Genomic DNA, 115343 nt, shown 5'->3' on the forward strand with positions numbered 1-115343 from the left:
TGAAGTTAAGTCATCTATTACTACAATTGTCCAGGAAAGCTTCTTAATTGCCCTAATGCGTATAACCCTCTCACTTGAAGATTTTACCTGCTCGCTAAACTGCCTCTTCTTATCGGTAAATAAAAGTTGCTCTATCTTATCACTTATATTTTGAGATATTGCACTTATCGAGGAGAATTTTTGGTCGACACATTCCTCCAGCGACTGATCAGAAGCATTCAGTAAGTCGAGCGCGGCACTGTTTATAACATCCACATTATTATTTTTATCGAGAACAACAAGGCCAGACTCAAGAAAGCCGACTATCGAAAGAAAGACCTGCCTTATATTCTCAAAAAAATGTCTTTCTATATTCAATTTTTCACTCCATTTCGCTTCTCCCCCTTAAAACTCATTACAGCTCATCACAACTTTATTATTTTTCTAAAATGTAGTACATTTTAGTTATACAGTACTTGACCTACGTCCCAGCCTTTTAACAAGGCAAACACGGAGACCGTTTGGTTTTAAGTTTTTCAGTATTAACTGATCAACACTTCTATTCGCGGCTCCAAGTCCAATACCCAAACTCGCCTCATGAAATGTTGTATATCCATCCAGTAGTGCTAGTTGTGGAAACTTTATACCAGGCCCATCATCTTCGAATACAAGCCGAATTTCATTTGAATCACAACCTACATATATACTGACATTTCCTGAGCTCGCATATTTGAGGATATTAGTAGAGATTTCCGCTGATGCGAGCTGCAAGTTTGCAATATCAAAGTTAGCAAAATTTATTCTTTGTGCCACGGTTCTAATTATGCAGGATACAACCCGAACATCACTAAAAGTTTCTATTGGTATTGACTTATAGATCTCGCGCAATTTTTTCTTTCTGCGTTATTTCTTTCCCCTGCATTTCCAGAACATATACAATTGATGTCTTAAGGTTTGAAAAAATCCTAACATTACCGAAGGAAACCTTTGTCAGAGCTAGCACTCTTGCTAAGTCTCCACGTATACCACATATAATTGATGATACCCCCATGAGAGATAGTGATTGTGATAACGTCACAATATTTTGAGCGACTGCTGAATCTATTGCATCTACATTTGCAAGATCAATGATCATATATTCAGATTTTTCGCTTTCACACCTTCTCAGAATAACTTCTGAAGCTTCCGCCATCCTCATTGAGTCGATTGATCCAAATAAGCCAGTGTACATACACTTATCGAGGATTTCAGAAGCGACCAATGGTGCTTCAATATCAAGTTTCTTTCTCGAAATTGCTACATTTTCATTCGTCATATTTTACTTACTTTCGTTTTCTTATATTACTTTTCTCACAATTTGACATCCAGAAGGTATCAATTTGATACCAGAAGATTCGTATCAACCTGGCTCCCTCCACGCAACCTCATTTTCTCGAAAAATGGTGCTGTCAGACGGATTCGAACTCGTCTCAGCTGGGACAGTGATGCTGCTCTTTAATCCGCACAAAGTTGGCGCCACTCAGAGAGAGCAGCAGCACGGTTTAACTTGAAATTTGGTCTGGATTGGAGGCTGCGCTCCGAGTTGAATAGGTTGAGAACAGAGGCGTGGACGGACACGAACTTCTGCAGACTTCGCAATCGCCGGAAGCGCAGCATCGCCCTCTCCCTTCGTCGAAATGGAAGATGGGAATTCTCGGCTCGATTATTCACCCAGCGGCCAGTTTCTTGCCGGTCCGCGTTGCCAATTTCCTTCAACGCGGCGCCGTAAGAGCGTAGCTTGTCTGTCACGATCGCATTTGGGCGGCCATACCTACGCATTGATTTCTTGAGAAATTTCAATGCTGCCTTCTTATCTCGGGTCTTTGTCACATAGCTTTCCAGGACTTCACCCTCATGATCTACAGCCCGCCAAAGGTAGAACCGCTCGCCGTTTATCTTCACAAACATCTCGTCCAGATGCCATTTCCAGTTCGAGTGACAACGCATCGATTGAGATCGTCTCTTGCGGATTTCCGAGGCGAATTTCGGCCCAAACCTCAGCCACCAAAACCGAACAGATTCATAACTCACGTCGATGCCGCGTTCGTGTAGCAGATCTTCGACGTTCCTGAGCGACAGTGGAAACCGGATGTACATCATCACCGCTAGGCGGATGACTTCTGGGGAGGTACGAAAGTAGCGAAAGGGAGATTTGTTGGCCATGCCTGAACGCTACTTCCCAACCTGCCCGCCTCAAGTCACATCCCTCTGACACTGCCATCGAAGCTTGTCGGTCACTGCCACCGCAGATCACCTGCGCACCGCCGCCCAGCGCCATCAGATTGTGATCAGATCAGACGCGATATTATCATCGGCAGCGGCTGATGCGATGCAGGAACTTGTGGAAGCGATCAATGCGAGCGGGGCAAAAGCCCTCTCCACCATCCTCAAATCCGGCGCGATATCTGGAGAGCGGTTGCGGCTACATCTCTCCCTTAGTGACCTTGCCAAACTCCTGAACCTTCCCGCACAGGAGCTGGTTAAGAACCTGTACAATATCGACGTCCCATTCGCCGTCCGCCGCCGGGGCGTCGAGATGAAGCTTGTGGCCGGGGAAACAACACCCGCCCCAGATGCGACTCTGATCCGAGCACTGCGCAATGCTCATGATTGGGTGGCTCAAATGAAGACCGGAACATCCATCAAACAGATCGCCAGCACGACAACCATTTCGGAAAGCTACATCACCCGCATTGTCCCGATGGCCTTTTTGTCACCCCGAATCCAGCAAGCCATCCTCTCCGGGTCGCAACCTGCAGAACTTACGCTAGAAACCATCGCCCGATGCAAACTGCCAATGGACTGGCAGGCCCAAGAGCGGCTTTTTGGTTTCTCCCCAAACACCTGATCCCTGTTCAAGCTTCTGGCTTCCCTGATCAGTGCGTGCATATTCCCTGTTCGGCGATTCAAATTCCCTGTTCCGTCGCTTAGGGAATTCGCACCCTAAGTTGCTGTAAATGCTGGTGAAAGCGCACTCGTTTGTGGGAAAAATCAGCTGATTCACGCAAAATTCCCTGTAAACTGCCCCTTATCAGGGAAACACGCACCAAACCTCACCGGCAAAATTGGGACACTGAGACTCTTGAGATCTTTTGAGGAAATACAGCGCCACGCTGCGTCTCAGTTCAAACCGCAACCTCGCAACCGACGGAAATCGCGCCACAAATCGCAACCAATTCTGCAGGGGAAAATGAGACCGGGGTCGGTGGCGGAGGAGGTGGGATTCGAACCCACGGAGGGCGTTAACCCTCGTCGGTTTTCAAGACCGGTGCATTCGACCACTCTGCCACTCCTCCGACACGTCATCCCTACTGCCACTCTCCGCGCGGTTCAAGCGGAAAGAGCGGCGGATTTCCGACACTTTCTGTTACCCGCACTTTCCTTAAAACCTAACGCGGGTTACACTCCGCGCAATTGACCGCTGCTGCGCCCGTTGAAGGACAGAGAACAGCGGCATTTGGTGCGACAGGATACGAGCAGGCAAAGGGCACATAATGACCTTATTTTCAGGCGCAAACTTTCAATTTCCGCGCCGCACGGCGCGAGCCGTATTGGTTCTTTGTGGCGTCGCGCTTGCTGGCTGCACCGATGGCGAAGACTTTAACTTTCTAAACAAAACGCCCACCACCGAGGCCGCCGCGCCGGTGGCGGGCCAAACCACCAAACTGGTGGAACGTGATGTGGAAGCGCCTGAGGTCTTCTCGACATCCGAGTCTGGCCTTTGGGATGGCCGCCCGTCCCTGGGTGGTGTGTGGGCCGCGCATCCCGACGTGGGCGACCCGGAGCGGGTCATAATCCGCAACCAGGCCAACGGCAAATTTGTAATCGGCGCCCTGTTCCGCCGCGAACGTGACATCCCCGGCCCGCGCATTCAGGTGTCCTCTGATGCCGCAGCCGCGCTTGGCATGTTGGCCGGGGCACCTGTGGAGCTGAACATAACCGCCCTGCGCCGCGAAGAAGTGGCCGAAGAGGCCCCTGTTGATCCAGAAGCCACCGCCGAGGTTGCTGAAACAGCAGAGGTTGAAGAAGCGCCACTGGAGCCAATCGCGGCAGCAACCGCGGCCATCGCCGCGGCCGAAGCCAAGCAGGCCGCCCCTGCCCCCGCACCGGCGGCACAATCCGAAGTGGCGCCCAAGCCGACCTCTTCTTCGCTCTCTAAACCCTACGTGCAGATCGGCATCTTCTCGGTGCAATCCAACGCCAACGGCGCTGCCGCGCAAATGAAGAGCGCCGGCCTGCCCGCGCTGACCAAGAAAACCACCTCGGGTGACAAGACCTTCTACCGCGTGCTGGTGGGCCCCGCGTCGAGCAAATCCGAATTGAAATCCATGACCAAGAAAGTGCACGGCATTGGCTTCACCGATGCCTATGCCGTGACCAACTGACGGAGGCCTCTGCCATGTTCAAATCCGTGTTCTACGCCTGCGTGGCCGCGATTGGATTGACGGTTGCGACCAGCGAGGCCAGCGCCTTTGAAACCAAAGCCCGTGCCGCCTTTGTGATGGATCAATCCACCGGCACTGTGCTACTGGCCAAAAACGCTGACGAAGCGCTGCCACCGGCCTCCATGTCCAAGTTGATGACGCTCTACATGGCCTTTGAGGCCGTCCGAGATGGCCGCTTGCAGATGACTGAAAAACTGCCAGTGTCGCAACATGCGATGAACTATGGCGGCTCCACCATGTTCCTCGACACTACCGACCGCGTGACTGTTGAGGATCTTTTACGCGGCATCATCGTTTTGTCCGGTAATGACGCCTGTGCCGTGATTGCCGAAACCCTCAGCCCGGACGGCACTGAGGCCGGCTTTGCCCGTCTGATGACCCGCCGCGCGCGGCAAATGGGCATGACCAATTCAACGTTTGCCAACTCTAACGGCTGGCCCGCGCCCGGCCATCGCATGAGCATGCGCGACCTTGCTTTGCTGGCAAACCGCCTCATCACCGATTTTCCTGAATTCTACCCGATGTTTGCCGAACGCGAGTTCCAGTTTGACGGCCGCGCACCGCAAAACACCCAAAACCGCAACCCGCTTCTGCGCCTCAATATTGGCGCGGACGGTCTAAAAACAGGCCACACGTCTGAGGCGGGCTACGGTCTTGTAGGCTCCGCCAAACAGGGCAACCGTCGCGTGATTTTTGCCTTCTCCGGCCTGCAAACCGCTGCCGAGCGCGCCGAAGTCTCTGAGCAAATTGTCAACTGGTCCTTCCGCCAATTTTCAGAGTCCACCCTGGCCCGCGAGGGCGAACGCGTGGCCGAAGCTGACGTCTGGATGGGCAAAACCCCACGGGTTGGTCTCGTCCCGGAAAATGACATTGAAGTGCTTTTGCCCGTGCTCGCACAGAACAAGGTCAAAGCCGAGGTGATCTATAACGGCCCAATTGAGGCGCCCATCGCAAAGGGCCAATCGTTGGCGGAGCTGGTGCTCATGCCCGAAGACCTGCCAGAAATGCGCATTCCTCTTGTGGCCGAAGCAGATGTGCCCGAAGGCGGCTTTGGCATCCGTCTGCGCACGGCTGCGGGTGTTTTGATGCAGCAGTTTGGTCTCAACCTCGCAGGTGCATCGTGAGCGGACACTTCATCACGTTTGAAGGCATCGACGGTTCCGGCAAATCCACTCAAGCAAAACTTCTCGCAGACCGCCTGCGCGCGGAAGGCTTTGAGGTTGTTTTGACCCGCGAACCCGGCGGCTCTGTTGGGGCCGAAGAAATTCGGGCGCTGGTGCTTGAAGGCGACCCGGACCGTTGGTCCGCCGAAACCGAAATCCTGCTTTTTACCGCAGCCCGCCGCGACCATCTGGAACGCACAATTCTGCCTGCCGTGGCTGCTGGCAAAATTGTCATCTGTGATCGCTTCGCCGACAGCACCCGCATGTATCAGGGTCTTTCGCGTGGCGACCTGCGCGGCATTGTGGACCAATTACACAGCCTGATGATCGGCCGCGAACCCGACCTTACCGTGCTGATCGACATGGACCCAGCCACCGGTCTGGCCCGCGCCAAATCCCGCCAAACGGCCGAAGAGCGCTTTGAAGACTTTGGCCAAGCTTTGCAGGAGCAGATGCGCAAAGGCTTCCTGGACCTGTCCAAGGAATACGCCGACCGCTTCCGCGTGATCGACGGGGCCAGCGATATGGACAGCGTGTCCGACGCGGTTTACGCCACTGTGAAACAACACATCGAGGCCAGCGCGTGAGCGACGACACCGCCCCAGAGGCCGACCGCGTCACCGGCGCGCCGCATCCCCGGGAAACCGAGGTGCTCTTTGGTCAGGCCTCCGCTGAACAGGACTTTCTCGCTGCGGTCAACTCGCACCGTCTGCACCACGGATGGCTGATCACCGGCCCCATTGGCGTGGGCAAAGCCACCCTGGCATGGCGCATCGCGCGCTTCCTTCTGGCCACTCCACTGGATGACGGTGCGGGTCTGTTTGGCGATCCTGTTCCACACACCAGCTTGGATGTCTCGCCAGACCACCCGGTCTCGCACCGCCTTTTGGCCCGCTCTGAGCCTGGCCTGTTCAGCATCACGCGCTCTTTGAACGAGAAAACCGGCAAGCTGCGCGACCAAATCGTCGTAGACGATGTACGCGGCTTGACCCACTTTCTGACCATGTCCTCCGCTGACGGTGGCCGTCGCGTGGTCATTGTCGACAGCGCGGATGAGATGAACGTGAACGCCGCCAACGCACTCCTCAAAATGCTTGAGGAACCGCCAGAGCGCACCACCATGCTGCTGATCTCACATCAGCCCTCGCGCTTGCTGCCAACCATCCGGTCGCGTTGTCGCGAACTGCGTCTGCATCCACTGTCGCCTGAGGACATGCACAACGCCCTCACGCAGGCTGGCTTTGAGGCCGCTGAGTCCCCAGCCCTCGCCGAACTGGCAGCAGGTTCTGTGGGTGAAGCCCTGCGGATTTTGCAAAGTGACGGCCTGGCGCTCTATGCAGAACTGATCTCGCTCTTCGCCACCGAGCAGGGCTTTGACCGGCAACGCGCCATCGCCCTCTCCAACGCCGCTGTTGGCCCCGCAAACGCCGAACGGTATGAGCTGCTGCTGACGCTGATTGACCTCTTCTTGATACGCCTCGCGCGCACCGGTGCTCTGGGACAACCTCCCGCCACCGAAGTTGCCCCCAACGAGGCACAGGTACTTAGCCGTCTGGCCCCCAATGCCTATAAAGCCCGCGCCTGGGCCGCCGCCGCACAGGAAATTTCGGATCGCACCCACCACGGCAAGGCGGTGAACCTTGACCCTGCCGCGCTTGTGCTGGATACGGTTTTCAAGATCCATCAAACCGCAACCGCCTGAGCGCCTCATGACTGACTATCCCCAGATCACCGACAGCCACTGCCACCTCGATTTCCCGGACTTCGACGGCAAACTGGATGAGTTCATCGCCCGCGCGGCTGACGTGGGCGTGACCCGCATGGTGACCATCTGCACCCGCCTGCGCAACGAACCCACCGTGCGCGCGATAGCCGAGGCTCACGCGCCAGTATTCTACGCTGCCGGCACCCACCCGATGAGCGCTGCTGAGGAGCCGCTGGCCACGGTGGACGAACTGGTCGCGCTGGCGCAACACCCCAAGTTTGTGGGTATTGGCGAAACCGGTCTGGACTACCACTACACCGCTGACAGCAAAGAGGTGCAGCAAACCTCGCTGCGCATCCACTGCGAAGCGGCGCGCGAAACCGGCTTGCCCCTGATCATCCACAGCCGTGATGCGGATGAAGACATGGCGCAGATCCTGACCGAAGAGTTTAACAAAGGCGCTTATGGCTGCGTCATGCATTGCTACAGCTCTGGGCCGGAACTGGCCCAAAAGATGCTCGATCTTGGTTTCTACCTGTCCATGTCCGGCATCGCCGCCTTCCCACGGTCTCAAGAAGTACGCGACATCTTTGCAGCCGCACCGGTGGACCGCGTGCTGGTGGAAACCGACGCACCTTACCTCGCGCCCCCGCCCTATCGCGGCAAACGCAATGAGCCGTCTTACGTGGAAAAAACCGCTCGCGTTGGCGCCGAGGTGTTTGGCATGGACTACGCCGACTTCGCCGCGCAGACACAGGCCAACTTCGAGCGCCTGTTCTCCAAAGTGACCAGCACGGCGGCCGCTGCATGAGCGCAACGCTAACCTTCACCATTCTGGGCTGTGGCAGCTCCGGTGGCGTGCCACGCATTGGCGGCCATTGGGGCGACTGTGACCCCACCAACCCCAAAAACCGCCGACGCCGCTGCTCTTTGTTGATCGAGCGTGCAACGGCAGACGGTAAAACCACCGTACTGGTCGACACCTCACCTGACATGCGCGACCAACTTCTGTCCGCGGATGTCTTCGCGCTGGACGCCGTGGTCTACACCCATAGCCACGCGGATCACGTGCATGGCATCGATGACCTGCGTATGGTGGTCTACAACATGCGCAAACGCATTCCGGTCTGGGCGGATGGTGCCACGCAAAACGATCTGCTCAGCCGCTTTGGCTATGCCTTTGTACAACCCAAAGACAGCCCCTACCCGCCGATCCTCGACTTGCACACCATCGATGACGACGATTTCACCATCTCCGGTGCTGGCGGTGACATCACCTTTAAGCCAATCAAAGTGGATCACGGCAGCATCGACGCCTTGGCCTTCCGTGTGAACGACGTGGTTTATATGCCGGACGTGGCCGAAATCTACGACGACGCCTGGCCGCAGCTGACTGACATGAAGTGCTTCATCATCGACGCCCTACGCCGCTCTCCGCACCCCACCCACGCCCATCTGGACAAAGCGCTGGAGTGGATTGCCAAACTCACACCGGAGCGCGCCGTGTTGACCAATATGCATATCGACCTCGACCACACAGTGGTGGATGGCGAGACCCCGGACCACATCACCCCCGCATTTGACGGGATGAAAATCACTTACGACCTGTAACACAGGTCACACAGCAGGACACGACACAGTTGCAAACTCTTATCTCTGTGATCCTGCCGGTCTTTTTCATTATCGGCTTTGGCTACCTCGCAGCGTGGCGCGGGCTGTTCAGTCAGCAAAACGTCGACGGATTGATGCGCTACGCCACCAACTTTGCCGTACCGGTCCTGCTCTTTCGCGCGATCTCAAACCTCGACTTGGCCGCCGAATACAACCTCAACCTACTGGGCAGCTTCTACGGGGCCGCCTTCCTGTGCTTTCTCACCGGTATGCTGGGCGCTAAATTCCTGTTTGGCCGCGACTGGGAAGACGCAACCGCCATTGGCTTTGTCTGCCTGTTTTCCAACTCGCTCTTGCTGGGCCTCGCCATCATGGAGCGCGCCTACGGCCCCGAAAGCCTGACCGGCAACTACGCCATCATCTCGATCCACGCGCCTTTCTGCTATGGGCTTGGTATAGCCACCATGGAGATCATGCGCGCGCGACACAGCTCCAAAGCCAAGATCGTGCCCACCGTGCTCAAGGCGATGTTTTCCAACGCGCTGATCATCGGCATCGGCCTTGGTTTTGTGGTCAACCTCGGCAACATCTCGGTGCCCGAACCGGCGATGCACGCGGTCAACCTCTTAGCAGGCTCAGCGCTGCCCGCCGCGCTGTTCGGCATCGGCGGCGTACTCTACCGCTACCGTCCCGAAGGCGACATGCGCACCATCCTCTTCTGTTGTGCTGTCTCTCTTGGGCTGCATCCCGCACTGACCTTTGCCTTTGGCACCTGGAGTGCCATTTCCGTGGACAACCTGCGCTCCGCCATCGTCACCGCTTCCATGGCTCCCGGCATCAACGCCTACCTCTTCGCCAATATGTACGGCCGCGCCATGCGGGTGGCCGCCTCCACCGTGCTGATTGGCACCGCCCTCTCGGTGCTCACGGTTTGGCTCTGGCTGGGCACATTGCCGTGACCTCACAGCACAGCGGCTTGCGTCCACCGCAACCGCGCCCCATCTTGGCGGCCTGACCCACCACAGGAGTGCCCCAATGGCCCAAGACCCAATCCGCGTGGACATCGTCTCCGATGTCGTTTGCCCCTGGTGCATCGTTGGTTACCGCCAGCTTATGCAAGCCTCCGAGGCCACCGGCATTCCGGTAGAAACCTATTGGCACCCGTTTGAACTCAATCCGGATATGGAGGCGGAAGGCGAAAACCTGCGCGCGCACATCATGCGAAAATACGGCAGCTCCGCCGAACAGTCCCAATCCGCTCGCGACCACCTGACCTCCGTGGGCAAAGATCTCGACTTCGCGTTTCACTGGACCGAGGACAGCCGCATCTACAACACCTTTACCGCCCATCAGCTGTTGCACTGGGCCTCGGAAAGCGGACAGGCCCAAGCCCTGAAACTGGCGCTGTTTGATGCCTACTTCACCCAAGGCCGAGATGTGAGTGATCCAGAAGTCCTAATCCAGACTGCGGCTTCCATTGGTCTAAACGCGGAAGAAGCCAAGGCCGTGCTGCACGACCAACGCTATGCTGAGACCGTGCGCCAAAAAGAGCAGTTCTGGACCTCGCGTGGTGTGTCGGGTGTGCCCACCATGGTGTTTGACGCCAAACAAGCCACCTCCGGTGCGCAAGGCGTCGACACCTTTGCAAACCTGCTCCGGCACATCGCCACGTCCTAAGGCCAAAGGCCGCACAGGCCTTGCGACAATCTGGTTGTAGACAGCCCTTGGAATCGCCGATTCCGAGGGCTTTTTGCTGCGCAATTTCCTGCACGCCCCCGCCTTCTAAAGAAAGCCGTTCCCGGCACACACAACCCTAGGCGGCAAGGTCATTAAAATCCTGCCAAAGTCACCACAATCCACAAAAATATATATCCTATTCAGCCACTTAAAACCGAACTCTCACATCAGGAAGTCGGCGAAAACCCCTGCTAGTCCCCCCTATCTACCGCGCCAAACCACAAGATTTTTCCGAGTAACCGGGTGTTAAGAGCTGCCAGCTTACGTTGCCTTCAATCAGCCAGTCCGAAAACGGTATTGAACCAGACCCATGAACACAGACACATCATCATCTCAGGCCGACTGCATCGCGCTGCCGCAGCAGTTGGATTACGCACATTGCACCGAATTGCGTCTTGCAATCGAAGCCTCCCGCGGGCAACCGCTTGCGCTTGATGCGCATCATGTTGAGTTCCTTGGGGGGGCTGGCGCTGAACTGCTTTTGGCCACGCGCGCCGAATGGGCCGCACGTGAACTGCCATTTGAACTGAAACAACCATCTGACGAATTTCTAAAAGGTATGGAGCGGCTCGGCCTGCCCCATGACTGTCTTCTTGAAAGGGGCTCCGCATGACGACGAAGATTCTTGCAGTTGATGACTCCCGCACCATGCGCGCGATGATTCAAACCGCACTGACCGATGCAGGCTTTGATGTCGATCTGGCCGAGGACGGCATCGACGGTCTGGACAAACTTGGCGGCTCTGACCCTGACCTGGTCATCACCGACATCAATATGCCCCGCCTGGATGGCTTTGGCATGATCGAAGGTGTGCGTGAGCGCCCTGAGTGCGCCTCTCTGCCCATTCTCGTGCTGACCACGGAAAGCGGCGAAGAACTGAAACAACGTGCCCGTACAGCTGGCGCAACCGGCTGGATTGTAAAGCCGTTTGACGCAGAAAAGCTGGTCGCGGTCATCAATCGTCTGGTTGTCTGAAAGGAACTGAGTGATGTCCGATCTTCGTGACATGTTCTTTGAGGAATGCGACGACCTTCTTGAAGTGTTGTCCACCGGTCTGGAAGATCTCCAGAACGAGACCTCGGACGCGGAAACCATCAACGCGATGTTCCGGTCCGTGCATTCCATCAAAGGCGGCGCCGGGGCCTTTGGCCTTGATCGCCTGATCAAATTTGCCCACGCATTTGAAAACGTGCTGGACGACCTGCGCTCCGACAAGATCGGCGTAGACGCGACCATCACCGCCCTGATGTTCTCCGGCTTTGACCACCTGAGCGATCTGGTGGACGCAGCCCGCGACGACAACGACCTGCCTGACACCGACGGTGCGGCAGTTCTGGCAGAACTGAAACAGACCACCCAAAACGCCAATGGCGGCGTTGGCGGCGACGATGACGACGACGCCAACGAAGTCAGCTCGGACGATTTTGAAGTTCAAGCCATGGACTTCAGCCTCGATCTGGGTGGCGACGATGACGGTGGCATTGGCGATCTGCCAGGCCTGCCTTCTCTTGGTGGCGGCGACGACGCCACCGACGGCGCGACCCACTTTGTGGTGAAATTCAAAGCCGATCCCGTGCTTTACACCCGCGGCCACGATCCAGCCCTGCTGTTCCGTGCTCTGGGTGAGATGGGCGAGTTGTCCATCGAAGCGGACCGGTCTGAAGTGGCCCCGCTGGAAAGCCTTAAGGATGCCCCTGCGGCGATCTCTTGGACGCTGACCCTGCGCCCGGACGACGGTATCGACGAAAGCACCATCCGTGAAATCTTCGAGTTTGTCGAAGGCCAGTGCACACTGCATATCTCTGAAACCGTGGTGGAAGCCGCAGCGGAAGAAGACACAGCACCTGTCGCAGACGCACCTGCTGCCCCCGTGGCGGAAGCCGCGCCAGCGGCAGCTGCTGCTGCACCAGTCGCAAAGGCCGAAGCCAAGCCAGCCCCTGCCAAGGCCCCAAAGGCTGAAAAGCAGGAGGCCAAAGGCGGAGACGGCGGAAAAAAGTCTTCTGAACCGCGCAACAGCACAATCCGTGTGGATCTGAACCGCGTAGACCGCCTGATCAACTTGGTCGGCGAGCTCGTGATCAGCGAAGCCATGTTGCGCCAGTCGATGAATGAGCTGCCAGTGTCGGCCAACAGTGCCGTCAGCGAAGCCATTGGTCAGCTGAAAACCCTGTCCGGCGTTCTGCAAGAGAGCGTGATGGCCATTCGCGCACAACCAGTGCGTGGCCTGTTCCAGCGGATGAGCCGGATTGTGCGGGAATCTTCCCGTCAGGCTGGCAAAACCTCCCGTCTGGTGATGGTTGGGGAAGCCACCGAGGTCGACAAGACAGTGACCGAACGTCTGGTGGAACCACTGACCCACATGATCCGGAACTCGGTCGACCATGGTTTGGAAAAAGCCGAGGACCGTGTTGCCGCTGGCAAACCCGAAATGGGCACCATCAAGCTGGAAGCCGCACACCGCTCTGGTCGTGTTGTGATCTCGCTCTCTGATGACGGTGCCGGTGTGAACCGTGCCAAAGTGCGTCAGAAAGCCGAAGAAAAAGGCCTGATCCGTCCAGAGGACGATCTGACCGACAGCGACATCGACAACCTGTTGTTCCGCCCCGGTTTCTCCACCGCCGACGAGATCTCTCAGCTCTCCGGTCGTGGCGTGGGTATGGACGTTGTCCGCTCTGAAATTCAGGCGCTTGGCGGCCGCATCAACCTGCAGTCCGAGCCGGGCAAAGGCACCACGATCACCATCTCCCTGCCCCTCACTCTTGCGGTGATGGAAGGCATGCTGATCGAAGTCGCCGGCGAAAGCCTTGTTGTTCCAACCGTCGCGCTGCGTGAAACCCTGCAGCCTGGTCAGGCCAACATTCACGACTTCTGTGATGGCGACCGCGGCCTGTCCGTCAACGACTCGATGCTGCCGATTGTGGATTTGGGCGAGGCTCTTGGCTTCCGCGCACCACTGCCGGACTTCAGCAACCAGTCGCTCCTTCTGATCGAAGGGGAATCCGGACGCCGCTCAGCTCTCGCAGTGGACGGCATCGTGGAGCAACGCGAAGTGGTGATCAAAGGTTTGGAACAGAACTATCAATCCATTCCGGGCATCGCCGCCGCAACCATCCTTGGCAACGGCAAGATCGCCCTGATCGTCGATACAGATCAAATGATCCCATCGCCGGGCAACGGCAACCCAGGACTGCGTAAGGGGTCCGAATTGGCAGAGGTGAATCTCTAATGTCTGAACAAGCTACTCAAGAACAGACCGACAACCGCATTGAAATCGTGTCCTTCACCATTGGTGAGCAGGCCTTCTGTCTGGACATCGGCCATGTGCTGGAAATCCGCGGCTGGACCAACACCACCACGCTTCCACATGCACCTGACTATGTCGTCGGCATGATGAACCTGCGCGGTGCTGTGCTACCGGTGATCGACCTGTCGATGCGTCTGGGCCTTGGCAAAACCATCCCGGAAAGCCGTCACGTTATCATCATCGCACACATCGATGAGAAGAGCGTGGGCTTCCTGGTGGACGCCGTGTCCAACATCATCACCGTGAACACGGACGAGATCAAAGCCACACCAGAGGTCTCCTCTTCCAAGACCGCAGCGTTCATTCGCGGCGTCTACACCCTGGAAGAGACCATCGTTCGTGCGATCGATGTTCACCAGATCATGCCACAGGAAGCACTGTCCGCAGCATGACCCAATTGGCGCAAAAATCCCTTGAAGAAGGCACAATCAGTGATGCGGACTTTGCCGCCATTGCTGGGCTGGTGCGTGAGTGGATGGGCATCGACCTTCAGCCGCATAAGCGGACGATGGTCGCCTCCCGCCTCTCCAAGCGCCTGCGTGCCACCGGCTATGACACGGTCAACGACTACATTGACTACATGCACTCGCCTCAAGGGCGGGATGAGCAAACCCGCTTTATCAGCGCCTACACAACCAACATGACGCGCTTCAATCGCGAAGGGCATCACTTCGAACAGCTGGCCAATGACGTATTGCCGGACCTGATGGCCCAGGCACGTCGCGGCAAGCGGATTCGGATCTGGTCGGCAGGCTGTTCCAGCGGCGAAGAACCTTATGGCCTGGCATTCCACGTTCTGGATGCCTGCCCCGAGGCAGCCTCGCTTGATGTGAAGATCCTAGCATCTGACATCGACCCGGAAATTCTGGCCACGGCCAAGCGCGGCGTCTACCCGACGTCCTCGATCAACACCCTGACCAACGGTCAAGGCGCGAAGTATTTCGAGGATTTTGAAGGCGCGCGGGATCAGAAAGCGGTCTGCCAAAATGCCCGCGACCTGATCAGCTTCCGGCGTCTCAACCTGCACGGCGACTGGCCCTTCAAGGGCAAGTTCGACATCATCATGTGTCGCAACGTCGCCATCTACTTTGATGCACCGACACAAAGCCGCCTTTGGCGCAGATTTGGCGAGCAGCTCTGCCCGGACGGCCTCCTTTTCTTGGGTCATTCCGAAGGAATTGGCCCGGAACACGCCGAGCTGTTTCACACAGCCGGACGGGGCGTTTTCTCAATAGACACCTCCCGCATTGGCAGCAGAAGCGCTGATGCAACCTTGCACATGGGGAACTGAACAATGAGCTTGAAAGATAAGCTGCACATTCTGGTTGTGGACGACATGTCCACCAGCCGGGGACTCATCACACAGGCGCTCGATGAGATCGGGATCGTCAACTACCGCACCGAAAACGACGGTGCTCAGGCCTGGCGCAGCCTCGCGGCAAAGCCGGTCCACCTGATCCTGTCCGATTTCAACATGCCTGGCATGGACGGCCTCCAGCTTCTGGAAGGCATCCGCTCCAACAAGGCCACGGCACGGACAGGGTTCATCCTGATCACCGGCCGTGCCGACCCGGACACCATCAACCGCGGCGTCAAGCTGGGTATGAACAACTTCATCAAGAAGCCGTTCGAAACCGCACAACTCAAAGCCTGCATCGAGAAGGTGGTGGGGCCTCTGTAAAGGAGGCTCCCATGGGGGAACGACGAATGACAACGCGCACAACCGCAGACGTATTGACCACCATTTCCGAGGACGTGGCCGACTTGGCTTCCATCGCACATGCGCTGGATGGGTTGACCAGTGAACTGGATTTGGAAGGTGTCGATCACAATAAAATAAGGGATCTGCAGCGCGTGGACGCGCTGTTCCAGCACCTGGACGACATCGCGGTTTTGCTTGGCAACATGTCATCAATGATTGGCGCCGGACCGGATCTGAATGTGCAGGATCTCTCCGACAGCGTCCGTCTGGATTACCTCAAGTCCCGTCTGTCGGACGCAGAAAAAACCCGCGCAATCTCGCCTGATGCAGGCAACGTTAACCTCTTCTGAGCCACACTCGCTCAGCCACAGTGACATTGGAATAGACCCATGAACGCCATGACAAAGATCAGCAGCGCCAGCGCAGACAGCTCCGCAACTGAGGTGCGATTTGCCGCCGAGAGCATCATCACGTCAGCAACCGATCCGCGTGGCGTGATCCAGTTTGCCAACGACACGTTTGTCGAAGTTGGCGGCTACCCGCTGGAAGAGCTCATCAATGCGCCGCACAAAATTTTGCGCCATCCCGATATGCCAAAGGGCGTATTCTACTTGATGTGGGAATGCCTGAAAGCAGGTCAACCGGTCTGCGCTTATGTGAAAAACAAGACCAAATCCGGTGGGTATTACTGGGTTCTGGCCGTGGTAACCCACACCGAAAATGGCTACCTGTCCGCCCGTATCCGCCCGGGTTCAGAGCTTTTTGAAGCCACCAAGGAAATGTATGTTTCTCTTCTTCAGGAGGAGAAAGACAACAACCTGACACCAGAGCAGAGCGGCGCGCGCCTGCTCGAGATGCTCAAAGAGGCTGGCTATCCGTCGCTGGACGACTACGGTGTCGCAGCCTTGGACATGGAATTCAAAAACCGCGACATCATCGAGCCAGGGCTGGTCAACAGTTTCGCCCTGATGGACGAGCTTGCTGTGATTATCAAAGACATGCAGGATCTGGTGAACAGCATCGAACAGGGCTTTGAGCGCGTTCGTGGCGAGCCTGTCAACCTGCGTATTCTGGCTGGGCGCCTCGAAGGTGCCGGCGCTGCCCTCGGCACGATCTCGCAGAACTACGATGCTATGGCCAAAGAAATGCACGGTCTGGTCGGCCGCCTGCACGATCCGGAAAACGGCTCTTTGGTGCAAATGTACAGCGCCGTCTCCCAAGGCCGCTGGTCCATGCAGATTGCGCAGCTGTTGGGGGAAGCCCACGGCAACTGCAGCGAAGCAGAGGCCGAAAATGAAGGCTGCCTGATGCTGAAAGAGCACCACGAGCGCCTGCAACAGCGCAGCCGTTCCCGCCTGATCGAGATTTCCTCCATCGGCAAGTCCATTCCGGACATCTGCCGCAGCCTGCGCCGCCGGATCAACGGCCTGGACGTTGTGAAGCTGCTCTGCAAAGTCGAAAGCGGCCGCATGCGCGACGTGGACAGCGGTTTGGACGGCATCATCGCCCGTCTCGAAAACTTCCACGACAACACAGACCGCCACCTGGCCGACCTCTCCGCCAAGGCGTCGCAGGTCACACAAAAAGGCAGCTCCCTTTAAGGGGCTGCCCCCACCCCGCCATTGTCGCCGCTCCCATTAGCTCCAAATAAACAACAGGAAATCACCATGCCAGTTTTCCCAAAAATCAAATCCCGCTTCTTGCGGATGAGCATCAAAACGAAACTTGCAGCGGCAATCGCAGTCTGCGCCCTATTGGCTGTCGGGCTTTCGCAATTCACCCAGTATAACGCCCGCACCGCCGAAGCTGAAACCCAGGCGATGGAGCGCTACGACCTGCTCACTGAATTGTTCAGCACCCAGTTGGTCGCCGCCACTCAATTTCAGGACGTTGACCGCCTTAAGGCCACAACCGACCGCTTCTTGGAGCACGACTCTAACATCACCGCCGTCAGTGTCCTTTCTCCAGACGGCGCCGTGATCTACAGCTACGACATTGCCGAAACCCGTGCAGACAGCATCTCCACCGCGCTGAGCAATGTGGCGGCCACCGTCTCAGACGACAAACCCAGCGCGCACGCCATTGAGGCAGCCGTTTATGCAGCACAAACGCCCATCGCCCAGGCCGGTCGCAACCCGGTAGGCACCCTTCAAGTCGCTGCGGATGTGTCCTCTATCCGCGAGGAAGCCCTGCAGGAATTCATCAAAGGCGCGATTGGCTCGTCCCTTGCGGCGGCGCTCGCCCTGGCCCTGATTGTTATGTTGGTTGGCCGTGTGGTCACCCGCCCTGTGTTGAGCCTTGGCAAAGCCATGGATGCTGTCGCAGATCACGACTTTGACTGTGATGTGCCTTGCCTGGACCGAGACGACGAAATTGGTTCCATGGCCAAACGCCTGGCCAAGTTCCGCGACCAACTGGCTCAAGATGAACGCGAACGCGCCCTGCGTGCTGAGCAAGACAAACAACGCCAACGCCTGTTTGCCCGCCTTGCTGAAGGCTTGTCCGAGATTGCCGACGGCCGTGTGGACCGCCCCATCGACATGGCGGAATTTGCAAGCCTTGGTGAAAACTCCCAGCAGATTTGCAAAGACTTCAACGATGTTCTGACCAACCTGAAGTCCGTGCTGTCCACCGTGACCCGCACCGCAGAAACCGTGCGCTCCAGCGCTCAGGAAATCTCCGAAAGCGTGATCGACCAATCCAAACGGTCCGAGGCGCAGGCCGTGACCCTTGAAGAATCCGCCGCTGCCATCGAAACGTTGAGCACCTCTGTGGAACAAACCGCCGACCACGCGGCTGAGGCCAACAAGCGCATCACCCAGAACCGTCAACAGGCGCAGTCCGGTGGCGAAGTGGTGGAACTCACTGTTGAGGCCATGCGCAACATTGAACAGAGTTCTGACAAGATCACCGCGATCATCGGTGTGATTGACGACATCGCCTTCCAGACCAACCTGCTGGCCTTGAACGCTGGCGTCGAAGCCGCCCGTGCAGGCGAAGCAGGTCGCGGGTTTGCCGTGGTTGCCTCCGAAGTCCGGGCCCTGGCCCAACGCGCCTCAGATTCCGCCAACGAAATCAAAGAGCTGATCCTGACCTCCGGCGAGCAGGTCACCAAAGGCAGCGAACTGGTGAACAAAGCAGGTGACGCGCTTCAGGAAATCATCACCGGCGTGAACCACGCCTCCGACCTGGTGTCTCAAATTGCCACCGGCTCCCGCGATCAGGCTGACAACCTGCGCGAAATCAAAGAGAGCGTGACCGAGCTGGACCGCGTGACTCAGCGCAACGCGGCGATGATCGAAGAGTCCTCTGCCGCAAGCCGCAGCCTGTCGGATGAAGCCGCCAATATGTCTCAGGCCCTCAAAGTCTTCAAACTGACCGAAGCAGATGTGGCCGCCGCCGCGACCCCGCGTGCACCAGCCGCGCCAAAACCGGCAACCAAGGCTCCGGCCGCTGCCAAGCCTGCACCCGCGAAGCCCGAACCCAAACCAGCCAAACCTGCCCCCGCACAGCCGGCGGCTGATGCGGCCAAAACGCAGGAATGGGATGACGACGCCGCTCAAGACGCCAAGGCCGCCTCAAAGGCCAAAGCAAAGGTGAAGAAAACAGCGGCTGCAAAGCCTGCCGCAAAGCCCGCTGCAGCTCCGAAACCGCAGCCCAAGCCAGCGAAAACCGCCGTAAACCAATCGGCGCCAGTACAAGACACTTCCAGCGAAGACTGGGAAGACTTCTAAGAACTGCGCAAAAACTGCGCCTTGCCAGCTGGCGCGCGAACCCGGCTGGCGTGAAACCCTCGGTGAATGGAATAGCCAATGAGTCTTAGTGAAGCAGAAGCCATCAAAGGATACCAGGTCCAGCCCCTGTTGCAGGGCGACGTGCAGGTATCCAGTGACCAGGATATCGTGATGACCACGATCCTCGGCTCATGTGTGGCGGCATGTATGTGGGACGAAACGGCGGGCATCGGCGGCATGAACCACTTCCTGCTGCCCGGCACCGAAGACGGGTCCGCTGGCTCTATGAGCCACGGTGTGCACGCCATGGAACTTCTAGTGAACGGTCTGATCCAGGCTGGCGCGCGTCGTGACAAGCTGAAGGTCAAGCTGTTGGGCGGCGGCAAAATGTTCAATAGCCGCATCGACATCGGGTCCAAGAACGCAGAATTCGCCATGTGGTTTGTGCGCAACGAAGGCTTTGAGCTGGTCGATTGTTGCCTTGGCGGACAGCGCGGCCGCAACATCCGCTTCTGGCCTGTTGGAGGCCGCATCCAGCGCCGCTTTATGAAAGACACCCGTCTGCTCAACGAAGAAGAATTGCCAAAGCGCAAGCCAAAGCCAAAGGTCGACGACAATCTTGGCGACGTACAACTGTTTTAACCCGCAGGTCCCTCCATTCCTGCAACAAAAAAGGCCCGCAATGTGCTGCGGGCCTTTTTCTTGTTCTGGTACAATGCCTTAAATATGCAGCGCGTGGCCCAAGGCCTTCAAACACGCTTCCTGCAACCCTTCCGACTGGGTTGGGTGGGCATGGATTGTCGCCGCGATGTCCTCGAGACAAGCGCCCATTTCAATGGCCAGCGAGAAGGCTGCAGAGAGTTCAGAAATCCCCGCACCCACGGCCTGCAGGCCAACAACTGCATGGTCCTCTTCGCGGTACACAACCCGCACAAAGCCGTCATCGCGTTCCGTGGTCATGGCGCGGCCATTGGCCATAAACGGGAACTCACTGGATTTGGTGCCATCGAGCTCGCCCGGCAACGCACCACAGGTGACCACTTCGGGATCGGTGAAACACACGGCCGGAATGGCGCGTTTGTCCCACTCCACCGCATGGCCCGCGATATGTTCGGCAACCATCTCGCCCTGCGCCATCGCTCGGTGTGCCAACATCGGCTCGCCGGTCACGTCGCCAATCGCGTAAATCCCCCGCATGGAGGTCTGGCAGAAGCTGTCGATCTTCACAAACGGGCCGTCTTGGGTCAACGCCAGTTCTTCAATGCCAATGCCCGCCGTGCGCGGACGCCGCCCGACCGTCACCAACACTTTTTCTGCATCCACATCGCCTTGATCGGTTTGCAATGCACCGTCGCTGTAACCTTGCGCCTTGGTGCCGGTCATCACCGTCACGCCAAGGTCCTCTAGCCGCTTGGCCACCGGCTTAGTCAACGCTTTGTCATAGAGCGACAGAATGCGGTCTTCCGCCTCCACCACCGTGACCTTGCTGCCCAGTTTGGCAAACACCGTGCCCAGCTCCAATCCGATATAGCCGCCACCAACAACGGCCAGCGTCTCCGGCACCTCGGTCAAGTCCAGCGCCTCGGTGGAGGACAGGATCGGCCCACCAAACGGCAGGAACGGTAGTTCCACCGGTGCGGAGCCCGTGGCGATCACCACATATTCCGCACGGATTTGCTGCACCTCGTCGCCATGGGTGACTTCCACGGTTTTGCCATCCAAAAACCGCGCCTGCCCGGTCACAAACCGCGCTTTGGCTTTTTTCATCAACGCCGACACACCGGTGTTCAGGCGCTGCACAATGCCATCTTTCCACGCCACGGTTTGGGCCAGATCAATGCTTGGCGCGCTGGCGGAAATGCCAAGCGGGCTATCGTTCACATGCGCAATCTTGTGGAATTCATCCGCCGCGTGGATCATCGCTTTGGACGGGATGCAGCCGACATTCAGACAGGTCCCCCCCGGCTTAGCGGCATCCACAACAATGGTATCGATGCCCAGCTGCCCGGCGCGAATGGCACAGACATAGCCGCCAGGGCCGGCTCCAATGATCAGCAGTTTACAAGATAGATCAGTCATTTAGCCCTCGACAAACAGCATCGCTGGTGTTTCCAGCAGAGTTTTCAATTTTTGCACAAACACAGCCGCATCCCAGCCATCAATCACCCGGTGATCAAAGCTGCAGGAGATGTTCATCATCTTGCGTGGTTGGAACTGCTGCCCATCCCACACGGGACGGATCTGCATCTTGTTCACACCGACAATCGCCACCTCCGGGTGGTTGATGATCGGCGTTGTGGCAATCGCGCCCAGCGGGCCCAACGAGGTGATCGTGATCGTGCCACCGGACAGCTCATCGCGCTTGATGGTGCCGTCCCGTGCCTCTTGCGCCAGCCGTGCCACGGTTTCCGCATTGTCCCACAGGCTACCCGCTTCGGCGTGTTTCACCACCGGCACATTCAGGCCGTTCGGTGTCTGCGTCGCAATGCCCACATGCACGCCCCCATGACGGTGGATCACACCCGCTTCGTCATCATAGCGCGCATTCAACTCTGGCTGCTCGCGCACCGCCTCGACAATCGCCCGCATCAGGAACGGCAACAGCGTCAGCTTCGCGCGTTCCCCTTTGTGTTTGGCATTGAGCGCCGCACGCAGGTCTTCCAGCGCCGACATCTCCACCTCTTCCACAATGGTGATATGCGGAATTTGCCGTTTGGAGATTGCCATTTTCTCGGCAATCTTCCGGCGCATGCCGATCACCCGCACCTCTTCCACGCCTGTGTTCTGACCGCGCACCACAGTACCCTGCTGAATGCCACCAGAGGCAATCCAATTGTCCAGATCACCATGGCTGATCCGCCCTGCCGCACCGGACCCTGGCACCTGCCGCAGGTCAACGCCTTCTTCCCGCGCCCGCGCGCGAACTGAAGGCGACGCCAAAGGCTTGGTGCCCGCCGCCCGCTTTACTGGCGCTGCGGCAACAGGAGCAACCGCAGGCTTCGCCGCTGGTTTTGGAGCGGGCTCAGCCACGGCCTCCACAACCGCAGGCTTTTCCTCAACCGGAACCGAAACAGGCGCTTCCACGTTACCACTCTCGTTGCCTTCGCCGTCCACCTCAATGCGGATCAACACGGCGCCAATGGCGATCATATCGCCAATCTCACCGCCCAGCGCGAGCACCTTACCATCCACAGACGACGGCACTTCTACAGCCGCCTTGTCGGTCATCACAGCGGCCAGCACGTCATCTTCGCGCACAACATCGCCAACTTTCACGTGCCATTCGACCAGCTCGGCCTCGGCAATGCCCTCTCCAACGTCGGGCAAACGGATTGCAAAAACTCCCATGGGATCAGTCCTCCATGACTTTGCGCAGCGCTTCGCCAACCCGTGCAGGTCCCGGGAAATACTCCCACTCCTGCGCATGCGGATACGGCGTGTCCCATCCGGTCACCCGGATCATCGGCGCTTCAAGATGATAGAAACAGGCTTCCTGCACGAGGCTCATCAGCTCGGCCCCAAAGCCAGAGGTGCGGGTCGCCTCATGCACAATCACACAGCGCCCGGTCTTTTTCACGCTCTCAACAATGGTCTCAAGGTCCAGCGGCATCAGCGTGCGCAGGTCGATCACCTCCGCATCCACACCGGTCTCCTCTGCAGCCGCCTCGGCTACGTAGACCATTGTGCCGTAGGCCAGAACCGTCACATCCGCGCCTTCACGCTGAATATGCGCCTTGCCCAGCGGGATGATCTCATTGCCCTCGGGCACGTCTCCCTGCGGATGTTTCTTCCAGCTTTCAATTGGCTTGTCGTGGTGCCCATCAAACGGCCCGTTATACAGCCGCTTCGGCTCTAGGAAGATCACCGGGTCGGGGTCTTCAATCGCTGCCAGCAGCAGCCCTTTGGCATCGCGCGGGTTGGATGGGATCACCACCTTCAATCCTGACACATGGGTGAAAATCGCCTCCGGGCTCTGGCTGTGGGTCTGCCCGCCAAAGATACCGCCACCGGTGGGCATGCGGATCACCAAAGGACAGGTGAAATCCCCGTTGGAGCGGTGCCGCAGACGCGCCGCTTCCGACACGATCTGGTCATAGGCCGGATAGACATAGTCCGCGAACTGGATCTCGATCACCGGCTTGAGGCCATAAGCCGCCATGCCAATCGCCGTGCCGACAATGCCGCTCTCGTTGATCGGCGCGTCAAAACACCGGGACTTGCCGTATTTTTCCTGCAAACCAGCGGTGCAGCGGAACACACCGCCAAAGAACCCGACGTCCTCGCCGAACACCACCACTTTGTCATCCGCCGTCATGGCCACATCATGGGCCTCGCGGATGGCTTCAATCATTGTCATTTGTGCCATGATCAATACCCCGCTTCTTGACGTTGACGGATCAGGTGCTCTGGCATGGTCTCATACACCCCTTCAAACATGTCCCGTGGGCTTGGCGCTTTACCGCCAGCCAATGTACCCACCGCTTCAGCCTCTTTTTGCACCGAAATCACTGTATCGAGGATCTCCGCCTCCGCCTGCGCGTGGCGGTCTTCGCTCCACTCGCCAATCTTGATCAAGTGCTGCTTCAGCCGCTCAATTGGATCGCCCAAAGGCCAGGCCGCCGCCTCGCTTTTGGAGCGATAAGCCGACGGGTCATCCGAGGTCGAGTGCCCGCCGGCGCGATAGGTCACATGTTCAATTAAGGTTGGCCCATGGCCCAAACGCGCCCGCTCGGCGGCCCACTTGGCCACCGCATGCACCGCCAGGTAGTCATTGCCGTCCACCCGGATCGCCGCGATGCCAAAACCATGGCCGCGTGCTGCAAAGGTGCCCACGCCACCGCGTGCGATGCCTTGGAACGTCGAAATGGCCCACTGGTTGTTCACAATGTTCAGCACAACCGGCGCTTTATAGGTCGAGGCAAACACCATCGCCGCGTGGAAATCACTCTCTGCAGTGGAGCCATCGCCAATCCAGCCCGTGGCAATCTTGGTGTCGCCCGAAATCGCCGAGGCCATGGCCCAGCCCACCGACTGGACAAACTGCGTGCCAAGGTTGCCGGAGATCGAGAAGAACCCGTGTTCTTTTGACGAATACATGATTGGCAGCTGACGCCCCGCCAACGGGTCTTCCGCGTTGGAGTAAATCTGGTTCATCATCGTCAGCATCGGATACTCCGACGCGATCAACAGCCCCGCCTGCCGGTAAGTTGGGAAGTTCATATCCCCTGGCTGCAACGCACGAGCAAAAGCGCAAGACACCGCCTCTTCGCCCAAATGCTGCATATAAAAGCTGGTCTTGCCCTGCCGCTGCGCATTCTGCATCCGCGCATCAAAGGTTCGCAGGGTCAGCATGTGACGCAGCCCTTCGCGCAGTTCCTCTACGCTCAACGCTCCGGCCCAGTCGCCAACGGCCTCGCCCTCTTTGTTGAGCACGCGCACAATCGAAAATGCCATATCGCGGATGCTGTCCGGGTCCACGTCCACCGCGGGGCGACCAACCTCGCCCGCCCTTGGAATTTCAAAATCGGAGAAGTCCGGCGTGTCTCCGGGACGGCATCCCGGTTCCGGCACATTGAGGGAGAGCGGAGCGGTATCAGAGCCCATGCGTCACCTTTCTGAAGTGGGGCTGACGCCGGAAGGCACGGTTGCTCCGTCTTGTTGACCCACGCAAAGGGATCAGGGGCGGATGATGGAACCGATACCCCCGCCAGTCAGCGAGAATTATTCAACCTGTTAAGTTTAGCCCACATCCCGGGTTGATAAACGGCGTTCTCCTATCGTATTTGCGAAATGTTAGCCGAAAAAATCGGCAAAGGAGATTCTTGTGGCGAAAATCACTATAGACGAAATTGACCGAAAAATCATCCGCGCGTTGAGCGAGGACGCCCGCATGTCTGTGGTGCAGATCGCGGACCGGGTTGGTCTCTCCGCCACCCCCTGCAAACGCCGCCTAAAACAGCTGCAAGATAGCGGGCTGATCGCCGGTTACACCCTGCGTATCGACCGCATGACCGCCGGATTCGGCATCACCGCCTATGTAAACGTCGAGCTGGAACGCCAGGATGCCGACGCTATTTCAAATTTTCAGAAAGAAGTGGCCCGCTTTGACGAGGTTGTGACCGGCACTTTGATGACCGGCGCGATGGATTTCCAATTGGAGATTTGGGTGGAAAGCCTTGAAGAATTTGAGAGTTTTCTGCAATCCAAGCTTATGCGCCTTCCAGGCATTCGCGCCATTCGCTCCCGTTTCGCCCTCAAAAAGTTTGTAGAGCGGGTGCGCATTCCCTGACTTGAAGCCATCAGGACCCGTTGTCTTTCAATAACTTAACATCGCATCTATTCTTCGCAACACCACCTCGCACGGACCTGATCGCCGTTATTTTCCAACTCAAATTTACTCTTAAACACTTCGAAGGGATTTTGTGGGTACCGATGGGGGACCCCGTGATTTCTCGGGCGATGAGACATTTTGTGAGGAGTCAAAAATGTTCAGAGCCAAAAAGCTGTCACTTTCTCTCAAGCTGCCATTGGTAATGGTCGCTTTGACAGCCACGTTTCTGGTAACAGTGTCCTTCCTGGTTTATCGCATGGCAGAACAGAACATTCGCCAGAATGTTTATGCCTCCCACGAAACAACGGCCAACGCCGGCCAACAGGCCATCGCCGCCCTGATTGACGCCGTGCGCCGTGATCTGGTGATGAACGCCGATCAGCCAACCACATTCCGCGCGATCAGCAACTTTGACCGCGTTATTGGCATGATCGAAGCCGACGACCCGATCAAATACCTCACGGACACCTATATTGCCAAAAACCCGAACCCAGCGGGCGAACGCGCCAAGCTGGTCGATCCGGGTGACGGCCAATACTACAGCCAGTCTCACAACAGCTACCACCCGACGTTCCTGCGCTCGCTGAACCTCAATGGCTACGCTGACATCTACCTCTTCAACACCGAAGGCCGCCTGCTCTACTCGGTGATGAAACAGGACGATTTTGCACAGGACTTCTCCAAAGGCGCCTATGCCGCCTCCGGTCTGGGGCAGGTCTTCAAAGCCGCCGTGAACTCCAAACCCGGCGAGATCAGCACCTCTGACTTTGCCGCTTACGAGATCACCGGCGGCGCTTCCGGCGCTTTCCTGGCGATCCCGATCCTAAGCAAGAAGAAAGCCATCGCCGGCGTGCTGGCCGTGCAGCTGTCCAGCGACCGCATCACCAGCGCCCTGTCCACCAATCTGGACGACAGTGGCCATCAGAACCTCTTTCTGGTGGGTGAAGACGGCACCGCCCGTAGCCCATCACTGATCGAAGGCTTGTTTGAGGTCTCCGGCGCTCTGCCCGCCACCCCGCACATTGCGGCGGCGCAGGCCCACGAGGAGGCCTTCTTTGAATCCGTAACCTCTGTTGGCGGGATTGACGCCATCAGCCTGGTGAAACCCATGGAGGTTCCCGGCTTCAACTGGTCCCTGGTCATGGAAACCGATCACGCTGCGGCCTTCTCTGTGGTCAATGAAATCCGCCTGGTCGCCATCGCCATGATCGCCGCCTCTGTGGTCATCGCCATCATCGTGTCCTGGATTGCCGCGGGTCGCTTAACCAAACCGATTCAAGCGCTCTGTGGTGTTACCGACGCTTTGGCCGAAGGGAACTATGAGATCGACATCTCAGGCCAAAAACGAGGCGACGAATTGGGCGATCTGGCCCGCACCATGGGCGACTTCCGCGATAAGTTGAAACGCGCCGATGAAGCCTCAGAACGCGAAGCAGAAAACGCCCGCAAAACCGCTGACGTGGTGGACACCATGAGCCAGGCGCTCGCCGAACTGGAACGTGGCAACCTCGCCTGTGACATCCACGAGCCGTTTGTGGCCGACTACGAAATCCTGCGCGAAAACTTCAACCACAGCCTCGCCAACCTGCGCACGCTGATGTCTGAGATCGTCGAGGCCTCCCAACACGTAGGCCAATACTCCGACGAACAGAAATCCGCGGCCACCGTGATGGAAAAACGCACCGAAAGCGCCGCCGCCACGCTGGAAGACACTGCCCACGCTGTGACGGCACTCTCGGACGGGGTAAAAGCCACCGCTGACCGCGCCACACGCGTGGATGGCGTGATGCAGACCGCCCGTCAGGAAGCGGAAAACAGCCGCGATGTGGTCTCTTCCGCCGTGGAAGCCATGGACCAGATCCAGACCGCCTCCAGCGAGATTTCCCAGATCATCGGCGTGATCGACGACATCGCCTTCCAAACCAACCTACTCGCCCTAAACGCAGGTGTGGAAGCCGCCCGTGCGGGCAGCGCTGGCAGCGGCTTTGCCGTGGTCGCCTCCGAAGTGCGCGCCCTGGCGCAACGCGCCGCCGAGGCCGCCGGTCAAATTCAGGCCCTGACCAGCGCCAGCGAAGACCATGTCTCCAACGGTGTGGAAATGGTGGGCCGCGCAGGCGACGCGCTAACCAATATCATCACACAGGTGACCTCTGTGTCTGATCTGGTCACGGAAATCTCCGAGGGCGTGCGCACACAATCTTCTGGTCTGGACAGCATCAACACCTCCATGGGCGAGCTGGACTCCATGACCCAGCAGAACACCGCCATGGCCGAAGAAGCCGCCGCCTCCAGCCAGATGTTGCTGGCCGAAGCGCAAAGCCTCTCTGGCATCGTGGCGCGTTTCGACATGGAAGGCGCAACTGAGCCGGACATGTCCGACGACTTCGAAGAGGAGGATCGCCTTAGCGCCTAAGCCTCTCCCCTAAAAGCACAAAAGCCCGCCTGATCCACTCAGGCGGGCTTTCTTGTCTTAAACAGCGAAAGCTTAGTTCAACCGCTCGCCACTGCCCGGCGCAAAGTAGGACACTTTGCTGAGGTCAAACGCCAGCGGCAACGGTTGCCCCGGCTGCGCCCCGGTCTCCGCATGCAATCGCGCGGTGACCTGCTTGCCCCCCAGCTCGGACACCACAAAAGTATCCGCGCCCGCCGGCTCCACCATGTCGATATGACACTCCGCCACCTGCACGTCTTCACCAGCCCGGAACCCGGCCTCGGCAATATCCTCAGGACGCAAGCCTAGGATCACATCTTGCGGCAGGTTCTCCGCATGGGTATCGGTCAACATCAGCGGCGCCGCACCCTCACGGGCGATCTCAATCTGCGTGCCCGTACCATTTTTAGTGGCCTTCGCCGGGATCAGGTTCATCGCCGGGCTGCCCATGAAGTCCGCCACAAACAGGTTGGCCGGACGGTTATAGATCTCCGCCGGGGTGCCGATCTGCTGCACCACACCACCTTTCAGAACCACAATTTTGGTCGCAAGCGTCATCGCCTCGATCTGATCGTGGGTCACATAGACCATGGTCGCGCCAAGGTTCTGGTGCAATTTTTTGATCTCAGAGCGCATCTCCACCCGCAGCTTGGCATCAAGGTTGGACAGCGGTTCGTCAAACAGGAACAGCTTGGGATCACGCACAAGCGCCCGGCCCATAGCAACACGCTGCCGCTGACCACCGGAGAGTTGCCCCGGACGACGGTTCAGCAACTGCTCAATCTGCAGCTGGCTGGCCACCTCGTTGAGCTTCTGCTCTTGCGTCGCCGCATCCACACCGCGCACTTTCATGCCAAAGGTGATGTTCTTGGCCACCGACATGGTCGGGTAAAGCGCGTAGGACTGGAACACCATCGCGATGTCGCGATCCTTGGGGCTGACATGGGTCATGTCCTTGCCACCAATCGACAGCGTACCGCCGGTGATCGGCTCCAGCCCCGCGATGCAGTTCAGCAGCGTGGATTTACCACAGCCGGACGGGCCGACCAGCACAAGGAAATCGCCGGGCTCAATCGCCACATTGATGTCCTTCAGGATCTCGACGGAGCCGTAGTTCTTGTAGAGTTGTTTGATATCCAGAATGGGTGCCATGGGGTTAACCTTTCACGGAACCTGCGGTCAGGCCGCGGATGAAGTATTTGCCTGCCACCACATAGACAAGCAGCGTGGGAAGGGCGGCGATGATGGCAGCGGCCATATCGACGTTGTATTCCTTCACCCCTGTGGTGGAGTTGACGATGTTGTTGAGCGCCACGGTCACCGGTTGGGTGCCCGACTGGCTGAAGCTGACCCCGAAGAGGAAGTCGTTCCAGATGTTGGTGAACTGCCAGATCACGGTCACCACCACGATGGGGAGCGACAGCGGCAGGAAGATCGACCAGAAAATCCGGAAGAACCCTGCCCCGTCCACCTTCGCCGCTTTGGTGAGTTCAGACGGAATCGTGACATAGTAGTTGCGGAAGAACAGCGTGGTGAAGCCAATCCCGTAAATCACATGCACCAGGATCAACCCGGGGATCGACCCCGCCAGTCCCAGAATGCCCAGGCTGCGCGCCATTGGCAGCAGCACCACCTGAAACGGGATAAAGCAGCCAAACAGCATCAGCGAGAAGATCAGGTTCGCGCCTTTGAAGCGCCACTGCGCAATCACATAGCCATTCACCGCGCCCAGCAAGGTGGCAATGATCACCGCCGGCACCGTCATCAGAACCGAGTTCCAGAAATACGGCTTCAGCCCCTCACATTTCACACCGGTACAGGTTTCAGACCAGGCCGTGCGCCAGGCGTCAAAGGTCACTTCCCGTGGCAGCGCAACCAGAGAGCCGGTGCGGATTTCCTCCAGGCTTTTGAGTGAGGTGGTCACCATCACAAACAACGGCATCAGATAGAAGAGCGCAAACAGGCCCAGCAAAGCAAACAGCAACCACCGCAGAGCCAACTGGCTATAGTTGCGACGCGGCGCGTCATAAGATTGGGTGAAATCAGTCATGTTTCGCCCTCAGTTCGGAGTACAGGTAAGGCACGACAATGGCAAAGACGACGCCCATCATGACCATGGCAGAGCTGGCCGCCTGACCAATATCGCCGCGCGAAAACGCCATGGCGTACATGTAGGTCGCAGGCAGATCCGTGGCGTAGCCGGGACCACCACCGGTCAGGGCAATCACAAGGTCAAAGCTCTTGATCGCGAGGTGCGCCAGCACAATGAAGGCCGACAGGAAGATCGGGGCCATCGACGGGATGATGATGGCTGAGTAAATCCGCCAAGTGGGGATGCCGTCCACCTGCGCCGCCTTGATGATTTCCTCATCCACGGAGCGCAACCCGGCAAGGAACAGCGCCATGACAAAGCCGCTGGCCTGCCACACGGCGGCAACCACCACCGCATAGATCGCCATCTTGGGATCGGTGATCCAGTTGAAGGTGAAGCTCTCAAAACCCCAGCTCCGCACAGTGGCTTCGATCCCGAGACCCGGGTTCATGATCCACTTCCACGCGGTCCCGGTCACAATCATCGACAGCGCCATCGGGTAGAGGTAGATCGTGCGAAGCGCACCCTCGGCGCGGATTTTCTGATCCAGCAGAATGGCCAGGAACAGGCCGAGGATCATAGAAATCCCGATGAACAGCGTGCCAAAGATGAACAGGTTGTCCATCGCCGTGTCCCAGCGGGGGGAGGCAAACAGGCGTTCATACTGGATGAAGCCTTTGATTTCATAACGTGGCATCAACTTGGAGCGAGTGAAAGACACCCAAGCAGTCCAGAAGATAAAGCCATAGACGAAGATGAGGACGGCCACAAAAGAAGGTGCTAGCACCATCTTTGGCACGTGGCGTTCAAGCCATTCGGTCATCACAGCGACCCTTTATTCAAATGCCCCGCCCCGAGAAGTTTCGGGACAGGGCGTGGGAGAAGGTTACAGCGAGTTCGCAACCGCGTCGGCCAGCATCTTCACCGCATCGGCAGAAGACATGTCCGAGTTGAAGTGCGCGGTCACAACATCGGTGATCGCACCCGCCTGCGCGCCGCGCAGCGCCATGCCGTGGGCATAGCTTGGCAGCAGGGAGCCTTCGTCGCTGCTCGCAGCCATATCGGCGGCGGAGGTGTGGGCACAGCTCTCAAACTTGTCCAGCGCCACATCTGTACGGGCCGGAATGGAGCCTTTGTTCAGGTTGAACACTTCCTGGAAGTTTGGCCCCATGATCAGGTCTGCCAGCAGGTTCTGACCCGCTTTTTTGTCGTCGCCGTCAACGTCAAACATGGCAAAGCTGTCGACCACATAGAGGTAGCCGTTGCCTGGGGTCGAAGAGCAGAGGAAGTCTTCACCAGGAGCTTTGCCAGCCGCCAGGAATTCGCCTTTGGCCCAGTCGCCCATGATCTGGAACGCCGCTTCACCGTTCATCACCATCGCGGTGGCCAGGTTCCAGTCACGACCGGAGAAGTTGCCATCCACATAGCCGCGCAGTTTGCGCATCTGGTCAAACACAGCAATCATCGTGTCAGATTGCAGCGCTGCCGGGTCCAGATCAACCAGAGCTTGCTGATAGAACTCTGGCCCACCAAGGCCAAGTGCCACAGCTTCAAACACCGTTGCGTCCTGCCAGGCCTGACCGCCGTGCGCCAGTGGGATCACACCCGCCGCCTGCAGCTTGTCAGCCGCCGCGTTGAACTCGTCCCAGGTGTTTGGCATCGCAATACCGTTGGCTTCCAACACGTCCGCGTTGGCCCAGATCCAGTCCACACGGTGCACGTTCACCGGCGCCGCGCACCAGCTGCCTTCACATTTCATGTGACCCGCGATGGAGGCTGGCAGCACAGTGTCCCAGCCTTTTTCCTCAGCCACGGCAGAGATGTCTGCCAGCACGCCTTCTTCATACCATTCCTGAATGGCCGGGCCTTTCAGCTGAACCGCGGTCGGTGCGTTGCCGGACAGCACGCGGGCGCGCAGCGCGGTCATCGCCGCGTCGCCGCCACCACCGGCCACTGGCATGTCAGTCCATGTACCGCCATTGTCGGCAAACTCTTTCTGCAGCACGGCCACGGACTTGGCTTCACCGCCAGATGTCCACCAGTGCAGAACCTCTGCCTGAGGCTCAGCCTTGGCAATGTTGGATGCCACAAAGGACGCAACCACTGCGGCTGCGAATACGGATTTTTTCATAATGTCCTCCCAATTTCGACTGCCCGTCTGAGCAGTGCTGCCCCATTCCTGCCAAACGCTGAGGGGGTGTAACAATCCACCAAATACCGGTTTTGCCTTTGCCATGTCACAAAATCCGGTGTTCTGTTACACGCTGTTACCTAGGCCTTGATTTTGTTGCACGCTGTTACAAAGCACGCAACAAGACAACCTGCCGTAGGGGAGCGACGGGTGGCAATTGGGAGGTAGGCATGACGATTCCACGGCTTTTGGTGGTTGATGATGACGCGGAAACCCGTGGGATGCTGACGCAGTTCCTGCGCCAAAACGGTTTCATCGCCCTGCCGTGTGACAGCGAGGTCACAATCCGGGAACAACTGGACAGTGGCCGCGTCGACCTCATCCTGTTGGATGTAATGCTGGGGGATGAATACGGCGTCGACATCTGCAAACGCCTGCGTCACGAACAGGACGTGCCCGTGATCCTGGTCTCCGCCCTCTCTGCCGACCATCACCGCATGGCGGGCTACGAAGTCGGCGCGGATGACTACATCGCCAAGCCCTTCAACCCCAACTTATTGCTCGCCCGCGTAAAAGCCGTCCTGCACCGCGCCAAACGCAGCAGCTCCCTCACCTACCGGCGCAGCATCTCCACCTTCCGCTTTGGCGGATGGTGTTATGACGCGAAACGCGACGAGGTCACCTCCCCGCAAGGCTATCAAGTCAGCCTCTCGCGTAAAGAGACCGCCCTGCTCAAGGTATTCTTGGGCAACCCCCACATCCCCCTGACCCGCGAAGAAATCAACACCGCGCTGGATGTGACCGGCGACGGTCAGGACGCCGGTAACGGCAACCCAGGCCGTGCCATTGACGTTCTGGTAGGCCGTCTGCGCGGCAAAATCGAAGCCGAGCCCAAAATACCAGAAATGCTGCGCACCCAACGTGGTGTGGGCTACGTCTTTGCCGTTGATGTGGCGGTTGAGGACGATCAATGACCGCCACGTCACAGGGCCTTCGTTTAAACACCCTGGGCGTTCTGCTGGTCGCTGCCTGTTTCCTGACCGCCTACGCCACGGCTTGGATGTGGTCCTCCTCCACCAACGGCTGGCGCGACCACCTCACCCGCTCCTACGTCGCCGGTGTGTCACTCTATGACAGCCTGCGCACCCGCGCCGATCCTCCGGTGGGCGTGGACATCAGTCCCCTTTCTCAGGTGGCGCAGACCCAGGTCATGCAAGGCGACTTCTGGCACCTGCCCAACGTGCCCCAACCGGCCTTTGTCACCAACGTCTCCATCAAAGGTCAGGGCCATGATCCGGTCTCCGGCGAGTCTCTGGCGCTGATCATTGTGTCTGACAGCTTGCAATACAACGTGTCCGAGCTGATCTCCAACGGTCGGCAGTCTGCGGCGCAAAAACTGGGCAACGTCACCCAGCTTTTGGCGACCTACTGCAGCGAACCCATCCTCTTTGCCCGCATGGGCGCACAGGACTGGAAACGCATCGATGGTCAGGACGTCTGGGGCTGTCACGCCGCCCCCACTGACCTGCGCCTGCCCGCCATCCTGCTCGCTCTGGTGGCACTGGCGGTTTTCACCACGTTGGTGCGCGACACATCTGCGCATTTTGAACGTTTCGCCCGCACCCTGCGCAACCACCGCCGCCTTGGCGGCCCTCAAAGCTACGCCCTGCAAGGCCCCGAAGAACTGCGCGAGATTGTGCAGGCGCTGAACCGCTATCTGGAGCGCGAGCGCGAGCAAATCGCCAAACGCGCCACGGTGCTCTCCGGCGTCAGCCATGATCTCGGCACCCCGGCCACCCGCCTGCGCCTGCGCGCCGCATTGGTCGAAGACGCCGAGCTGCGCGGCAAATTTGAGGCCGACATCGACAGTATGACCGAGATGATCGAAAGCGTGCTGACCTACACCCGCGCCGAACTCAACGAAGAGCCGCCCCGCAACCTCTCGCTCACCTCGCTGATTGACGCGCTGGTCGACGACTATCAGGACCTCGGCCAGCCGGTGACGCTGGAGACCTCCGAAACCCCGTCGTTTCAGGGTGGCGGCTCGGTGTTTACCGCCACCGCGGGTCGTGGCGCACTGCCAACGGAACAACGCATCCTCGTCTCCGCACGCCCTGTGTCGCTCAAACGCGCGATTTCCAACCTGATCGAAAACGCACTGAAATACGGCCGCAAAGCCAAAGTCGCCATAGAGGCCACCGCCGAGCACGCCATCATCACGGTTGAAGACGAAGGCTCCGGCATGACCGCCGCCGAAATCGAAGCCGCTGTCGCGCCCTTCACGCGGGGCGATAACACCCAGGCGATTGACGGCTACGGCCTCGGCCTGACCATCGTGGCCACCGTGGCCGAGCAACACGGCGGCACGCTGTATTTTGAAGCCGGCACCGGCGGCATGCGCGCCTGTCTAAAAATCCAGCGCCACTAGAGCAACTGAGCCGCAAAAAAGGCGCTGCAGTGTCCTGCAACGCCCCGCTTTCTCTTTCCCCAAATATCCTCGGGGGTCTGGGGGCAGACAGCCCCCGGCGCTTACGCCCGCGCTTCGCGGATCAGGCCAAGGATGTTCTCCGCCGCTTCCGGAATATTGGTGCCCGGCCCAAAGATCGCCTTCACGCCAGCATTCTGCAGGAACTCATAATCCTGCTGCGGGATCACCCCGCCACAGATCACAATGATGTCTTCTGCATCTTTGCCTTTTAACGCTTCGATCAACTGAGGTGCCAAAGTCTTGTGGCCCGCCGCCTGGGAGGAAATCCCGACCACATGCACGTCGTTGTCCACCGCATCCTGCGCCGCCTCTTCAGGGGTCTGGAACAGCGGGCCTACATCGACGTCAAACCCGATGTCCGCAAAGGCGGTGGCAATCACCTTCGCGCCCCGGTCGTGCCCGTCCTGGCCCATCTTCACCACCAGCAAACGCGGACGACGACCTTCCTCCTCGGCAAAATCCTCGATGGATTTCTGGATCGCCGCAAAGCCTTCGTCGCCTTCATACGCCGCGCCATAAACACCCGCCAATGTCTTCACCTCGGCCCGATGGCGGCCGAATTCCTTCTCCATTGCCATACTGATTTCTCCTACCGAGGCACGCGCCCGCGCCGCTTCCACAGCCGCCGCCAACAGGTTGCCGCCTTCTTTCGCCACTTTGGTCAGGTTCGCCAATGCCGCCTCACAGGCCGCGCTGTCCCGATCCGCGCGGATCTGCGCCAAACGCGCCACCTGGCTTTCGCGCACCGCGACGTTGTCCACGTCCAGAATGTCGATCGGGTCTTCGTTATCCTTGCGGTATTTATTCACACCCACAATGACTTCGTCGCCTTTATCGATCATCGCCTGACGGGTCGCTGCGCTCTCCTCAATGCGCAGCTTCGGCATACCGGAGGCCACCGCCTTGGTCATGCCACCCATCTCCTCAACCTCTTCCATCAGCGCCCAGGCCTTCTGAATCAGATCGCCGGTCAGCGCCTCGACATAGTAAGAGCCCGCCAGTGGGTCGACCACATTGGTCACGCCGGTCTCTTCCTGCAGGATCAGCTGTGTATTACGCGCGATCCGGGCCGAGAAATCGGTCGGCAAGGCAATCGCCTCATCCAACGCGTTGGTGTGCAGCGACTGGGTCCCGCCCAAAACCGCAGACATCGCCTCATAGGCGGTGCGGATCACGTTGTTATACGGGTCCTGCTCCTGCAAGCTCACGCCAGAGGTCTGACAGTGGGTGCGCAGCATTTTGGAACGCTCGTTCTTGGCGCCAAATTCGGTCATCACCCGATGCCACAACGTCCGCGCCGCCCGCAGTTTCGCCGCTTCCATGAAGAAGTTCATGCCAATCGCAAAGAAGAAGCTCAGACGCCCGGCAAACTTGTCCACATCCATGCCCGCGTTCATCGCCGCACGCACATACTCACGCCCGTCCGCCAGCGTATAGGCCAGCTCCTGAACCAAATTGGCCCCCGCTTCCTGCATGTGATAGCCGGAAATCGAAATGCTGTTAAACTTCGGCATCTCGTTGGAAGTGTACTCAATGATGTCGCTGATGATCCGCATGCTTGGCTCTGGCGGATAGATATAGGTGTTGCGCACCATGAACTCTTTCAGAATGTCGTTCTGAATCGTGCCAGCCAAAAGGCTCTTGTCATGGCCCTGCTCTTCGCCCGCCACAATGAAGTTCGCCAAAATCGGGATCACCGCGCCGTTCATGGTCATCGACACGGACACCTTGTCCAGCGGAATGCCGTCAAACAGGATTTTCATGTCCTCAACGGAATCGATCGCCACGCCGGCTTTACCAACGTCGCCGACCACGCGCTCGTGGTCGCTGTCATAGCCACGGTGCGTCGCCAGATCGAAGGCCACGGAGACACCCTGCTGACCGGCCGCCAGGTTTCGGCGGTAGAAGGCGTTGGACTCTTCTGCGGTGGAGAAGCCCGCGTACTGACGGATGGTCCAGGGGCGGCCCGCATACATGGTGGCCTTGGGCCCACGGGTGAACGGGCCAAACCCGGGCATGGAGCCCATGTGATCCAGCCCTTCGGTGTCTTCCGCCGTGTAGAGCGGCTTGACGTCGATGCCTTCCAGCGTCTTCCAGGTCAGATCCTCAAGCGGCTTTCCGCGCAGCTCTTTCTCTGCCAGTTCGGCCCATTTCTTGGTGTCCGTCATTGGTGTCATCCTCGTCTGTGTTCTTTAGGGGCCAAAGCGCCCGGCATGTCGCGCCGTGCTGGTCCCGTTTTCTTCGATGAGAAACGCCAAACCATCCGCCCCGGCGCGCAGCCAGGCCAGATCCTCAACGTATATCTCGCGTAAAATATCCACTTGGAACGCGCTGAACGGATGCCAGCGGTCCGTGCCTTTGGGCAGGCTTTGCGAGTCCAGCCCACGATCAACCAGCACCTCGCGCAACACCGGCAACTCCGGCACATGCGAAAGGCCGCTGACGCGGAAATTGGTTGGCGCACCAAACCGCCCGCTCACGGCATATTCCACAACCCGCGCCGGCTGTTCGCCCAGCCGCTCATATGGCAGCACCAGAATTTCCGCGTCTGGCGCGGCACAGGCGACATCCTGCACCACTTTACGCCAGCTGCGCGGCTGCGTGACCAAACGGTCCATGGTTGCCTCGCTGGGCACATCTGCGCCCATCTGCAGGGCATGGGCCATTGCCCCGCCCCAGTAGTCTTCCAGCGCGCGCATGCCGAACACGACCCGCTTCACACGCCCGCCAAAGGCATACACCATGCGGGCCACACGCTCCCCCGCTGCCGGGTAGAGCCGTTCACTGGCAATGTTGTTCTCCATCGAGCCCAGCATATGTGGCTCCAGAACCAAAAGCTCCCGGACCCTTTGCCGCTCCAACATGGCACAGCGCAGCTGCACCCGCCCGGCCCCGCGTGCCCGTCGGCGCGCCACACCGTCCAGACCGGATTTCAGCGTCAGCCCGTCAAACAGACCTTTGCGGGTGACCTCCGGTGTCCACACCTTCAGCCCGTGGGCCTCCAGCGGACGACGGTTGCGGTTGAGATAGCTGGCGAGCGTGGAAACCCCACTCAGATGGGCCCCGACATGTAGGATGACGTCCATGGCTTTGCGCACCTTTTTGAGGGCCACACCCTCAAGGCTGGCCGGATATACAGAGGCCGCCATCATGCCGCATCACCCGTGCAAATGCTGTTAACCGACGTTAAAATTTGACCGACTTTGCCAAAGGGGTTCGTATTGGGGAAAACACCCCCTATATTGGTCTCAACAGGAGAGACGATGACCCACCGCTTAGCCCTTGTTCTGACGGGATTTCTGGCCGCTACAGGCGTTGCCGCACAAGCCACAGAAACCGACGAAAATGATGCCTCTGCCTCCGTGGAAACCGTGGCGGAAAATGCACCGGAATTAATACAATCTGGTTTGAACTCCGACCTCAGCGAATACCTCTGGAAAAACCGGGTGCTTGTGGTCTTTGCCGACACCGACCGCGATCCAAGGTTCATCCAGCAATTGGAGCTGATCGAAGCTTTTCCGGACGCACTGATCGAACGCGATGTAGTGGTGCTGACCGACACCGATCCATCCGCCAAATCCGCCCTGCGCAAACGGCTCCGCCCGCGTGGATTTATGATGGCTTTGGTGGAAAAAGACGGCGTTGTATACCTGCGCAAACCCAAGCCCTGGACGGTGCGGGAACTCTCTGCCTCCATCGACAAACACCCCCTGCGCCAGCAGGAAATCCGCGACCGCCGCCAGCCATAGGCGGCGGTGCATAACGGGATATGACGCCCGCGTCGCATCAAGGCATCGGCGCTCCGCGCGCGGCGACCAACACATCGTACCAGTCCTGTCGGCTCAGCTTCACGTCAAAGGCTTTGGCGCTGTCAGTGATCCGCGCCACATTCTGCGTACCAATCAGCGCCATGCTCACCGCCGGATGCGCCAACACCCAGGCCAGTGCCACATGATCCACGCCCACGCCCTCACGCGTGGCAATGCCATCAAGCACCGACAACACCCGCGCCTCCTGCGTGCCCGCTTCCGGCTGATGCACCGCCGTCAAACGCCCCCCGCCCAGCGGAGACCAGGCCATCACCGCCAGGTTCAACTCCTGAGCGATGTCCAACGTGCCATCTTCCAACGGGTCAATGGCCAGCAGCGAAAACTCTGGCTGATTGGCCACCAGCGCAAAATCCAGCTTGCTCTGCAACGCCCGGATTTGCGTATGGGAGAAGTTGCTCACCCCCGCCTCGCGGATTTTCCCCGCCGCCCGCAACTGCGTCAGCGCCTCCGCCACCTCGTCATAGGACGCCAAGAGGTCTGGCCGATGGACCAGAAACACGTCAATCACATCGGTCTTAAGCCGCGCGAGCGACGCTTCACAGCTCTCAATCAGGTTAGACGCGCGGCTGTCATAAGGCACAGGCGGGTGAATCCCGCCTTTGGTGACCAGAACCGTCTTCTGCCGTAGCCCCTTCTGGGCGGCGTAAACCTCCCCCAAAACGGCCTCAGCCGCGCCAAAGCCCTCTTCGCCAAACCCATAGATCGCTGCCGTATCCACCAGATTGGCACCAATCTCCAAGGCAGCCTCAATCTTCGCCGTGGCGTCCGCAACCGTGCTGCCAGAAAACCGCCAACAGCCATAGGCCAGTCGACCTACCTCAAACGGGCCGATGTTTGTCGTTCGGGAAAGGACGAGCTTACTATCAGGCATCACATATTCCGTTCAAGGCGGCCCCCGGCCGCGGGTGGGGGTGAAGCCCCCGCCCAAGGGGGGCGGTCGGGGGCTGCCCGGCCAATAGCCGGGCCACTAGATTTCAGGCGTTATTCAAATTCCATGATCACATCGTCCACCGCGAGGCTGTCACCGGCCGCCGCGTTGATCTTGGTGACCACAGTGGTTTTCTCCGCCCGCAGGATGTTCTCCATCTTCATGGCTTCCACGGTGCACAGCGCCTGGCCTTCCTGCACCTCATCCCCCACTTCCACGTCGACCTTCACGATCAGACCCGGCATTGGGCACAGCAGCATCTTGGAGGTGTCCGGCGCCACCTTTTCTGGCATCAGTTTGGCCAGCTCCGCCTGACGCGGGCTGCGCACATGCACAACCAGATCGGCGCCACGGGTGCGCAGACGGAAACCGCCCGGCACTTTGCCAACCTTCAGCACCAGCTTCTCGCCACCCACTTTCAGGGTCGCCAGCTGGTCACCCGGTGTCCAATTAGAGGATACACGCAGCTTGCTGCCATCCTCAAACTTGATGGTGGATCCTTTCTTGTCGGCCTTCACCTTCACCGCAAAATCGGTGCCTTGCGCAGACACAACCCACTTCTTGCCCACACGGCGCTCGTGGTTATCCATACGGCCCGACACCCGTGTCCGACGGATTTCCGCCACGCGATACATCGCCGCCGCAGCAGCCGCCACACGCTTCAGCTGGTCTTCCGGCAGCTCCACACCTTCAAAGCCCTCGGGGTACTCTTCCTCAATGAAGGCGGTGGTCATGTCGCCGGAGATGAACTTCGGATGATCCATCACCGCGCTGACAAACGGCAGGTTGTGGCCAATGCCTTCCAGCTCAAACCCATCCAGCGCCTGACGCATCACTTCAATCGCCTCTTCACGGGTCGGCGCCCAGGTACATAGTTTCGCGATCATCGGATCATAATACATGCTGATCTCGCCGCCCTCATAGACGCCGGTGTCATTGCGCACAGCAAAGCCCTTGCCCTCTTTGGCATCATCCGCCCATTTGCCGTTGTCCAACATAGGGCCGGCAGCAATCTCGGCCGGTGGACGGTAACGGGTCAGACGGCCAATCGACGGCAGGAAGTTGCGATAGGGGTCTTCCGCATAGACACGGTTCTCAATCGCCCAGCCGTTGATGGTCACATCGTCCTGCGTGATGGACAGCGGTTCACCCGCCGCCACGCGGATCATCTGCTCCACCAGGTCCACACCGGTGATCAGCTCGGTCACAGGGTGTTCCACCTGCAAACGGGTGTTCATCTCAAGGAAGTAGAAGTTCTTGTCGCCATCGACGATGAATTCCACCGTACCCGCAGAGGCATAGCCCACGGCTTTCGCCAGCGCGACAGACTGCTCGCCCATCGCCTTACGTGTGGCTTCATCCAGGAACGGGCTTGGCGCTTCCTCAACAACTTTCTGGTTCCGGCGCTGGATCGAGCATTCGCGCTCGTTCAGGTAAATGCCGTTGCCATGCGCATCGCACAGCACCTGAATTTCAATGTGCCGTGGCTGGGTCACAAACTTCTCGATGAAGATCCGGTCGTCGCCAAAGCTGTTGGCGGCTTCGTTCTTGGACGACTGGAACCCTTCACGCGCTTCCTGATCATTCCACGCGATCCGCATACCCTTACCGCCGCCACCGGCGGAGGCTTTGATCATCACCGGATAGCCAATCTCGTTGGAGATCTTCACCGCCTCATCTGCATCTTCGATCAGGCCCATATAGCCCGGCACGGTTGACACATTGGCGTCCTGCGCGATTTTCTTGGAGGTGATCTTGTCCCCCATGCTCTCAATCGCACCTTTAGGCGGGCCTACAAAAGCCACGCCGGCCGCTTCCAGCGCTTCGGCAAACTTGGCGTTTTCCGACAGGAAGCCATAGCCCGGGTGCACCGCCTGCGCGCCGGACTGCTTGATCGCGTCCATGACCTTGTCGATCACGATGTAGGACTGGTTCGCAGGCGGCGGGCCAATGTGGATGGCTTCATCCGCCATTTGCACATGCAGCGCCTGCTTGTCGGCGTCTGAGTAAATCGCCACCGTCTTGATGCCCATCTTACGAGCGGTTTTGATCACGCGGCAGGCAATCTCGCCCCGGTTGGCAATCAGGATCTTGTCGAACATCTTATCGTCCTTCTTGGTCTTCGCGAGCCGCAACAGCAGCTTGCATAGGCAACAAAAAAGCCACCGCCGCGCTTGCGCACGTCGATGGCTTTGGGTTCGGAACCGGCTGGGTCTCAGCCGGACAATTCAAATCACCCTGCGGCGCGCAACGGCGCTCAGCAGCTGGTGGCGAATTCTTGACAATAGATCGTGTTGGCCGCACCGCCGACAACCGCACCGGCCGCAAGGCTGCCGCCGACGGCCGCTGCCGCAATGGTGCCTGCACCCGCGCCGATGAGCGCCTGCTCGCCCATGGTCCGGCCGCATGCCGAAAGCCCAAGGAGCGCAATAATGGAAACTGCTGCTGTGATACGCATGTGTTTGTGCCTCTTCCCGATATGGGGTTATCGGCGGATCTTCTGTCCACCTGACCTGTGAGTGTGCCCACAATCTCACCCGTTTTCGCCGGACGCGCAAGCGCCGCAGAAAAAACGGGTGATCCTGAAGGGACAATACAGGACCACCCGAAAGGGGAAGGGTAACGGAATACACTGTTACAGGAGCGATGCGCGACAACGCCCCGCTCCATGACAGTGACCTTGCCACGGCAAACTACGGAAAACAGGGGCAATTTTGCCTCTGTCCCGCTTTGGGCAATGGCTTGCCCATTATGTCGTGGCATCGGCAACATTACGCCCAGTCATCCTCAAATGCGTCCGGGAAAGACACCCGCGCAACGGCCTCGTCAATGACCAGCAGCGCCTCATAGTCTTCGGGGTCAAAATCCTCTTCGACCGCGACCACCTCGCGCCCAAACAGCCAGCTCAAACGGCCCGCATCCAAATTGCCCCGCTCAAACGGCTGGTCGCCAAAATGCTCCCACAGCGCCTGCATAAAGGCCGCATCCGCACGACGATCCGGCGGACGACGGTCTTTGAACCGCTCACGGCGTGTGATCGGCGTGACCCCTTTGGGGTTGGCGCGACGAATGGTGAATTGGAAATCCGTACCCGGAAGACGGCCGGGGAACCCGCGATGTTTGATCATGCCACTTCTCCCCGGATTGCTGAGAGCGTGGCGCGGGTGTGAACAGGCCGCGCGGCCTGTCCACCTGTCAGGCGGATCGCCTTACTTGTATTTGCCGGTGTAGGTCGGCTCAGTCGAGATCGGCTCTGGGTCGACCACAACATATTCTTCCAGCGGCTCGTCTTGGCCACAGGCTGCAACCAGGGCCACGAAGCCGATTGCGAGGAATGACTTGATGCTCTTGGACATCTTGTTCTCCATTCATTGTTTAACGTCCAAACCGGGCGGATTTGCCCGGCCTGCCTCACTGCCCCACGTTGGGGACATGCGCGGAGACTACGCAAATCTTCTGCAAAAAGATACAGATACAAGCCCAAGCTCATCCGATGTGACCGCAAAGCCGCAATGTCTTGCTCATTGCCCTTAACGTTAACAATATCTAGTGGTGTCATCAGAAGCCCTCCCAGATACAGGTGCCATCCTGCACGCTGAATGCTTCAAAAAACTGCGTCGCCACCTGTGTGGTTTCGCCAAATGTGGTTTCTCTGTCCGCCATGGATATGATCACCTGATCGACTGTTTCATCCTGAATGGCGAGATACGGCACTGCGACGCCAATGCACAGATGAAAGAAGTCTTCCTCAATGTCGGTGAACTCCACGCCCTGCCGAATGAGCGGCATGACATAGCGGAACCGCGCCACACGGCTTTCATCCGCGCGCACTTCGTAGAGAATTTCCTGGAGATGGAGATCGTTGCCTGAGGGCACGACCGGGGTCTCCTCCAAAACCCCGGCCGTGGCCGCGCCCGTGAGGGCCCCTCCAAACGCGGCGGAAAGCGTAAGTTGAGTCGCACGCTTGCACAGATTTTTCGTAAAAGCTCCAAAAAATGTGCGTGGGGCGAAAGTTTTTTGCGCCAAAGCCTTACGTTGCGTCACAAATTTCATGAGGACGCCCCCCGATGTTGCGCAAACCGCCGCCAGCGATCCCGCCGCTCAGGACAGTCCAAAATCTCGGCAATAATGGCCTGCGCATGGCCCTTGGCCACCGCGCCATCCACAGCCCCGCCAGCCTTCACAAACAGCCGCCCTGCCTCACGCCGCACTTCAACGGTTGGGGCAAAGCCACGCAGATCCTGCAACGCCCGCCACATATCCTGCCGCACCTGCTGCGCCGTGCGCAGCAAGCCCGCATCCGGCAAAGAGGTCTCCGCCACCACGTCCCAGCGCACCGGCAACCGGCGGCTCATGGTCAGCGCATCGCCCTCCCGTTGGATATGCCAGCGGCTCCGGCTCACTTCGGCGCCTCCTCGTCATTGGTGGCAAATTCGGCAGGACTGATGATCTCAATCAGCTCCATGTCGTCGGAGTGGCGCACTTCCCGATGCTTGATGCCCGGCGGCTGCAACACACAGGAGCCCGCGCGCAGCACATGCTCGCCCTGCCCCTCATATTCAAACACCACCCAGCCTTTGGTCACATAGACCATCTGGAAGTCCAACTCATGGGAATGCCACGCCCCTGGACTTTCCATGCCCGGCACCGCCCGAATGACATGTGCGCCAAACTTGCCTTGCGTGCTGTCCTGGATGCCCAGATCGCGATACTCAAAGAACGGCCGCAGCCCTTGGCCGACAAACTTGCTGTCATCCGCATGGGAAATGGTGAAAGCTTGGTTTGTGAAACACTGAGTCATCAAGTCATTCTCCTTCGCCCGTGTTGCGCTTGGACGGATGGACAAGGCACTCTTGGCCCTGTCTACCGCCATTTTGTATTAGGTGGCCCTCAGTCTCCTCAGAGAACCAGCCGGCTTTTAAATACGTTGCTTGACCCCAAAGAACCTGAAACCGCGACATTTTGCGTTGGACCAACCGCCATAGATTTCACCGCCGCTCTGGCGCCAGTCCAAATACAACATGATGCGATTATATTTGGTGCCAGAAAACTGGGTCTGCACGTCGTTCAACGCAGCTTTGCAGAGGTTGACCATTTGTTTGCTCAACACGCCTTTATTCGTAGACGCTGTACCCAACATGCTTGCCGCGACTCGCGGTTGCGAGCTTGTGTGCTTTTGCGTGCTCGCAAAGTCGTCGCGCGTGCGTGTCCACGTGAAGTCGCTTTCATCAATAAGGTAGATGCAAGCTTTACCACCGTGCCCGACATCGATCACAGTTCTTCCCTTACATGGATTGCTTTGCGCAACCGCAGGGAGCGCAGACATAACAAAGATAAGGGCCATTAAGGTACGCATATTCAATTTTTCCCTGTGGTGAATCGTTATGGATCCACCTATAGGTCATTACAGCGGGATGTTGTCGTGCTTTTTCCACGGGTTCTCGAGCTTCTTGTTACGCAGGCTCGCAAACGCCCGGCTCACCCGTTTGCGCGTGCTCTGCGGCATGATCACCTCGTCGATGAAGCCGCGCTCTGCCGCCACAAATGGCGTCGCAAAGCGGTCTTCATAGTCCTTGGTATGTGCGGCAATCTTCTCCGCATCGCCCAGATCCGCGCGGTGAATGATCTCGGTCGCGCCCTTCGCGCCCATCACCGCGATCTCCGCTGTTGGCCAGGCGTAGTTGAAATCGCCCCGCAGGTGCTTGGACGCCATCACGTCATAGGCCCCGCCATAAGCTTTCCGGGTGATCACAGTCACCTTCGGCACGGTCGCTTCGCCATAAGCAAACAGCAGCTTCGCGCCGTGTTTGATCACACCGCCATATTCCTGGCTGGTCCCTGGCAGGAAGCCCGGCACGTCGACCAGCGTCAGGATTGGAATTTCAAAACAGTCACAGAAACGCACAAACCGCGCCGCCTTACGGGAGCTGTCAATGTCCAGACAGCCAGCAAGCACCATCGGCTGGTTGGCCACAACACCCACGGTCTGCCCTTCCAGACGGATGAAGCCAGTGATGATGTTCTTGGCGTAGTCTTCTTGAATCTCGTAGAAATCGCCCTCATCCGCCACTTTGGCGATCAGCTCTTTCATATCATACGGCGTGTTCGGGTTCTCTGGCACCAAAGTGTCCAAAGACTTCTCGACCCGGCCCGGCTCATCAAAGAACGGACGCACAGGCGGTTTCTCGCGGTTGTTCAGCGGCAAGAAATCCACCAGGCGGCGCACTTCGGTCAGCGCCTCAACATCATTCTCAAACGCGCCATCAGCCACCGAAGACTTCTTAGTGTGTGTGCTCGCCCCGCCCAGCTCCTCAGCTGTCACAACCTCATTGGTCACGGTTTTCACAACATCCGGGCCGGTCACAAACATATAAGAGGTGTCTTTCACCATGAAGATGAAGTCGGTCATCGCAGGCGAGTACACCGCACCACCGGCACATGGCCCCATAATGACGGAAATCTGCGGCACCACGCCGGATGCCATAATGTTGCGCTGGAAAACTTCCGCATAGCCGGCCAGCGAGTCGACACCTTCCTGAATACGCGCCCCACCTGAGTCGTTTAGGCCAATGATCGGCGCGCCGTTCTGCACCGCCATGTCCTGAATTTTGCAGATCTTCTGCGCGTGGGTCTCCGACAGCGAACCACCAAACACCGTGAAGTCCTGGGAGAACACATAGACCATACGGCCGTTAATCGTGCCCCAACCAGTGATCACGCCATCGCCCGCAGGCTTTTGCTCTTCCATGCCAAATTCTGTGCAGCGATGGGTTTTGAACATGTCAAACTCTTCAAAGCTGCCCTCATCCAACAGCAGCTCGATCCGCTCCCGCGCGGTCAGCTTGCCTTTGGCGTGCTGGCTGTCGATCCGGCGCTGACCGCCACCCAAACGCGCAACCTCACGGCGCTCTTCCAACTGTTGCAGAATGTCTTTCATGGCACGGCCCTCATTCGTCGATTTGGGCAGGCACAGGATGCACTGCCCCCAAAAGCTTTGCGCATCACCATAGGCCCCTTGCTGCACCCGCAAAAGGATTTTCCCGCAAATTTGCAAACTCCAGAAAATCAACCTCGCGCTAATTGCAAATCAGCAAATAGTTCACAATTGAAATTCATCCATGGACATTTGCTTTGCGCACTCCTACCTCTTAGCGCATGAGCAGCTTAGCCCGTGGTCAATTTCTGGACCGTAGCACACCGCCAAACATCTTCACTTTGATCCTGCTGGCCGGGGTCTCCGCGCTGTGCATGAACATCTTCTTGCCCAGCCTGCCGTCGATGACGGAATACTTCGACACCGATTATGGCGTGATGCAGCTCTCAATTGCGGTCTACCTCGCCGTCAACGCCGTGCTGCAAATTGTCGTTGGCCCGATCAGCGATAAGTTTGGCCGGAGGCCGGTGATCCTTGCAGGGCTTGCCATCTTCCTCGCGGCCACCATCGGCTGCATCTACGCACCCAACGCCGCCGTTTTCCTGACATTCCGCATGTTACAAGCTGCTGTGGTGGTCGCCATGGTGTTGTCCCGTGCCGTGGTGCGCGACATGGTCTCCGCGGATGAGGCCGCATCCATGATTGGCTACGTCACCATGGGCATGACAGTTGTGCCCATGCTCGGCCCCGCACTCGGCGGCCTGCTGGACAGCGCCTTTGGCTGGCAAGCCAGTTTCTGGCTCCTGTTTGCCACCGGCGCCGCCATCTTTTGGCTGACCTATCGAGATCTCGGCGAAACCAAATCCAACAGCGGCCTCACTCTAGGTCAACAATTCCGTGAATACCCGGAGCTTCTGACCAGCCCGCGTTTCTGGGGCTATTCCCTGGCCAATTGCTTCACCTCCGGCGCGTTCTTTGCCTACCTTGGCGGAGCACCATTTGTGGCCACCGAGCTCTTTGGCATGAGCGCGGCGCAGATGGGCATCTACTTTGGCGCGCCCGCCGTTGGCTACTTCATCGGCAACTTCCTCTCTGGCCGCTACTCGGCACGGTTTGGCATCAATCGCATGGTCATGACCGGCTGCACCATTTGTGGTCTGGGCGTGGCTGCATCCCTGTCGATCTTCGCCATGGGGTTTGGTTCCGCAGAGATCTTCTTCGGCTTCATGACCTTTGTCGGCATCGGCAATGGCCTTGCCATCCCCAACGCCACCGCAGGCGCTCTTTCTGTGCGCCCACATCTTGCTGGCACGGCCTCCGGCCTCACTGGCGCGATTATGATTGGCGGCGGCGCAGCCCTCTCCGCGCTGGCGGGTGCTCTGCTCACACCAGAAACCGGGGCTTTCCCATTGCTGTGGTTGATGTTCATCACCTCGGTTTTCGGCGTTACCTCCATTCTCATGGTGGTCCGCCGCGAGAAATATATCGGCGCCTAACGCCCCCAGAATCTGTTTCATCACCTCGGAATTTTTCTCGGCGGCATCCGCCCGCTCAATGCAGGCACGTTAACTGCTGCCGCAACAGAATTTGCACCTCTGCAAAACAGCCGCGATACAGACACAATACCGACGTGAAAAGCGCGCCTCAAATCACCGATTAACGACCAAACGCCGCACAGTATTTATCCCTATGGATTGATCGACTTTGCAAAGCTATCTTTGCAGCTATGCAAGCCGAGAGGATTCCATGCCCACGCAAAAGCTCTACGCAGGCGCCAAACTACGCGAAATCCGCACCAGACTGACCCTGACCCAGAAGGACTTCGCCCAAAAACTAGGGGTCTCCCTGCCCTATCTGAACCAGATGGAGAACAACAACCGCCCGGTCTCCACCACGGTTGTCTTGGCACTGGCGCAGGAATTTGGCTTAGATGTCACAGAGTTAAGCACCGGTGACAGCGAACGCCTGGTCTCTGACATGCGCGAAGCTCTTGCCGATCCAGTCCTAGCCGAAACCTCCGCGCCGCTCGCAGACCTGCGCCTCACCGCCTCCAACGCGCCGGCTCTGGCGCGCGCCTTCCTGGAACTGCACCGTGCCTATCGCCAAACCCACGAACGCCTTGCGTCGCTGGACGAGGCTCTGGGCCGCCAAGATGTGCAAATGCAGGCCAGCCCATGGGATGAGGTCAGGGACTTTTTTCACTATTGTGACAACTACATAGACGCCGTCGACCACGCCGCCGAACGCTTCGCCCAAGGCGCGGTCGAGCACGGCGGAATTCGCGCCGCAGCCCTGGCCTCCCTCAAGGACTCCGGCATCTCTGTCGCCTTTACAGACATCGACCAACTACGCCACTACGATGCCGAGCATCAACGCCTGCAAATCTCCCGCTATGCGCAGCCAGAAACCCAAACATTTCAACTACTTCTGCAGGTTGCCCTGTTGCAAAACGGCAAGCTGCTAGAAGCCACATTGGACTTCGCCCGCTTCCAGTCGGACGCCGCCCGAAGCATCGCCAAAATCGGCCTCGCCAACTACTATGCCGGTGCGGCCCTCATGCCTTACGGCACCTTCCTCGAAGTCGCCCGCGAAACCCGCCACGACCTTGAGTTGCTTTCCAACCGTTTCGGCGCCTCCATCGAGCAAGTCGCCCACCGTCTCTCAACCCTGCAACGTCCTGGAAACAAAGGCATTCCCTTCTTCTTTGTCCGCGTAGATCAAGCTGGCACCATCACCAAACGCCACTCCGCAACCCGGCTTCAGTTCGCCCGTTTCGGCGGCGCCTGTCCGCTCTGGAACGTACATCGTGCGTTTGAAACACCGGGCCGCTTCCTGCGCCAACTCGCCGAAACCCCGGACGGCGTGCGCTACATCTCGCTGGCCCGCGACGTCTCCAAATCCGGCGGCCACTTCGGTGCCCCCGTGCGCCGCTACGCCATCGCATTGGGCTGCGAAATTCGCCACGCCGACGCGCTGGTCTATGCCGACCATATGGAGCTCGACAACCCGCAGGCCTTTGAACCCATTGGCATTTCCTGTCGCATCTGCGAACGCACCCATTGCCACCAGCGCTCCGTACCCCCGCTGGAGCGCCGCCTGACCATAAACGAAAACGCCCGCGGCGTGCTGCCCTACGATGTGGGTTAGACTGGCACAATTCCTGTTCCGGCTCTGCGCCTTTTGCGTGGTCTTTGCCTGTATGCTGGTCGCCGCCGCGCCCCTGCTGGAACGAATGATGATCTACCCACTGGACGACACCCGCGTCTCTCCAGCCGACGCGAACCTTCCGTCCGTGACCGAAGAGATCTTCCACCACGATGGTGAGGCGCTGATCGTCTGGACCGCCCCGCCGGCCGCCGGCAAACCGGTGATCTTCTATCTCCAAGGAAACGCAGGCAATTTGGCCAACCGCGCGTCGCGGTTCGACCTCCTGCTTCAGCAGGGCTATGGCCTCGTTGCCCCCGCCTATCGTGGCTATTCCGGCAGCACAGGCACCCCGCAAGAGGCCGCCATCATCGGCGACACAGCCGCCATCTACGACAGTATCGTGCGCCCCTTGATGTCCCCCGTGGTGGTCTATGGCGAGAGCATCGGCGCCGCTGTAACACTCGGCGCATTGGAAGCAGGCATCGCGCCGGACGCCATACTACTGGAAGCGCCTTACACCTCCATCAAAGCCATGGCCGCGCACCACTATCCCGGCAATGGCGGCTTCACAAAACACCAGTCAAATCAATGGGACAGCCTATCTCGCGCCAAGACCGTCACCTGGCCGCTGCTGATCCTGCACGGCACAGAAGACGCGCTTATCCCAATAGAGATGGGGCGACAGATTTTCGCTGCCGCCCCATCCAATAGTAAAGAATTTGTCGAAGCCCCGGGTGCCGGTCACACCGGCCTGTGGCGCACCGACACCTGGCCAAAATTGACCAGATTCATCAATCAGTTTGCTTTGAGATAAGCGTAGATCTCATCCTTCAGCGCGCCGCGCCGCTTACGCAGATCCACCTCTGCCAGCTCTTCGCGCGGTGCCACGTTGGTCTCCGCCGCATGCACCTTGCGGTTCAATTCATGATACTCATCCGCCAGCTTCGCGAAATGCGCATCGTTGACTTTCAAGTCATGCATTTTCTCAACAAATTCAGGGAATTCTGCGGCCAGTTCGTGTGGGGTGTTCGCCATGTTTGCGCTCCTGTTTTTAAGGTCGCACACACCATAGACCAATCGAATCTCACCCCTCTTTGACGCGGATCAAATCGCATTCAAAAAGCAATGGATGACAGCGCGGACAGTTCTGCTCTAACCTGTGCCGATAACAAGACTTTTAAAACCAAAACGCTTTTGATGACCAACAGGGGACCTCATGACCAAACTCAAGCCCGCAATCACGCTCGCCGCCTGTGTCTGTTTGACGGCCTGCCTCAAAAACGGTGATGTTGTTGCCGTGAACCTTGACTATGCCAAGACAAACTACGGCTACATCAACTCAGGTGACTTCAAGGCTGGCAGCTTCTTTCTGTGGGATCAGGGTGAGGCGCGCATGGTTCACCTCTCAGATATTCCAGGCTTCACGCCGCCCCCAAACCCGCGCGATAAGACCGTGCAAGTGGCGCAATACTCCAGCGGAGCGCAGATTGGCGGGGAGGCCCAAAAGGCAGCCATCAAGGTCCGTGCCGACGCAATGATCGCCAAGCACTCCGCTTTTGAAATCGCCTACCCAAACAGCGTAACCTACGACAACACCGTCACCCGCATCACGAGGTATCTCGGCGACGACATCCGAGCCGGTGGCAGCCTTATGCAAGAATGGGGATTTGCCGATGCCGTCAACGCGCCGGATCAATACTATGTGCTTGTTCGCAAAGTCACTTACGGCGATGGCATCAAGCTTTTAGTGGATGGAGAAGCCGAAGTGGGCGGCGGTTTCAACGTGATCATCAAGGGGGCAGACGTCAATGTCCGCCTGCAAGGCAAAGGACTCAATGCCATTTCAGGAACGGACACCGAAATCGCCATCGATGTCTACGTGTTCCGGCCTGAATGGAAGACCGTCGATGGAGGGCAAAACCCCAACTTCAATGTTCAGCATTTTGTAAAAGCCGACGATTTGCCCGCCCTGTTCCGCAGCACTTCTCGGCGCGACTGACAGCTGCTATCGCTGCGCAGTTTCCCAATTGGACGCAAACAAAGGTTCCGCATTAGACGACGGCAGCCGCCGCCCCAAAATGTGGTCGGATGCCTTCTCGCCAGTCATGATCGACGGCCCGTTAAGGTTGCCGTTGGTGATGCGCGGGAAAATCGAGCTGTCCGCCACCCGCAACCCATCGACGCCAATCACACGGCATTCGCTGTCCACCACCGCTTTCGGGTCATCCACGCTGCCCATCTTGCAGGTGCCACAGGGGTGATAAGCGCTCTCCGCGTGCTCTCGAATAAAGCTGTCGATCTCATCATCCGTTTGCAGATCTGCGCCCGGTTGGATCTCGCTTTTCACAAACGGCTGCATCGCCTCTTGTGCAAAAATCTCTCGCGTCAGGCGGATACAGGCGCGGAAGTCTTCCCAATCCTGCTCTGTCGACATATAGTTGAAGAAGATATTCGGCGCTGCTTTTGGATCGGCAGACTGCAAGGTCACCTCGCCCCGCGACGGCGACCGCATCGGTCCGACATGCGCTTGAAAGCCATGCCCTTCGGCTGCCGCCTGCCCGTCATAGCGCACCGCGATGGGCAGGAAATGGTACTGAATGTCGGGGTAGGAAATCCCCGCACGCGAGCGAATAAACCCAGCAGTTTCAAACTGGTTAGACGCTCCCAGGCCCGTTTTGGTGAACAACCACTGCGCCCCAATCAGGCCTTTGCCAATCAGGTTCCAGTATTTGTAAAGCGTGATCGGCTGCTTGCACGCCATCTGCATGTAAACCTCAAGGTGGTCTTGCAGGTTCTGCCCCACCCCGGCGCGATCTGCGACCACCTCGATGCCATGCTCCGCCAGATGAGCAGCGGGCCCAATGCCCGACAACATCAACAGCTTTGGCGAGTTCAACGAGGACGCTGCGAGGATCACCTCCGCATTGGCCCTGATCACTTGCACCTGCCCGCCGCGCTCAATTTCCACGCCCACAGCACGGCCATTTTCCATCACAACTTTGCGCGCCAGCCCGCGCACAAGATCACAGTTTTCGCGCTTCAACGCAGGCTTTAGATAGGCATTTGCGGCAGACCAGCGCTGACCTTTGTAGACGGTCATATCCATTGGGCCAAAGCCCTCTTGCTGCTGTCCATTATAGTCATCGGTCACGGGATAACCCGCCTGCCGCCCGGCCTCCACGAAGGCCCCGTGCAACGGATTGGACCGTGGCCCGCGGCTGATGTGCAACGGCCCATCAGAGCCGCGCCAATCTGGATCTCCACCCTGCCCGCTCTCGTGCCAGTTCTCCATGCGTTTGAAATACGGAAGCACATCCGCATAGGACCAGCCATCTGCACCGCTCTCGGCCCAATGGTCGTAGTCGCCTGCGTGCCCGCGCACATAGACCATGCCGTTGATCGAACTCGACCCGCCAATCACCTTGCCACGCGGACACACCAACGTCCGTCCGCCCAGATGTGGTTCCGGCAAAGTTTTGTAGCCCCAGTCATACAGGCTCATATTCATCGGATAGCTCAGCGCCGCGGGCATCTGAATAAACGGCCCTGCGTCGGTGCCACCATGCTCAATCACCAGCACGGATTTGCCTGCCTCGCTTAGCCGGTACGCCATCGCGCAACCAGCAGAGCCCGCGCCAACAATCACATAATCTGCCTGCATCTTGTTCTTCCTGACAGAGTCGCCAAAAGGAGGGTTAGTAAGGCGCTTCCACGTCGCCCATGCGCACATAGACCGACTTCACCTGGCTGTAGTGGTTGATCGCTTCTTTGGAGTTTTCACGTCCCACACCAGAGTTTTTCACCCCGCCAAACGGCGCCTCTACTGGCGCGTCATTGTAGGAGTTGATAAAACAGCTACCTGCTTCGAGCTGCCCAATAACGCGGTGGCCGCGGGACAGGTCAGACGTGAACACACCCGCAGACAGGCCATACTCGCTGTCATTGGCCCGCGCGATCACCTCTTCCTCGGAGTCGAAATCCAGCACCGACATGACCGGGCCAAAAATCTCTTCGCGCGCGATGGTCATGTCATCGGTCACATCGGCAAAGACTGTTGGCTCCAGGAAGAACCCCTCGCGGTCCATACGCTTGCCACCGCACACCAACCGCGCGCCCTCTTCGGCACCTTTGGCCATATAGCCCAAAACGATGTCCATCTGGCGCTCTGACACCATCGGACCAAAGCTTGTGGCCTCATCCAGCGGATCGCCAATCACCGCTGTGCCCAGACGTTCCGCCAGACGGGCCAGGAACCTCTCCTTGATACCCTTCTGAACAAACACCCGCGTGCCATTGGAGCAGACTTGCCCAGAGCTGTAGAAGTTGCCCAGAATGGCTCCGCCCACGGCATTCTCCACATCCGCGTCATCAAAGATAATCAGGGGCGACTTGCCGCCCAGCTCCATGGTCACATGCTTCATATGGCTCGCCGCCGCCGCATAGACCTTCTTGCCAGTAGGAACCGAACCCGTCAGGCTCACCTTGTCCACACGCGGGTCATTCACCAATGCTGCGCCGACCTCGCCCAAACCTTGGATCACGTTATAGACACCTGCAGGCACACCGGCTTCATGCAGGATTTCCGCCACTTTCAGCGCGCACATCGGTGTGGTTTCCGATGGTTTGAACACCATTGCATTGCCGCATGCCAGCGCCGGTGCACCTTTCCAACAAGCGATCTGAGTGGGGTAGTTCCACGCCCCAATGCCCACACAGACACCCAATGGCTCGCGCACCGTGTAGACCCAGTCCTCGCCCAGTGGGATATGCTCGCCCGTCAGGCTACCTGCCAAGCCACCAAAATACTCCAACGCGTCCGCGCCCGAGGTCGCGTCCACGGCAATGGTCTCCTGATACGGCTTGCCGGTGTCATAGGTCTCCAACACGGAAAGTTCGTGGTTGCGCTCCATGATCATCGCCGCCGTCCGGCTCAAAATGCGGCCGCGTTCGCGCCCCGTCATCGCCGCCCAGATCTTCTGCCCTGCTTTTGCGCTCTCCAGTGCCTGATCGATGATCGCAGGTGTCGCCGCATGCACAGTGCCAATCACCTCGCCCGTTGCCGGGTAAACGATCTCAATCGGCGCGCCAGATGTGTCTTCCACATAGGCTCCGTTGATGAAATGGCTGGCCGTCGGTTGCAGTTGCATCGCGCGTTCCTTTCCTGTGCCGGCCACGATCAAGGGGCCGCGGATTCTCAATTTGGCGATCAAATTAGCACCACAGGCAAATTTTTTAAATGACCATTTAAAAATTTTATTGATACAACAACATTGCTCCTGAGAACGATCACGCTAAAGTGGCGCCATGGGCCGTACACGTATCCGCGATATCCGACATGAAGAGTTGATCAACGCCACCATCACGGCGGTTCACAAACGGGGCTATGCCGTTGTCACTATGGCAGAAATCGCCGCCGAAGCTGGCGCTTCTGCCGCCTCGATCAACTATTATTTTGGCTCCAAGGAAAAGCTGATGGAGGCGACTATGCGCCGCCTGCTGACCTTGCTGAAACAAGCGATGTTGGAACGCTACGCCACTGCCAAAACCCCGCATGAGCGGCTGATGGCGGTGATCGACGCCAACTTTTCAGACCGGCTCTTCACCAACGAGCAATGCTCGATCTGGATGCAATTCTGGGCCAACGCCCCCTATGCGGAAAGCCTGCAACGTCTGCACCGCATCAACCGCGCCCGCGTTACGGCCCACTTCCGCGCCGAACTGCGCGCACTTGTTTCAGACGACCGCCGCGAAACGCTGCGCGAAGCTCTGCAATGCTACATGGATGGCGTGTGGCTCGAGGCTGCGCAATCGGACGCACCGCTTAACCCAGCCCAGGCACGCAAAGAGGCCCGCGAAGTGGCGGACCTCATGCTAAAATCGGAAAGCTGAAAGCTGATCCTGTTAGGGCCGCACGTATTTGAAAAGCGTGCCGTCGCCCCCGGCCAGCTGCATGATCATCTTATCCGCGGTGACCGCTTCAATGATCATGCAAGGCGGCTCGCTCCAAGGATCGATATGCGCGATCATCACCGGCCCCTGCCCATTGGATTTTTCGCAACTATCAGCCAATTGCAGCGTGTACTCTGACGAATAGTCCCCATTGATCTCTTCAGTCACCTGATCGCCCCAGACAGTGGACGTGTAGACCGGATCTGCGGCAAACACCCACTGCCCCTGCAAGTTGGCGCAGATGTCCGCATAAGGGTCCAGCGCGGGATCGTGGCGCATCGCGTGCACGGCAAGTTCGGCGGACATATCGCCCATCGAGACAATATCCGCCCGCAGCCACAGCGGCGCATTCACATAAAGTGTGCCCATGGCCTCGACAATGTAACTTGGCGTCGGCTCGTTCCAGCTCACCCAATAAGTGAACCCATTGCTGGTCAGTTCGCAACTCGGCACTTCCTGCTCAAAGACACAGCCCTGCAACATCGCCACATCTTCCAGAGGCTCGCCATGGACGCCACTCTCAACACCGCTATCAATGAACATCTGCGCCTGCGCCGCGCCTGCCAGCATCCACACGGCGCCAGCGTGTTTCAGTGTTTTCAAAATCATAAATCTATCCCCTTCGCGTTGGACGCAGCCTAGGGGCACAAGCCTTAACAATCTACTCTCACGTGTGGCGAACTACTCCCCACGCGGAAAGCGCTGATTTTTCTCCACCACATTCAGGTCCATATGGTTGCGCATGTAGCGCTCCGAGGCCTTCTGCAACGGCTGATAATCCCACGGGAAGTACCCGCCCTCCCGCAGCGCTTCATAGACCACCCAACGCCGCGCCTGACTTTCCCGCACCGCCGCATCAAACGCCGCCAAATCCCAGCGCGCCTCCGACTTGGCCCGTAGTGTCTGCACCGTGCCCTGATGCGCCGGTTCCTCTGCCAGATTGGTCAGTTCATGCGGATCGGCCTCCAGATCAAACAGCTGATCCGGGTCCAGGGAACAGCGGTTGTACTTCCACTTTCCATAGCGCAGCGACACCATCGGCGCATATGAAGCCTCCGCCGCATATTCCATCCTCACCGGCGTGTCGCGCGTTCCGCCCTGCCCCAGGTGCACCAGGCTCTCGCCTGTGGTCCAGGGCATGACCTCCTCCATGCTCACCCCCGCCAATTCGCACAGCGTTGGACAGACATCGATGTTGCTCACCGGCGTGGTCACCAATCCGGGCTCCATATTCGGAGCCGCCACCATCATCGGCACACGGCTGGAGCCCTCATAGAAGCTCATTTTGAACCACAAGCCGCGCTCGCCCAGCATGTCGCCATGGTCACTGACAAACAGGATCACCGCCTCTTGCCGCGTCGCCTCCAGCGCCTCCATCACTTCGCCAATCTTGTCATCCAGATAGCTGATGTTGGCGAAATACGCCCGACGCGACCGGCGAATATCCTCTTCGGTGATGTCAAAACTGCGCCAGTCATTGGCGTCAAAAATGCGTTTGGAATGCGCATCTTGGTCCTCATACGGAATGGCCCCGACCTCCGGCAGCAGGTGGTCGCAGTCTTCATACAGGTCCCAGTACTTCTTGCGTGCCACATAGGGGTCATGCGGGTGGGTGAAACTCACGGTCAGACACCAGGGCCGGTCATCATGCCCCCGCGCCAGATCATAGACCTTGCGCGTGGCGTGATAGGCGACCTCGTCGTCATACTCCATTTGGTTGGAGATCTCCGCCACACCTGCTCCAGTCACACTGCCCATATTGTGGTACCACCACTCGATGCGCTCGCCCGGTTTGCGGTAATCCGGCGTCCAGCCAAAATCCGGCGGATAGATGTCCGTGGTCAGCCGCTCCTCAAAGCCGTGCAACTGATCTGGCCCAACAAAATGCATCTTGCCGGACAGGCATGTCTGATACCCGGCCCGGCGCAAATGGTGCGCGTAGGTGGGAATGGACGAAGCGAACTCGGCCGCGTTGTCATAGACCCCTGTGCCGCTCGGCAACTGTCCTGACATAAACGCCGCCCGCCCCGGCGCGCATAGTGGGCTGGCCGTATAGGCGTTTTGAAACCGCGTCGACCGCGCCGCCAGCTTCTTCAAGTTCGGCGCATGCAACCACTCCGCTGGCCCATCGGGAAAAAACGTGCCGTTGAGCTGATCCACCATAAAAATCAGGATGTTGGGACGAGACATGCTTTAGCTCCTTGGACGGTTTCTCACACCCTAGGAACACCACCCAGAAAAGCTCAAGACGTTTCGCGACAAATCATCGCCGATAAACGAAGGGCTCCGGGTTGCCGTAATAATAGAGCACCATCTCGTTGTCCGTGACACTGTCGATCATATAGCAATAGGGCTCTCGATCCTCCGGGTTGGTCTGCAACAACACTGGCCCGCCCGGCCCCGCATCACACCCCGGCGCGATTTGTAGAAAATAATCGGCAACCGGCTCACCATTATAGAACTCGGTCAGCTCCGCCCCTTCGATCATGATCTGCGCGGTGATGTCGGTCATATCGCGCCACATACCCTGCATCGCTTCACGGATGTCCTGATAAGGATCAAGCTCGGGGAAATAACTCACTTCACGGATCACCGTGTCCACCGTGATATCGCCATAGCTGATCATGTCGCCACCAAAGGCCACCGGCGTGCCCACGGGCAAATACTCCAGCGCATCCAGCAACGCATCTTCAGTGCCGTTGCCGTAGTTCACATAATACTTCCAGCCTTCCGCATGAAAACTGCAAAACGCGTCCTCATATTCATAGGCACAGCCCTGAAAGATGCCGACTTGAGAAAACGGTTCCCCAAAGAAACCGGAGTTCTCCATAGGCATATAAAGGGGCAAAATCCGCCGTGCTTCAGCCTCTGTCGTGTACACAATCTCCGCAGGCGGCGTTGCGGTCGCACCGCCTGCGCCCCCCGTTTCCAACGCCGTGAAAATCCCCGCTTTGATATTCAACCGATAGTCTTTGGCCGTTTTACCTGTATCGATTTTTGCAAACATGGATTTGTCATAGCCACGCGCCTCGCAATCCTCATCGCCCACAATCGAAAACCCGGAGAGCTCAGTACAAAAACTATACCGCTCCGCCGGATCAAACTCATAGCCGCGCGCGGTGGCAAAAACATAGTAGTATCGCCGCTTCAGATCGCCGGTCACCGGCGTGTCACACTCGCCCGGATCAAGGTTCCACCACCCGCGAGATCGATAGACATCCCCATCCTTGTAGGCCACCGCCACACTTTGTGAGAACCCAGCCTCGTTGCAGATCTCCAACCCCGCCCGCGCGGCCACCGGTAGCGTCACCGCGGCCGCACACCCGACCATCCAGAAAGTTGATCTCATGGTGTCCCCCTCCCGATTTTCCTCAGGATAGGCGCACTTACGGCGCTGTGGCAAATCTCAGAGCTTGGTCTGCCCCACAAGCGGCGTGATCTGACGCCGCTTCAGCATGGCTTCACGCCAGGTGATAAAGCTGATCGCGCCAATAATTGTAAGCGCCCCGACCAGCACCCAGACATCCGGCTGCTCGCCAAAACCAATCCAGCCCAGCAACACCGCCCAGACCATCTGCAAGAAACTCACCGGCTGCGTCACAGTCACCGGCGCCGCCTTAAATGCCAAAGTCATGGTGTAGTGCCCTGCCGTGGCAAAACAGGCCACGCCAAACAGGATCACCAACTCTTCCAACGTCGGCGTCACCCAGACCGACAGCGCCAAAGGCGCCAGCCCAATGGTCACCGTCACCGACAACATCCCCACAACCACCGTGGGGCTGACCTCTTCACTCAACCGCTTGGCAATCAGGTAGCCACCGGCAAAGCCCAGCGCCGTGAACAGCATGGCAAAATGTCCCGGACTCAACTCGCGAAAGCCCGGCCGCAAAATGATTGTCACCCCAATCAGCGCCACAATCACCGCCGCGATCCGCCGAAACGCAAGCTTTTCCCCCAAAAACAGCGCCGCACCAATGGTGACATAGACCGGCGACAGATAGTTCATCGCCGTGACCTCGGCGATCGGAATACGCGCCATGGCAAAGAACCACGCCACCACCGCACCAGTGTGCAAGATGCCACGCAGACTGAACAAGCCAATCTGCCGCTTGGTGAGCTTCGCTTCCAGAATGGGTTTGATCATCGGGATCAGGAACACTATGCCCAGCGCGTAGCGCAGAAACGCTGTCTCCGACGCAGGCAACCGCGTGCTCACCATTTTCACAAGCGCGGTCACCGCCACAAAGCACAGCCCCGTGACCAGCATCCAAAACACACCCTTCAGGGGCGAATACGCGCTTTCATCCGTCATGCCGCCACATAGACATGACGTGGCGGCAGTGTCGAGGTAGGAAACCTGTTAAGCAAAATTTTGCCGCGGCGTCACAGCATCCTGTCCGGCAAGGGAATAAACTCCTGATCATCCCCCGGCGGCAATTGAAACCGCCCATCGGCCCAATCTCCGGCTGCCCAATCGGCTTTCGCAGCCTCAATTTTCTCCTTGCTGGAGCTAACAAAATTCCACGAGATATACCGCGGCCCATTCATGGTTTCCCCGCCCAGCGCCATCAACCGCGCACCCTGCGGTCCCGCCGTCACGGTGATCGCATCGCCGGGCCGGAACACCACCATACGTCCCGGCTCAAACACGTCCCCGGCAATCTCTACCGCGCCGTCCACCACATACAAACCCCGATCCTCGTGATTGTCCGGCATCGGCAGCTTCGCCCCAGCCTGCAAGGCCACATCGGCATAAAATGTCTCTGACATCATGCTCACCGGCGCGCGCTCCCCCCAGGCATCCCCAAGGATCAACCGCACCTCTTTGCCTTCGCCTTCCAGAAACGGCAGCGCCTCTTTGCCGTGGTGTTCAAACGCCGCCGGATCATCTTCGTGCTCCTCCGGCAAAGCGATCCAAGTCTGAATCCCAAACAGCGAACTTGGCGCCTTACGTGTCGCTTCTGACGTGCGCTCCGAATGGGTCACGCCATTCCCTGCCACCATCCAGTTCACCTCACCGGGATAAATCATCTGATGCGTGCCCAAACTGTCGCGATGCTCAAACTCACCGCGATACAGATAGGTCACCGTCCCCAGCCCGATATGCGGATGCGGCCGCACATCAATGCCCTGCCCTGTCAAAAACTCTGCCGGCCCCGCCTCATCAAAAAAGATAAATGGCCCCACCATCTGCCGCTTCGGCGCAGGCAACGCCCGCCGCACAGAAAACCCGCCAAGGTCTCGAGAGCGTGGCACAATGACTGTCTCAATCGCCTCCAAGGCGGTGGCATCGGGCAATTTTGGCTCTAAGGCTGGGTTCCAACTCATGGCGTCCTCCTGACTTGCTACCCGCAGGATATGGCCATTCCCCTGCCGCACAAAACAGGCAAGTCCCCACAACTTATGTGCGCAACCTCACACAATGCCCCACTCTTCTCCTTCCTTAAATATCCCGGGGGAGTCGGCGCTTGCGCCGACGGGGGCAGCGCCCCTTCACATGCCCCAGATCAGTTTCGCGGCAATCGCCCACATGGTCAGCCCGACCAGCACATCCAAAATCTGCCAGGAGCGCGGATTGACAAAGAAGGGACGCAACAGTTTGGCGCCAAACCCCAACGAGAAGAAAAACACAAAGCTTGCGGTCACCGCACCCGCGCCAAAGGCCCATCCCGGCGCATATTGCGCGGAAATTCCACCCAACAGCACAACCGTATCCAAGTATACATGCGGATTGGCCCAGGTCAGCAGCACACAGGTCATAACCGCCGCGCCAAAGCTGCTCGCTGTGCGCCCCTTGTCCTGTAGAGCATCTCCGCCAGCTGCAGCGGCCTTAAAATTCATCGCCCCATAGACAAACAGGAACACTGCACCGCCATAGCGCACCCATTCAATCATGGTGGGATTGGCCGCAATCAACGCGCCAAACCCCGCCACGCCCAAAGTGATCAGGATGGCGTCACTGACCGCACAGGTCAGCACCAGTGGCAGCACATATTCTCCACGTAAGCCTTGGCGCAGCACAAAGGCGTTTTGCGCGCCAATCGCCATAATCAGCGACAGCCCCAACGCAAACCCGGCCAATGCTGGCCCCAAAATGCCTGTCTCGCCCATATCGTCTTGCCCCCAGTGGTTATCCATTGCACCTTTGTGTTGGGGTTTGACTACGGCCCGCCCATGAATTACTCAAATTAAAAAACCTGGGACCACATTAGGACAGCTTATGTCGCTTCCAAGCTACAAAACCCTGCCGCCCGTCAATGGGGAAAGCAACGTAGACTACTGCCGCCGCCTTGAGGCGGCAGGTCATGACGCGCTGTTTTTACGCAATGCGCTGGCCTTCCACTTCCAGCTGCCGCAGGACGACATCAAGCACTGCCTGGACCAATTCCCCGAGGCGCGCCTGCGTCACGTCGAATTGCTGACAAAGCTGCACCCCACCCGCTCCGCCTATGCGCTGGCGGACAAGCTGGCGGTGAACCTCGGCATGTCTCTTAATGAGGCCAAAGACTGGGCCTTGGCGCATGACGGCTCAACGCTCAATGCCAACCAAAATCGGATCAGGCCCACACACGGCACCGCAGCCAAGCTGCAATGAAACTCGACTACGCCCATCTCGCCGCCCTTGCGGCGATCCTGCGCACCGGCAGTTTTGATGGCGCGGCACAGGAACTGGGCATCACCCAATCCGCCATCTCGCAACGCCTGAAAGCGCTGGAAGAGCGCGTCGGCATGCCTTTGGTGCTGCGCGGCACACCCTGTGAAGGCACCGAAACCGGCCGCCGCCTCGCCGCCCACCTCGACCAGGTGGGCATGCTCGAAGGCGCGCTCTCCCGCGATCTGGCAAAGCTCTCCCCGCGCACCGCCCGCCTGAGAACCGCCGTCACCGCAGACAGCCTCGCCACATGGTTCCTCAAAGCCGCCGCGCAGGTGCCCGACCTGCTGTTTGATCTGGTGGTGGACGATCAGGATTTCTCCGCCGACTGGCTCCGGCGTGGCGAAGTGGTCGCCGCTGTCACTGCACATGAAGCCCCCATTGCTGGTTGCGACAGCACGCCCTTAGGGCCAATGCGCTATGTGCCCTCCGCCAGCCCAGCCTACATGGCCAAAAACTTCCCCAACGGTGTCACCGCAGAGGCCATATCGACGGCCCCGATCCTGATCTTTGATGCCAAAGACCGCCTGCAAGAGACCTGGATGACGCAAAACCTTGGCGTCACGCCTTCGCCGCCAAGCCATCGCCTGCCATCCTCCACCGGTTTTGTCGAGGCATGTCTGCTGGGGCTTGGCTGGGGCATGAATCCGGAACCGCTGGTGCGCCCCCATCTGGAAAGCGGCGCCTTGGTGCCGTTGATCCCCGACACCACCTACGAAACACCTCTGTTCTGGCAATCCAGCCGCCTGCTGGCCCCCGCCCTTGCCCCGCTTACCAAAGCGGTGCGCCGAGTCGCACGCCAAAGCCTGGCCCCTCACTCTCCGGCCAATTTGCCAACAAATTGACCAACTCTGGCCGCGCTCTGTCCCGGAACGCCAACTACACCAAGCAAGGCAAGACACCACAGGACGATCCCGCTAAACTAGACACAACCGCCCACAAAAGGCGCAGATGAGGCATAGAACATGCCAGCAACAACGTCACAGACGCCCCAAGCAGCAACCATGCGCGCAGAAATCGACACGCTGCGCGCCATCGTCTGTCTCATCCTTGTCCTGCACCACATGGTTGGCATTTCCCCCGCTTACGGCCTGGAACTGCCGCTAGACCATCCCATCAGCATCCTCAGCCACACCACTGAGGACATGCGCATGCCGATTTTCAGTTTTATTTCCGGCATGGTCTTTGCGCGCGCCACCGGCCTCTGGCCGGACGCTCGCACAACCATCCGTAAAAAAGCTCGCCGCCTGCTGCTGCCCATGCCGTCGGTTGGCACCCTGTTCTGGCTCGCCCGCCGTATGGCCGGCACCGCACAGCCGCCCCTACCTCTGACCTATGTCACCAGCTTTGCGCACTTCTGGTTCCTGCAAGCCAGCTTCCTGATCATGACCACCGCCGTCCTGCTGGTTTGCCTCGTTGGCGGCAGCTGGCACCGTCACATCGCCGCTGGGCTTGGCCTGCTGGGCATTGCCTGGTGGGGCCTCGGTCTAATACCATTGCCCGCCACCAACTGGTTCTCAATCACCGACGCCACTTTCCTGCTGCCGTTTTTCATGTCCGGCTACCTGACCACACAAACACCCAACGTCCGCCAAGCCTTGCGCAGCGCGCCCTGGGCCCGCCCGCTTGGCGCTTTACTACTCGCTGTCGGGCTGTTCATCGGTTTTCGCCTCGCCACGCAGGACTTGATCCTCACCGGCACGCCGCGCCGCCTTCTGGCCATTGCGCTGGGATTTTCCGCCTGTTTCGGTTTGCTTATGTTGCGCCCCCATCAAGCCCGCCTCGCAGACATCGGCACCAAAGCCTACGTGATCTACCTGTTCCACGTCTTCTTCACTGCCGCCGTCACGCTGGCCTGGTGGCAACTGGGCACTCCCGGCAACCTCTGGGCCGTCACCGCGCTCGGCGTGCTGCTGGGCATGGCAGGTCCCATCCTGCTGCAACGCCTGATCCTGCGCAGCCCCGTCGCCGCGCAGACCTTCCTTGGCCTGCCCGCCAGCAAAGTCCGCGACGTGCTGCGCAAAGAAAAAGAGCGCGCCCCAGCCGGAGCGCGCCCTTCCAATCTCTAACAGAACCGCTGCTTACAACTGGTCCATCACCTCGTCAGAGGCTTCGAAGTTTGTGGTCACGCGCTGCACGTCATCGTCATCTTCCAGCGCATCGATCAACCGCATCAGCTTCTGCATGCCTTCCAGGTCCAGCTCGGTGGTCGTGGTTGGCTTCCACACCAGCTTGGTGCTGACAGACTCGCCAAGGGCTGCTTCCAGCGCATTGGACACCTCGTTCAGGTCGGTGTCTTCGCACCAGATGATGTGACCGTCCTCAGAGCTCTCGACGTCTTCCGCACCGGCTTCAATTGCCGCTTCAAACACAGAATCCGCATCGCCTGCATCTGCGCCGTAGGTCACTTCGCCTTTACGGTCGAACATGAAGCCAACAGAGCCGGTCTCGCCGAGGTTGCCGCCACTCTTGGTGAAGGTGGAACGCACGGTAGAGGCTGTCCGGTTGCGGTTGTCGGTCATGGTTTCGACAATCACCGCCACGCCATTGGGGCCATAGCCCTCATAGCGGATTTCTTCATAATCGTCGCCTTCGCCCGCAACCGACTTCTTGATCGCGCGTTCGATCACGTCTTTTGGCACGGACTGGCTCTTGGCTTCTTTCACCGCCAGACGCAGACGCGGGTTTTTGTCCGGATCAGGGTCGCCCATCTTTGCGGCAACGGTGATCTCTTTGGAAAGTTTGGAAAACAGCTTGGAGCGCGCGGCGTCCTGACGCCCTTTGCGGTGCTGAATGTTTGCCCATTTACTATGGCCGGCCATGTTCGCCTCCGGTTGTCTTTTCGCAGTATCGTAGTGTTGGGGCTCTCTATACGTCACAGCAGGCAAAATCCGCAACCCGCTTGCGTTTCCGTGGCCTGTAAGATTGACTTCCCCGCAAACAAATTTGCTTACAGGCCTTTTCATGACCACAGATCAGATCATTTTGTTCAGCCTTTTCGGCGGCGTGTTTGTGATGCTGCTCTGGGGCCGGTTCCGCTATGACATCGTAGCCTTTGCCGCCCTGATGATCGCCGTGGTGCTGGGCGTGGTCCCGACAAAAGACGCCTTTTCAGGCTTTGGCCACCCTGCCACGCTGATTGTGGCGCTTGTGCTAATTGTCTCCGCAGGCCTTGTCCGTTCCGGCGCCGTCGGCCTGATCACCCGCACCTTGGTGGACAGCGCGCGTTCCCTGGGCAATCACATCGCCATCATCGGCGCCGTGGGGGCTGTGCTCTCCGCCTTTATGAACAACGTCGCCGCGCTGGCCTTGTTGATGCCGGTGGACATTCAAACAGCCCGCAAAGCAGGCCGCAGCCCGTCCAAATCTCTGATACCGCTGTCTTTCGCCACCATCCTTGGCGGCATGGCCACGCTCATCGGCACGCCGCCCAACATCATTATCGCCTCCATCCGTGAGGAAAGCTTGGGTGAGCCGTTCAAGATGTTTGACTTCGCTCCTGTTGGGGGCCTCACAGCCATCGCTGGCCTGCTTTTTGTCGCCCTCATTGGCTGGCGCCTGATCCCGGATCGCGAAGACGCCGGTAAAAAAGTTGCCGACCTTGGCCAATACATCGCCGAACTCACCGTCCCGGCAGAGAGCAAGCTGATCGGCAAGCGCCTTGGCGAGTTGGAACCCGACGCCGAAGAGGCCGACGTGCAAATCCTTGGCCTGATGCGTGGCGGCAAACGGCTCTATGGCTCGGCCCGCACCAACATCCTGCGCGAAGGCGACGCCTTGGTGCTCGAAGCCACACCCGACGCGCTCGACGAATTCCGCACCGCCCTGTCACTCAACTTCTCCGACGAGAAACGCGAGGAACAGCTCAAAGCCGCCGGGGACGGTCTCGACATCATCGAGGTCGTGGTCCCCGAAACCGCCCGCATCGCGGGCAAAGCCGCGCAAACGCTGGGTCTCGCCTGGCGCCAGGGCGCAGTGCTCATGGGCATCTCCCGCGAAGGCCGCCGCATCCGCAGCCAGATCCGCAAGACCGTGGTCCAGCCCGGCGACATCCTCCTGATCCTCGTGCACAAAGACCGCGGCCCGGACGTGACCAAATGGCTTGGCTGCCTGCCGCTTGCAGATCGCGGATTGACCGTGACCGCCGATAGCAAAATGTGGCTCGCCATTGGCTTGTTTGTCGGCGCTGTCGCCGCCGCCTCCTTTGATCTGATCTACCTGCCCATCGCTTTAGGGCTGGTGGTAATTGCCTATGTGCTCGCAAAAATTGTCCCGCTCTCCGAACTTTATGACCACGTCGAGTGGCCGGTCGTGGTGCTGCTCGGCTCGATGATCCCACTTGGCGCGGCGCTGGACAGCTCCGGCGGCACCGCACTCATTGCCAACGGGTTGGTGGGCCTCACTTCCGGTCTGCCCGCATGGGCGGTGCTCACCGTGCTGATGCTCGTGACCATGACGCTCAGCGACGTGCTCAACAACACCGCCACCACCATTGTCGCCGCCCCGGTTGGCATTCAGATGGCCAACGCGCTTGAGGTTTCCCCCGACCCGTTCCTGATGGCCGTGGCCGTCGCCGCCTCCTCGGCCTTCCTCACGCCCATCGGTCACAAGAACAACACGCTGATCCTCGGCCCCGGCGGCTATCAGTTTGGCGACTACTGGCGCATCGGCCTGCCACTCGAAGTGCTTGTCGTCGCTGTCTCGATCCCGGCGATTTTGGTATTCTGGCCGCTATAACGACTTGCCCGGCAACGCCGGGCTGCGCCTGACCCTCCCCACGGGAGGGCGCACTTCAAAGTCCCGCCAATCGCAATGAATGCGCAGGTGGACCCGTTTCGCAATGCTATTTCGATTCGTCAGCGCCCCCCAGGGTCAGGCGCACCCTCCTGTTGCGCAACACCTCGCGCAACGCGCTTTGTGTTTACCCGCATCCCGCACCACAAGCCCCCCACCGACGCAATACCGACGTGAAACAGACAAAAAACAGACCCCGAAAACCATGGTTAACGGGGCCTGTTGCATCACTTCAAATCTGGGTTAGCCGTAGGTCGACACCTCGGTGCCCGCCAGCGCGGCAATGTTGAGCAAACCGCGCACCGTGATCGACGGCGTCACGATGTGCGCACGGTTGCCCATGCCCATCAGGATCGGCCCCACTTCAAGACCATCTGCCACAGATTTCAAGATGTTACGGGTCGCGCCCGCGGCATCTGTGTTGGAGTACACCAGCACATTGGCCTTGCCGGTCAGACGCCCACCCGGGAACAACCGCTCGCGCAACTCTGGATCAAGGGCCGCATCGGTGTGCATTTCCCCTTCATATTCAAAGTCATAGTCGTTCTGATCCAGAATATCCAAGGCCCCGCGCATCACCCGACCGGAGTGCGAATCCAGATTGCCAAACTGGCTTCCGGAACAGAGTGCGATCTTCGGATCCACCCCAAAGCGCCGTACGTGACGCGCCGCCGCAATCACCGTTTCCGCCACCTGCTCAGAGGTTGGCTCGATGTGAATATGCGTGTCCGCCAGGAACAGCGGCCCTTTGTCCAGAATGATCAAAGACAGCGACCCTACCGGATGCAACTCTTTGTTTTCCAAAACTTCCGTCACATAGCGCAGGTGCCAGCGGTACTCACCAAAGGTGCCGCAAATCATGCTGTCCGCATCGCCACGGTCCACCGCAATCGCCGCAATCGCGGTGTTGTTGGTGCGCAGAATCGCCCGCGCACTGTCCGGGCTCACACCCTGACGCCGCAGCTTATTGTGATAGTGGGTCCAGTAATCGCGATAGCGGTCATCCTGCTCTGGATTTACCAGCTCAAAATCCACGCCCGGTTTGATTTTTAGTCCCGCTTTTTCAAGACGATGCGCCACAACCTCAGGACGGCCAATCAACATGGGAGTGTCCACCGTGTCTTCCAACATTGCCTGCGCCGTCCGCAATACGCGCTCGTCTTCGCCCTCAGCAAAAACGATCCGACGCCGGCTCATGCTGCAGGCCTCATAGACTGGACGCATGATCATGGACGAGCGGAACACCTGCGCCTGCAGCTTGTTCTCATAAGCATGCAGGTCAAGGTCTTTGGTCGCCACACCAGATTCAATGGCCGCCTTGGCCACAGCCACTGCAATTGTCGGCAGAAGGCGTGGATCAAAAGGCTTTGGAATCAGGTAGTTAGGACCAAAAGTCAGCGTTTCCCCCTGATATGCAACCCCTACCTCAGCAGACGTCGTTTCACGCGCCAGAGAGGCAATCGCCTCCACACAGGCAAGCTTCATGGCGTCGTTGATTTCAGTTGCGCCAGCATCCAACGCGCCGCGGAAGATGAACGGGAAACACAGCACGTTGTTCACCTGGTTCGGATAGTCCGAGCGCCCTGTCGCGATCAACGCACCTGGCGCGGCTTCACGCGCCTCTTCCGGCATAATCTCAGGGGTTGGGTTGGCGAGCGCAAAGATGATCGGATCATCCGCCATCTGCTCGACCATTTCTTTGGTCAACAGGCCCGGACCCGACACGCCAAGAAACAGGTCGGCGCCCTCCATGGCCTCCATTGTGGTCCGCTTATCAGTATCTTGCGCGAACTCCGCCTTCTCCGCCGTCAAGTCGTTGCGCTGCTTGTGCACCACGCCTTTGCTGTCCAGCATCAAGATGTTTTCGTGCTGTACGCCCATGGTCATCAGCATCTTGAGGCAAGCAATCCCCGCCGCCCCCGCGCCCAGCGCCACAACCTTGATGTCTTCAACGTTCTTTTTCGCCACGATCAGCGCGTTGTAAGCCGCAGCAGCCGCCACAATTGCGGTGCCGTGCTGGTCGTCATGGAACACCGGAATGTTCATGCGCTCTTTGCAGAGCCGCTCCACAAGGAAGCAGTCCGGCGCTTTAATATCTTCTAAATTGATTGCTCCGAAAGTGGGTTCTAGACGACAGACCAAATCGGCGAGTTTTTCCGGATCAGGCTCGTTCACTTCGATGTCAAAACAATCGATCCCGGCAAATTTTTTGAAAAGAACCGCCTTGCCTTCCATCACCGGCTTAGACGCTTGTGCGCCAATGTCGCCAAGACCAAGCACGGCAGTACCGTTGGAAATCACTGCAACCAGGTTGCCTTTCGCGGTGTAACGCGTTGCATCCGCTGGGTTCTTTTCAATCTCGACACAGGCCTCGGCCACACCGGGGCTATAGGCCCGGCTCAGGTCACGGCCAGTAGCCATCGGTTTGGTCGCGCGGATTTCCAGCTTACCGGGCTTGGGAAACTCGTGGTAGTTAAGTGCGGCCTGACGGGCGCGATCCTGATCCTTGGTGTTTGTCATCTCTTCTTTTCTCCCAATTCCCCTCGCGCAGCTCAGCGCCGCCCCATTGCTCTGGCCATATCCAACATTCGGTTGGAAAAGCCCCATTCATTGTCATACCAGCCAAAGACGCGCAGCAGCCCGCCCACAGAAACGCTGGTTTCTCTCTCACTCACAATCAGCGATTCCGGCCGCGCCCGCAGGTCGGTTGAGACAAGCGGCTTGGTGCTCCACCCCAAGATGCCATCTCTCTCAGCCGCTGCTTTCAAACGGGCGTTAACCGTCTCAACTGTCACATCTTTTTCGGTCTGTATTGTCAGATCAATGGCAGACACACTTGCCGTCGGCACCCGGATGGCACGCGCTTCCACACGGCCTTTCAGATGCGGCAAAACCTTGTCAATCATGCGCTGTGCCGAGGTGGTGGTGGGCACCATAGACAGCGCCGCCGCACGGCTCCGCGCCAGATCAGCGCGCGGTTTGTCCACCGTGGGCTGACTGCCAGTATAGCAATGCACCGTCGTCATATGCCCGCTGATCAGGCCAAATTCCTCGTCCAACACCCGCATCAACGGCGCCAGCGCATTAGTCGTACAGGAGGCATTCGACAGGATCTTCTGATCCTTCAAAAGCTCCTGATTGGCGCCTAGCACAATGGTGTCATCGGCCTCATCAGACGGCCCGGAGATCAACACCTTAGCCGCGCCCGCTGCAAGCCCTCGTTCTGCCACCGCGCGTGCGCCTGCCATGCCGGTACATTCCAGCACCACATCAACAGCGCTGAGATCAAGCCCACTCAGGTCACTGACCGCATGAAATGGAATGGACAGCCCATCAACGGTAAGCGCCTTGTCACCCGCTTCAACGGACCCCGGATAAGCGCCAAAAACACTATCAAACTCAAACAGATAGGCACAGGTCTCCAGTGGCTCGATGTCGTTGATCCCGACAATCTCAAACTCTGGGTGCTGCCCCTTTGCCAGGATACGCAAAACCGTCCGGCCAATACGACCAAACCCGTTGATAAAAATCCTGATCTTACGCTCGCTCATGACACGCGTTCCATTTTGTCCTGTAAGGCCAATTGATAGGGTTTGCTCTGCAATTTCCACCCCAAAAGGGGCGGAAAATCCGCCCACATGCTTTTGTTATCGCTATCAAGCACAGGCATTTTGCCACAACCCAATCAGTTGCTGGCAAAACAGCCAAAATGCCCCCTCAAAGCGCCATATGGCGGTTCACATCTTTATAGAGCAGATAGCGGAACTTGCCCGGCCCACCCGCGTAACAGGCCTGAGGGCAGAAGGCGCGCAGCCACATGTAATCACCCGCCTCAACCTCAACCCAATCCTGATTGAGCTTGTAGACCGCCTTGCCTTCCAACACGTAGAGTCCATGCTCCATCACGTGGGTTTCAAGGAACGGGATCACCCCGCCCGGCTCAAACGTCACGATATTGACGTGCATGTCATGGCGCAGATCGTCCGGCTCCACAAAGCGCGTGGTGCCCCATTTGCCATCTGTATCAGGCATGTAATTGATAGGTGTTTCCGCATCCGAAGTGACAAAGGCCTCTGGCGCCTTAATCCCTTCAACCGCTTCATATTTCTTACGAACCCAGTGGAACTTGGCTGGCGCATCGCTATCGTTTTTCAGCGTCCAAGTGCTGCCCGCTGGCAGGTAAGCATAACCGCCATCTCCAAGCTCGTGGCGCGCTCCTTCAATGGTCACTGCGATGCTTCCCTCGACCACAAACAACACACTTTGCGCTTCCGGGTTCAGCTCAGGTTGCTCGCTACCACCGCCTGGTGCGACCTCCGCGATGTAGTGCGAAAACGTCTCGGAGAACCCGCTCATCGGCCGGGCAATCACCCAAACCCGCGTATCATTCCAAAACGGCAAGTTGGATGTCACGATATCGGTGAGCGTGCCTTTCGGGATCACCGCAAAACTCTCGGTGAACATCGCTCTATCGGTGAGCAATTGGGTTTGTGGCGGCAAGCCACCTTGGGGTGCGTAATACGAAGACCGGGACATGGGACCCTCCAAAAAGTTCATACCATCATCTCAGGCCAACCGCGTGACGCCAAGGCACTACCGGCCCTTGTGAAGCTGAAGGATTGTCGCAGTTTTCTTGAAAATCCTCCTCGGACCTTCGCCAAAAATCGAATACTTAGATTGGGTCGATCAAAGCAGCCCCTGCCGCTCGATTAGAGTTCACCGCACGGTCAACCTGATAAAAAGACAGGAGATCCTCATCCGCCGCCTTCATCAGAGTGGCTGCCCCGTGCCCCTGCTCTCCAAGCCACAATCCCCAATCTTCCTCGTCAATCACCACGGGCATCCGGTGGTGGACTTGGGACATGGCTTCATTGGCTGAGGTGGTCACTATCGCGCAAGTGCTCATGGCCTCGTCACCCTGCGCCCACTCTTGCCACACCCCGGCCAAGGCCAAGGGCGCGCCTGCTGAGATGTACCAGGGCCAACGCAGGCCTTCGCTGTCCTTGGTCCATTCATAAAACCCTGTCACCGGGATCAAACACCGCCGCTCTCGACAGGCGCTCCGAAACGCAGGCTTTTCCGCCAAAGTCTCCGCCCTCGCGTTGATCAGCAAAGGGCCGTCCGTAGCCGTTTTGTACCAATGCGGGATAAAGCCCCAGCGCATCGAGACCAACCGCCGCGCCGCCTCCCCCTCCCCCAACACCACATGGATCTGATTGGTAGGACACACATTGAAGTTGGGCACCTCAGGCAGGTTGTTGGCAGGTGTGGCCGCAAACAGCTGCGCCATCGCATCGGTCGGCAAGGTGATCGCAAACCGTCCGCACATCAGCGATGGGCCTTCCCTGCCAACTCGATCTTGGCGTCCATCATCGACATCTCTTTCATGATCTCTTGCCGCCGGGTCCGGTCTCCAGTTTCTCGCAACTCTTCCCGCAGTTTTGCCAATTCGCGCGATAGCAACACAAACTCCGGCACGCCCCCGGCTTCTTTCACCAGCCGATTGAGAAGTGCATTTTCTGGATCGTCTTCTTTAGGCAACGGCTTACCCGCCCCCTCAAGGTTATCAAAATCGCCAGCCTCTTCCGCCTCGCGGATTTTCTGGTTGATCAAATCAATAAGCGGATGATCCATGGCTGCCTCAAAGAAAAACCCCCGCCAGTTTCCTGGCGAGGGTTCAAAACGTCAAGCAAGCAAGTACTTACTTCTTGCTGATACGACCGTCCAAAACTGCACCGGCTGCACCTTTCTCGGCGATGTACTCTGCAGTCACATCTGCCAAGTCAGGGCCATAGTCATAGGCGTTTTCTGCGTCACGGAACATTTTGTAGCCGTCACCGCCGTTGCGCACATAGTTGTTGGATACAACGCCGTAGGTTTTGGCAAGATCAATTGGCGCACCGCCGACCATCACCTCGCTGATACGGCTGCCCGCCTCTGCGGAAGCATCAAATGTGTAGGTCATGCCCGCAACCTGTGGGAACCGGCCTGCGCCATCTTCAAGCTTGCTCACGCCATTTTCCAATGCGGCCACGATGGTTTCGCCAGTCACTTGGAAGGTGGAGAGCGTGTTCTGGAACGGGAGTACTGTTAGCACCTCGCCCATGGTCACTTCGCCCGCATCAATGGAAGCGCGGATGCCGCCACCGTTTTGAATAGCGATTTCAATGCCTTGATCTTTCACACGATCCAGCATGGCGTCCGCAATCAGGTTGCCCATGGCGCATTCACCAGCCCGGCAAGAACCGCGGTCGCCATCAATCGCAGCGTCGGTAGACGCTACAACGCGAGATTTCATCTCTTCAATTGGACCGGCAAGCTCTTTCACGCGCGCGACAATGGCCTCGTCTTCCGGCACCGACGCATCCAGCAGGATGGTGTCACCGGTTGCCGCAGTCACGTTACCTGCGTCGTCAAAGGTCAGAACCAGATGTCCAACATATTTGGAGTAAGCGTAGGCTTGTACCACGGGCACATTACCCACCATGGTTGGGTACGCCATCGCACCTTCTTCGGTGTTGGAGAACTTGGTGTGAGAGTGGCCGCCAACTACCGCATCAACACCGGTCACCGCGCCAGCAATTTCCATGTCTTTGTTCACGCCTACGTGGTTCAGCGCGATAATTTTGGTCACGCCCTCTGCAGTCAGCGCGTCTACATCCGCTTGCAAAGACTGGATTTCATCTTGGAAAATCACTGTTTCACCTGGGCTGGACGTCTCTGCCGTGTCAGTCGCCAGCGCAGAGATAATCCCAATCTTTTCGCCACCCACTTCCAGAACAACGTGATTGCCAACTTTGCCCGCCAGAATGTTGGACTGCGATACATCGAGGTTGCCGGAGATCACAGGGAAGGACACGCCTTCTACCAGCTTCAACAGGCCTTCTGGGCCATCATCAAACTCGTGGTTGCCCACGGCCATGACGTCAAAACCGATCTTCTCCATCATCTCGATTTCCACATCACCCTTATAGGTGGTGTACATCAGAGAACCTTGATACTGATCGCCTGCGTCCAAAACGACAACGTTTTGACCGGCCAGCTCCTCACGTAGCTGCGCGATCTTGGTGGCAACGCGTGCGTATCCGCCAAAGCACTTACCTTCGGCATTGTCCTCAGCTTTGCAAGTCGAGTCGTATTTGTTGATCGGCTCGATACGGCTGTGCAAGTCGTTGATGTGAATAACGTTCAATGTGTAATCCGCAGCCGCAAATCCAGCTGTGAGCGCCAGTGCTGCCGCCCCTGTCATCAGTCGAGTAATCATGGAGAATCCCCTCTCTTTTTTATCGTTCAGTCAATATCGTGCCGTTTAATCGGCTCAAATGTCAAAGATTTAACAATCCGTGTCGCGCTTGACCTTGCGCCGTGTCCGTTGCATGAGCAGGCCATGCTGATCTTCAAGATATTCCGCTCCGACGAATGGGCGGCGCTGCGGGCCGAAGGGCACTCCGTTGGCGCGCCCGTTGATGTGGCCGATGGCTACGTGCATTTCTCCACCGCCGCGCAAGCCGCCGCAACCGCTGCAAAACACTTTGCAGGTGAGGAAGGCCTTTTCTTGCTGGCCTGTGAAAGCGACCCGATGGGCGATGATCTGAAGTGGGAGGTCTCCCGTGGAGGCGCAGAGTTCCCGCACCTTTATCGCGAGCTGCGCCTGACCGATGTGACTTGGGCTCAGCCCCTGCCGCTAGTTGACGGCACACACGAATTCCCGGCGGGAGTGCTTTCATGAGCCTGAAACGCAGCCTTGAAACTGTTGGCATGAATGTCCTGCGCAGCATGGACCCGGAAAAATCTCACGGCATGGCTCTGAAAGCTCTGGAAATGGGCCTGGGCAATGCGCCGGGCGAGATCACCTCGCCGCGCCTCAAAACCTCTCTCGCAGGCCTCGATTTGCCCAACCCAGTTGGCCTAGCTGCGGGGTTTGACAAAAATGCCACCGCATTGGATGCGCTTGCCAAATCCGGCTTTGGCTTTGTAGAAGTTGGTGCCGCAACGCCTCGTCCTCAAGCAGGCAACCCAAAGCCCCGCCTGTTCCGCTTGTCCGAAGACAAAGCCGCCATCAATCGGTTTGGCTTTAACAACGACGGGATGGAGGCGATCGGCACGCGTATTGCAAAGCGTCCACGCAACGCTGTCATTGGTCTCAACCTGGGAGCAAATAAAGACAGCGAGAACCGGGCCGACGACTTCGCCCGCGTACTGGCGCATTGCGGCGCGCATCTGGACTTTGCAACCGTCAACGTCAGCTCCCCCAACACTGAGAAACTGCGGGATTTGCAAGGCAAAGCGGCCCTATCCGCACTCCTTGCAGGTGTAATGGAAACACGGGACACTCTTGAGCGCAAAATCCCGGTTTTCCTCAAGATCGCCCCTGATCTGACCCACGACGAACTGGCGGAAATCGCTGAAGTGGCAGCGGAAAGCCAGTTGGATGCCATCATCGCCACTAACACGACGCTGTCCCGCGAAGGGCTGCAAAGTGCGGACAAAGATCAGGCGGGTGGCCTGTCTGGTGCCCCACTGTTTGAGAAATCCACTCAAGTTCTGGCGCAGCTGTCTAAACTCACTAACGGCTTAATCCCACTGGTGGGCGTTGGCGGGGTTGGCTCTGCCGAGCAAGCCTATGCAAAAATCTGCGCCGGTGCGAGCGCGGTACAACTCTATACGGCATTGGTTTATGGCGGCTTCTCCTTGGCAGAAACCATCATTCGGGACCTAGATAAACTGCTGCAAAAGGACGGCTTCACCAATGTGACCGAGGCCGTTGGAAGCAAACGAGAGGACTGGCTATGATCACAATCTGGCACAACCCGCGCTGCTCCAAATCGCGCCAAACCCTCGCATTGATGGAAGCCAAGGGGGAGGTCTCGGTGCGCCGTTACCTTGAGGATGTCCCAAGCTTGGACGAACTCACCGAAGTGCAAGCGCTACTGAACGTGCCTGTGATCGACATGATGCGCCCGAAAGAAGCCTTGTTCAAAGAATTGGGTTTGTCCAATTCCGACGATGACGCCACTTTGTTCGCAGCGATGGCGGAAAACCCAAGGCTAATCGAGCGCCCAATTGTATTGGCCAACGGCAAAGCCGCTCTGGGCCGTCCGCCTGAAGCAGCGCTCGACATACTTTGAGGCGGGTTCAACCCGCTTGAAACACCGCGCTGATTTCCGCCCGAATGATACGCGCAATCAAAGCGCAATCCGCCTCTGAAAACGTCAGCGGGATTCGCATATCCACAATGCCTTTCAGGATGCGGTCAGTTGCAGGCATCGCCTCAGACGGCGCATAGCGCCAACTGTCGTAGCGGGATGTGAAGGCCACCGGCTCCGCGCCACCAAACCACTTGAGTTCGACACCGCGCTCAGCACAATGGCGCAAGGCCTCGCCGATCTGCGGTTCGGTCCAATCCAACAACAGAAATTGAATGGAACTTCCGACGTAGGCTTCCCCTTCCGGCCGCTCAACCACTGTCAAACCTGGGGTGTCCCGTAACCCAGCCAACAAGATGTCATGCCGCGCGTTCCAGTTGTCTACTTGCGCGTCCAGGTTCCGTAACTGAGGCCGCAAAATGGCGGCGCGCAGATGATCCATGCGGCCAGAGACGTTTGGAGTATGGTACTTAACCCGCTCGAAAACATCCGCAGACGGTGCCGCGCCATGCCGTTCGTAAAGCATATAACTGCCGGAGAGCATCACGGCTCGCGCCATCAACTCCTCATCATCACTGATCAGGAACCCACCTTCACCTGAGTTGATGTGTTTGTAGGTCTGGGTGGAATAACACGCCATAGCGCCATGGCGGCCCGACGCCACACCTTTCCAGCCGCCACCCATCGTGTGAGCACAATCCTCGATCACCTTGATGCCGTGCGCATCACATATCGCCATCAAGGCATCCATGTCACAAATATGCCCCCGCATGTGCGACAGCATGAGCACATCTGCTTGATCCGCTTTGGCCTTCAAGTCGTCTAGATCGATGACCAGACCTTCAGTGACACCGACAAAAACCGGGAACGCACCAACGCTGGCAATCGCTCCTGGCACGGGCGCCAGTGTAAATGCGTTTGTCAGCACACGGTCTCCGGGTTTCACTTGCATGGCCCGCAACGCGCAAGCCAGTGCGTAGCCCCCGGAAGCAACGGCCAGACAGAATTTGCTACCCACTAAGGCCGCGAACTCCTCTTCAAGCAGCGAAACTTCACCAAGCTCGCCTTCTGACAGGTTATAACGATGCAATCGCCCGCTCCGCATAACCGCAACTGCAGCGTCAATAGCCTCTTCAGAGATTGGTTCTTGCTGCGTGAAGTTCCCGGTGAATGTCTCGCTCATATCAGTAATCTCAATCTCTCTAGCCAAGCTAGGATATAGGCAAATAGCCTCATCCGAATTTCAGGAAGGGTTACGCCCAATCAACGCGGCAACAACCTGTGGCAACGCCTCGTAGTCATGCAATAGGGCTTCCGGTTCCAACGCCGCCATATCTTCGCCGCTTGGGCCAAATGTCACCAAAACGCTCGGAACACCCGCCGCTCTTGCTGTACTCCTATCCGTATCGCTGTCACCAACAAGCAAGGTTTGCGCCGGGTCGCCGTTTAACCGCTTCGCCGTTTCCACCAACGGCAAAGGATCCGGTTTGCGCACAGGTAAGGTGTCTGCTCCAACCAACGCGCCAAAGGCCTCCCGAACACCCAGCGCTTGCAGAAGCTGATCCGCCAATCCCTCTGGCTTGTTTGTGCAAATGCCAACGCCGTATCCTTGAGACTTGAGCACCTCGACTGCGTCCATCGCACCGTCATACATGACTGTGTGCTCAGCAATTGCGCCGCCGTAAGCTTCCAAAAGAACAGGGTAATACTTTACGATCACGGCCTCATCCATGGCCCCAAGCCGGGTCAGCCCTTCGGTCAGCATGCGCCGCCCCCCACGCAATGCAACACCAGCGTCGGCCTCCACTGACAAAACATCGCCGTGCCCCATGTCGCGGAAGCAAACGTTGGCCGCCGCAATCAAATCACCGCTGGTGTCCGCCAGGGTTCCGTCTAAATCAAAAACTACGGTCTTCATGTCGTGCTCCCTGCCGCCTGCGCGAGTTCCCGCGCACGGCTGTTACAAGGCGCAACCTGAATTGATGGCCCTTGGCCTTGCACCCTTCCTGCACTCGGATAAAACGGGCACAATCGAAATAAAAGAGAAATCAGATGAGCATCGCACTTGTCATCCTCGCCGCAGGCAAAGGCACACGGATGAACTCTGACCTGCCGAAGGTTCTTCATCCAATCGCAAACGCGCCGATGCTGGTCCATGCCATGCAAGCGGGCGCCGCCTTGTCGCCAACCCGAACCGTGGTTGTGGCCGGTCACGGCTTTGACGCGGTGCAAACCGCTGCCAAAGAGTTTGACGAAGATGTAGTCGTGGTGGAGCAGAAAGAGCAAAACGGCACCGCGCATGCCGTCGATGTTTGCCGCGACGCCCTCCAGGACTTTGATGGCGATGTGATTGTCCTCTTTGGGGACACGCCATTTGTCAGCGCGGAAACACTTGGAAAAATGGTGGCGGCCAAAGCCGAAAATGCCGTTGTCGTGCTCGGCTTTCAGGCAGCAGACCCAGGCAAATACGGTCGGCTTATCATGTCAGGCGATCAGCTCGACCAAATAGTCGAGTTTGCCGATGCGTCTGATGAGGAACGTTCCGTAACCTTCTGTAATTCCGGTGTGATGTTGGCCGATCGCGCCACATTGTTTTCGCTGATTGACGAGATCACCCCGCAAAACGCGCAAGGGGAATATTACCTGACAGACGCAGTGGGATTGGCCCGCAAACGTGGCCTTGGGGTGACAGCTGTTTCTTGCGATGAAAGCGAAACGCTTGGCATCAACTCACGGGCACATTTGGCAGAAGCGGAAGCCGTGTTCCAGACCAATGCCCGTCAGGAATTGATGGAACTGGGTGTCACATTGCAGCAACCGGACACGGTGATGCTGTCTTTTGACACCGTGATCGGTCGCGACACGCTCATTGAACCAAACGTCTATTTTGGCCCAGGCGTCACTGTCGAATCCGGCACCCGCGTTCGTGCCTTCTCCCATCTGGAAGGGTGCCACGTTTCGCGCGGCGCCACCGTTGGCCCCTATGCACGTCTACGTCCGGGCGCAGAACTTTCCGAAAACGTGCATGTCGGTAACTTTGTAGAAATCAAAAACGCCGAAGTTGGCGAAGGAACCAAGGTCAATCACCTGTCCTACATTGGCGACGCCACCTTAGGTGCGAGCACCAACATTGGCGCGGGCACCATTACGTGCAACTACGATGGCGTGATGAAGCATCACACAACCATTGGCGATAACGCTTTCATCGGGTCCAACACCATGTTGGTGGCTCCGGTGAGTGTAGGCAACGAAGCGATGACTGGCTCCGGTTCGGTGATCACCAAAGACGTCCCTGAGGCCGCTTTGGCCATCGCACGCGCAGAGCAGCAGACAAAACCTGGTGTCGCGCGAAAGTTGTTCGAAATCTTAAAAAAGAAAAAACAAAAACGCGCATTGGAGAGCAAATAATGTGTGGAATTGTTGGGGTCCTTGGCAACCACGAAGTCGCACCTATTCTGGTGGAAGCCCTAAAACGGCTTGAGTATCGCGGATATGACAGCGCCGGCATCGCAACCGTGAACGACGGAACTCTGGATCGTCGTCGCGCGGTGGGCAAGCTTGTGAACCTCTCCGACCTGCTGGTGCATGAACCACTGCGCGGCAAGTCCGGTATCGGCCACACCCGCTGGGCCACCCATGGCGCGCCCAGCGTAACAAACGCGCACCCGCACCAAGCCGGGCCAGTTGCCGTGGTACACAACGGCATTGTCGAGAATTTCCGCGAGTTGCGCGCTGAGCTTGCAGAAAAAGGCATCTCCTTTGTCACCGAAACCGACACTGAAACCATTGCATTGATGGCGCAAAGCCACATGCAATCCGGCCTACAACCTGTTGACGCAGCTCTCAAAACCATCTCTCAATTAGAAGGTGCCTTTGCGCTGGCTTTTCTGTTCGAGGGCCAGGAAGATTTGATCGTGGCAGCCCGCAAGGGCTCCCCGCTGGCCATCGGCCACGGCGATGGCGAGATGTTTGTCGGATCGGATGCAATCGCGCTCTCCCCGCTCACCGATCGCATCACTTACCTTGAGGAAGGCGACAGCGCCGTTGTGACGCGCAATAGCCTCACCATCCGCGACCTGAACGGCAACGAAGTGCAGCGTGAGTGCAAGACCATCAACATCGATCAAACTCAGGTCGACAAAGGTGGGCACAAGCATTTCATGGCCAAAGAAATTGCCGAGCAACCCACCGTTCTGGGTGAAGCCATTCGCCACTACCTGCCTAATAACGGCACCGAAATCACTCTCCCCGGTGGTGACATCGATTTCGCCACGGTTAACCGACTCGTCATGGTCGCTTGCGGCACTGCCTCCTACGCGTGTCTAACCGCCAAATACTGGTTTGAACAAATCGCAGGCATTCCCGTAGAAGTCGACGTGGCCTCCGAATTCCGTTACCGCGAACCGCCGATCACCGAAGGCACCGTTGCGCTGTTTGTCTCTCAGTCTGGTGAGACCGCGGACACGCTTGCCGCGTTGCGCTACTGCGCTGGCAAAGCAGAGAAAATAGTGTCGGTTGTGAACGTAGCCGAAAGCTCCATTGCCCGCGAGAGTGATTTGGCGCTGCCGATCCTAGCGGGTGCAGAGATTGGCGTGGCCTCGACCAAAGCCTTCACCTGCCAATTGAGTGTTCTTTTGGTCCTTGCACTGAAAGCGGCCAATGATCGCGGGCGCCTCACCTCCGAGGCGCTAGAGGCGCATCTGTCTGACCTGCGTGCATTGCCCGGACTGGTGAACCAAGCCTTAAGTTCCGAAACTCAAATTGCACAGGTCGCAGCCAAGCTGGCAGAAGCGCGAGACATCCTGTTTTTGGGTCGCGGCCGTATGTTCCCCCTCGCGTTGGAAGGCGCACTGAAACTCAAAGAAATCAGCTACATTCACGCCGAAGCTTACGCATCAGGCGAGCTTAAACACGGCCCGATTGCATTGATCGACCAACATGTGCCTGTGGTGGTCCTGGCCCCGCATGATGAGCTATACGACAAGTCGATCTCCAACATGCAAGAAGTGATGGCCCGCGCGGGCAAAGTGCTCCTCATTACGGACAGCCATGGCCTGAAGGACGGGGCTGAAGGCACCTGGGACACAATCCAGATGCCACAGGTGTCTGATATTCTGTCCCCGATCCTCTACGCGGTTCCGGCCCAAATGCTGGCCTATCACACGGCGGTTGCCAAAGGCACGGACGTGGACCAACCACGCAATCTCGCCAAATCCGTAACGGTGGAATGATGCAGCTTCAGGATGCCCTAACCGCCCTTGAGGCGCTGATTGAACCTGGGCGCGCCGAAGGCATGGCGGCCTATCACAAACAATCGCGTCAGGTTCTGGGCATCCCAAATCCTGCGCTCAACGATATCACCAAAAGTTGGCGTCAAACGCTTAACGTAGAGCAGCGCGTTCAGCTTGCCTCCAACCTGTGGCAAACTAACATTTTTGAAGCCCGCCTTGCTGCGTCAAAAGTCCTCACCCAAGCTCGCCTACGCCCGGACGAAGCGGCTTGGGAACTGATCGCCAGTTGGACCGCCGATTTTGACAGTTGGGCCATTGCGGACCACGCCTGTATGGCAGGCCAAAAGCGTGTGGTCGCCGATCCGACGCGGCTGGACCAAGTTGAGACCTGGACCACTTCCGAACACATGTGGACTCGCCGGGCAGCCTTGGTCATCACCTTGCCGTGGACAAAGCAAAACCACCCCAAGCCGGAGGAGCTGCAAGCCCGCGACCGCATTCTGGGCTGGGCCGCAAGCTATGTCACTGATCACACTTGGTTTATTCAAAAGGCGATTGGCTGGTGGCTGCGCGATCTGTCGAAACACGACCCAGAGCGCGTCCGCGCCTTTCTGAACAAACATGCCGACGGCATGAAGCCATTTGCAGTGAAGGAAGCCAGTAAGCGCTTAGACTAGCCAAATTGTTGTCCGGACATGAGCACCTACGTTCACAAAGATGTTTTGCGGCTACAACTTTAGGCGCCCTTGCCCATCTGGATTTTGACCACTACCAATGCAGTATGACTGCACCTTTGATCGATCCGTTTCACCGCGCAGTGTCTTACCTGCGTGTTTCCGTCACAGACAGATGCGACTTCCGTTGTGTCTATTGCATGGCGGAAAACATGACGTTCCTCCCCAAAAAGGAACTTCTGACGCTCGAAGAGCTGGATCGTATGTGCTCCACTTTCATCAGGCTGGGAGTAGAAAAGCTGCGCATTACCGGTGGTGAGCCATTGGTACGGCGTGACATCATGACCTTCTTCAAAGGCATGAAGCGACATCTGGACAGCGGTGCGCTGAAAGAGCTGACTCTGACAACAAATGGGTCTCAATTGGAGCGCTTCGCTGAAGAGCTTTATGCTTGTGGTGTCCGTCGAGTGAACATCTCTCTCGACACCATTGATGAACAGAAGTTTGCGGACATAACGCGCTGGGGGCGTCTTGCACAAGTGATGCGTGGCATTGATGCCGCCCAAGCAGCTGGCCTGCGTATTAAGCTCAATGCGGTGGCACTTAAGGGATTTAACGAGGACGAGCTCTTCACCTTGGCTGAGTGGTGCGCGGAGCGCGACATGGACATGACCTGGATTGAGGTGATGCCGATGGGCGATCTGGGCAATGAGGACCGCATTGACCAATATTGGTCTCTAGATGATCTGCGCAGCCGACTGGCAGAGCGCTACACCCTGACCGATCTCGCCGAGCGCACCGGCGGCCCTGCCCGCTACGTGCGTCTCGAAGAAACCGGTCAGAAAATCGGCTTCATCACCCCGATGACCCATAACTTCTGTGAAAGCTGTAACCGCGTGCGCCTGACCTGCACCGGCCAGTTGTTCATGTGCTTGGGGCAAGAAGACATGGCCGATCTGCGGGGGGCCTTGCGCGGCAGCGAAAGCGACGCTGCGCTTGAGGACGCCATTCGCGCCGCCATCGCGCTGAAACCTAAGGGGCACGATTTCGACTATTCCCGTCAAGTTGTGGACGGGCAGATGTCGCGCCACATGAGTCACACCGGCGGATAAAACGTACTGTCTAGGCTTGTGCCTTTTCCCGCGCAGGCCCGGTGCTTTGACGATCCACCAGATACACCGGCATGACAGTCGGAGCAGCTTGGCTGGGTTGTCCGCCCCGCAAAAGCTGCAACAGACAGCGCGCAGCTTCATTGCCCATCTTATTGCGATGCTGGTGAATCGTCGTAAGCGGTGGGTTAAACACCTCGGTCATTTCAATGTTGTCAAACCCAGTAACAGAAACATCGTCTGGGACCTTGATGCCGGCCTCTGTCAAACCGGCAATCAGGCCGAAAGCAATTTGATCACTGGCGCAGACCCAAGCGGTTGGGCCATCGCGCATTGCCGCCACACGCGCAGCGGCCTCTTTGCCTGCCGCAATGGAAAAATCTCCCGGCAACATCCAACCATGCTGGATTTCTCCGCCGCAGTCCTGAACGGCTTGTTCAAATGCATTCTGGCGACGATGGGAAAGCACGTTGGTGTCCGGGCCAGCAACATGACCAAACCTGCGATGACCCTGCTGCCAAAGATGCTGCACCAACATGCGAATCCCCGCCTCATTGTCGGCGCGCACCGACGGGCCAGAGAAACCTTCCACCCACTCACAGGCAAAAACGATGGGTACTGGGGGCACTGCTGATTGCACCATTTGAAGCTCGTTTAAATCGATGCTCCCATCCAGAATGACCAAGCCATCCGCCTGCCCCGCTGCAATGTAGCGTTGAATCTGGTCAGCCGTTAACTGTACGTCGCCGCTGTCCGTCACGAGCAGGCTGTAGTCCGCCGCACTCAGCTCTCGCTCCAATCCAGAAAGGATGTTCGAAAAGAAAGGGTTGGACAGGTTTGGGACCAGTGCCAAAACCGTCCGAGAGGTATTTGTTCTTAGGTTTCTTGCAGCGCGATTGACCCGGTATCCCGTGTCTTTAACGGCTTTTAGCACAGCCTCTCTGGTCGCTTCTGACACAACCGAGGGGTCATTTAAAACACGGCTGACAGTTGCGGTGGACACCCCTGCCATTCGGGCAACATCAACAACTTTGGGCTTTGAGGTTTTCATTATTATTTTTGCGACTCGAATTATTTATTGACTCACCGCTCGCGGCGGGGCTACCGTTATGTAATCGATTACACATCACTGTCAATGCCATTCCTTTTGTTAGCAGAGGACGCTTGGACTGCAGAGATGTTCGGGAGGAAATGTAATCGATTACACGGCGATAGCGCCGAAAAAGGGAGGAAAGAATGAACTTTTACAAAGCTACCACTGCTGCAGTTGCGTTTTGCGCTGCTGGAGCCGTTTCTGCCGCAGAACTGGAAGTCACTCATTGGTGGACTTCTGGCGGTGAAGCGGCTGCCGTTGCTGAATTTGCCAAAGCTTTTGACGCCACGGGTAACACCTGGGTCGATGGCGCAATTGCAGGCTCCGGCGGTACAGCCCGTCCAATCATTGTCAGCCGCATCATTGGCGGTGACCCTATGCACGCAACGCAGCTGAACCATGGGCGCCAGGCAGAGGAGCTGATCGAAGCTGGGCTGATGCTGGACCTCACCGATGTGGCCACAGCTGAGGGCTGGAAAGACATCGTAAATCCAGGGTCACTGCTCGACAGCTGCACAGTGGACGGTAAAATCTACTGCGCACCAGTGAACATCCACTCCTGGCAGTGGATATGGCTGAGCCACCAAGCCTATGCAGATGCAGGCATCGACGTACCTTCGAATTGGGACGAGTTTGTGGCTTCCGCCCCTGCGCTTGAAGCCGCCGGCAAAATCCCACTCGCCATGGGGCAACAAGCATGGCAATCCTCCGGCGCCTTTGGCGTGATCAATGTGGCTGTGGGTGGCCCAGATCTATGGAACAAAATCAACGTCAACAAAGACGCCGAAGCCGCAGCGGGCCCCGAGATGGCCAAAGTATTTGAAGCCGCAGCTGCAGCGCGTGCTATGGCGGCGAACTCCAAGGTTCAAGATTGGAACCAAGCCACCAACCTCGTGATCACTGGCCAAGCGGGTGGACAGGTCATGGGGGACTGGGCTCAGGGTGAATTCCAAGTTGCCGGTCAAGTTGCAGGCCAGGATTACACCTGTCTGCCAGGTCTGGGTGTGAATGAAATCATTTCCACCGGCGGTGACGCCTTCTACTTCCCGAAGCAGGACGATCCTGAAATTGAAGCGGCGCAAAAAGAGCTGGCCAAGCTACTTCTGAGCCCAGAAGTTCAGGTCAACTTCAACCTGAAGAAAGGCTCGCTGCCAGTGCGTGGCGATATTGACCTCGCCTCTGCGAACGACTGCATGAAAAAGGGTCTGGAGATCCTCGCAAGCGGCAACATCCTGCAGTCCGGTGATCAGGTCTTGTCTGCCGACACCTCAGGCCAGATCGAAGACCTGATGGTCGAGTTCTGGAATGATCCGTCCTACTCCGCAGCGGATGCTCAGGCGAAATACGCCGAAATCATCGCCGAAGCGGATTAAGATGGTCACGGAGCCCGAAACTTCGGGCTCCGTCACTCTCCGCTGCCCCAATTTCCCCAAACGACCTAATGAAGCCAAACCTCTTGGCACATTAGGCTGGAGACCTGAGCCATGGCTGTGACTGATGGTGCGCAAGTGGTGTCCCCTAGGACAACCTCCAAGCGACCAAACCGCCTTTTCAAAAACATGACGGCGAAACTCGCCTCAATCCCGATGATCTTCACAGCACTTGTGGTTTTCATTGGTTGCACGATCTGGACGATCTACCACTCTTTCACCAAATCCAAATTGCTGCCCGCGCCAGACAAATGGGTTGGCTTAGACCAGTATGAGCGCCTCTGGAGCACCCGTCGGTGGTTGGTGTCCATCGAAAACCTCGCGATTTACGGCATTTGCTCGCTAGTGCTGAGCCTTGTGATTGGCTTCACATTGGCCGCCCTTCTAGACCGCAAAATCCGCGGCGAAGGCGTTTTCCGTACCATCTTTCTGTATCCTTTCGCGCTGTCTTTCATTGTGACAGGCCTTGTTTGGCAATGGATCCTCAACCCGCAGTTTGGTATCCAGGGTGTCATTCAAAAATGGGGTTGGGAAGGCTTCACATTTGACCCGCTCAACAATGCCGACATCGTCATCTACGGCATCCTGATCGCAGGCATTTGGCAAGGTTCAGGCTTCATCATGGTGATCCTGCTAGCTGGCTTACGCGGCATTGACGAGGACATCTGGAAAGCCTCTCGCGTTGAAGGCATCCCGGTTTGGAAGACCTACATCTTCATTATTATCCCGATGATGCGCCCGATCTTTGTAACCGCGCTGGTGCTGATCGCCGCCGGGATCATCAAAGTCTACGACCTCGTCGTGGCGCAGACCTCCGGCGGACCAGGCATCGCCTCAGAAGTGCCCGCCAAATACGTCATAGAAAAAATGTTCCAAGCTCAAAACCTTGGCCAAGGCTTCGCAGCCTCCACCATGATGCTGCTCTCGGTTTTGGTTGTGCTGATCCCATGGGCCTATCTCGAATTCGGAGGCAAGCGCCGTGACTGATGCAACCGTAAACGCCACTGCAACACCACGAGGAAAAAAACCTCGCAAGCGCCTAACCCCAACCAACATTATGCTCTACGGCACTTTGTTTGTGGCCTCGGTCTACTACCTGCTGCCACTATACGTGATGGTTGTGACGTCCCTGAAAGGCATGCCGGAAATACGCTTGGGCAACGTGTTTGCGCCGCCAGTGGAAATCACGTTTGAGCCTTGGGTTAAAGCCTGGGCAGAAGCCTGCACCGGCATCAACTGTGACGGCCTATCTCGCGGGTTCTGGAATTCAGTGCAAATCCTCGTGCCATCCGTTGTGATCTCCATCGCCATCGCCTCGGTCAACGGCTACGCGCTGTCGCTGTGGAAGTTCAAAGGCTCGGAGGTGTTTTTCACAATCCTCATCTTTGGCGCCTTCATTCCCTATCAGGTGATGATCTATCCCATTGTGATCCTGTTGCGGGAAAGCGGGGACATCCTCTACGCCATCACCGGCACCAAAATCCGTCTGATGGGCAGCATCTGGGGGCTGGTGATTGTGCACACGATCTTTGGCATGCCGATCCTGACCCTTCTGTTCCGGAACTACTTCGCCTCGGTGCCCGAAGAACTTTTCAAGGCAGCACGGGTGGACGGCGCAGGGTTCTGGCAGATCTACTTCCAGATCATGCTGCCAATGGCGCTGCCAATTTTTGTTGTGGCGATCATCCTACAAGTGACTGGCATCTGGAATGATTTCCTCTTTGGCGTGATCTTCACAAAGCCCGACACTTATCCAATGACGGTGCAGCTCAACAACATCGTGAACTCGGTGCAGGGCGTCAAAGAATACAACGTCAACATGGCCGCAACCATGCTCACCGGCCTTGTCCCTCTCATCATCTACTTTGCCTCCGGCAAACTCTTCGTGCGCGGCATCGCGGCTGGCGCAGTAAAGGGCTGACTATGACCAACGTTAACGTAAAAGATCTCACCCTTGAGTTTGGCGCCGTGCGCGTCTTGGACAAACTCAACATCGACATCCAGGAAGGAGAGTTTCTGGTACTTCTTGGGGCTTCTGGCTGCGGCAAATCCACTTTGCTGAACTGCATCGCGGGTCTGCTCGATATCACGGACGGTGAAATCCATATCGGCGGCCGCAATGTCACCTGGGAAGAACCTTCCGAGCGCGGCATCGGCATGGTGTTCCAATCCTACGCACTCTACCCGCAGATGTCGGTAGAAGGAAACCTGTCGTTTGGTTTGAAAAACGCCAAAGTTCCAAAACCGGAAATCGCCAAACGTGTGGCCCGCGCCGCTGAAATCTTGCAAATCGAGCCATTGCTAAAGCGCAAGCCTGCCGCTTTGTCCGGCGGGCAACGCCAACGGGTTGCAATTGGTCGAGCTTTGGTACGCGATGTGGACGTGTTCTTGTTTGACGAGCCGCTGTCCAACTTGGATGCCAAACTTCGCGCGGACTTGCGGGTGGAACTAAAGCTCCTGCACCAGAAGCTCGACAATACGATGATCTATGTGACGCACGATCAGGTCGAGGCCATGACCCTCGCCGATCGTATTGCCATCATGCGCGGTGGTGTTGTGCAACAGATCGCGAGCCCATCAGAAGTCTACAACCGTCCGTCCAACAAATATGTGGCAGGCTTTATTGGATCTCCCACGATCAACTTCTTTGAGGGCTCCATTACCGATGGCGGTAGTGAGTTCCTGTCCGCAGACATACACTTCCCACTCACGGGATATGACGCCTCGCAGGGCGTGCTGACGGCGCGTCCGGCTTGGCTAGGCATCCGCCCAGAGTCCGTCATCACTGGAACAGACGTAAATCAACAGCCCTTCACTGCTGAAATCACTGTGGAACTGGTGGAGCCGATGGGCTCAGACACGCTGATCTATACCACACTTGCAGGGACGCCATTCCGCTTCCGCATGAGCGGAAAAGCCACCGTGGCAGCCGGCAATACGCTCAAAATCGGCTTTGATCCCGCTCAAGGATCCCTCTTTGACAAATCAACTGAAAACCGTCTTTGACGCTCATTTCTGGAGACTTTCATGAGCTTTTCATTCCAACTGTACTCCTCGCGCAATGTCGCGAGCCAAGAAGCCTTTCTCTCAAATCTTGCCGAACTCGGCTACACCAGTGTGGAGGGCTACGGTGGCGTTTATGGCGACCCGGACGCTTTTGCTGAAGCCATGTCTGCGAATGGCTTGACCATGCCAAGTGGCCACTTTGGCATCGACGACCTACGCGACAACTTTGACGAAGTCATGATGCTTGCGGACAGTTTCGGCATCAAACACGTGATCGTCCCCTATCTCGTTGCCGAAGCACGGCCCACCGACAAAGCCGGATGGCAAGCGTTTGCCAAAGAACTGTCCGAGATCGGCGCAAAAGTGCGCGCAGCTGGCAAGACATTCTCCTGGCACAACCACGACTTCGAATATGAAGCGCTGCCGGACGGCAGCTATCCAATGGATATTATCCTGGAAACCGCGCCGGACATCGGCTGGGAAGCCGACCTTGGCTGGGTGGCGCGAGCAGGCCTGGACCCAGCGCCGATTGTCGCCAAACACGCAGACCGCCTTGTCGCAATCCACGTCAAAGACATCGCCAAGGAAGGAGAAGGCCTTGATGAAGACGGCTGGTCCGACATTGGGGAAGGCGTGATGGATTGGCCCGGATTGATCCGTCAAATCCGCGATCAAGCCCCCAACGCCATTCTGGTCGCAGAACAGGACAATCCAAGCGATGCCGTGCGTTTTGCATCTGTCTCTATGGCCAACCTAAAGGACATTTGATCATGGCAACCGCAGTGAAAGCTGGCATCATCGGATGCGGCAACATCTCCACCACCTACATGCGCATGGGACAGTTTTTCAAAGACTACAAAGTTGTCGCTTGCGCCGACTTGAATCCGGACGCCGCCGAGGCACGGGCTGCCGAGTTTGGCTTGCGTGCCTTGAGCATTGAAGAACTCCTGGCCGACCCGGAAATTGAAATTGTGGTCAACCTGACCATTCCGGCAGCGCATTTTGAGGTATCGAGCGAAATTCTGAAAGCCGGCAAACATGTGTACTCCGAGAAGCCTTTTGTGCTGACCGCACAAGAAGGCGCCACGCTTTCTGAACTGGCCGCAGCTCGCAACCTGCGCATTGGCTCCGCACCTGACACGTTTATGGGCGGGAGCCACCAAAAAGCGCGAGAGATTTTGGACAACGGCGAGATTGGCCAAGTGACCTCGGGCACCATCCACGTGATGAGCGGCGGTATGGAGCATTGGCATCCAAATCCGGATTTCTTCTTCCTAACTGGAGCGGGTCCAATTTTCGACTTAGCCCCCTACTACGTGACCAATCTGGTTCAGTTGCTCGGACCTGTCGAAAGCGTGACGGCCATGAGCAGCACACCGCGCAGCCACCGCACCATCGGCTGTGGTCCACGCAACGGCGAACAAATTCCTGTGGAAACACCAACAACCGTGCATTCGATCCTGAAGTTCGCAAATGGGGCGATTATCAGCTACGGCACCAGCTGGGATGTCAAATCCCATGAGCACAACAACATGGAAATCTATGGTCTCGACGGCACACTCTATGTGCCGGACCCCAACTTCTTCGGAGGCCAACTCCGCCTTGTCCGAAGCGACGATGATGAAGCGCTGATTTCCTCCGGCCACCCGTTCTCCAAACCCAATGACGGCGACAATGCCAACTACCGCGGCGCGGGCTTGGCAGATATGGCCGCCGCCATCCGGGACGGACGTCAACATCGCTGCAACAACGAGTTGGCCCTCCATGTGGTCGAGGTCATGGGCGCGATCTTACAGTCAGGCGACAGCGGACAGACCGTCGCGATCCAAAGCACTTGTGACCGCCCAGCGCCGTTCGGAGCGGACGATGCTTTTGCGATCATGGAGCTGGAGGAAACTTGATGCCCACAAATCTCAAAGGTCCTGGCCTGTTCCTCGCGCAATTTGCCTCTGACGAAGCACCGTTCAACTCGTTGGAAGCCATTGCGGATTGGGCGTCGGGGCTAGGCTACAAAGGGCTTCAGATACCCTCTGGGGACCTTCGGCTCTTTGATCTCGACACGGCGGCTTCGTCGCAAACCTATTGCGACGAACTCACCGGCATGTTGGCCGATCGCGGGTTGGAAGTCACCGAACTCTCAACCCACATCCAAGGTCAACTGCTTGCAGTCCACCCCGCATACGACAAACAATTTGATGGGTTTGCACCTTCTGCAGTGCACGGCAATGGCAAAGCGCGCCAAGAGTGGGCGCATGACCAGTTGCTTAAAGCGGCGAAGGCCTCTCAGAACTTGGGACTAACCGCGTCTGTCAGCTTCTCCGGGTCTCTGGCCTTTCCCTATCTCTATCCTTGGCCACAGCGGCCGGCAGGATTGATTGAGGAAGCGTTTGACGAACTCGCGCGACGTTGGCTGCCCATCATGAACGCATACGAGGAGGCCGGTGTAGACATCGCGTTTGAATTGCATCCCGGCGAAGACCTTTTTGACGGCGCAACCTTTGAAATGCTGCTTGATCGATTAGACGGTCACAAACGCTGCACCATCAACTACGACCCCAGTCACTTCTTGCTGCAACAACTCGACTACCTCGCCTTCATCGACATCTATCACGAACGGATCACCGCTTATCACGTGAAAGACGCCGAGTTCCGCCCCGATGGCCGTCAGGGCGTTTACTCCGGCTATCAGCCTTGGTTGCAGCGCGCAGGGCGCTTCCGGTCTCTTGGTGATGGTCAAGTCGACTTCAATGGCATCTTCTCCAAACTGGCGCAATACGGCTACGACAGCTGGGCTGTTCTGGAATGGGAATGCTGTCTGAAGGATGCCGCCACGGGCGCCGCCGAAGGCGCGCCCTTCATCGCAGATCATATCATCAACGTGACCGAAAAGGCGTTTGACGATTTCGCCGACAGCGGATTGAGCCGCGATGACACGCGCGCGCTACTTGGTCTGTAGGAGTTGAGATGCAAAAGCTGAAACTTGGTATGGTAGGCGGCGGCGAAGGCGCCTTTATTGGCGCCGTGCACCGCATGGCCGCCCGATTGGACGGGCATTGGGACTTGGTGGCGGGCTGTCTGTCTTCAACACCCGAGAAAGCGCAGCGCAGCGCAGACTCTTTAGGACTGGAACGCAGCTATGGCTCGTTTGAAGACATGGCAACTGCTGAGAGCGCTCGCGAAGACGGCATCGACGCGGTGTCCATAGTCACCCCCAACCATATGCACCTGCCAATCGCACGCGCCTTTTTGGCTTCCGGCATCCACGTCATTTGTGACAAACCGCTCACCACCGACCTGGCGCAGGCAGAAGCCTTTGCGCAGGACTGCGGCGGGAACGACGCACGCTTTTTCTTGACCCACAACTACAGTGCGTCCCCCCTCATCCGACAAGCCAAAGCGATGGTCGAAACCGGTGAATTGGGCGACGTCCGTTTGGTTCATGCAGAATACCTGCAAGACTGGCTCTCCCGCCCCGCAGATCCCGGCAACGTTCAGGCAGCCTGGCGCACCGACCCGGCGCGCACCGGAGGCGCAGGCGCAATTGGCGACATTGGCACCCACGCATACCATTTGGCGACCTTTGTCGTTGGCGAACAGGCCAGCCATCTCGCCGCGGACCTCAGCAGCTTTGTCGACGGGCGGCAGGTGGACGACAATGCCAACATCATGCTGCGTTTCACCTCCGGTGCCCGCGGCTCCATTTTTGCCAGCCAGGTGGCAACTGGAACAGAAAACGGGCTGAAACTGCGCATTCACGGCACCAAGGGCGGGCTGTTTTGGGAGCAGGAAAATCCCAATCAGTTGATCTTCACACCCATCGGCGGTGTCGAACAACGTATTACCCGTGCCGGTGTAGGCGCAAATGACGTTGCAAACGCCGTGTCACGTACGCCAGGAGGTCACCCGGAGGGCTATTTGGAGGCCTTCGGCACCCTCTACCGCGACATCGCTCGCGAATTGTCAGGCGAGCATGGTGCGGCTCGAGATATTCCGGGACTACAGGATGGCCTCGCGGGGATGCGCTTCATTCACGCCTGCCAACAGTCGTCCAAATGCAACGCTGCATGGCAAGCACTTTAGTGACAAGAAATCAGTATTCTGTTGCTGGACCAACGCGCTCGCGCCCAGTCGGTCCAGCAAATACTTGAAACGCAGCCCCCAATCCCTTCTGATACCTCTAGGAGGGCGGCCCGTGCACAAAAACATCACAGCTCTTGGACTTATGGCTCTGTTCTGCGGCGCCAATCCCGCGGTATCCCAACAAAGTGACACGCCTCCACAGGGCGTCACGTTCTATGGCCAAATAAACCGCGGTGTGCTGAGCTATGATGATGGCCCAACCAACAACACCTATTGGTTTGTCGACAACTCAAAATCCGTTTCCAGGATCGGCGCCACCTATGACACGCCCCTCAGCGACGGCTGGCGATTGCACGCGCGCGGTGAAATTGCACTAAAATGGAAAGAAACCAATGTCGTCAACCGCAACGACCCACACGACGACGACTACGAGTTTGACCGCACACAACTTCGCAAACTTGAGGTTGGTTTCGTGCACGACACCTATGGCCGGTTCACCATCGGACAGGGCGCCATGTCCGCGGACGGCATCACCGGTCTGGACCTGTCGCTTACAACTGTAGTTGCAGGAACCCCGGTGCAAGATGCCGCCGGAGGGCAACTGCTGGTTCCGCTAGGCGCAAACACCCCCGACAACAAACGGATCAAACAGGCCTTTCGCTCAATGGGCAGTTCCCGCCGCCTGCGGCTGAGATACGATGCGCCAATCACGAACGGCTGGCGCTTTGTCGTTGCTGCAGGACAGGAGGTCCTCTCCTATAACGACGATCAACTCTATGCAGACACGTCCCTGCGATACGATGGGGATCACGGCAACTTTCGTGTCCGTGCAGGCGGCGCGCTGCGTTGGATAGAAGAGCGTCCCAACGTTTTTATCGCCTCCGGCTCCATCTTGCATCGCCCCAGCGGCTGGAACATCACCATGGCAACTGGACACGAGAGCAGTGGCGCACATTATTACTACGGCAAACTCGGCTACATTGGCCGCTGGTTTGACTTGGGGCAAACCGCCATCTCCGTTGACATCTACGAGGGCGACAGCATCTATCAAAACCGCTCATCTCCCGTGTCCTTCAGTTCCAGCCGCTCCTACGGGATCGCGGTGGTGCAAAAAATAAAATCACCCAAGATCGATCTTTATGCGCTCCTTCGCAGATACGAATACACTGACTCTTCGGCACAGTATGAAGACAGCATGGCCTTTCTCGCTGGCGTCCGCTGGACGTTTTAGCAACCACCCCATCCGATGAGACACTATTTTAAGCGTCGTGCTACTTTGGCGCATCTGCTGAAAACCCTGTCTCAAATTCTTAAGTGAAGTCTATTCACATACCCCATCTTTGGTTCAAGAGATGAAGCGCGAACTTCGACAGAACCAAAAGGGAAACGCGAAATCTCTCCAACACCGAAACATAATTTTGGAGGGAACTACCATGGAAAAGAACATCATTGTGATCGGCGGCGACGGCTTCTGCGGCTGGCCAACCTCGCTTCACCTGTCGCGCAGCGGCTACAACGTGACCATCGTGGACAACCTGTCCCGCCGCCGCATCGACAAAGACCTTGGCGCGCAAAGCCTAACCCCAATCGCATCCATCGAAGATCGCCTGACAACTTGGGAAGAGGTGTCAGGCAACACCATCCGTTTCGAAAACATCGACGCAGCCCAGCATTTTGACGCTCTGCACTCTCTACTGGACGAGTTGAAACCGGAAGCCGTGGTGCACTTTGGCGAACAACGTGCCGCTCCCTACTCCATGCGCGGTCTGACCGAGAAACGCTACACCGTGGACAACAACATCAAAGCCACTCACAACCTGCTCGCCGCGATTGCGGCACTGGGGCTGGACACACATGTAGTGCACCTCGGCACCATGGGGGTTTACGGCTACGACGGCGACGGCCTGGAAATTCCGGAAGGCTACCAAAAAGTCATGGTCTCGGGCGATGACAACGTCATCTACCAGCGAGAGATCCTCTACCCAACCAACCCGGGTAGCGTCTACCACATGACCAAATCCATGGACCAACTGCTCTTCCAATTCTACGCGAAGAACGACCAGATCCGAGTGACCGACCTGCACCAGGGCATTGTTTGGGGCACGCAAACTCCCGAAACCAAACTGGACGAGCGCCTGATCAACCGGTTTGACTATGACGGTGACTACGGCACGGTTTTGAACCGCTTCCTGGTTCAGGCTGCGGTTGGCCACCCTCTGACGGTGCACGGCACCGGCGGTCAAACACGCGCGTTTATCCACATTCGCGACACTGTGCGCTGCATTCGTTTGGCGATAGAAAACCCGCCCGCCAAAGGCGACCGCGTTGTAATACGCAACCAGATGACAGAGACCCACCGGGTTCGCGATCTGGCGCGCCTGGTGGCCTCTATCAGCGGCGCGCAGGTGGCCATGGTCGAGAACCCCCGCAAAGAAGCGGCGGAAAACGACCTTCGAGTCAGCAACGCAAGTTTCATAGCGTTGGGACTTGAGCCAACCACTCTGGAAGAAGGGCTGCTGGAGGAAACCGTCGAGATTGCAGGGCGCTACGCGGACCGCTTTGACAGCACCACCGTTGCAGCAGCTTCGATCTGGACCAAAGACCAGCACGCTGGTGTGGTGACAGAAGCGGCTTTGCTTGCCGGTCAAGCTCAGCCCGCCGCATAAACACTTTCCAAACGCTATCCCGGTCCGATACAACAGTCGGGCCGGATCTTTTTTTGCCATTTTTCAGGAGACACGGTGAGCGATCCACCCAAAGCCTCCCAAAACGAATATTGGTCGGTAGACAGCCAGCCCGCAAAACTGTCTGGCCGTGTGCCGCTTTGGAAAGCGCCAGCGGTTTTGGTCACTTTTACTGTGCTCGGGGCCTTATCGCTGGTTGTCTTGCAAAACGACGCACTGCTCGGAAGCTTCTTTACGGCCAATGACTGGGTTTTTGCGCCAGTGCCCGGCCAACACTTCATCGCCATTCGCCACTTCCTGCTGGCGTTTTTTGTAAGCTTTGGTTTGTTCGCCAATGGCTCTGCCATTGTACGCCTGAAATTCATTGCCGATCTGGTCGGTTCGTTTCTGGCAATTTGTCTCGCCATCGATCTGCTTTCCATCTTTCTGTGGCAGGCTTTTGATGTCCCGATTTCTCTGCGAAATCTTCAAATCGCAACGGGTTTGATCGGTTTCGCAGTCTTCTCCGCCCGCCTCTACACTTGGGGCGAAATGCCAGCGCCAGTGCATATGGCCGTGACCCCGGCTCATCCCCTCCGTTCATTTGGGCGTTTTGGGGTACTGGTAGTCCTCGCAGGCGTTCTATCATGGTGGGTCAATAAGTTGGATTTGCAGTCAGTCTCTTGGCTCAGAGGCCGCGCTTTGCTAGGCGGTCTTGGTCCTGGGGTGTTCCTGTTCCTGCCATCGCTTTTTTTCATGATGTATTTGCTGGCGGTCTGGGACCGTCGAAAGGAAAAAGAGACGAAGGACTTCGCGCCAGATGTCACAATTGTCATTCCGGCGCACAATGAAGAATACATCATCGCAGCCACACTGCAGGCCATCGACAAGGCCGCCGAAAGGTATTCAGGTCAAGTCACGGTTTACGTTGTGAACAACAACTCAATCGACGGTACGTTTGCCGTTGCCAACACGACCTTTGACCACTTCGCGTACGCCAAAGGCAGAGTCATCAACGAGCCACGTCCCGGCAAAGCGCACGCCCTCAACACAGGTTTTGCGGCTGTAACAACCGATTTGGTCATCCGGATCGATGCTGACACACAAATTGATCCAGACTCCTTGCGGTTTGCCCTGCGCCACTTCACCGATCCGCATCTTGGGTGCTTGGGCGGCGTACCAAACACCCGCGGCCGTTCATTTTTTGAGCGCGCGCGGTTGGCTGAAGTGCTTATCAATCACGGATACTATGCCATCGCCAACACCGCGATTGACGGCCAGGTCGCGATCTCCGGCATGTTTGCGGTCTATCACAGTGATCTGGTGCGCCAACTAGGCGGCTTCGCCTTTGGCCTCAACGGCGAGGACAGTGATATGTCGATGCGCATTGGCGAATTGGGCTACCGCATCCAGGTCGACCCGCAGGTGCGCTATGAATCCGAAGTTCCGGCAAGCTACGCACACATGCGTGAACAGCGCATGCGCTGGTTCCGCTCCGCGTTTCACATCACAGCACGCTGCCGCGAGGCAACGGAGTTTCGCAACCCTTCACTGCGTGGCTGGCTTGTCTTGCCAATCATGTTGCTGAACACAGCCGTGCGCACCATGGGCATCCCCTTGGTGATCTTTGGTTTGATTGAATTGTTGGAGCCCTTTGACACCGGTCCGCGTCCGCTTTGGACGGCCGTTGCCGCCGTTATTCTCGGCGCGCCAACCTTGGTGGCGCTAGGCGCTGTACTCATCAACAAGACGCCCCGCGCCATTTTGTACCTGCCTGAATACACGGTGTTTCGAATGATGCGCGCCTATTTCACCTTGGAAAGCATGCTTTCAATCAAACTCAGCGGTCGGCAGCAAAAATCGCCAATTCAGCTACCAGAACTGGAACAGATCACCCTTCCCCTTGCGCCTGAACCCGATACGCTCGAGGCGAGAGGCCCTGCATCCGTTTGAAATCCCGGCTGAAGTGAAACGGATCTTGATAACCGCATTGCAATGCCACCTGTGCAATCGGCTTTTCTGTCGTGCGTAACACATAGCTTGCCAAAACAATCCGCTCCCTGCGCAGCCAGCCCATCGGGCTGTTGCCAGTTTCTGCCTTGAAACGACGAAACAGCTGGGACTGGCTCAAGCCAGTAAAGGATACAAAATCAGCAATGGTCCAGGCGCGATCCAGCTCTTTGCGAACCTTTTCGGCGATCTTGGAAACCACCGTTGTGTCCCGGGCTGAAAGACAATCAGAGCGCAAAGACGCCACCCTGGCGAGCACGTTGCCCACCAAAGCACTTATAGCGCCGGGGGTGTTGGCATCCGGCTGGAAAAGCGTGGCAAGAGCCGCCTCGAATGCCACATTCAGTTCTTGACACCCGCTCTCAATCGGTGCGGCATCAAACCCCAGCTGCAGACGCAGGGCATCCAGCCCGTGTCCCGAAACGGCCATCCAGAGATAGCTCCATTTCTCTTCGGCTTCTGCGCCATGCGCATAGGTCAGCGCGGTATCAATCCATGAGAGGTCGCCCGCCTGCGCCTCATAGGCGGCGCCACCAACCTCGATAGCCCCTGTGCCACCCAGCGTTAGGATCAACACATGTTGGTGATAGTTCTGGCGGACCATGCCATCTACGCCCCGCGCATTTGTGCGCCCTGCCACCGGCACGGTATAGGGCCAAATGCCAAGGTCCGCAGGCGAAGCATTGAACACAATGCTCGAGTTTTCAAACGCAACCAAGGCTGCCTGCCCTCACACCTGCGTGTCCGGCACGTTGATCTCCATGCCCTGCATCTCTTCTGTGACCAGCACCTGACAACTCAAACGGCTGGTGGGTTGCGGATCAATCACAAACTCCAACATGTCCACTTCATCCGCTTCCGGCGCAGCTACGCGTTCGAACCACTCTTGCGGCAGCACGCAGTGGCATGTTCCGCACGCGCAGGCGCCGCCGCATTCCGCGGCAATCGCATCAACAGCGGCATTCACAGCCGCCTGCATCAGCGAAGTGCCAAGAGACGCCTCTGCCTCAAACCGCGCGCCATCAGCCTGCACAAAAGTCAGTTTAATCATAGCCTTGTCCTGTTCTTACGCCCGTTTCCACCCAATGCGCAGCGCTTCTGGCCCGCGCACAGAAAGGCCGTGTTTGTACTTCACATCTGTTTCCGCCAACACGATGTCGGAGAACCGCGCGTTGATCGTTGAAAAAATCACATCCATGTCCAGGCGTGCGAGGTGGTTGCCAAGACAAAAATGTCCACCGCCGCCAAAAGCCATATGCCGGTTCGGCGTCCTGCCAACGTCAAACACATCCGGGTTCTCAAACCGTGCTGGATCGCGGTTGGCCGCGCCATACAGCAACCCGAAACGCGTTCCGGCCGGGAACATCTTACCGCCAACCTCCGTGTCTTCAGTGGCAAACCGATGAAAATACGGCAGTGGTGATTCAAACCGAAACATCTCTTGCACAGCCGTTTTCATCAACGATGCATCATCCCGAAGCCTTTGATGTTGTTCTGGAAAGCGCAATAATGCGTGCATGCCACTGCCCAGCACATCAATGGTAGACCCGTGCCCCGCCATAAGGATCAACATGGCCGTAGAGATAAGTTCGTCCTGGCTCAATTGCCCGGCATCGCGGTGCGCGATCAAGCGACTGAGCAAGTCTTCCTGCGGCGCGGCCTCGCGGTCCGCCAACAGGTCCAGCAGGTACTCGTAGAACTCCTTTGTGGCCAGTTCCGCGCGTGCCTTGTCCGCGTCGCCCCGCCCTGGGTCATAGTAGCGGACGACCTCCTCGGACCAATTCCGCAGTTTTGGCGCATCTTCGTCCGGGACACCCAGCACCCTACCAATGATATGCCCTGGCACATGCGCGGCAAAATCACTGACAAAATCAATTTCGTCTTGTTCTGACAGATCATCTAGCAACCTATCGACAAAGGCCTGAATGGCATCTCTCTGACGCGCAATCATCGCAGGGGTAAATTCCCGAAACACAACTTTGCGCAAGCGGTCGTGTGTCTCTCCCTCGCTTTCCAGCAAGTTCACCTGCACATATCGCTCGTGAAAGGGCATATCGTGAAAGTTGATCGCGCGCTGCTGTGCCTTGCGATCTGCCGCACTTATGAAGGCTTCATTGTTGCGCAACATGGTTTTGTTGAGCGCCACGGCCTCAATATCCGCCATCTTGGTCAACATCCACGTGTCCGCCTCTTCCCAATAGTAAGGCGTGTCCATCGCCCGCATGGCGGCATACACGGCATATGGGTCTGCGGCGAAAGCCGCACTATGGGGATCCAAAGCAAACTTGGTGGCTGGGTTGACTGACATTTCTTCCTCGCGCAATTCGAAACTGGACAATACTTTCACCGAGGGCAAAGTAAATGACCAAACCCACCACAAAAATGGACAAAAGTCGCATCTAAGCCACACATGCACCCACACACGGAGCCCAGTCTTTCATCGGCAAGTCGATGAATTCACAACCCAAAAGTGTGAAATCTGAAACTTTCGTAACGCGTGACGAAAATATTTGACCAAATGATACATTCCCCCCATGGTAGCGGCACCAAACACCAAAAGAAAAATCCCAGGGGGATATGTTCCATGAAAAATCAATCATTTAAGCTGTCCGCGACCATCGCCGTTGCCGCCACACTTGGCGCCGGTGCTGCGTCCGCCGACACTCTGCGTCTTTTGACCTGGGGCGGCTACGCACCAGAAGAAATTGTTGCCAAATTTGAAGCCGAAACCGGCCACACCGTTGAAGTGACCAAGTCCAACAACGAAGAGATGATCGCGAAGCTGCGCGCCACTGGTGGCGGTGGTTTTGATCTGGCACAGCCAAGCCAGGACCGCATCGCAGGCCCCCAGGAAGAGTTCGGCATCTACAAACCAATCGACCTGTCCAAGATTGACGCCTCCCTCTTCATTCCGTCCATGCTGGACGCCACCAAAGGCAACACCACAGTAGGTGGCGACGTCTACGGCGTGCCGCACGTTTGGGGCACCTCCGGCCTGGTTGTCGACACAGCCAAAGCCTCCATGGTTCAGGACTACACCGACCTCTGCGCCTCTGACGTCGCAGGCAAAGTGTCCTACCGCCTGAAGCGCCCAACCCTGATCGGCTTTGCCTACTCCATGGGTTTGGACCCGTTCGCAGCTTATGGCGACGCAGCAGCTTACGAAGACATCATGAAGCAGGTCGAAGCCAAGCTGATCGAATGTAAAGCAGGCGTGAAAACCTACTGGGGTGGCGGCGACGAGCTGATGGGCCTGATGCGCTCCGGTGAGGTTGTGGCCTCCATGGCGTGGGATACCGGCGGATGGAAACTGAACGCTGACAACGCCGACATCACCTTTGTGGCTCCAGCATCCGGCGCACTGGGCTGGGTTGACACCTTTGTACTGCCAGCCAAAGGCAAAGCAGACGACGCAGCTTATGCGTGGATCAACTTTGTGATGCAGCCTGAAGTGGCCGCGATGATCACCGCAGCCGCAGGCAACTTCACCGCCTCCAAAGGCGCAGACGCCTTCGCAGCAGACGATCTGAAAGCCCGCTATCAGGCGTCCTTCCCAGCCGAAGCCATCGACAACATCAAGTGGTATCCACCAGTGCCAGCCGGCCTGGAAGCCATCGAAGGTGGCGTTCTGGATCGCGTTAAAGCGGCCAAGTAAGCCCTACCATTTTTGAAACAAAAACAGCGTGTGCCCAAACCGGGCGCACGCTTTTGACGACTTTAAAGGACCTCACCCAATGACGCCTGATCTGCAGTGCACCAACCTCACCAAGCAATTTGGCGACAGCAAAGCGGTGGACAACGTGTCCTTCTCCGTGCCAGCGGGGTCCTTCTTCTCGATCCTTGGGCCATCCGGCTGCGGCAAAACCACGATCATGCGTATGATCGCTGGTTTCCTGGAACCAACCAGCGGCGACATCGAGATCAAAGGTAAATCGGTTCTGAACGTGCCGCCAAACAAGCGCCACGTGAACATGGTGTTCCAGCACCTCGCCCTGTTCCCCATGATGAACATCGCCGACAACATCGGCTACGGCCTGCGCCGCGCGGGCATGCACAAGAAAGACATTGGTTTCAAAGTCGACGAAGCCCTCGAACGCATCGGCCTACCCGGCATCGGGCACCGTCGTGTCGACGAACTCTCTGGCGGTCAGAAACAGCGCGTGGCCATTGCCCGCTGTATGGTGCTTGAACCCGATGTGCTGTTGCTTGACGAACCTCTCGGCGCGCTTGATCTCAAGCTCCGCGAACACATGAAGGTGGAGCTCAAAAACCTCCAAGCCGCGTTTGACACCACTTTTGTCTACATCACCCACGACCAGTCCGAGGCACTGGTGATGTCTGACAACATCGCCGTGATGAACGCCGGCCGTTTTGAGCAGGTTGGCAGCGCGCAAGACCTATACTACCGCCCCGACACCGCTTTTGTGGCGGGCTTTGTAGGCGACAGCAACCGCTGGTCGGGCAAGGTTGTGAAACAAGACGGCGGCAACGCCCTTGTGCAAACCACCTCCGGCCTCACCCTGCGCGGCGCCACACATGGGCGCACCCTGTCTGAAGGCGACACCGTTGACGCTTTTGTCCGTCCGGAAGCAATCCGCATTGCCCACAACGCTGATGACCTCGCCAATTTCGACAACCAAATCTCCGGTACTGTGACCTCGATCCTGTTTAATGGCGCAGCCTCCCGCGTCATGGTCCGCGACACGGCCGGGCACGGAGAGGTTGCGGTCAACCTGCCGCAATCCGGTGAGTTTGCAAACCTTTCCAAAGGCGCGCCAATCCATATTGGCTGGGCCAGTGATCAGGCCAATTGCTTTGCCGCAGGAGCCTCCTGATGCACCGCGAAGCCAAACTTGGATTAGTCCTTCTCCTTACCCCGCTACTGCTGTGGCTGGTGCTCCTCATCTTCATCCCTCACATCGACCTGTTTCTGGTGTCGATGCGGGAGCGCGTTGGCGTTGGTCAATATGACCTGAGCTTCGCCAACTATCTAACGTTCTTCCAGGAACCGCTTTACCTGGTGACCTTCCTGCGCACCGCCGTGATGTCGATCTTTGCAACCATTCTGACGTTGCTGATCGGCTTTCCTGTGGCTTACTACATCGCCAAAATGGCCAAAGGCCGCACCCAATCGGCGCTGTTCCTGCTCTGTCTCGTGCCATTTTGGGTCTCCGAGCTCGTGCGCACTTTTGGCTGGATGATCCTACTGCGCGAAACCGGCATCATCTCCAATCTGTTGCAGTCCGTCGGCCTTGCCAGCGGCCCGGTGGAGATGCTCTACAACGATGCAGCCATTATGGTGGGTCTCGTCTATACCTCGATGCTCTTCATGGTCGTGCCTTTGGTCACGACTCTGGAAAGCCTTCCAGACGAAGTTGTCGAAGCGGGCTACGATCTGGGCGGCAACGGGCTCAGCGTTCTGCGCGAAATCATCATCCCGCACGCCATGCCCGGCATCGTTTCCGGCTCCATCGTCGTCTTCATGCTCTGTTTGGGCAACTACCTGACCCCCACCATGCTGGGTGGCAAAGAAAGCCTCTGGTTCACCGAGTTGATCTACTCGCAGTTCATCGTGCGCTTCAACTGGGAGCTTGGCGCCGCCTTCGGCTTCCTGCTGTTGATCCTCTCTTCTGTGATTGTCTGGGGCATGTTGCGCCTGACCGGCCAATCGCTTGAAAAGACCATGGGATAAGGAGCAGACACTATGATCCCCTCAATCCCACAATCCCGCCTACTCACCACGGCATATGCGGCCTATGTTGTTCTGTTCTTCATCTTCCTCGCATTACCCTTGATCGTAGTTGCGGCCTTTGCCTTCAACGACAGCCAGTTTCCGTCCCTGCCTTGGGAAGGCTTTACGTGGAACTGGTTCTTCGGCTCTGAACGCCCCATGATTGGTGTGTTCCACGAACGCAGCATCCTGCGTGCCATTGGCACGTCGGTGTTTGTGGCCTTCTGTGTCTCCGCACTTTCGATGGTTGTCGGTCTCTCCAACGCCTTCCTGTTCAACCGCTATAAATTCCGCGGTCAGGGTCTACTCTATGTCTTCATGCTATTGCCGCTGGTGATCCCGGGCATCGTTTTGGGCATCTCAATTTTGGTGGCCTCCAGCCGTCTGGCCAATGGTCTCTGGGATGGGTTCCAATGGGATGTGGAAGCGCTGCGCCCTGGCCTTTGGCTGGTGATCCTGGGGCAGTTCTCCTTCATCACAACCATCGCCACGCTGGTGATTGGTGCGCGCCTTCAAAAGTTTGACCGCACACTGGAAGAAGCCGCGCTCAACCTTGGCGCTGGACGCCTCACAGCGATCCGCACCATCACCCTGCCCTATCTGGCGCCTGCCATGATTGGCGCCTTTGTGGTGGCCTTCCTGATGAGCTTTGAAAACTTCAACACGACATTGATGCTCGTTGGGTCCGATGCGCCCCTGACCATCGCCATGTTTGACCGCCTTAAAGAAGGCTCAACGCCTCTCTTGAATGCGGTCAGCCTGCTCTTGATGCTGGGTTCGTCCTTACTGGCGTTGATCATGATCGCCTTTCAAAAGAAAAACTAACCCGAGGCCTTTGGCTTCAACAGGCGCGCCGCGATAGGCGCGCCTAAAATCACCAACACAATCCGTGTCAGGTGATGGGCGATGACAAATCCCAGGTCCGCCCCAACGACGATGGCCAGCACTGTCATCTCAGCCTGCCCCCCAGGCGCAAAGGCCAAGAACGCTTCCATTGCAGGCGCAAGCCCCAACAGCGTGGCGATCTCCGCGAAACAAGCCGCTAGCACCGCCAACACCACCATAAAAGCCAACCCGGACAGCACCACGCTGCGCAACTCGCGCAGGGTGACACCAACGTAATACACGCCGATCACCACGCCGATGAAAAACTGCGCCGTCCAGATTGCTTCCTGCGGTGGACGTGAGTGGAGCACGCCGCCCATGGTCAAAGCCGCAGAAACAATCATCGGCCCCAGAATAGACGCGCCAAACAGCCCGACCCGTTCGCCACCTTTCCAGCCTACCAACGCAGCCACCAGCATGATCACCATTTCATGCAGCGGCAGTTCAGAGGCAGGCTGCCCGATCGGATTGGACAGGCTCACGCCGTACACTGAGATCAACATGATCGGTGCCACAGTCACGATCACCAACACCCGCGTCGCATGGATCAGCGACAGTACGCGTGCATTGCCCCCCGCTTCCTCCCCAAACAAGATCATATCCTGCAACCCCCCGGGCATCGCGGCGTAGTAGGATGTCACCGGATCAAATTTGCAGATCTTGTGAAAGAACGGCACGCCGATCAGCGCGATCAGAAAAATATAGAGCGGCATCAAAGCGATCGAACCGGCCATACTTGGCAACTGTGCAGCCACCTCTGGCGTTATTGAGGTACCAACCGCCACGCCAAGAATGGTCCGCGCGCCCGCCGTGATCTGGCCAAAGCCCGCAAACTGGGCTCCACCCAGCGCCGCAATGAGACAAGCTGCCATTGGCCCAAACAGGAACGGCAAAGGCAGAGCCAGCATCCAGAAAACAAAAGCCCCAAACGCCGCCACCGCAAAGGTGGTGGCCCGAAGTCGCAGCATGGTCACGGGTGATTCCAATCTTGATTGACTGATTGCATCCTCTTGTATACACATGGATACAATAATTCAAGTCACAGCGAGATAGCCCCATGAGCGACGACCTCACATCCGGCGAAAACCTACAAGGCAACGCTGCCTATGACGCATTGCTCATGGAAATCCGCGAAGGACGTCTGTCTCCAGGAGACCGCCTCCGGGAAACGGATCTGGCCACCCGTTTTGGGGTCAGCCGCACCCCCGTCCGTGAAGCCATTCGCCAACTTGAAGCCGACGGTCTGGTCACTCACCTGCCGCGCGTTGGGGCCAGCGTCCGCAAGTTGGACTATTCAGAAGTCATGGAGCTTTATGAGATGCGCAGCGTGCTTGAATGCACCGCCGCGCGCATGGCTGCGCGCGTGGCCTCCGATTTAGAAATCACTGAGTTGGCCGCGATTTGCGAAGAAATCGCCAGGGCCGGCAAAGGCATCGAAGCTTCGCGCCTCAACCGTCAATTCCACCGTGCCCTTTTGGAAGCCGCCAAAAACCGCTTCCTGATCAAGTCGATGCTCGCCTTACAGAAGGCCATGCTGATCCTAGGCCGCACGACCTTGGCTGACGAAGAACGTTTTGAGAGCGCGATTTCCGAGCACGCGGCCATCCTTGACGCGCTGCGCGCCCGGGATGGCGACTCGGCCGAGAACGCGATGCGCGCTCACATTTCCGCCGGTCAACGCGCCCGAATTCGCGCCCTGCGCGCCGAATTGAACCACAGCGCATTGCTATAACTCCTTGACGCTTTAGTGGCGAACCAAAGAACTGACGTTTGAAACCCTCTCAACAGGCCTCACTGAGCGCACCAGCCCATTGGCAGAAAGACCTGCTGTCGATGGTCATCTGACATGCTGCTCTCACGCCACTTACGGCGACTAGAAGTCCGAGAGGTCCGGAGAAGTGCTTACAAAAAATTTGGAACCCCGAGAAATGAAAACCCCTCGAAAGGGGTTTTCCTACAGATGCTAAAAAGGAGAATGATACCCACTGGGTTAAAGTTATTTGGTCAATATCAACTTGCCCTGACGGGTAATCCGCAAAGTATAAACGGCTTCCGAGAGACGTATTTGGGCTAGGTTACCGCCAGCGGTCAAATCTTCCGCGTTGTATACTGGCGTTTCGCTGGTGGTTGGGGTGGAAGAGCCCTCAGGCATGTCCGTCTCCAATTTGGTCAAGATATTAATAGTGCGATCGATGTCAGCCATGTCGCTGAAGCGACAGGTTTGATTGCGCGATTCTGTCCATGAAGCGGTCTGTGCACCACAATCCTGGCCATGGAATTTCACTGAAGAGCTCCGCTAGGCAGAGCCGATCCCGAAAACCTTTGGAGCAACTTGTTACTTCTGTCGCGCGCATATCAAACCTCTAGGTTGATTCATGCAATCCATACAAAAATAATCAGGTATTAGCAAGAGGCTGAATTCTGGCGCCCTGCCCCGAGGGAGGACGGGGCGCCAAAGTGGCTTAGAAAGTCAACGTCGCGGTCAACGCAATGGTGCGCCCCGGCTCGTTCATCGGGATAGGACGGTTATTGGTGTTACCAGCGGAGTCGTTGGCCCGCGCCACATAGGTTTCGTCAAATAGATTGCGCAAATCGAGACGCACCCGCAAGTTTTCCATATTCGGCGGAACGTACTCGGCATAGGCGTTCCATACGGAATAGGCCTCCATGTTGGCATCGCTGTAAGTCGGAGCAATTTCTGCAGTCCCGCCAAGTGTCCAGCCCTTACCAGCCTGCCAAGCGCTTTCCAGTACCACAATGTGTCCCATTGGGCGCCCTCGATAATACCCTTCGGAATCGATGGTTGCGCCATTCTCCTCAACATCCGCGTAAGTGTAGTTCAGTCGTGCAAAACCAGTCCCCCAATGGTAAGCCAACGAGCCATCGAAACCTTGCGTGGTGATGTCAGAGGCTGTCGCCCGTGTTCCACCTCGAACCGGGAATCCAGACACATAATCGTTGATCTCTGTGTAGAACAACGCACCATTCGCGACCCAAGGCCCGTTGTCGAACCGAAGGCCAAGCCGCGCGCTGTTGCTGCGTGAGGTGTCCAAGCCGATGTAATCCCAAGGCGCAAAGAAGTTGATCAGTGTCGCCTCACCTAACTCGTAGCCGCCGAAGATCGACGCAATCCCTGCATTCACTGTCCAGAAATCAGACAGAACATAGTCAATCGCTGCATTGGCGCTCAAACCGCTGTCATCAAACTTGGACCCATCTGCACCGGTGAAGTTTTGGAAGTCAAAACGCGCACCGTAGGATACGGATGCACGACTCGATAGGTCCTGACGGACCTGTGCAAAAACACCGATGTTCCGCGTTTTCTCTGTACCTCCGTAGGCCAATGGCGTTACCGAACTTGCTGTGCGGCCTTCCGCCTTTTCGTCAAAGAAGTCCAATCCGCCGGAAACAGTGCCATTGTTGAGCTGGAAGGTGTTTTTAAACGTCCCGCTCAGGCTGGTGTTTTCGCCCCAACCATCGCCCGCGTCGATTTCCTGTTGGTTGTAGGCAATCTGGAAAAACGGATCGAACCAACCCCGCGCATCCTCTTTGGTATAGGTCAGCGAGTAAGATGTGCGCCGTGCAAGCGCATCAATGATGATGTTTGGGCCTGAGTTCAAACCAGCAAAATCCGGGCGGATAAATACAAAAGGGCCCGGTCCTTCCTGTGCTGCCCGATCGCCGGTGTCACGTGTATCAGAGGCCGAGAACGCCACCCGATGACCTTCGTCAGACGTATAGGCAAATTTGGCGACATAGTCTGTCAGGCCAGCCTCAGTGCCCTGTACTGTGGTGCCATCACCATCTTTGTAGTCATCCCCTTTGTGACGTGCGCCGTGCAACACGTAGTCAAGACCTCCGGTTTGACCATAAAGCGACAGGGTTGAGCGCAATCCAAATCCGTTGCTGCCGCCGCCCAATGTCAGACGACCACCAAACGTGTCGCCTTCGTCCAGCATGTCTGACGCATCTTTGGTGGTATAGGCAATCGAGCCGCCCAAACCACCGGGGCCACCATCTGCAGGTGCCAGACCCGAGGTAACCTCAACCGCTTTCAACAAGCCGGGGTCAATCAACACGTTACCAGTGTGGTGGAACGCAGATTTGTTTTGACGCGCACCGTCAATTGTCACGTTCAACAGGCTTTCTTCGATGCCGTTCACATAAACCTTCTTTGCAATGGCAGCTCCGCCACTGGCATTCACCGCGGATTCGCCGTCAAACACATCACTGATAGTCGCTGGATTACGCTGCTCGATGTCTTCCTGCGAAATCGTGTGGTTGCCCAGCACAGTTTGAGCGTCATCAGCCTCAATGCGGATTTCATCAAGTTCATAATCTTCTGCCAGATCCTGGGCATAGGCCGACAGGGCGAAGAAAGGCGCACACAAAGCTGTTGTTGCTAACAGCTTCAGGCGCGGGAGCGGATGGGTCATACTTTGTCCCTTCATTTATTGACTATTATTGTCAGGTAAGTAGACTGCCGCTCAAACCCACGCCAGACGACGACCTTTGCCTCCTGTTCAAAAACCTTTGCAGGCTGTGCAAACTCAAAACCGCCAAGCTTTTGGGACCATTTTGAAAAGAAAGTCTGTCAATGGCGCAGCCCTGCACCGCCTTCTACAGAGGCGCGACCCACTCTGACAAAATCAACTGGTTTCGCCGCGCAGACCTGCCGGAAGACAACGTATTTGAAGGTCTAGTCACAGCCACGGAATTTCGCGAAGGGCTGGGAATCCATACACTCAACGCAAAAGCAAGACGCAGCTTCGAGACCAAAACCCAGCGCATCCCAGGCGCGATACTCAACTGCTTCCTAGAGGGGGCCACCGAGGCTTGGCTGGACGACAAACCAATGGAACTTGGCCGCAAAGAACATGGTCCGGTGAAATTTTCCTTATCTGCAACTGACGAAACGCTGAGGTTCCAGCGCAGAAGCGCTCCGGGCGAATATGTGCGCAAAGTCAGCATTCAGATGTCACATGAGTGGTTGCATGAACAAAACCTCAAGCTACCGCAACCAGCTGTCCTACAAAACAAAAAGCAATACCGCGCCGATTGGAATGCGACTCCAAAAGACGTGAAAATCCTGGAGAACCTTGCATCGATGAATGGCTTTCATTCGCCCATCTCGCGCCTTCAAGGCGAAGCCATGGTTTTGGAATTGGTAGCCTCTAGTTTCAAAAATTTGTCCGCGCCGGAAACAACAATAGGCCTCACGCCTCGCGAAATATCCCAACTCAAACGCGTTGAAGACCTTATTCAATCCACTGGCCCCCTACCCGACTTGGCAGCGTTGGCAAAGGCAGGCGGGCTTAGCCTTTCCTCGCTCCGCCGATTGACGCAAAAAGCTCATGGCTGTGCACCTTTGAGCTATGCCCGTACAATGAGGTTGTCTATGGCCAAAGAACTATTGGAAACCAGTACACTTTCCGTTTCTAACGCTGCCGAAATCGCTGGTTTTTCCACGCCAGAGAACTTTTCAACAGCGTTTCGGCGAGCATTTGGCATATCTCCGTCTGCTGCAAAGCACCGCTGAAACAACCAGGCCGCGAGTCCGCACTACTTGACAAAAACCATCAACATTTTTATCCGAAGGCAACGCTTCCAGCCATGCTTACAGCTTAGCCGCAGCCGCTCGCCAAGAAGTCAAAACCGCAATGCCTGTGGTCGGACACCTAAACGCGCGCGCTTTCTGTCTCACCCTGGCTAATGAGTACACTGGAGTCGCCATGTCCACCCGTTTGACCACCTCAATTCTTCAATCTGCGGCGCTATTTTGCGCCGTCACGATTGCTGGCGTCACCTCGGTTTCAGCACAGACCGACAGCGTAGCGGCACCAGAACTACCCACATCCCCGGTTGTTGAGACGGCACCACAATCGCTCCAAATGCATCAAGAAGGTGTCCCATCTATTGAAGCGCCTACCGCTCCAGAGAACTTAAGTATCCCGAATTCGGAGGCACAAGTCCCCGGCGACACCGCACCGTCCTCTCAACCGAGTGTTGAAACAGATGGTGCTACAGCTCCTGTTGTGGAAAACTTAATCACTGAAGATGATGCACCGTCGTTAGATGACCAGACAAGCGCCAATGTTTCAGAAGCGACGTCGGATACGCCGGTGGAAATACTCGACGCAACCCCACAAACTGCCACCGAACAAGTGGAAGCCGCTGCCAAGCGAGCGACAACTTTCTTGCAAGACGGTGGTCCATCTATCTGGGCAATTGCAGCGCTCTCAGTCATCACCGTCGCGCTAATTCTTTGGAAAATCTGGCGCCTAGCCCTGATTGGTGCGTGGGCTCGGGGCAAGGCTCAAAAAGCCGTAAAACTATATGAGGATGGCAACACCGAGGCGGCTCAGGCGTTGGTTTCGCGCCGTAGAGGCTTGCGGTCCAAAGTGGTTGGTGCAGCAATCACAGCTTGGGAAACCCTTACGGAAGATGCCGCACGGGAAGAAACTTCCCGCGTGGCCAAACGCGAGTTGGGCGAAGCCGCTGTCGGCCTGCGCGCATTGGAACTCATTGCCACAATCGCCCCCTTGCTCGGTCTGTTGGGTACCGTTCTGGGTATGATCGCGGCATTCCAAGCCCTTCAAGAAAGCGGTAGCCGCGCCGATCCCTCCCTGCTGGCCGGGGGCATCTGGGAAGCGCTTCTGACCACCGCGGCTGGTATGGCAGTGGCGATTCCAGCCTCTGCCGCGCTGACCTGGTTTGAGGCGGTTATCGACCGCATGCGCCGCGACGTCGAAGATGCCGCCATGCGTATCTTTGTGACACGCAAAGAGGTTGATGGGTCTGATTTGCAAGCCCTGGCGGCTGAGTAACCCAATGCAGTTCACCGACTCTCGCCGGTTTCGCCGCAAACCCAGCCTAACGCCCATGATCGATGTGGTGTTTCTATTGCTAGTATTCTTCATGCTGGCATCCCGATTTGGTATGGATCAAGTGTTGCCAATCCCGTTGGCGTCATCCGGCGGCGATTTCACCGGTAACCCAAAACTCGTGGACATCTTGCCCGAAGAGTTACGCCTCAACGGTATCACACGCACCGCCGAAGGCCTCATCCCTGCCCTCACAGAACTGATGGAAAAACCGACAGAAACAATTGTTTTGCGCAGCACCGATGGCGCGACCGTGCAACGAGTTGTGGCCATTTCCGAGCAACTTCGCGCTGCCGGCTTCACCTCAATCGTACTGGTGGAGTAGACATGGACTTCGACAATCCCCCTCGCAAACCACGTGCAGAAAGCATCGTTCCGATGATCAACGTGGTTTTCTTGCTGCTGATCTTCTTCCTGATGACCGCGCAAATCGCACCGCCAGAACCTTTCGAGGTTTCCCCTCCCACCGCAGAAAAAGCAGCAGAGCCGGATGGGGAGTTCGTTCTTTACGTAGGCAAAGAGGCCGCTTTGCAGTTCCAGGGAACAGCGGGAGATGCCGCCTACGCCGCCATTTCCGCCGCTGCCGGAGACGGCAAGGTCCTGCAACTGCGTATCGATGCCTCATTGGACGGCGACCGCCTAGCACAAGTCATGCAACGCCTGTCCGCAGTCGGCTTTTCCCGTGTTGAAGTGGTGGTGCAAGCGCCATGAAAAAGATCACTGAACTTATCGTATTCCTAAGCCTCGCCCTTGGCATCCACGTCCTGATTGCCATGCGCAGTGCTGAGGATGGAGGAGATGCTGACGGGGCTGGCGGCGACGCATTTGTGTCCATCACAGGCGCCCCCGCATCCATCGAAACGGTCTTGGCGGATTGGACAGCAGCCCCGACGCACCAGGCTCAGGTCGTGGAAATCGAACAGCCTGAGCTCGACATCACCGATGCGATAAACGCTCCGGCAATGGCCTTGCACGAGGCGCCAAACGCGGAAATCAAGATTGCCGCACTGCAACCCAAAGATCTGCCCAATCAACCGGACGTGGATCTTGCACGCACACCGCTGCCGACACAACCAACGCTCACCGCGCCTACAACGCCCACTCTCCAGGTGCCTGAAACAGCCCCTGCACCGGAACTTAGAGAAACGGCACCAGCGCCTGTCACGCCGCTCAAACGCCCCACTTTGCGGCCACCAGAACCGACCATTGATCAGGCTATAGACACGCCGGAGCCGGCACCGGAGCTACCGCCTGAACCCGTCAAAAAACCAAAACCGAAACCCACTCCGAAAAAGAAACCTGAGAAGAAGCCAGATCCAAACAAAAAAGTTGCGGACAAGGCGTCTTCAGCGTCCGCTGGTGCCGCAACACAAAAAGCGGCCGGCGCAGGAAAAAGCAATCAAGCGGGTAGCTCCAAGAAATCTAATGCCCTAGGCAAAGGCCAAGAGGCCAGCCTGATGTCGGTTTGGGCGGGAAAAATTCAGCCTCGCCTGCAACGCGGCGTGCGCATCGGGAAGGTTAAAGCTACGTCAAATCGCGTGGTAATCCGTTTGAAAGTGGCACCGAACGGCCGCTTGCAAAGCGCATCTGTCGTCAAATCATCGGGGTCCGCCAAAGTGGACCAAGCAGTGCTGACTTCTGTGCGTCGTATCGGAAAATTCGCGAAAGCGCCTAAGCAACTCACCAAGAGCAGCTATGGCTTCACCCTTCCCGTGCGGGTCAAATGACCCGTTCTAAGGCATTACAAACGGCGTATCGCCCACCACGGCAACTTGCGCATCCGTGCGAAACACATCCGCCAGCAGCGCCCCTGTAACCATGTCCGCAGGTTTACCTTCCCGCTCAATGCGGCCATCTTTGAGAACCACCAAATGATCCGCATACTGTGCGGCAAAATTGATGTCGTGTAAAACGATCACAATGGTTTTGCCTTCCTCATCCGCCAACCGACGCAGCAACGCCATCAAAGCGCGTGAGGCAGCGATATCGAGGTTGTTCAGCGGCTCATCGAGCAAAAGATAATCGGTGTCCTGCGCGTAGGTCATCGCCACATGAGCCTTATGGCGCTGACCACCAGACAGCGTGTCCAGAAACCGGCCCGCCAGAGGCATCAAACCAAAGGCATGGAGCGACGCCTCAACCATCTCATGGTCTTCTGTCCGCAAACGCCCCTGACAATGGGGATAGCGCCCAAACTGGACCAGTTCTTTCACCGTCAACCGCGTGGCGAAATGCGCTTGCTGAGGCAAAATCGCCAATTTGCGGGCCAGCTCCTGTCGATTGGAAGGCGCGACGTCCATTCCGTCGACCGTAATGCGGCCCGACTGCATCGGTAGGAGGCGCGCGATGTGGGAAAACAGCGACGATTTTCCAGCCCCGTTGGGGCCGATCAGTGCGGTTATGCCCCCTTTGGGCAATGTCACGGACACATCGGTCAAAATTTGCGCACTTGCCACTGAGTAGCTCAGGTTCTCAACAACAATCATGTCCATCCTCTCCGCAGCAAAAGTGCCAAAAATACAAAGCCGCCGACAAAATCAATGACCACGGCCAAAGGCGTCGACATGCCCAAAACCCGCTCCAAAATGGTCTGCCCGCCTACCAGAACAATGCCTGCAATCAATGCAGAAAGCGGGATCAGAACGGCATGGGTTTCATTGGGCGCAATCAATCGGGCAATCGACACCACCAAAAGGCCTAGGAACGCCACCGGACCAACCAGCGCCGTGCTCACCGCCACTAGCACCGCCACAAGCACCAAAGCATGTTTCTGACGTCGCGCCACGGGCTCACCGAGGTTGGTGGCGATTTCAAAACCAAGGCTCAAAACATCCAACTGCCGCCGCATGCGCCAGCACAGAACCAAAGTCAGCAAAGTCAGTCCGGCTGCCAGCCAAAGCAGGTTGAGCTCTATGTAGTTGAACCGCGCATAAGAACTCACCTGAATAGTGGCAAACTCACTGGGGTCGATCATCCGGAACACAAATGAGGTCAACGAGCGAAACAGGACGCCAAAAATGATCCCGGTCAGCACCATGCGCATCAGATCCACACGATGTTGCCCCAACAATGTGCCAAACAGCAGAAGCGCCGCACCGATCAACAGAAACAAGTTTACAAAGAACACCAGCTCAGGCGGCAAATGATTGTAGCCTGCCGCCCCAATCGTGAACACCGCCAGCGTGACGATCAGCGTGAACAGCGCATCAAACCCCATGATGGAGGGGGTCAAAATGTGGTTTCGGGAGATGGTCTGAAACAGCAGGGTAGCCGTGGATACCGCCGCCCCAACCAGTAACAGCGCCGCCAATTTCCGCCCCCGAAACCAAAGAACAAAGTCCCAGTTCCCCCGGGACTCCAGCGTCATAAACAGTACACAGCAGACCGCAAGCAAGATGCTACATATCAGCATAGACCTAGCGCGCATGTTTCGGCCCCGCATAGAGCAACCACAAGAACACCACCGCGCCCAACACGCCGAGAACTGTGCCTACCGGAATTTCATAAGGTGCCCGTATCACTCGGCCTATGATGTCAGACACCAATACCAGCGATGCGCCGCACAGCGCCGTTAGCGGAAGCGTGGCGCGCAAGTTGTCACCAAACCGACGGCTGATGATATTAGGTACAATCAGACCGACAAAGGGGATCGCGCCCACAGTGATCACGGTCAACGCAGCCACAACGGAAATCGCCAGCAGCCCAAGGATCATCACCTGATCATAATTGAGGCCAAGATTGATACTCGCGTCCCGCCCAAGCCCAGCAATCGCAAACTGGTCCGCAATCACGTAGGTCAAAGCGGTTATCAACGCTGCAACCCACAACAACTCATACCGCCCACGCATCACGCCGCTAAAGTCGCCGTTCAACCAGGTGTCAATGTATTGCAACATGTCCCATTGATAGGCGACAAAGGTAACTCCAGCACCAATGATCCCCCCATAAATCATCGCAACAAGCGGCACCAAAAGCGGCTGCGCCGGTGGCAAACGCCGCACGATCAGGAGGAACCCAATGCTCGACACCATTGCAGTTGCAGTGGCAATGCTCATCTTCACAAGAATAGAGGCGCTGGGGAACAACAAAACCACGATCAAAATGCCAAGCGCTGCCCCCTGCCCTGTGCCCGCCGTCATCGGCTCGACAAATCGGTTGCGCACCAGCATCTGCATGATCATCCCGCAAACGGCCAAAGCAGCGCCGGCGATCAGCGTGGCCAAAGTCCTAGGCAAACGGCTGTCCAGCATAAGCCCAAAAGCCGCGCCGTCCTGGAAAATTTCACTTGGCCGCAGTGAAATCACCCCGACAAACAAGGAAATGGCGGCCAGAACC

113 protein-coding genes and 1 tRNA gene (1 of these 114 running past the window's edge) are annotated in these 115343 nt (G+C 57.6%); 61 read left to right on the forward strand and 53 right to left on the reverse strand.

The genetic code is table 11. The features are described from left to right. The 4 genes from MK208_RS15335 to MK208_RS15345 form a co-directional block, all read right to left on the reverse strand. The coding region (locus tag MK208_RS15335) for a hypothetical protein (protein ID WP_294118146.1) at positions 1-357 on the reverse strand (357 nt) is incomplete at its 3' end. An 87-nt stretch (positions 358-444) separates the two neighbouring features. Then, a complete protein-coding gene (locus tag MK208_RS21110; protein ID WP_366011179.1) occupies positions 445-867 on the reverse strand; it encodes an ATP-binding protein in 423 nt (140 codons plus the stop codon). After that, complete coding sequence (locus tag MK208_RS15340) at positions 851-1294, reverse strand: STAS domain-containing protein (protein WP_294118148.1); 444 nt, start codon at positions 1292-1294, stop codon at positions 851-853. The genes MK208_RS21110 and MK208_RS15340 overlap by 17 nt, the downstream gene beginning before the upstream one ends. A gap of 179 nt (positions 1295-1473) precedes the next feature. After that, positions 1474-2181: an IS6 family transposase gene (locus MK208_RS15345; protein WP_294118151.1), complete on the reverse strand. Its 708-nt coding sequence runs from the start codon at positions 2179-2181 to the stop codon at positions 1474-1476. A gap of 64 nt (positions 2182-2245) precedes the next feature. Between MK208_RS15345 and MK208_RS15350 the strand changes: the two genes are divergently transcribed. Then, complete coding sequence (locus tag MK208_RS15350) at positions 2246-2866, forward strand: hypothetical protein (RefSeq protein WP_294118154.1); 621 nt, start codon at positions 2246-2248, stop codon at positions 2864-2866. A gap of 358 nt (positions 2867-3224) precedes the next feature. Here MK208_RS15350 and MK208_RS15355 read toward each other — a convergent pair. Beyond that, positions 3225-3314 (reverse strand) — tRNA-Ser (locus MK208_RS15355). 198 nt (positions 3315-3512) lie between these two features. On the opposite strand from MK208_RS15355, the gene MK208_RS15360 reads away from it, so the two are divergent. From MK208_RS15360 to MK208_RS15445, 18 genes are all read left to right on the forward strand, one after another. Then, on the forward strand, positions 3513-4403 hold the full coding sequence (locus MK208_RS15360; protein ID WP_294118156.1) for an SPOR domain-containing protein: 891 nt from the start codon (positions 3513-3515) through the stop codon (positions 4401-4403). Between the two features lie 14 nt (positions 4404-4417). Next, entirely contained in the window at positions 4418-5587 is a 1170-nt protein-coding gene (locus tag MK208_RS15365) for a D-alanyl-D-alanine carboxypeptidase family protein (RefSeq protein ID WP_294118157.1), read from the forward strand. After that, positions 5584-6213 (forward strand): dTMP kinase, encoded by a 630-nt coding sequence (gene tmk, locus MK208_RS15370; RefSeq protein ID WP_294118164.1) that lies wholly within the window; start codon positions 5584-5586, stop codon positions 6211-6213. The genes MK208_RS15365 and tmk overlap by 4 nt, the downstream gene beginning before the upstream one ends. Continuing rightward, positions 6210-7328 carry a DNA polymerase III subunit delta' gene (locus MK208_RS15375; RefSeq protein ID WP_294118165.1) on the forward strand — a complete coding sequence of 373 codons (1119 nt, stop codon included), beginning with the start codon at positions 6210-6212 and terminating at the stop codon, positions 7326-7328. Before tmk ends, MK208_RS15375 begins: the two co-directional genes overlap by 4 nt. A 7-nt stretch (positions 7329-7335) precedes the next feature. Next, positions 7336-8142, forward strand: coding sequence for a TatD family hydrolase (locus tag MK208_RS15380; RefSeq protein ID WP_294118167.1), 807 nt, complete (start codon positions 7336-7338; stop codon positions 8140-8142). Continuing rightward, positions 8139-8942, forward strand: a complete 804-nt coding sequence (locus MK208_RS15385) for an MBL fold metallo-hydrolase (RefSeq protein ID WP_294118169.1) — start codon at positions 8139-8141, stop codon at positions 8940-8942. Before MK208_RS15380 ends, MK208_RS15385 begins: the two co-directional genes overlap by 4 nt. A 29-nt stretch (positions 8943-8971) precedes the next feature. Continuing rightward, the gene (locus MK208_RS15390; protein WP_294118171.1) at positions 8972-9901 is read left to right on the forward strand and encodes an AEC family transporter; all 930 of its coding nucleotides are present in this window, start codon (positions 8972-8974) and stop codon (positions 9899-9901) included. Positions 9902-9977: 76 nt separating this feature from the next. After that, complete coding sequence (locus tag MK208_RS15395; protein WP_294118173.1) at positions 9978-10619, forward strand: DsbA family oxidoreductase; 642 nt, start codon at positions 9978-9980, stop codon at positions 10617-10619. 370 nt (positions 10620-10989) lie between these two features. Continuing rightward, a complete protein-coding gene (locus MK208_RS15400; protein WP_294118175.1) occupies positions 10990-11292 on the forward strand; it encodes an STAS domain-containing protein in 303 nt (100 codons plus the stop codon). Further along, positions 11289-11654: a response regulator gene (locus MK208_RS15405; protein ID WP_164646190.1), complete on the forward strand. Its 366-nt coding sequence runs from the start codon at positions 11289-11291 to the stop codon at positions 11652-11654. The genes MK208_RS15400 and MK208_RS15405 overlap by 4 nt, the downstream gene beginning before the upstream one ends. A gap of 13 nt (positions 11655-11667) precedes the next feature. Then, entirely contained in the window at positions 11668-13905 is a 2238-nt protein-coding gene (locus tag MK208_RS15410) for a chemotaxis protein CheA (protein WP_294118184.1), read from the forward strand. Then, positions 13905-14375 carry a chemotaxis protein CheW gene (locus MK208_RS15415; protein ID WP_168591686.1) on the forward strand — a complete coding sequence of 157 codons (471 nt, stop codon included), beginning with the start codon at positions 13905-13907 and terminating at the stop codon, positions 14373-14375. Before MK208_RS15410 ends, MK208_RS15415 begins: the two co-directional genes overlap by 1 nt. Then, the gene (locus tag MK208_RS15420) at positions 14372-15274 is read left to right on the forward strand and encodes a protein-glutamate O-methyltransferase CheR (protein ID WP_294118187.1); all 903 of its coding nucleotides are present in this window, start codon (positions 14372-14374) and stop codon (positions 15272-15274) included. Before MK208_RS15415 ends, MK208_RS15420 begins: the two co-directional genes overlap by 4 nt. A 3-nt stretch (positions 15275-15277) precedes the next feature. Beyond that, complete coding sequence (locus MK208_RS15425; protein WP_294118189.1) at positions 15278-15664, forward strand: response regulator; 387 nt, start codon at positions 15278-15280, stop codon at positions 15662-15664. 26 nt (positions 15665-15690) lie between these two features. Further along, positions 15691-16035: a hypothetical protein gene (locus tag MK208_RS15430; protein WP_294118191.1), complete on the forward strand. Its 345-nt coding sequence runs from the start codon at positions 15691-15693 to the stop codon at positions 16033-16035. Between the two features lie 39 nt (positions 16036-16074). After that, positions 16075-17286, forward strand: a complete 1212-nt coding sequence (locus MK208_RS15435; RefSeq protein WP_294118193.1) for a PAS domain-containing protein — start codon at positions 16075-16077, stop codon at positions 17284-17286. Positions 17287-17391: 105 nt separating this feature from the next. After that, entirely contained in the window at positions 17392-19419 is a 2028-nt protein-coding gene (locus MK208_RS15440; RefSeq protein WP_294118195.1) for a methyl-accepting chemotaxis protein, read from the forward strand. Positions 19420-19497: 78 nt separating this feature from the next. Further along, positions 19498-20061 (forward strand): chemotaxis protein CheD, encoded by a 564-nt coding sequence (locus tag MK208_RS15445; protein ID WP_294118198.1) that lies wholly within the window; start codon positions 19498-19500, stop codon positions 20059-20061. 78 nt (positions 20062-20139) lie between these two features. Here the strand turns inward: MK208_RS15445 and lpdA are convergent, their stop codons facing one another. The 4 genes from lpdA to MK208_RS15465 are packed head-to-tail and all read right to left on the reverse strand — an operon-like array spanning position 20140 to position 25023. Next, positions 20140-21498: a dihydrolipoyl dehydrogenase gene (gene lpdA, locus MK208_RS15450; RefSeq protein ID WP_294118200.1), complete on the reverse strand. Its 1359-nt coding sequence runs from the start codon at positions 21496-21498 to the stop codon at positions 20140-20142. Further along, the gene (locus tag MK208_RS15455) at positions 21499-22767 is read right to left on the reverse strand and encodes a dihydrolipoamide acetyltransferase family protein (RefSeq protein WP_294118201.1); all 1269 of its coding nucleotides are present in this window, start codon (positions 22765-22767) and stop codon (positions 21499-21501) included. It lies immediately after the preceding gene. A gap of 4 nt (positions 22768-22771) precedes the next feature. Continuing rightward, complete coding sequence (locus MK208_RS15460) at positions 22772-23785, reverse strand: alpha-ketoacid dehydrogenase subunit beta (protein ID WP_294118202.1); 1014 nt, start codon at positions 23783-23785, stop codon at positions 22772-22774. Between the two features lie 2 nt (positions 23786-23787). Next, entirely contained in the window at positions 23788-25023 is a 1236-nt protein-coding gene (locus MK208_RS15465; RefSeq protein WP_294118203.1) for a 3-methyl-2-oxobutanoate dehydrogenase (2-methylpropanoyl-transferring) subunit alpha, read from the reverse strand. A 220-nt stretch (positions 25024-25243) separates the two neighbouring features. On the opposite strand from MK208_RS15465, the gene MK208_RS15470 reads away from it, so the two are divergent. Together MK208_RS15470 and MK208_RS15475 are read left to right on the forward strand one after the other, a co-directional pair. Next, on the forward strand, positions 25244-25708 hold the full coding sequence (locus tag MK208_RS15470; protein ID WP_294118204.1) for an Lrp/AsnC family transcriptional regulator: 465 nt from the start codon (positions 25244-25246) through the stop codon (positions 25706-25708). Positions 25709-25904: 196 nt separating this feature from the next. Then, positions 25905-28163, forward strand: a complete 2259-nt coding sequence (locus tag MK208_RS15475; RefSeq protein ID WP_294118206.1) for a methyl-accepting chemotaxis protein — start codon at positions 25905-25907, stop codon at positions 28161-28163. A gap of 72 nt (positions 28164-28235) precedes the next feature. On the opposite strand, the gene ugpC (MK208_RS15480) is transcribed toward MK208_RS15475, so the two are convergent. From ugpC (MK208_RS15480) to MK208_RS15495, 4 genes are all read right to left on the reverse strand, one after another. Further along, on the reverse strand, positions 28236-29333 hold the full coding sequence (ugpC, locus tag MK208_RS15480) for a sn-glycerol-3-phosphate ABC transporter ATP-binding protein UgpC (protein WP_294118208.1): 1098 nt from the start codon (positions 29331-29333) through the stop codon (positions 28236-28238). A 4-nt stretch (positions 29334-29337) separates the two neighbouring features. After that, entirely contained in the window at positions 29338-30231 is an 894-nt protein-coding gene (locus tag MK208_RS15485; protein WP_294118209.1) for a carbohydrate ABC transporter permease, read from the reverse strand. Beyond that, complete coding sequence (locus MK208_RS15490; protein ID WP_294118211.1) at positions 30224-31096, reverse strand: sugar ABC transporter permease; 873 nt, start codon at positions 31094-31096, stop codon at positions 30224-30226. Before MK208_RS15490 ends, MK208_RS15485 begins: the two co-directional genes overlap by 8 nt. A 63-nt stretch (positions 31097-31159) precedes the next feature. Continuing rightward, complete coding sequence (locus MK208_RS15495; RefSeq protein WP_294118213.1) at positions 31160-32404, reverse strand: ABC transporter substrate-binding protein; 1245 nt, start codon at positions 32402-32404, stop codon at positions 31160-31162. Between the two features lie 230 nt (positions 32405-32634). Here MK208_RS15495 and MK208_RS15500 point away from each other — a divergent pair, with 230 nt between their 5' ends. After that, on the forward strand, positions 32635-33378 hold the full coding sequence (locus tag MK208_RS15500) for a response regulator transcription factor (protein WP_294118215.1): 744 nt from the start codon (positions 32635-32637) through the stop codon (positions 33376-33378). Then, on the forward strand, positions 33375-34832 hold the full coding sequence (locus tag MK208_RS15505) for a HAMP domain-containing sensor histidine kinase (RefSeq protein ID WP_294118216.1): 1458 nt from the start codon (positions 33375-33377) through the stop codon (positions 34830-34832). Before MK208_RS15500 ends, MK208_RS15505 begins: the two co-directional genes overlap by 4 nt. A gap of 101 nt (positions 34833-34933) precedes the next feature. On the opposite strand, the gene scpA is transcribed toward MK208_RS15505, so the two are convergent. Both scpA and MK208_RS15515 read right to left on the reverse strand, forming a co-directional pair. After that, positions 34934-37060, reverse strand: a complete 2127-nt coding sequence (gene scpA / locus MK208_RS15510) for a methylmalonyl-CoA mutase (RefSeq protein ID WP_294118218.1) — start codon at positions 37058-37060, stop codon at positions 34934-34936. 24 nt (positions 37061-37084) lie between these two features. After that, positions 37085-38041, reverse strand: a complete 957-nt coding sequence (locus MK208_RS15515) for a hypothetical protein (protein WP_294118220.1) — start codon at positions 38039-38041, stop codon at positions 37085-37087. 114 nt (positions 38042-38155) lie between these two features. On the opposite strand from MK208_RS15515, the gene MK208_RS15520 reads away from it, so the two are divergent. Beyond that, positions 38156-38641 (forward strand): DUF4174 domain-containing protein, encoded by a 486-nt coding sequence (locus MK208_RS15520; RefSeq protein WP_294118222.1) that lies wholly within the window; start codon positions 38156-38158, stop codon positions 38639-38641. 37 nt (positions 38642-38678) lie between these two features. On the opposite strand, the gene MK208_RS15525 is transcribed toward MK208_RS15520, so the two are convergent. The 10 genes from MK208_RS15525 to MK208_RS15570 form a co-directional block, all read right to left on the reverse strand. Next, on the reverse strand, positions 38679-39593 hold the full coding sequence (locus MK208_RS15525; protein ID WP_294118224.1) for an aldo/keto reductase: 915 nt from the start codon (positions 39591-39593) through the stop codon (positions 38679-38681). A 110-nt stretch (positions 39594-39703) separates the two neighbouring features. Beyond that, entirely contained in the window at positions 39704-41752 is a 2049-nt protein-coding gene (locus MK208_RS15530; RefSeq protein WP_294118226.1) for an acetyl/propionyl/methylcrotonyl-CoA carboxylase subunit alpha, read from the reverse strand. Positions 41753-41907: 155 nt separating this feature from the next. Next, entirely contained in the window at positions 41908-42108 is a 201-nt protein-coding gene (locus MK208_RS15535; protein ID WP_294118227.1) for a hypothetical protein, read from the reverse strand. A gap of 313 nt (positions 42109-42421) precedes the next feature. Beyond that, positions 42422-42778, reverse strand: a complete 357-nt coding sequence (locus MK208_RS15540) for a hypothetical protein (RefSeq protein WP_294118228.1) — start codon at positions 42776-42778, stop codon at positions 42422-42424. A gap of 81 nt (positions 42779-42859) precedes the next feature. Beyond that, positions 42860-43006 (reverse strand): hypothetical protein, encoded by a 147-nt coding sequence (locus MK208_RS15545; protein ID WP_294118230.1) that lies wholly within the window; start codon positions 43004-43006, stop codon positions 42860-42862. Between the two features lie 202 nt (positions 43007-43208). Then, positions 43209-43703, reverse strand: coding sequence for a DUF6497 family protein (locus MK208_RS15550; RefSeq protein WP_294118232.1), 495 nt, complete (start codon positions 43701-43703; stop codon positions 43209-43211). Beyond that, the gene (locus tag MK208_RS15555) at positions 43700-44053 is read right to left on the reverse strand and encodes a hypothetical protein (protein WP_294118233.1); all 354 of its coding nucleotides are present in this window, start codon (positions 44051-44053) and stop codon (positions 43700-43702) included. Before MK208_RS15555 ends, MK208_RS15550 begins: the two co-directional genes overlap by 4 nt. Continuing rightward, positions 44050-44451, reverse strand: a complete 402-nt coding sequence (locus tag MK208_RS15560; RefSeq protein WP_294118234.1) for a cupin domain-containing protein — start codon at positions 44449-44451, stop codon at positions 44050-44052. Before MK208_RS15560 ends, MK208_RS15555 begins: the two co-directional genes overlap by 4 nt. A gap of 117 nt (positions 44452-44568) precedes the next feature. Next, positions 44569-44994 carry a hypothetical protein gene (locus tag MK208_RS15565; RefSeq protein ID WP_294118235.1) on the reverse strand — a complete coding sequence of 142 codons (426 nt, stop codon included), beginning with the start codon at positions 44992-44994 and terminating at the stop codon, positions 44569-44571. Positions 44995-45054: 60 nt separating this feature from the next. Then, entirely contained in the window at positions 45055-46587 is a 1533-nt protein-coding gene (locus MK208_RS15570) for an acyl-CoA carboxylase subunit beta (protein ID WP_294118236.1), read from the reverse strand. 218 nt (positions 46588-46805) lie between these two features. Here MK208_RS15570 and MK208_RS15575 point away from each other — a divergent pair, with 218 nt between their 5' ends. From MK208_RS15575 to MK208_RS15585, 3 genes are all read left to right on the forward strand, one after another. Continuing rightward, on the forward strand, positions 46806-48020 hold the full coding sequence (locus tag MK208_RS15575) for a multidrug effflux MFS transporter (protein ID WP_294118237.1): 1215 nt from the start codon (positions 46806-46808) through the stop codon (positions 48018-48020). 250 nt (positions 48021-48270) lie between these two features. Beyond that, entirely contained in the window at positions 48271-49671 is a 1401-nt protein-coding gene (locus MK208_RS15580) for a helix-turn-helix transcriptional regulator (RefSeq protein ID WP_294118238.1), read from the forward strand. Between the two features lie 52 nt (positions 49672-49723). Beyond that, positions 49724-50485, forward strand: a complete 762-nt coding sequence (locus MK208_RS15585; RefSeq protein WP_294118239.1) for an alpha/beta hydrolase — start codon at positions 49724-49726, stop codon at positions 50483-50485. On the opposite strand, the gene MK208_RS15590 is transcribed toward MK208_RS15585, so the two are convergent. Further along, positions 50467-50706 (reverse strand): DUF465 domain-containing protein, encoded by a 240-nt coding sequence (locus MK208_RS15590; RefSeq protein WP_294118240.1) that lies wholly within the window; start codon positions 50704-50706, stop codon positions 50467-50469. The two genes, MK208_RS15585 and MK208_RS15590, sit on opposite strands and share 19 nt — an antisense overlap. 181 nt (positions 50707-50887) lie before the next feature. On the opposite strand from MK208_RS15590, the gene MK208_RS15595 reads away from it, so the two are divergent. Beyond that, on the forward strand, positions 50888-51670 hold the full coding sequence (locus MK208_RS15595) for a hypothetical protein (RefSeq protein ID WP_294118241.1): 783 nt from the start codon (positions 50888-50890) through the stop codon (positions 51668-51670). A 6-nt stretch (positions 51671-51676) separates the two neighbouring features. Here the strand turns inward: MK208_RS15595 and betA are convergent, their stop codons facing one another. Continuing rightward, the gene (gene betA, locus MK208_RS15600) at positions 51677-53332 is read right to left on the reverse strand and encodes a choline dehydrogenase (protein ID WP_294118242.1); all 1656 of its coding nucleotides are present in this window, start codon (positions 53330-53332) and stop codon (positions 51677-51679) included. A gap of 34 nt (positions 53333-53366) precedes the next feature. Continuing rightward, the gene (betB, locus tag MK208_RS15605; protein ID WP_294118243.1) at positions 53367-54818 is read right to left on the reverse strand and encodes a betaine-aldehyde dehydrogenase; all 1452 of its coding nucleotides are present in this window, start codon (positions 54816-54818) and stop codon (positions 53367-53369) included. A 157-nt stretch (positions 54819-54975) separates the two neighbouring features. On the opposite strand from betB, the gene betI reads away from it, so the two are divergent. After that, positions 54976-55560, forward strand: coding sequence for a transcriptional regulator BetI (gene betI, locus MK208_RS15610; RefSeq protein WP_294118244.1), 585 nt, complete (start codon positions 54976-54978; stop codon positions 55558-55560). A gap of 12 nt (positions 55561-55572) precedes the next feature. Here the strand turns inward: betI and MK208_RS15615 are convergent, their stop codons facing one another. From MK208_RS15615 to MK208_RS15640, 6 genes are all read right to left on the reverse strand, one after another. Beyond that, positions 55573-56229: a hypothetical protein gene (locus MK208_RS15615; RefSeq protein ID WP_294118245.1), complete on the reverse strand. Its 657-nt coding sequence runs from the start codon at positions 56227-56229 to the stop codon at positions 55573-55575. 72 nt (positions 56230-56301) lie between these two features. Next, positions 56302-57810 carry a choline-sulfatase gene (betC, locus tag MK208_RS15620; protein ID WP_294118246.1) on the reverse strand — a complete coding sequence of 503 codons (1509 nt, stop codon included), beginning with the start codon at positions 57808-57810 and terminating at the stop codon, positions 56302-56304. 73 nt (positions 57811-57883) lie between these two features. Further along, positions 57884-58969 carry a DUF1036 domain-containing protein gene (locus MK208_RS15625; RefSeq protein WP_294118248.1) on the reverse strand — a complete coding sequence of 362 codons (1086 nt, stop codon included), beginning with the start codon at positions 58967-58969 and terminating at the stop codon, positions 57884-57886. A 57-nt stretch (positions 58970-59026) separates the two neighbouring features. Continuing rightward, positions 59027-59932, reverse strand: coding sequence for a DMT family transporter (locus tag MK208_RS15630; RefSeq protein ID WP_294118250.1), 906 nt, complete (start codon positions 59930-59932; stop codon positions 59027-59029). 71 nt (positions 59933-60003) lie between these two features. Next, complete coding sequence (locus MK208_RS15635) at positions 60004-60948, reverse strand: pirin family protein (protein WP_294118252.1); 945 nt, start codon at positions 60946-60948, stop codon at positions 60004-60006. 165 nt (positions 60949-61113) lie between these two features. Next, positions 61114-61758 carry a LysE/ArgO family amino acid transporter gene (locus tag MK208_RS15640; RefSeq protein WP_294118253.1) on the reverse strand — a complete coding sequence of 215 codons (645 nt, stop codon included), beginning with the start codon at positions 61756-61758 and terminating at the stop codon, positions 61114-61116. An 82-nt stretch (positions 61759-61840) separates the two neighbouring features. Here MK208_RS15640 and MK208_RS15645 point away from each other — a divergent pair, with 82 nt between their 5' ends. The 3 genes from MK208_RS15645 (at position 61841) to MK208_RS15655 (ending at position 64341) form a co-directional block, all read left to right on the forward strand. Beyond that, positions 61841-62215 (forward strand): hypothetical protein, encoded by a 375-nt coding sequence (locus tag MK208_RS15645; protein ID WP_294118255.1) that lies wholly within the window; start codon positions 61841-61843, stop codon positions 62213-62215. Beyond that, entirely contained in the window at positions 62212-63117 is a 906-nt protein-coding gene (locus MK208_RS15650; RefSeq protein WP_294118256.1) for a LysR family transcriptional regulator ArgP, read from the forward strand. The genes MK208_RS15645 and MK208_RS15650 overlap by 4 nt, the downstream gene beginning before the upstream one ends. A gap of 120 nt (positions 63118-63237) precedes the next feature. Next, a complete protein-coding gene (locus MK208_RS15655) occupies positions 63238-64341 on the forward strand; it encodes an acyltransferase (protein ID WP_294118257.1) in 1104 nt (367 codons plus the stop codon). A gap of 12 nt (positions 64342-64353) precedes the next feature. Here the strand turns inward: MK208_RS15655 and MK208_RS15660 are convergent, their stop codons facing one another. Then, entirely contained in the window at positions 64354-65094 is a 741-nt protein-coding gene (locus MK208_RS15660) for a YebC/PmpR family DNA-binding transcriptional regulator (protein WP_294118258.1), read from the reverse strand. Between the two features lie 142 nt (positions 65095-65236). Here MK208_RS15660 and MK208_RS15665 point away from each other — a divergent pair, with 142 nt between their 5' ends. Further along, on the forward strand, positions 65237-67009 hold the full coding sequence (locus MK208_RS15665) for an SLC13 family permease (RefSeq protein ID WP_294118259.1): 1773 nt from the start codon (positions 65237-65239) through the stop codon (positions 67007-67009). 300 nt (positions 67010-67309) lie between these two features. Here the strand turns inward: MK208_RS15665 and MK208_RS15670 are convergent, their stop codons facing one another. The 6 genes from MK208_RS15670 to MK208_RS15695 all read right to left on the reverse strand — a co-directional run bounded on the left by MK208_RS15670 (position 67310) and on the right by MK208_RS15695 (position 74330). Continuing rightward, entirely contained in the window at positions 67310-69586 is a 2277-nt protein-coding gene (locus MK208_RS15670) for an NADP-dependent malic enzyme (RefSeq protein WP_294118261.1), read from the reverse strand. Positions 69587-69618: 32 nt separating this feature from the next. Then, positions 69619-70617, reverse strand: a complete 999-nt coding sequence (locus MK208_RS15675) for a type I glyceraldehyde-3-phosphate dehydrogenase (protein ID WP_294118262.1) — start codon at positions 70615-70617, stop codon at positions 69619-69621. Between the two features lie 166 nt (positions 70618-70783). Continuing rightward, complete coding sequence (locus MK208_RS15680) at positions 70784-71602, reverse strand: bifunctional allantoicase/(S)-ureidoglycine aminohydrolase (RefSeq protein ID WP_294118263.1); 819 nt, start codon at positions 71600-71602, stop codon at positions 70784-70786. A gap of 136 nt (positions 71603-71738) precedes the next feature. Beyond that, positions 71739-72395, reverse strand: a complete 657-nt coding sequence (locus MK208_RS15685) for an SOS response-associated peptidase (protein ID WP_294118265.1) — start codon at positions 72393-72395, stop codon at positions 71739-71741. Beyond that, positions 72395-72700: a DUF1992 domain-containing protein gene (locus MK208_RS15690; RefSeq protein WP_294118267.1), complete on the reverse strand. Its 306-nt coding sequence runs from the start codon at positions 72698-72700 to the stop codon at positions 72395-72397. Before MK208_RS15690 ends, MK208_RS15685 begins: the two co-directional genes overlap by 1 nt. A gap of 67 nt (positions 72701-72767) precedes the next feature. After that, complete coding sequence (locus MK208_RS15695; RefSeq protein WP_294118268.1) at positions 72768-74330, reverse strand: 5'-nucleotidase C-terminal domain-containing protein; 1563 nt, start codon at positions 74328-74330, stop codon at positions 72768-72770. A gap of 123 nt (positions 74331-74453) precedes the next feature. Here MK208_RS15695 and MK208_RS15700 point away from each other — a divergent pair, with 123 nt between their 5' ends. From MK208_RS15700 to arsC, 3 genes are read left to right on the forward strand one after another with little or no spacing between them, the layout of a single operon-like run. Continuing rightward, on the forward strand, positions 74454-74795 hold the full coding sequence (locus MK208_RS15700) for a DUF952 domain-containing protein (RefSeq protein ID WP_294118269.1): 342 nt from the start codon (positions 74454-74456) through the stop codon (positions 74793-74795). Then, complete coding sequence (locus tag MK208_RS15705) at positions 74792-75859, forward strand: quinone-dependent dihydroorotate dehydrogenase (RefSeq protein ID WP_294118270.1); 1068 nt, start codon at positions 74792-74794, stop codon at positions 75857-75859. The genes MK208_RS15700 and MK208_RS15705 overlap by 4 nt, the downstream gene beginning before the upstream one ends. Further along, a complete protein-coding gene (gene arsC / locus MK208_RS15710; protein WP_294118271.1) occupies positions 75856-76194 on the forward strand; it encodes an arsenate reductase (glutaredoxin) in 339 nt (112 codons plus the stop codon). The genes MK208_RS15705 and arsC overlap by 4 nt, the downstream gene beginning before the upstream one ends. A gap of 7 nt (positions 76195-76201) precedes the next feature. On the opposite strand, the gene MK208_RS15715 is transcribed toward arsC, so the two are convergent. Continuing rightward, positions 76202-77395 (reverse strand): DegT/DnrJ/EryC1/StrS family aminotransferase, encoded by a 1194-nt coding sequence (locus tag MK208_RS15715; RefSeq protein WP_294118272.1) that lies wholly within the window; start codon positions 77393-77395, stop codon positions 76202-76204. A 60-nt stretch (positions 77396-77455) separates the two neighbouring features. Continuing rightward, a complete protein-coding gene (locus MK208_RS15720; protein WP_294118273.1) occupies positions 77456-78130 on the reverse strand; it encodes an HAD-IA family hydrolase in 675 nt (224 codons plus the stop codon). Positions 78131-78264: 134 nt separating this feature from the next. Between MK208_RS15720 and glmU the strand changes: the two genes are divergently transcribed. The 4 genes from glmU to moaA all read left to right on the forward strand — a co-directional run bounded on the left by glmU (position 78265) and on the right by moaA (position 83229). Next, positions 78265-79620, forward strand: a complete 1356-nt coding sequence (gene glmU, locus MK208_RS15725) for a bifunctional UDP-N-acetylglucosamine diphosphorylase/glucosamine-1-phosphate N-acetyltransferase GlmU (RefSeq protein WP_294118275.1) — start codon at positions 78265-78267, stop codon at positions 79618-79620. Beyond that, positions 79620-81443: a glutamine--fructose-6-phosphate transaminase (isomerizing) gene (gene glmS / locus MK208_RS15730; RefSeq protein ID WP_294118279.1), complete on the forward strand. Its 1824-nt coding sequence runs from the start codon at positions 79620-79622 to the stop codon at positions 81441-81443. Before glmU ends, glmS begins: the two co-directional genes overlap by 1 nt. Continuing rightward, positions 81443-82120 (forward strand): DNA alkylation repair protein, encoded by a 678-nt coding sequence (locus tag MK208_RS15735; protein WP_294118346.1) that lies wholly within the window; start codon positions 81443-81445, stop codon positions 82118-82120. Before glmS ends, MK208_RS15735 begins: the two co-directional genes overlap by 1 nt. Positions 82121-82224: 104 nt before the next feature. After that, positions 82225-83229: a GTP 3',8-cyclase MoaA gene (gene moaA / locus MK208_RS15740; protein WP_294118280.1), complete on the forward strand. Its 1005-nt coding sequence runs from the start codon at positions 82225-82227 to the stop codon at positions 83227-83229. A gap of 10 nt (positions 83230-83239) precedes the next feature. On the opposite strand, the gene MK208_RS15745 is transcribed toward moaA, so the two are convergent. Then, on the reverse strand, positions 83240-84277 hold the full coding sequence (locus MK208_RS15745) for a LacI family DNA-binding transcriptional regulator (RefSeq protein ID WP_366011204.1): 1038 nt from the start codon (positions 84275-84277) through the stop codon (positions 83240-83242). A 185-nt stretch (positions 84278-84462) separates the two neighbouring features. Between MK208_RS15745 and MK208_RS15750 the strand changes: the two genes are divergently transcribed. The 11 genes from MK208_RS15750 (at position 84463) to MK208_RS15800 (ending at position 97451) form a co-directional block, all read left to right on the forward strand. Beyond that, positions 84463-85692: an ABC transporter substrate-binding protein gene (locus MK208_RS15750; RefSeq protein ID WP_294118282.1), complete on the forward strand. Its 1230-nt coding sequence runs from the start codon at positions 84463-84465 to the stop codon at positions 85690-85692. A 186-nt stretch (positions 85693-85878) separates the two neighbouring features. Beyond that, entirely contained in the window at positions 85879-86736 is an 858-nt protein-coding gene (locus tag MK208_RS15755) for a sugar ABC transporter permease (RefSeq protein WP_294118284.1), read from the forward strand. Beyond that, positions 86729-87670: a carbohydrate ABC transporter permease gene (locus MK208_RS15760; protein WP_294118286.1), complete on the forward strand. Its 942-nt coding sequence runs from the start codon at positions 86729-86731 to the stop codon at positions 87668-87670. The genes MK208_RS15755 and MK208_RS15760 overlap by 8 nt, the downstream gene beginning before the upstream one ends. Positions 87671-87672: 2 nt before the next feature. Beyond that, a complete protein-coding gene (gene ugpC / locus MK208_RS15765; RefSeq protein ID WP_294118287.1) occupies positions 87673-88755 on the forward strand; it encodes a sn-glycerol-3-phosphate ABC transporter ATP-binding protein UgpC in 1083 nt (360 codons plus the stop codon). 21 nt (positions 88756-88776) lie between these two features. Beyond that, positions 88777-89523 carry a sugar phosphate isomerase/epimerase gene (locus MK208_RS15770; RefSeq protein WP_294118288.1) on the forward strand — a complete coding sequence of 249 codons (747 nt, stop codon included), beginning with the start codon at positions 88777-88779 and terminating at the stop codon, positions 89521-89523. A gap of 2 nt (positions 89524-89525) precedes the next feature. Then, the gene (locus MK208_RS15775; protein WP_294118289.1) at positions 89526-90656 is read left to right on the forward strand and encodes a Gfo/Idh/MocA family oxidoreductase; all 1131 of its coding nucleotides are present in this window, start codon (positions 89526-89528) and stop codon (positions 90654-90656) included. After that, complete coding sequence (locus MK208_RS15780; protein WP_294118290.1) at positions 90656-91711, forward strand: sugar phosphate isomerase/epimerase; 1056 nt, start codon at positions 90656-90658, stop codon at positions 91709-91711. Before MK208_RS15775 ends, MK208_RS15780 begins: the two co-directional genes overlap by 1 nt. Positions 91712-91719: 8 nt before the next feature. Next, the gene (locus MK208_RS15785; RefSeq protein WP_294118291.1) at positions 91720-92835 is read left to right on the forward strand and encodes a Gfo/Idh/MocA family oxidoreductase; all 1116 of its coding nucleotides are present in this window, start codon (positions 91720-91722) and stop codon (positions 92833-92835) included. Positions 92836-92947: 112 nt separating this feature from the next. Next, on the forward strand, positions 92948-94066 hold the full coding sequence (locus MK208_RS15790) for a porin (RefSeq protein ID WP_294118292.1): 1119 nt from the start codon (positions 92948-92950) through the stop codon (positions 94064-94066). 202 nt (positions 94067-94268) lie between these two features. Next, complete coding sequence (locus tag MK208_RS15795) at positions 94269-95501, forward strand: NAD-dependent epimerase/dehydratase family protein (RefSeq protein WP_294118293.1); 1233 nt, start codon at positions 94269-94271, stop codon at positions 95499-95501. 75 nt (positions 95502-95576) lie between these two features. Then, entirely contained in the window at positions 95577-97451 is a 1875-nt protein-coding gene (locus MK208_RS15800) for a glycosyltransferase (protein ID WP_294118294.1), read from the forward strand. On the opposite strand, the gene MK208_RS15805 is transcribed toward MK208_RS15800, so the two are convergent. Genes MK208_RS15805 through MK208_RS15815 form a run of 3 tightly spaced genes read right to left on the reverse strand, consistent with a single transcriptional unit; the run spans position 97390 to position 99816 of the window. Next, positions 97390-98199 (reverse strand): AraC family transcriptional regulator, encoded by an 810-nt coding sequence (locus MK208_RS15805; protein WP_294118296.1) that lies wholly within the window; start codon positions 98197-98199, stop codon positions 97390-97392. The two genes, MK208_RS15800 and MK208_RS15805, sit on opposite strands and share 62 nt — an antisense overlap. A 39-nt stretch (positions 98200-98238) precedes the next feature. Further along, positions 98239-98559, reverse strand: a complete 321-nt coding sequence (locus tag MK208_RS15810; protein WP_294118298.1) for a 2Fe-2S iron-sulfur cluster-binding protein — start codon at positions 98557-98559, stop codon at positions 98239-98241. 15 nt (positions 98560-98574) lie between these two features. Continuing rightward, positions 98575-99816, reverse strand: a complete 1242-nt coding sequence (locus tag MK208_RS15815; protein ID WP_294118300.1) for a cytochrome P450 — start codon at positions 99814-99816, stop codon at positions 98575-98577. Between the two features lie 276 nt (positions 99817-100092). On the opposite strand from MK208_RS15815, the gene MK208_RS15820 reads away from it, so the two are divergent. The 4 genes from MK208_RS15820 (at position 100093) to MK208_RS15835 (ending at position 104064) form a co-directional block, all read left to right on the forward strand. Then, positions 100093-101163 carry an extracellular solute-binding protein gene (locus tag MK208_RS15820; RefSeq protein WP_294118301.1) on the forward strand — a complete coding sequence of 357 codons (1071 nt, stop codon included), beginning with the start codon at positions 100093-100095 and terminating at the stop codon, positions 101161-101163. Between the two features lie 79 nt (positions 101164-101242). Then, a complete protein-coding gene (locus MK208_RS15825) occupies positions 101243-102343 on the forward strand; it encodes an ABC transporter ATP-binding protein (RefSeq protein ID WP_294118302.1) in 1101 nt (366 codons plus the stop codon). Continuing rightward, entirely contained in the window at positions 102343-103200 is an 858-nt protein-coding gene (locus MK208_RS15830; protein WP_294118303.1) for an ABC transporter permease, read from the forward strand. The genes MK208_RS15825 and MK208_RS15830 overlap by 1 nt, the downstream gene beginning before the upstream one ends. A 12-nt stretch (positions 103201-103212) precedes the next feature. Continuing rightward, positions 103213-104064 (forward strand): ABC transporter permease, encoded by an 852-nt coding sequence (locus MK208_RS15835; protein WP_294118304.1) that lies wholly within the window; start codon positions 103213-103215, stop codon positions 104062-104064. On the opposite strand, the gene MK208_RS15840 is transcribed toward MK208_RS15835, so the two are convergent. Beyond that, the gene (locus MK208_RS15840) at positions 104061-105092 is read right to left on the reverse strand and encodes an AbrB family transcriptional regulator (protein ID WP_294118305.1); all 1032 of its coding nucleotides are present in this window, start codon (positions 105090-105092) and stop codon (positions 104061-104063) included. The two genes, MK208_RS15835 and MK208_RS15840, sit on opposite strands and share 4 nt — an antisense overlap. An 89-nt stretch (positions 105093-105181) precedes the next feature. Between MK208_RS15840 and MK208_RS15845 the strand changes: the two genes are divergently transcribed. Next, on the forward strand, positions 105182-105856 hold the full coding sequence (locus MK208_RS15845; RefSeq protein WP_294118307.1) for a GntR family transcriptional regulator: 675 nt from the start codon (positions 105182-105184) through the stop codon (positions 105854-105856). 264 nt (positions 105857-106120) lie between these two features. Here the strand turns inward: MK208_RS15845 and MK208_RS15850 are convergent, their stop codons facing one another. After that, positions 106121-106276, reverse strand: coding sequence for a hemin uptake protein HemP (locus tag MK208_RS15850; RefSeq protein WP_294118308.1), 156 nt, complete (start codon positions 106274-106276; stop codon positions 106121-106123). Positions 106277-106586: 310 nt separating this feature from the next. Further along, positions 106587-108560 carry a TonB-dependent receptor gene (locus MK208_RS15855; protein WP_294118309.1) on the reverse strand — a complete coding sequence of 658 codons (1974 nt, stop codon included), beginning with the start codon at positions 108558-108560 and terminating at the stop codon, positions 106587-106589. Between the two features lie 161 nt (positions 108561-108721). Here MK208_RS15855 and MK208_RS15860 point away from each other — a divergent pair, with 161 nt between their 5' ends. From MK208_RS15860 to MK208_RS15880, 5 genes are all read left to right on the forward strand, one after another. Then, positions 108722-109663, forward strand: a complete 942-nt coding sequence (locus MK208_RS15860) for an AraC family transcriptional regulator (RefSeq protein WP_294118310.1) — start codon at positions 108722-108724, stop codon at positions 109661-109663. Between the two features lie 193 nt (positions 109664-109856). Then, positions 109857-110951, forward strand: coding sequence for a MotA/TolQ/ExbB proton channel family protein (locus MK208_RS15865; RefSeq protein WP_294118311.1), 1095 nt, complete (start codon positions 109857-109859; stop codon positions 110949-110951). Positions 110952-110955: 4 nt separating this feature from the next. Beyond that, a complete protein-coding gene (locus tag MK208_RS15870) occupies positions 110956-111333 on the forward strand; it encodes a biopolymer transporter ExbD (RefSeq protein WP_294118312.1) in 378 nt (125 codons plus the stop codon). A gap of 2 nt (positions 111334-111335) precedes the next feature. After that, positions 111336-111719: a biopolymer transporter ExbD gene (locus MK208_RS15875; protein ID WP_294118313.1), complete on the forward strand. Its 384-nt coding sequence runs from the start codon at positions 111336-111338 to the stop codon at positions 111717-111719. Positions 111720-111916: 197 nt separating this feature from the next. Then, positions 111917-112735 (forward strand): TonB family protein, encoded by an 819-nt coding sequence (locus tag MK208_RS15880; protein ID WP_294118314.1) that lies wholly within the window; start codon positions 111917-111919, stop codon positions 112733-112735. A gap of 6 nt (positions 112736-112741) precedes the next feature. Here the strand turns inward: MK208_RS15880 and MK208_RS15885 are convergent, their stop codons facing one another. The 3 genes in view from MK208_RS15885 to MK208_RS15895 are tightly spaced (each overlapping or abutting the next) and all read right to left on the reverse strand, a layout consistent with a single transcriptional unit that may run on beyond the window. Continuing rightward, complete coding sequence (locus MK208_RS15885; RefSeq protein ID WP_294118315.1) at positions 112742-113494, reverse strand: ATP-binding cassette domain-containing protein; 753 nt, start codon at positions 113492-113494, stop codon at positions 112742-112744. Next, positions 113491-114450 carry an iron chelate uptake ABC transporter family permease subunit gene (locus MK208_RS15890; protein WP_366011214.1) on the reverse strand — a complete coding sequence of 320 codons (960 nt, stop codon included), beginning with the start codon at positions 114448-114450 and terminating at the stop codon, positions 113491-113493. Before MK208_RS15890 ends, MK208_RS15885 begins: the two co-directional genes overlap by 4 nt. Beyond that, positions 114425-115343: the 3' portion of an iron chelate uptake ABC transporter family permease subunit gene (locus MK208_RS15895; RefSeq protein ID WP_294118317.1), read on the reverse strand. 44 nt of this gene lie beyond the right edge of the window; 919 of the gene's 963 nt are visible here — the last part of the coding sequence; its start codon lies off the right edge, out of view; it ends in the stop codon at positions 114425-114427. The genes MK208_RS15890 and MK208_RS15895 overlap by 26 nt, the downstream gene beginning before the upstream one ends.

This window comes from Shimia sp., from assembly GCF_022448905.1.
Classification (GTDB): domain Bacteria; phylum Pseudomonadota; class Alphaproteobacteria; order Rhodobacterales; family Rhodobacteraceae; genus Shimia.

Excerpts from the sequence above, each read along its gene's own strand:
- MK208_RS15340 (WP_294118148.1), bottom strand. The coding sequence starts at position 1,294 with ATGACGAATGAAAATGTAGCAATTTCGAGAAAGAAACTTGATATTGAA.
- MK208_RS15345 (WP_294118151.1), bottom strand. The coding sequence starts at position 2,181 with ATGGCCAACAAATCTCCCTTTCGCTACTTTCGTACCTCCCCAGAAGTC.
- MK208_RS15360 (WP_294118156.1), top strand. The coding sequence starts at position 3,513 with ATGACCTTATTTTCAGGCGCAAACTTTCAATTTCCGCGCCGCACGGCG.
- MK208_RS15365 (WP_294118157.1), top strand. The coding sequence starts at position 4,418 with ATGTTCAAATCCGTGTTCTACGCCTGCGTGGCCGCGATTGGATTGACG.
- MK208_RS15380 (WP_294118167.1), top strand. The coding sequence starts at position 7,336 with ATGACTGACTATCCCCAGATCACCGACAGCCACTGCCACCTCGATTTC.
- MK208_RS15385 (WP_294118169.1), top strand. The coding sequence starts at position 8,139 with ATGAGCGCAACGCTAACCTTCACCATTCTGGGCTGTGGCAGCTCCGGT.
- MK208_RS15395 (WP_294118173.1), top strand. The coding sequence starts at position 9,978 with ATGGCCCAAGACCCAATCCGCGTGGACATCGTCTCCGATGTCGTTTGC.
- MK208_RS15400 (WP_294118175.1), top strand. The coding sequence starts at position 10,990 with ATGAACACAGACACATCATCATCTCAGGCCGACTGCATCGCGCTGCCG.
- MK208_RS15405 (WP_164646190.1), top strand. The coding sequence starts at position 11,289 with ATGACGACGAAGATTCTTGCAGTTGATGACTCCCGCACCATGCGCGCG.
- MK208_RS15410 (WP_294118184.1), top strand. The coding sequence starts at position 11,668 with ATGTCCGATCTTCGTGACATGTTCTTTGAGGAATGCGACGACCTTCTT.
- MK208_RS15415 (WP_168591686.1), top strand. The coding sequence starts at position 13,905 with ATGTCTGAACAAGCTACTCAAGAACAGACCGACAACCGCATTGAAATC.
- MK208_RS15420 (WP_294118187.1), top strand. The coding sequence starts at position 14,372 with ATGACCCAATTGGCGCAAAAATCCCTTGAAGAAGGCACAATCAGTGAT.
- MK208_RS15425 (WP_294118189.1), top strand. The coding sequence starts at position 15,278 with ATGAGCTTGAAAGATAAGCTGCACATTCTGGTTGTGGACGACATGTCC.
- MK208_RS15430 (WP_294118191.1), top strand. The coding sequence starts at position 15,691 with ATGACAACGCGCACAACCGCAGACGTATTGACCACCATTTCCGAGGAC.
- MK208_RS15435 (WP_294118193.1), top strand. The coding sequence starts at position 16,075 with ATGAACGCCATGACAAAGATCAGCAGCGCCAGCGCAGACAGCTCCGCA.
- MK208_RS15440 (WP_294118195.1), top strand. The coding sequence starts at position 17,392 with ATGAGCATCAAAACGAAACTTGCAGCGGCAATCGCAGTCTGCGCCCTA.
- MK208_RS15445 (WP_294118198.1), top strand. The coding sequence starts at position 19,498 with ATGAGTCTTAGTGAAGCAGAAGCCATCAAAGGATACCAGGTCCAGCCC.
- lpdA (WP_294118200.1), bottom strand. The coding sequence starts at position 21,498 with ATGACTGATCTATCTTGTAAACTGCTGATCATTGGAGCCGGCCCTGGC.
- MK208_RS15455 (WP_294118201.1), bottom strand. The coding sequence starts at position 22,767 with ATGGGAGTTTTTGCAATCCGTTTGCCCGACGTTGGAGAGGGCATTGCC.
- MK208_RS15460 (WP_294118202.1), bottom strand. The coding sequence starts at position 23,785 with ATGGCACAAATGACAATGATTGAAGCCATCCGCGAGGCCCATGATGTG.
- MK208_RS15465 (WP_294118203.1), bottom strand. The coding sequence starts at position 25,023 with ATGGGCTCTGATACCGCTCCGCTCTCCCTCAATGTGCCGGAACCGGGA.
- MK208_RS15475 (WP_294118206.1), top strand. The coding sequence starts at position 25,905 with ATGTTCAGAGCCAAAAAGCTGTCACTTTCTCTCAAGCTGCCATTGGTA.
- ugpC (WP_294118208.1), bottom strand. The coding sequence starts at position 29,333 with ATGGCACCCATTCTGGATATCAAACAACTCTACAAGAACTACGGCTCC.
- MK208_RS15485 (WP_294118209.1), bottom strand. The coding sequence starts at position 30,231 with ATGACTGATTTCACCCAATCTTATGACGCGCCGCGTCGCAACTATAGC.
- MK208_RS15490 (WP_294118211.1), bottom strand. The coding sequence starts at position 31,096 with ATGACCGAATGGCTTGAACGCCACGTGCCAAAGATGGTGCTAGCACCT.
- MK208_RS15495 (WP_294118213.1), bottom strand. The coding sequence starts at position 32,404 with ATGAAAAAATCCGTATTCGCAGCCGCAGTGGTTGCGTCCTTTGTGGCA.
- MK208_RS15500 (WP_294118215.1), top strand. The coding sequence starts at position 32,635 with ATGACGATTCCACGGCTTTTGGTGGTTGATGATGACGCGGAAACCCGT.
- MK208_RS15505 (WP_294118216.1), top strand. The coding sequence starts at position 33,375 with ATGACCGCCACGTCACAGGGCCTTCGTTTAAACACCCTGGGCGTTCTG.
- scpA (WP_294118218.1), bottom strand. The coding sequence starts at position 37,060 with ATGACGGACACCAAGAAATGGGCCGAACTGGCAGAGAAAGAGCTGCGC.
- MK208_RS15515 (WP_294118220.1), bottom strand. The coding sequence starts at position 38,041 with ATGGCGGCCTCTGTATATCCGGCCAGCCTTGAGGGTGTGGCCCTCAAA.
- MK208_RS15520 (WP_294118222.1), top strand. The coding sequence starts at position 38,156 with ATGACCCACCGCTTAGCCCTTGTTCTGACGGGATTTCTGGCCGCTACA.
- MK208_RS15525 (WP_294118224.1), bottom strand. The coding sequence starts at position 39,593 with ATGCCTGATAGTAAGCTCGTCCTTTCCCGAACGACAAACATCGGCCCG.
- MK208_RS15530 (WP_294118226.1), bottom strand. The coding sequence starts at position 41,752 with ATGTTCGACAAGATCCTGATTGCCAACCGGGGCGAGATTGCCTGCCGC.
- MK208_RS15535 (WP_294118227.1), bottom strand. The coding sequence starts at position 42,108 with ATGCGTATCACAGCAGCAGTTTCCATTATTGCGCTCCTTGGGCTTTCG.
- MK208_RS15540 (WP_294118228.1), bottom strand. The coding sequence starts at position 42,778 with ATGATCAAACATCGCGGGTTCCCCGGCCGTCTTCCGGGTACGGATTTC.
- MK208_RS15545 (WP_294118230.1), bottom strand. The coding sequence starts at position 43,006 with ATGTCCAAGAGCATCAAGTCATTCCTCGCAATCGGCTTCGTGGCCCTG.
- MK208_RS15550 (WP_294118232.1), bottom strand. The coding sequence starts at position 43,703 with ATGAAATTTGTGACGCAACGTAAGGCTTTGGCGCAAAAAACTTTCGCC.
- MK208_RS15560 (WP_294118234.1), bottom strand. The coding sequence starts at position 44,451 with ATGACTCAGTGTTTCACAAACCAAGCTTTCACCATTTCCCATGCGGAT.
- MK208_RS15565 (WP_294118235.1), bottom strand. The coding sequence starts at position 44,994 with ATGGCCCTTATCTTTGTTATGTCTGCGCTCCCTGCGGTTGCGCAAAGC.
- MK208_RS15570 (WP_294118236.1), bottom strand. The coding sequence starts at position 46,587 with ATGAAAGACATTCTGCAACAGTTGGAAGAGCGCCGTGAGGTTGCGCGT.
- MK208_RS15575 (WP_294118237.1), top strand. The coding sequence starts at position 46,806 with ATGAGCAGCTTAGCCCGTGGTCAATTTCTGGACCGTAGCACACCGCCA.
- MK208_RS15580 (WP_294118238.1), top strand. The coding sequence starts at position 48,271 with ATGCCCACGCAAAAGCTCTACGCAGGCGCCAAACTACGCGAAATCCGC.
- MK208_RS15585 (WP_294118239.1), top strand. The coding sequence starts at position 49,724 with ATGCTGGTCGCCGCCGCGCCCCTGCTGGAACGAATGATGATCTACCCA.
- MK208_RS15590 (WP_294118240.1), bottom strand. The coding sequence starts at position 50,706 with ATGGCGAACACCCCACACGAACTGGCCGCAGAATTCCCTGAATTTGTT.
- MK208_RS15595 (WP_294118241.1), top strand. The coding sequence starts at position 50,888 with ATGACCAAACTCAAGCCCGCAATCACGCTCGCCGCCTGTGTCTGTTTG.
- betA (WP_294118242.1), bottom strand. The coding sequence starts at position 53,332 with ATGCAGGCAGATTATGTGATTGTTGGCGCGGGCTCTGCTGGTTGCGCG.
- betB (WP_294118243.1), bottom strand. The coding sequence starts at position 54,818 with ATGCAACTGCAACCGACGGCCAGCCATTTCATCAACGGAGCCTATGTG.
- betI (WP_294118244.1), top strand. The coding sequence starts at position 54,976 with ATGGGCCGTACACGTATCCGCGATATCCGACATGAAGAGTTGATCAAC.
- MK208_RS15615 (WP_294118245.1), bottom strand. The coding sequence starts at position 56,229 with ATGATTTTGAAAACACTGAAACACGCTGGCGCCGTGTGGATGCTGGCA.
- betC (WP_294118246.1), bottom strand. The coding sequence starts at position 57,810 with ATGTCTCGTCCCAACATCCTGATTTTTATGGTGGATCAGCTCAACGGC.
- MK208_RS15625 (WP_294118248.1), bottom strand. The coding sequence starts at position 58,969 with ATGAGATCAACTTTCTGGATGGTCGGGTGTGCGGCCGCGGTGACGCTA.
- MK208_RS15630 (WP_294118250.1), bottom strand. The coding sequence starts at position 59,932 with ATGACGGATGAAAGCGCGTATTCGCCCCTGAAGGGTGTGTTTTGGATG.
- MK208_RS15635 (WP_294118252.1), bottom strand. The coding sequence starts at position 60,948 with ATGAGTTGGAACCCAGCCTTAGAGCCAAAATTGCCCGATGCCACCGCC.
- MK208_RS15640 (WP_294118253.1), bottom strand. The coding sequence starts at position 61,758 with ATGGATAACCACTGGGGGCAAGACGATATGGGCGAGACAGGCATTTTG.
- MK208_RS15645 (WP_294118255.1), top strand. The coding sequence starts at position 61,841 with ATGTCGCTTCCAAGCTACAAAACCCTGCCGCCCGTCAATGGGGAAAGC.
- MK208_RS15650 (WP_294118256.1), top strand. The coding sequence starts at position 62,212 with ATGAAACTCGACTACGCCCATCTCGCCGCCCTTGCGGCGATCCTGCGC.
- MK208_RS15655 (WP_294118257.1), top strand. The coding sequence starts at position 63,238 with ATGCCAGCAACAACGTCACAGACGCCCCAAGCAGCAACCATGCGCGCA.
- MK208_RS15660 (WP_294118258.1), bottom strand. The coding sequence starts at position 65,094 with ATGGCCGGCCATAGTAAATGGGCAAACATTCAGCACCGCAAAGGGCGT.
- MK208_RS15665 (WP_294118259.1), top strand. The coding sequence starts at position 65,237 with ATGACCACAGATCAGATCATTTTGTTCAGCCTTTTCGGCGGCGTGTTT.
- MK208_RS15670 (WP_294118261.1), bottom strand. The coding sequence starts at position 69,586 with ATGACAAACACCAAGGATCAGGATCGCGCCCGTCAGGCCGCACTTAAC.
- MK208_RS15675 (WP_294118262.1), bottom strand. The coding sequence starts at position 70,617 with ATGAGCGAGCGTAAGATCAGGATTTTTATCAACGGGTTTGGTCGTATT.
- MK208_RS15680 (WP_294118263.1), bottom strand. The coding sequence starts at position 71,602 with ATGTCCCGGTCTTCGTATTACGCACCCCAAGGTGGCTTGCCGCCACAA.
- MK208_RS15685 (WP_294118265.1), bottom strand. The coding sequence starts at position 72,395 with ATGTGCGGACGGTTTGCGATCACCTTGCCGACCGATGCGATGGCGCAG.
- MK208_RS15690 (WP_294118267.1), bottom strand. The coding sequence starts at position 72,700 with ATGGATCATCCGCTTATTGATTTGATCAACCAGAAAATCCGCGAGGCG.
- MK208_RS15695 (WP_294118268.1), bottom strand. The coding sequence starts at position 74,330 with ATGATTACTCGACTGATGACAGGGGCGGCAGCACTGGCGCTCACAGCT.
- MK208_RS15700 (WP_294118269.1), top strand. The coding sequence starts at position 74,454 with ATGCTGATCTTCAAGATATTCCGCTCCGACGAATGGGCGGCGCTGCGG.
- MK208_RS15705 (WP_294118270.1), top strand. The coding sequence starts at position 74,792 with ATGAGCCTGAAACGCAGCCTTGAAACTGTTGGCATGAATGTCCTGCGC.
- arsC (WP_294118271.1), top strand. The coding sequence starts at position 75,856 with ATGATCACAATCTGGCACAACCCGCGCTGCTCCAAATCGCGCCAAACC.
- MK208_RS15715 (WP_294118272.1), bottom strand. The coding sequence starts at position 77,395 with ATGAGCGAGACATTCACCGGGAACTTCACGCAGCAAGAACCAATCTCT.
- MK208_RS15720 (WP_294118273.1), bottom strand. The coding sequence starts at position 78,130 with ATGAAGACCGTAGTTTTTGATTTAGACGGAACCCTGGCGGACACCAGC.
- glmU (WP_294118275.1), top strand. The coding sequence starts at position 78,265 with ATGAGCATCGCACTTGTCATCCTCGCCGCAGGCAAAGGCACACGGATG.
- glmS (WP_294118279.1), top strand. The coding sequence starts at position 79,620 with ATGTGTGGAATTGTTGGGGTCCTTGGCAACCACGAAGTCGCACCTATT.
- MK208_RS15735 (WP_294118346.1), top strand. The coding sequence starts at position 81,443 with ATGCAGCTTCAGGATGCCCTAACCGCCCTTGAGGCGCTGATTGAACCT.
- moaA (WP_294118280.1), top strand. The coding sequence starts at position 82,225 with ATGACTGCACCTTTGATCGATCCGTTTCACCGCGCAGTGTCTTACCTG.
- MK208_RS15745 (WP_366011204.1), bottom strand. The coding sequence starts at position 84,277 with ATGAAAACCTCAAAGCCCAAAGTTGTTGATGTTGCCCGAATGGCAGGG.
- MK208_RS15750 (WP_294118282.1), top strand. The coding sequence starts at position 84,463 with ATGAACTTTTACAAAGCTACCACTGCTGCAGTTGCGTTTTGCGCTGCT.
- MK208_RS15755 (WP_294118284.1), top strand. The coding sequence starts at position 85,879 with ATGACGGCGAAACTCGCCTCAATCCCGATGATCTTCACAGCACTTGTG.
- ugpC (WP_294118287.1), top strand. The coding sequence starts at position 87,673 with ATGACCAACGTTAACGTAAAAGATCTCACCCTTGAGTTTGGCGCCGTG.
- MK208_RS15770 (WP_294118288.1), top strand. The coding sequence starts at position 88,777 with ATGAGCTTTTCATTCCAACTGTACTCCTCGCGCAATGTCGCGAGCCAA.
- MK208_RS15775 (WP_294118289.1), top strand. The coding sequence starts at position 89,526 with ATGGCAACCGCAGTGAAAGCTGGCATCATCGGATGCGGCAACATCTCC.
- MK208_RS15780 (WP_294118290.1), top strand. The coding sequence starts at position 90,656 with ATGCCCACAAATCTCAAAGGTCCTGGCCTGTTCCTCGCGCAATTTGCC.
- MK208_RS15785 (WP_294118291.1), top strand. The coding sequence starts at position 91,720 with ATGCAAAAGCTGAAACTTGGTATGGTAGGCGGCGGCGAAGGCGCCTTT.
- MK208_RS15795 (WP_294118293.1), top strand. The coding sequence starts at position 94,269 with ATGGAAAAGAACATCATTGTGATCGGCGGCGACGGCTTCTGCGGCTGG.
- MK208_RS15810 (WP_294118298.1), bottom strand. The coding sequence starts at position 98,559 with ATGATTAAACTGACTTTTGTGCAGGCTGATGGCGCGCGGTTTGAGGCA.
- MK208_RS15815 (WP_294118300.1), bottom strand. The coding sequence starts at position 99,816 with ATGTCAGTCAACCCAGCCACCAAGTTTGCTTTGGATCCCCATAGTGCG.
- MK208_RS15820 (WP_294118301.1), top strand. The coding sequence starts at position 100,093 with ATGAAAAATCAATCATTTAAGCTGTCCGCGACCATCGCCGTTGCCGCC.
- MK208_RS15825 (WP_294118302.1), top strand. The coding sequence starts at position 101,243 with ATGACGCCTGATCTGCAGTGCACCAACCTCACCAAGCAATTTGGCGAC.
- MK208_RS15830 (WP_294118303.1), top strand. The coding sequence starts at position 102,343 with ATGCACCGCGAAGCCAAACTTGGATTAGTCCTTCTCCTTACCCCGCTA.
- MK208_RS15835 (WP_294118304.1), top strand. The coding sequence starts at position 103,213 with ATGATCCCCTCAATCCCACAATCCCGCCTACTCACCACGGCATATGCG.
- MK208_RS15840 (WP_294118305.1), bottom strand. The coding sequence starts at position 105,092 with ATGCTGCGACTTCGGGCCACCACCTTTGCGGTGGCGGCGTTTGGGGCT.
- MK208_RS15845 (WP_294118307.1), top strand. The coding sequence starts at position 105,182 with ATGAGCGACGACCTCACATCCGGCGAAAACCTACAAGGCAACGCTGCC.
- MK208_RS15850 (WP_294118308.1), bottom strand. The coding sequence starts at position 106,276 with ATGCCTGAGGGCTCTTCCACCCCAACCACCAGCGAAACGCCAGTATAC.
- MK208_RS15855 (WP_294118309.1), bottom strand. The coding sequence starts at position 108,560 with ATGACCCATCCGCTCCCGCGCCTGAAGCTGTTAGCAACAACAGCTTTG.
- MK208_RS15860 (WP_294118310.1), top strand. The coding sequence starts at position 108,722 with ATGGCGCAGCCCTGCACCGCCTTCTACAGAGGCGCGACCCACTCTGAC.
- MK208_RS15865 (WP_294118311.1), top strand. The coding sequence starts at position 109,857 with ATGTCCACCCGTTTGACCACCTCAATTCTTCAATCTGCGGCGCTATTT.
- MK208_RS15870 (WP_294118312.1), top strand. The coding sequence starts at position 110,956 with ATGCAGTTCACCGACTCTCGCCGGTTTCGCCGCAAACCCAGCCTAACG.
- MK208_RS15875 (WP_294118313.1), top strand. The coding sequence starts at position 111,336 with ATGGACTTCGACAATCCCCCTCGCAAACCACGTGCAGAAAGCATCGTT.
- MK208_RS15885 (WP_294118315.1), bottom strand. The coding sequence starts at position 113,494 with ATGATTGTTGTTGAGAACCTGAGCTACTCAGTGGCAAGTGCGCAAATT.
- MK208_RS15890 (WP_366011214.1), bottom strand. The coding sequence starts at position 114,450 with ATGCGGGGCCGAAACATGCGCGCTAGGTCTATGCTGATATGTAGCATC.